Below are 115,343 nucleotides of genomic sequence, written 5' to 3' on the forward strand. Positions count from 1 at the left end.
GAAAGAATTATTGTACAACACACAGACAAAGAAGTACTGCAAGTACAGGTACCTTCTTTTATTCCAAAAGAACAAGTGGTCTTCCCAAAAGGTTGTACAGATGCACTCCTGCGCATTAGAGCCTTTGCGATACACCCTGACAACGACTTATCCAAAGAAGGACCACTTAGAGAGCTAAATATAGAATTTTCGATACATGATTCTATTGTAAACGAAACTGACTGGTTGTGTAATTGTATTGATACGGATGAAAAATTTGAGCTTTTAGTAGCAGATATACAGTTCTTTTACCCTATCAATAATACTGCACAAAGGTTAACTTTATATAATACAAAAGAATATAACCCTAGTATGGTTATCTATGCTAAATAGAGGTATTTGTACTTTGGTTTACTGATAAAGAAGATGATACCAAAATACACAGCAAATAAAAGGGGCTGTCTCATTGCAAAAAGAGACAGCCCTCTTTGTTCTGATATTTTAGATATTGTTTTAGGGGATTTTTTTTGAAATATTGCAACCTTAGAGGATTGAAAAAAACATTTCGGAAAAAAAAGGGTAAAAAGAGTCTTTTTAGGCAGCTCTCTTTCTGATATTTTGTGCAATTGCCAATAATCCCCATTCTATTGCGACTTTTTCCTTACCACGAAGCATAAATCGGCGGAACCCATGGTTCTGTTTAATATTTCCGAAAACTGTTTCTACATCGTGACACCTTTGTTTACGCTTGTCAATACCTTCTTTTGTAGTGAGTAATTTACTTGCTTGTTTTCGGTGTCGTTGTAATTCAAAGTTTATCTCTATAGTCCGATTGCCTTTTGCTTTATGACACACACCATTTAAAGGACAACCTTGACAATTTTTAGCTTGATACTGCCTTAATGTTTGGATAAAGCCTGTAGTTGTAGTTTTTGTTGTATCTCCAATATAGTGCATTTTTTGTCCCATAGGACATACAAAATAATCACCTTTGTGTTGGTAAAACAATTTATCTGTTGTAAAAGGCTTTGTACTTTGCTTAGCATTCTTTCTTGGTTTTTTTTCTACTTGTTCCTGCTCTTGATCAAAAGTGTTATACTTCACAAAAGCTTTAATTTCTTCCCCCTCTAAATAGGTGTAATTTTCTTGACTACCATACCCTGCATCTGCTATAACAGACTTTGGATATACTCCATAATTCTCTTTGAATTTTTCTAAGTGAGGTATTAATGTAGTTGTATCAGTTGGGTTTGAATGTATACTATAGGCTAGGATATATTGATTGTTGGTTGATATTTGAACATTGTAGCCTGCTTTTAGAAAACCACTATTCATATGATCTTCCTTCATACGCATAAAAGTAGCATCCTTATCTGTTTTAGAATAAGAATTACGATCTTCTAATATAGCTTCATGCTCTTGGTACTCTTGAATTTTTGTAGGATACTCTTTAGTAATATACTTCAGTTTATTCTTTACTTTCTGATCAACATCTGGATTGTCTTTTAGCGCTGCATTTAATGTATCAATGGCTTGAGAGATAGCTTCTGTATCTATTTTCTTAAAATCTGGAGGAGGTGGAAGTTCACTTTCTTGTCTAGCAATAGAGTCTGCATACCCCCATATCTCTAGGATTTGTTGAACCATCTTTTCTTTATAATTTGAAATAGCTTTCTTCCAAACAAAGGTGAATTTATTAGCATTGGCTTCGATTTTAGTTCCATCAATATAAGCCTCTTCAATACTGATAAAACCTTCGGCTATAAATAATTCAACAATCTGAGTAAAGATCTGCTCTATATAACCCTTAAGTTTTGAAGAGCGAAAACGATTAATTGTATTGTGGTCTGGGTAAGACATACCACTCAGCCACATATAATGAACATTCTCTAAGCAAGCCTGCTCAAGCTTGCGACTACTGTATACATTGTTTAGGTAACCATAGATTAAAACTTTTAGCAACATCTTAGGATGATAACTGATACCACCACATTTAGAGTAGCTATCATATAAGCTTTCTAAGTCTAACTTATCTATTACTGTATTAATAATACGTACAGGATGTAATTTAGGAATAAAATCATCTAAGGAATGAGGAATCAAGCTCATTTGATTCTGAGCGTAGTATTTAAATCTAGGGGATTGTTTTGCCATAAACACATTGATTTAAGATTTAAAAATACTGATAATCAACGAAATAAACAAATTTTAAAAGTATAGATATACCAAATATTGAATAAAAAAGAGGCTGTCTTTATGAGACAGCCCCTTTTCTATTTAAAGTATTCTTACTTCTTCTCTATCGCAGCACGATAAATATCTTCGTATAGCGGTACGACCTTATCTATACTGAATTTCTTCGCTACTTCTCTTGCGCGTTCTTTAAAACCACATAGCGTATCTTGATCTTTTACGATCTTCAATGCATTCGCTACCATATCCTCTACATCTCCTACATTACTAAGATATCCTGATACACCATGCTCATTCACCTCAGGAAGACCTCCCGTATTACTAGAGATAACAGGTACTCCCATCGCCATTGCTTCTAAGGCTGCTAGACCGAAGCTCTCTGTCTCTGATGGCAATAAGAATAGATCAGAATAAGATAAGATATGCTCTATCTCATTACTATTACCGAAGAAGATAATCTTATCATAGATTCCCAATTCTAATGCTTGGCGTTCTGCACGCTCTTTCTCAGGCCCGTCCCCTACTAACATCAGTTTAGCAGGTCTCTCTTTTTGGATTCCATAAAAGATAGAGACTACATCTTCGATGCGTTTCACCTTTCTGAAGTTACTGATATGCGTTACGATCACCTCATCTTTACCAGCCATAGCACTACGCTTACACGGTGTGTCTTCACAGTCTAATTCTTTTACCTCTATAAAGTTAGGAATGACATGAATCTCCTTTTCAGTACCAAACAGGCAGTGAGTAGATTCTTTTAAAGATTGAGATACAGAAGTCACATAATCAGAATTATTGATGCTAAAGCTCACTGCAGTCTTATAGTTCGGGTGATTTCCTACTAAAGTAATATCTGTACCATGTAGTGTTGTAATCATCGGTAGATTAATCCCTTGTTCTTTCAACATCTGCTTCGCCATATACCCTGCATAAGCATGAGGAATAGCATAGTGTACATGCAGTACATCGATCTTGAATAGTTTCACCATATCCACTAATTTACTTGACAAGGCAAGTTCATAAGGCTGATAATGGAATAATGGATACTCAGGAACATTTACTTCGTGATAAAATATATTAGGATTTAGCAAGGCTAAACGCACTGGTTGGCTATAAGTAATAAAATGCACTTCGTGATTTCTTTTCGCTAATTCCAACCCTAATTCTGTGGCTACTACACCACTACCCCCAAAGGTTGGATAGCATACGATGGCTATTTTCATATAATTAATGCTTGTTTTTTAGAATCCTTAAAGATAATTCTATTATTAATAACATCTCTTGTTTTAACTTTCAACTTTGTTCTATGCCGTCTTTTTTAACAATACACCTCTGTAACACATCCTTTTTAGCTATTTTATTTTAACAAAAAGACTATTTTTGTTAGGCTATAAGACGCATAAAATAACACATAGAAAAAATGACAAAAGAAGAATACCAACAAAAATACAATGAAGAAGATGCAGTGGGATGGGATGCTATCTCTGATCACTTAGCAAAGCAATATGGAGAGCAAGAACTTCAGCACTTCGGCAATGCATTACCTTACTCTTTAGGTGGAGAAAACCCTTTAGATGGATTAAGTGTATATAATAGTGATCAACAGACAGATCATTTCCATATTGTTACCTATGGATTCTCTGACTTATATTATAATGACGAGGCTGTAGACAATGACTTTAGTGGATATGGTTTTGAGTTGACAATGCGTCTAAAAAAACAAGGAGATGAAAACTTTCATTGGGCGATGAACCTTATGAATAACTTGGCTAAATATGTATTTAACTCAGGAAAATGGTTTGAAGAGTTTCATTTTATCCCTACTAATAGCCCTATTCGTTTAGATTACGATACTGATTTAGTAGCCATCGCTTTTGCACTAGACCCAGAACTAGGCTCTTTAGACACTCCTAATGGACGTATAGACTTCTTACAGATGGTTGGTATTACTCAGAAAGAATATGATGCCTTACTAGAAAATCCTAAGACTTCTGAAACAGAAAAACTACTTGAACAATTGCGTCAAGACAATCCTTTGTTGATAGTCGATTTAGATAGAAAGTAGTTAATGGTGGACAGTTTAAGGTTTACGGTTCACTGTAAACCGTAAACTGTGAACCGAGAACCTATAAAACCCAACGCTCCACTAAGCTATACCACATCGCTTTACCTTCTTTTAAGGTAAATACTGCTGATGATTCTCTAACTGTTTTTAAATCATCTGTCTGTTGTATTTCTATATAGTGAACTACTGCATGTCCGAAAGTAGCGTATCCTTCTATATCCTTAACCTCTATTTGTCTTGTTGGAAAGATTCCATAAGCAGTAGTTAACCATTGTGTAAATGTATCATACCCCATACTCTTACCATCTCCGTTAGTCATTACAAATAATGGGTCGAATGTACTTACTATCGCTTGATACAACTCTTCTTTATTAGATGCTGTGCCGTTAAACCAAGTCTGTATATTGATGTGAAAGTCTATTACCTGTTGTTTTCCTAATTCTAAATTACTCATCTTATTTATTTTTGTTTATTGATTTGAGCATAAAAACCTATGCTGATTAATTGTACTAACCCTATTACTGCTATTGCTATCCCAAAGGCTTTAGGATAGTCTAAAGTACTACTTAAACTAAAGAATATAGTACCTATCACTGCTCCTCCTAATACACTGCCTACTTGTATCGTAGTACTCACGATACCTGATGCTTGTCCTACTTGATCTATTGCTATGGACTTAATACTCTCTTTCATCATCACAGGCATTAACAGCCCATGTCCAAGTCCTGCTGATAAAAATAAGCCATGCATGAATGCGTTCGGTGTACCATATTGACTAAATAATATACCTAACCCTACGAAGGAGATTAATAATAACAATAGTCCTGATCTTATCCAAAAAGAAGCTTGCTTATCTACCTTAGCAAATAAGATTGGCCCTAGAAAGAAACCTATTCCATAAGGCAAAACAGCCATACCAGCTACTAATACATCCCACCCTAGATAAGACTGTAAATAGTAGGGATAGCAGATGAATAGCCCTGCGGTAAAATTATAAAACAAGATGATAGGCAAATTATAAGCAAAGGATTTATTACTAAACAAAGAGATAGATAACAAGACAGGTTTTTGGCGTTGTTCTCTATATTGTTCATACTTCACAAAGCTAATAGCAAGTGCTATACTACCTCCTATAATAGCAAATATCCACCACACCCAATCATAGGTTCTTCCATAAATCAAAGGAGTGATAAAACAAAGTAACGCACTAATCACAAGGACTACACCTAAGTAATCTAACTTTTGTTTTTGTACTTTCTCCTTAGGCATAGTAGTATAAATACCGTATAGACAAATAGCTGCCACAGGTACATTTACCAAAAAGATAATCTCCCACGTTAGATTCCACAAATGAATATTTAATAGTACACCACCTAATAATTGTCCTACTATAGCTGCTAAGCCAAATACAGAACCAAAAAGTCCTAAAGCCTTTGCTCGTTCTGATTCGTCAAAGAGGATTCGAATAGAAGCTAATACCTGAGGTGCTAATAAAGAGGCTCCTATTCCTTGCAAAAAACGAGAGAAAATCAACATCTGTACAGAAGGAGAAAATGCACACGCCAAAGAGGAGATTAAGAATATCCACAGCCCTGTCGTAAAGATAGTTCTCCTACCATATATATCACCAAGCTTTCCACTACAGACTACCAGAGCAGCATACGTAAGTCCGTATATCGCAATGACCATCTGCAATTGATTTTCTGTTGCATGGAATGATTCTTTAATAGCAGGCAGTGCCATATTGACAATAAAGTAATCTAAAGGGGATAGAAAAGCTCCTATAACTAAATAGCGTAGAATAGTCCACCTGTTTTTATATTCATTCATATTGTTTATTTTTATTCCTTTGCAAAGGAAACACCCTAGATACAAATTACCTTGTACTTTAAAAGGTTTTTACAGTAAACAATATGACTTCTAAAAACACCTTCGACCCTATTCATATCACAGAACATCTACTGATAGATGATGTTTTTAGTATACAACCAAAAGCGCATCTCACTATCGTGTATATACAAAAGGGAAAAGGGATGAGTCTATATGAAGATCATAAAGTCCCTTTTAAAAAGGGAAAGCTGTTTATTATTCCTTTTGATACACCGTATTCTTTTGAAAGTAAAGATGGCCAAATCCTTGTGATAGAATGTCCTCAGAGCTTTATCATTCAGATTCGCACAGAGGCAGATCGCATAGAGACTTGTGATAATATCAATAAGCTGACCTATATCACACATAACTACCATACTAAAGCGGGATGTGTGTTCCAGTCTGAAGAAGATGCTGTATTTGCAGAACAGTTATTGCTCAGTATTCAACGAGAGCACAATAACCATACACAAGATTATTTAATCATAAGACAATGCATTTCTATCCTACTCAACCTTGTAGCTCGTAACCTTATTCTACACGATTATGAGCAAGTCAATGAGAATAGAAAGGCACAAGATATTATGAAAATGATCACTTATATTCAGCAACACATTGGGCATAAGGAGAAGTTGACTTTAGAAGCGTTAGCCAATGAGTTTAGTATTTCTAAAAACTATCTGGGTGAATATTTTAAGAAACAGACAGGGATATCACTACAAGACTATATCTTAGATTACAAGCTAAAGTTAGTAGAAACTAGGCTTAAGTACAGCAATACCAGATTAAAAGAAATAGCTTTTGAACTAGGCTTTAACGATGAAAGTCATTTGTCTAAATTGTTTAAAAAATATAAACAAATGACTCCCTCACAGTATAAAAAAGAACACCAAAAAGTATAATATGCCTCTTACCAAACTAAATCAGTTAAATCGGTATTATAAATATCAAAAACGCTTACAGAAGAGTTGCGAAACTGTTCTTTTATCAAAGTTTGATACTCTTCTATTTTAGAATTCTCTCTTAACACTGATAAAGATTCGTTGTAACCAAAAGTATACACAGCTTCTTTTGTTTTATCACTATACTCTTTTCTTATCTCAATAGATTGACCATTTAATGTTGCATGAATATTATAAACACTTAACTGCTGATCTTTTAAATAATCTCTCAAATCTTCAAAATTAGGGATATCTTCTATCCACTCTCCTGTATATTCTATACCTAAGACTTCACTTAGTTTATTCTCTTGTTCAGGGCGTAAAACGAAGTTAATCCTTAAAGCTTTTTTATCATTGCTTAATTTACATAAGCTATCATCCTTCAAATTGTTTAAACATCTCTCAAGTAGATCCTCGAAAGCAAAACCAGTTTCTTCTATTTCGTCATCTACCCAATTATAAACTGTTCGATCATCTGTATCATCTGTACGCAACAACCAAAATTCTTCACCTCCATTATCCCCTATCATCACATAGTTCTCTTCTACTTCACCTAAATACCCATTCTGTTCTATCCATTCGTTCTTATTAATGAATAGCCCTTCTATAACATCTTGATAGATACCAATAGTTAACAAGAACTCTCTGTAATAAGGTGGTAACGATCTTGAGATACTTGACTCTAATTCTACTACTTCTTTCTCTTTTAAAGCTTTATAAAACAAATAGTTTTCAAAAGGTGCTATCTCTTTTAAAAATAGTTGATAATTAATAGTTTCCATATTATTATGTTTAGCATAATGAGCAAAAATAACTAAATTTAGAAAACATGTTTACCCCTAAAAACAGCCATTTATCTTATAAAAAAGCTAAAGTTAGTTAGGAAACTTAAATTCAAAAATCAATAGATTAATTTCGCGCGTGAAACAATAATTTATAGCGGATGAATACAAAAATACAAAGACTTAATCCTAGCACTTTAGCAGCACCAGTGGGAAGATATTCTCATGTGACTGTGGTTCCTAAAGGAGCTAATCTATATACATTCTCAGGACAAATAGGTACAGATGCGATGGGGAATATCCCTTCTACATTTAATGCGCAAGTACAAAACACATTTATGAATATCATCCAAGTATTAGGTAGTCAAAAACTAACTGCTGATGATGTTATTAAAGTTAATATTTGGGCGACACAAGAGATAGACTGGGACTTCTTCTACGAAGTTTGGGATAACACTTTTGGTACAGATTACCCATCTATGACTGTTGGGTATATCACAGCACTAGGATTGCCAGAGATTCAATTAGAAATAGAAATATGGGCTGCAAAGTAGTCGTTTAGATTGATACATAATAAGTAATTCGCAAGAGTTGGCTCAGTTGGGTCAACTCTTTTTTCTTATAAGCCTCCTAACACACTGAAAATAAATACTAAATAAAAGTAAATGCGCTATCTAAAATTACCAAATTTTGGTAACTTTGATAAAAATAGAAGTTATGGGACGTAATACATCAGTATCATTAGGAGACTACTTTGAAGGTTTTGTTGAAGCTAAAATAAATGAAGGTCGTTATAAAAATGCTAGTGAGATCATTCGCGCTGGTCTACGTCTTCTTGAGAAAGAAGAAAATGAGATACAAGTATTAAGAAATGCTATACAAGAAGGAATTGATAGTGGAATAGCTGCAGACTTTGACCCTAACAACCATCTAAAAGCTTTAAAGGCTAACAAATAGAAATAATGGCAAAGTATATTTTGACTAACCGTGCGGTTAAGGATCTCTCCGAAATTTGGTCATATACTTTTGAAGCATGGTCTGAGCATCAAGCTAATAAATATTATACTCTATTAATTGAAACTTGTCAGAAAATAACCAATAATCCAACTCTTGGAAAAAGTTACGCCAGGATAAATACACATCTCTTAGGTTTTGCTATAGGTAAACATATTATATTCTATCAAATACTACAGAATAAAGATATTTTAGTCATTCGCTTCTTACACGAACGAATGGACTTAAAAAACATTTTGAAAGAATAGTACTGATATAATTACATTCTCCAAGTCTACCTAACAAGAACTATCCTCCTATTAAAAAGTAACTAAATCGTCTTTTACTTCTTCTTCTATTAGGACTCTCGTTAGCTTTATTAAAAAAGATAAATACAATGACAAAATCAAAAGACGAGAGTCAAAATTCATAAATCCACCTTTCAACTATTTTCTTACAGATACACTATTTCTTAATTAAATCCTTTTAAAACACTGTATTATAGACTTTTAAACCTATATTCAAAATTAGTGATTTTTCAATTATTCCTTTCTCTTTAAACCTATAAGTCTGATAGGTAAACTTAAAATTGCAATAGGCATTTAGATGAAAAGAGCTATGCCTTAGAATTACTTTGTAGTATTTATCTAATGTGGATATTGGGTTAAACTAACTAACTATAAAAACCTACAAAATATTGTTTACACCTACTAATAATCAACTTATTATAAAATACTTCTCATTTAGGACAAACTTATACTTAGAATGATTATAAATAATTATATATTTGCGACACCCTAATTATATTTATTAAATCTAAATAATTGATTATTATGCAAACTGATAAGCCCAAGAAAACCAAGGGGATTTTCAAAAAGTATATGCTTAAACTCCACTTGTGGTTAGGACTACTGTCAGGTATAATTGTACTTATCGTATCACTTACAGGAACTGTTTTTGTCTTCAACGAGGATATCTCTACCTATCTTAAACAAGACATGATCTATCATGGCGAACAAGATATTGAAAATAAAAAACCGATTCCTATTCGTGAACTAAAAGAACTAGTTAATGCACAATTAGTTAACGAAGAAGTTCCAGCAGAGGAAGTAACAATCCCAATGGATCCTACTCGTTCTTATCAATTTGGATTGTTTAAAGCCAATCCGGAAGGATGGAATTATTTCGATACTTATCTCGTTTTTAAAACAGTCTATGTCAATCAGTATACAGGAGAAGTAATTGCTGTCGATGACCTATTGAAAAGCCCTTTCTTCTTCACTATGATTCTTCACCGCTCATTACTTTTGAGTAATGCTGTAGGAGGTACTATAGTAGGTGTAGCTACTATAATCTTTGTGATTATGCTAATCACAGGGATTATACTATGGTGGCCTAAGAATAAGAATATGCGTAAACAACGCTTTTGGTTTAGATGGAAGAAAGTAAAAGGTTGGCGCCGTAAAAATTATGACGTTCACAATATACTTGGATTTTACTCTTCGGCTCTAGCTTTAATAGTGGCTATTACAGGGATTATGTACTCTTTCCGTATTACTATGAGTTGGGTCTACTTCTTAATCAACGGGTTTTCTATGTATGCACCAGACTTTAGTCATTATAAGACTACAGCTCCTGAGTCTATGGAAACTCCAACAACAGTAGATCGCATAGCTGCAACTGTAAAAGAGCACTACCCTAATGCTTTCTCCTTTGGTATTGACTTAGAAGATCATGAGAACGCTGATCATCATCACGATAATATGACTATTCGTGTTAAAGATCACGAATTCAAATATAATGACTCACATACCATGATATTTGACGAACACTCTGGAGAGCTATTGTTCAATAGATCTCATGGAGAACGATTATTAGCAGAACGAGCTACTGGTGCTACTTATGATTTGCACGTAGGAGCTTTCTTTGGTATGCCTGGAAAAATAATTGCTTTTATCCTTAGCTTATTCTGTGCCTCTCTTCCTATTACAGGTTTTGTTATCTACTGGGGAAGACGCAATAAAAAAAAGACTACTAAATAATTTTTAAAACAATGAAAAGACCATATATATGGCTGCTATCACTATGCGGCCTGGGTACCTATGCCCAAACAGAAGCACAATTAGACAGTATACTCAACGCATTTAATACAAACCTTGGCGAAGTATTAATCACGACTAAAGCTCCTGTATTCCAACAGAAAGCTGACAAAATGGTGTTTAGTGTAGAGAATAGTGCTGTATCAGATGGAAGTACAGTACTTGAAGTTCTTGGAAGAGCTCCAGGAGTGGTTGTATCTCAAGAAGGTGAATTATCTCTGAGAGGTAAAAAAGGAGTTAGTGTAATGCTTAATGGAAAACTGAGTTCTCTATCTGCAAAAGAACTAGCCAATCTCTTGAGATCTACCAACTCTTCTCAAGTCAAAAATATAGAGATTATCGCTAACCCTTCTGCTAAGTATGATGCAGCTGGTAATGCAGGTATCATTAATATTGTATTAAAGAAGTACAATATGGAAGGGCTGAAAGGAAGCTCTTTTGTCAATGCAGGACGAGGACGTAAAAACCGCCTTAATGCAGGATTTAATCTAGGGTATACGCATGAGAAACTAAGCCTATTTGGAGACTATAGCTATACTTTTAGAGGGGAAGAAGAACACAAGCATTATCTTCAAGACTTCTACAACACTACTAATCCTTCTGTGATAGACCGACACAGTGAACAACGCTTCACTAGTAATGAGCCTCTTACTTCTAATAACTTCAAATTTGGAGTGGATTACGCTCTTTCTTCTAAGACAACTGTGGGCTTCTTATTCGATGCTAAAATCGGGAGATATGAAGATTATTCTAAAGGATATAATATGATATATGCTCCTATAGAAACATTGAATTCACATGTTAATACAGACAACGGAAATAAAGAGCATTGGTATGATTACACATTTAACTTAACTGCCACTCATTTATTCAATGATAAGGGGAGTAAAGTAGATGTAGATTTAGAATATGAGACTTCTAAGTTTAGATCTGAACAATCTCAATTAGCTGACGTTTTATTAAATAACTCAAATGCTCCATATAGAAATAGACGTGGATATATTCCATCACAGTTTAAGGTATTTAATGGTAAATTAGACTTTACCTTACCACTAGATGATAAGCATGCTTTAGAGACAGGATGGAAGTCAATTGTCAAATCAAATGACAATCCATCTGTTTATGAATTCCAAAATAACTCAGGATGGGAAGTAGATCCTGCTTCAACGAATCACTATAAATACAATGAACAAATACACGCTGCTTATGCTAACTACAAGCTTAGTTTAGAGCATTGGAGTTTTCAGGTAGGACTGCGTTCAGAGTTTACACAAACTGAAATAGACCAAAAAACGACTAAAGAATACAGTAAAAACGATTATACTAAACTATTCCCTAGTGCCTCTATCAAATACGAAACAGATAATGCACATGGCTTCTATGCTTCGTATAGTAAACGTATTAATAGACCGAGTCACTTTGACTTAAACCCATTCCGTTTTTATGATGACCCTTTTAACTATTGGCAAGGGAATCCTAAGTTAAAACCTGAGATAACACATGCTTCTGAGGTAGGATATACATGGAGTAAATACCTGATTGCAAATGTGTACTTCAGCGTGACGAATGATGTGATGACCAATGTGTATAATTACCAAGCAGATACAGGTATCTTAGTAAGTACGCAAGAGAACTTAAACAAATCTTATCACTATGGTGCTAATGTAACAGGTACAGTAAGCCCTACAGAATGGTGGTCTATGAGTAATATGTTTAACTTGTTTAACAACAAATATGAAGGAAACTATCAAGGAACAGAAATCAATAGTTCACAAGTAGCTTTCACTTTTAACTCTCAAAACAACTTTACCATTGTTAAAGGATTAAAAGCTGATGTCAATGCACAGTACTTCTCTAAGTCAAACTTAGGTTTATACAAAAGAGATAGTTATTTTGACTTAACAATCGGTTTATCTAAAGCCCTATTAGAAGACAAAGCAACTATTAAACTAGCTGTAACAGATGTTCTAAATACGGTGAACTATAATGTAACGGGAGATAACTTCAATTCTAATATTCGCAAGAAATATGATCTAGATAGCCGAATAGCTACTTTATCATTTAACTATAAGTTTTAACCCAGATTATGCAATAGACATATAAACGAAAAGTAATTATACAAAATAGGTCTGAATTAGTGATAAAAGCATAGTATAGTATGGTTTTAGAGCTAATGAAAGAACTATGAAGTAGAATTGCTTTGTAGTATTTGGCTAATGAGTAATGTGGATTTAACTTAATTAAGAGAGATTTTCTCTCATTATACTTCATTGATTTATACAACAAAAGCCAGTCAATCTCGACTGGCTTTTGCTTATATAATAAATCTTATTCTCTTACCAATATCCTAGTGCTTTCCACCATAGTCCTCCTACTAGAATAAATATAATTAGATTAACCACACTAGTTACAAAACCTACTTTCCACCATTCTCCTAATGTTGTATACCCCGTTCCGAAAATAATCGGGGCTGTACCTGTACCATAATGTGTAAGTGACATCATTATAGATGATGAGAATCCTAGTACTAATGCCCATAACATCTCAGGTGCTCCAAGAGCTATACCTGCTGCAAAAAAGGCTGCAAACATCGCTGTAATATGCGCTGTAGTACTCGCAAAGAAATAGTGAGAGTATACATATACTAGAAGCAGTATAAGCGTAGCTGGTATCCACGATAATCCTAATCCTGCAATACCTTTTCCTACTGTTGTAGCGAGCCATCCTACTAGACCTAGTTTACCTAAGAAACCTGCCATCATTACTAAAGCTGCAAACCATACTATCGTATCCCAAGCCCCTGTATTTTTTAATATATCTTCCCAAGTTAATACACCTGTGACAATAAGAATTCCCAATCCTAAGAAAGCTGCCGCTGTTGGTTGAACAGCAAAAGTATCTCCAAAAATCATTGCCGGAACTCCTGCCCATAACAATAATAAGATGGTAAACACTCCCATTGTAATATACTCAGGTAAAGAAATAGGCCCTAACTCATCTAATTGCTTTTTAGCAAATACTGGAGCATCAGGTGTTTTCTTTATCTCTGGTGGATAAATCATATAAATCACTAAAGGCATCACGATTAAAGCTACAAGGCCTGGTACTAAAGCTGCTAGTGCCCACATTCCCCATGTTATAGTGATTCCTGCAGTAGTACCTGCTAAAACCAAGCTAACAATTAATGGATTAGGAGCTGTAGCGGTAATAAACATCGCTGAAGTAATAGGATTGGCATTATAGTTCACTAGTGCTAAATAACGTCCTATCTTTTCAGCAGATCCTTTCTCTGGTTTAGAACCAAAGCTCACTGCAATAGAACGCATAATAGGGTGTATAATTCCTCCTCCCCTTGCGGTATTACTTGGTGTTACAGGAGCTAATATTGTTTCTGCAAAAGACAGTGCATACGCAATCCCTAGTGTTCTTTTACCAAACAAGGAAATAAGGAAATACCCTATCCTTGCCCCTAAACCTGTTTTCTTTAAACTTATAGAGATCATCACCGCTACTCCAATAAGCCAGATTAAATCATTTGAAAAACCACTTAAAGCATCTGCTAAAGCTGCTTTAGAATTGCCTGGATTAGTTACACCTGTTATCGCTACTAAGGCTATCGCGACAATAGACACCGCTCCGATAGGTAGCGCCTTTCCAATAATAGCTGCGATAGTTCCTACGAATAATGCTAACAACTGCCACGCATTAGGACTAACGCCTTCTGGAACAGGGATAACAAACCAAATAATTAAAGTGATAGCGACCGCGATTAACGCTGGTACGGGTTTGATAGGTTCTAATTTACTTGCCATACGAGTAATTGATTTCTGTAGTAAGTTATAATCCCCAAATGAGTAAATACAATCTTAGTATAAAAGGGATATTTTTCACTACTTTTATTTATAATCTAAAATCAACAAAAATGCCAAACACACATTTTGTACAATATTTTTTTAGTTTTTTTATAACAAATAAGCACACTTAACTGTTATAATAGTATGTTTGTTATTTCTATTTTTCACTATTAAAGATAACACTTTATTATATAATATTTTTAGTTTCCAATCAATTTTTAACTACAAAAATCGAATTAACTACAACCTTAACACTATAAAATAATTAAAAAAACACATTCATTAACGTTTTTTAATATTATAATTCCGTTAATCCTTTATTAATAAAATCGTAAACTATGATATCCGTATATAAGATAAAGCCCTATTTTCAGAAATCGCTAATGCCAATACTAAATGCATTACACAAAAAGAAAATCACAGCTAATCAGATTACTGTATTCGCTATTGTCTTCTCTTTTGTATTAGCTGTGTTATTTTGGTATGCAGATAGCTACCACTTCTTCTTTCTTTGTTTACCTATCGGATTGCTTATTCGCATGGCATTAAATGCATTAGATGGCATGATGGCTAGGTTGTATAATCAGACTTCTAAGAAAGGCGAATTACTCAACGAGGTAGGTGATATTCTATCTGACTTTATCTTATTTATTCCCTTATTAAAGTTTCAACCGGAGAGCACCTATTTAATTGTTTTATTTATAGGCTTGAGTATTATCAATGAATTCGCAGGGCTAATGGGTAAAGTATTAGGTGGAGAGAGAAGATATGATGGCCCTATGGGTAAAAGCGATAGAGCATTAGTATTGGGAATATATGGATTACTGCTATTCTTAGATATTAATCTTAGTGGAGCGTCTTTCTATATCTTTATCGTTATCAATTTACTATTACTATTAAGCACAATCACAAGATGCCGCAAAGCACTTAAAAACGCACAATAGATGACAAAGGAAGGAAAGTTTGCAGATGTACCCCTACGCGTTAGGACATGGTGTTATATCGTTGTAGTATTTGGCTTAGCACTACTACACCCCTTGAGTTTATTAATGTTCATTATGTTCCTAATTTATTGGGGACAACTAGAATTATTTACTTTCGCCATCCCCATTGGGTTCTTAAAGTTAGGAGTTGCTGTATTGACTACCTTGATTATCACTACTTGCTTATTACTATTAAGTATTGAAGAAAGTCTACTTACTATACGTGGCTTAAGCATGATTGTTTCTGCTGGTATATACCTAAAGTACAAAACTCATTCTTTCTTCTTAGCGATCATGACCATTTACCTGCTATCTACTGCGATATTATTCTATATCGGATTGGCAAAAGAAGGTTATAAATATCTCATTCTATTAGTTGTCCCAATGGAGCTAAACGATGTGAGTCAATATATGGCTGGCAAGCTATTTGGCAAGACTAAGATAACTCCTCATATCAGCCCAAATAAAACACTAGAAGGCGTTATAGGTGGTATTGTGATGACTACAGGTATATTTAACCTGATGTACTATTTACTATTCGGGGAAGCCATTACGCTAAAGACTATTCTACTGGCGATGGCATTGAGTGTTTTAGGTTTTTTAGGAGACCTAACCTTCTCCTTAGTCAAACGAAGAGCAAATGTCAAAGACACAGGTACACTCCTTCCTGGACATGGAGGACTACTAGACCGTGTAGATAGTTTATTATACACCACTCCCCTATTTTATATTGTCATGTTATGGATGAACTAAAACCTTATAATCGCGTAGCGGTGTTCTCTGGTGGCGGAAGTCGCTTTGTGATGTACTGTGGTATGTATGTTGCGATGGTCGAACACAATATTCGACCTGACTTGATCATCTCAACCTGTGGAGCGACTATCTCTACATCGATTATACGCACCTTTAATACACCCGAAGCCATTAAAGGATATCTAGCATCAGACGAATTTCTGACTGCTGCGATGAATACCTTTTTGACTAATCAGACGAGACTAGACCGCCTTCCATACTACTGTATCAAGCACAGTAAGAAAAAAGAAAATGCTCCCTATCTATTAGACCTGTTTAGCAAGTATTTTGTTGATCAGCCTCAAAACCTAGATGAGAAATTCCCTTCTTTATTAACAACACATACCGATGCGCCAGAGGTCATTACCCTTGGTTCTGAGATATTATATACACCTGATCGAGTGAACAAAAAGAGAAAGGGAGAGAAAGCCTTTAAGAAAATACTCATTCCTACTGCTAATGTTCCTCTTGATTCATTATATCAATATATTGATCAATATAAATTTGACACAAATAGTGCAGTAGAGAGAAATACGGAATTACTTCTAGGGGTAGAATCTTTAAGAGCGATGCGTATTAGTACCTCTGATATGTTCTATATGGCACCTGCTCAGTATAGAGGCAAACAGTATTTGGGAGGAGCGATAGACCTTATCCCTTTTGAACTAGCCACTACATTAGGTAACGAAATATGGCTAGAACACAAAGCTCCTTATTCAGCCATGGAAGAAGGCTTAGTAAGAGCTGTATTTGGCTACAGTGGGAATGAACGACTTCAACAAGCAGCAGCTATCACAGCCAATAGATTAGACACCAGTGATATGAGACAAAAACTCTCTGGGGGCTATCTAAGCCGTAAGATTAATTGGAGAAAGTTTGCTTTAGAAATACAATTACCCATTTCTAAAGAAGACTGTAAAGAACAGATATTTAGACAATTTGACTATGGATATCAAGTAGTCCTTAATGCATTAAAACAATGAAAAATGTCTTTATCACAGGAGGTACATCAGGTATAGGATGGGCATTAGCTCAGCGCTATTTACAAGAGGGCTATCGTGTAGGTATTGGCAGTCGAAATCCTCATAAAGAAGGACATGACTTCTCTGTACATCCTAATCTAACTGTCTATACAGTAGATGCAACAGACCTACCTCAACTACGAGATGTTATAAACACATTTAGTCAAACTAAGCTTGATATACTGATAGCTGGAGCAGGTAATTATACAGATAGTACCTTAGAGCATATTTCATGGGAAGATACCAATGCCATGATAGACAATAATATCAAAGCAACCCTAAATGCATTAGAAGTAGCGAGAGGCTGTATGCAGGACAACGGAGGAACTATCGTCTGTATCGCTTCGATATCAACCTTTTTAGACTATAAGGAGGCAACAATCTACACAAGGTGTAAGCAAGCAGTAGTAGCACTTACCAAAGCGTATCAACGCGCCTATAGGGATAAAGGGATTAAAGTCATCAGTGTGCACCCTGGTTATGTCGCTACACCTAGACTACTAGAACTCAATAGTGATGATTTGTCTAAAAAACAATATGTTATCACCCCTACAGAAGCAGCTGACATCATTTATACTAATATTACACAAGGCAAAGAACTGATAGTCTTCCCTAAAAAGATGTATCGACTAATTCGCTGTTTACAGCTATTCCCTAAAGGAATATTACAACGTATTATGCACAAAAAAGCAAAATGGCAAAAGAAGAAATAACTCCTACTTTTAAACAACGAACCAAAGCAATGCTGCTCTGTTATGCTGTCTTCATTATTTTATATATGGCAGCACAGTATTACGCTGTATATAGAGCATTGGATTGGTCTGTGACCTTAGCGATAGATCCCTATATCCCATTTATAGAGTGGATGATTATTCCCTATAGTACTAGTGGACTATTCTTCTTACTCGTTTTTTATTGGGTAGATTCTATTTATCAATTGAGATTACTGACTAAGCGTATGTTAGCAGTCACTATAATCGCCTTTATTGGGTTTATTGTATTCCCTATTCAGTTTACAGTAGAGAGACCTTTGCATACAGTGGCTTTGTTTACCCCCCTTTTTGACTTTATCACGACATGGGATACCCATTATAATCAAGCTCCATCACTACATGTAGCCTATGCAGTTGTGTTTATGACTGTTGTAGAACACACTAGAAGATTTAAGGTATTTACCAAAGTCTTCTTACATATCTGGCTTGCCTTAGTAGCGCTCTCTACACTATTTGTCTATCAACATCACACCATTGATTTGATCACAGCCATTCTAGTTTGTTTAGGTACTTTTATCTTTCTACCAAACAAAGAGAAAGCCCTATACCTCAATATAAAAAAAGGATTGATATACTTTGTTTTAGCGACTATGTTATTGGGTGTTGCTTGTTATTCACTTGAGTGCTATACCTCTATTTTATTGCTTTGGATAGCGACTAACCTTATCTATATTGGCATTGCTTATATACAGAATAACATTTATTTCATCAAAGATAAACAAGGACAAATTAACTTGTGGAAATACCTTGTTCTACTGCCTTATATTACAACTTATTATATCCTGAGAAGACTAAACAAAGTCTATTACCCAGTAGAGGTCAAGGAGATGATCCCTCAGCTCTATATCGGATCTTTACTTTCTTCTAAAGAAGCTTCAGCTCATTTTGATTCAAGTGAAGTAATAACCTATGACCTATCTGCTGAGATGAAGGAGAACAGTTATTTATTACATCATTCTGCCTATCACTTTTATCCGCTTTTAGATGTAGGACAGGCCAATCAAGAATATATTCAGCATATCGTAACACATATTATTAACGCGTATCAAAACAAAAAAAACAATACTGTAATCTATATACACTGCACTTTGGGACTGTCTAGAAGCATGACTATAGCGGCTTTAGTTTACGCTTATTATACAGGTTGCACACAAAAAGATGCGCAGGCATATATACAATCTATTAATCAAAACGCTATCTTTAAATTATAAATTGCTATAAAAAACACTAATATATGATAGAAGGAACATTCACTAGCTTTGATAATGCAGCTATATTTTATAGAGCTTGGAATTACAAAGAAGGACAAAAAACAATGATTGTCCTACATCGTGGACATGAGCATTCTGCTCGTTTAGCAGAGTTTGCACAGAGTGCTCCATTTGCTAATTATAACGTATTTAGTTTTGACTTTAGAGGGCATGGATATACAGAACAGGAAGTATCTCCTAACTTTATGGACTATGTGCGAGACCTAGATGCCTTCGCTCATTACCTAAACCATACCTATCAGATACACTATCACGACACTTTCGTAGTAGCCAATAGTATTGCTGGGGTTATAGCAAGTGCTTGGGTACACGATTACGCTGTTCCTATCGCAGGTATGGCATTACTTGCTCCAGCATTCTCTATTAAACTATACGTTCCTTTGGCTAAAGAAATGATAGCACTGGGTACTAAGTTTAAACCAGATATGATTGTGACAAGCTATGTAAAGTCTAAGGTATTAACTCATGAAAAAGATCAACAAGTAGCTTACGATAGCGACCCGTTAATCACGAAGTTTATCAATGGGCGTATGCTTGTAGACTTATTGGATGCAGGAAAACGCATTGTAGATGATGCAGCGGCTATTACTGTACCTACGATTGTCTTCTCAGCTGGGAAAGATTACGTAGTCAAGAACAAATGGCAACAACGCTTCTTTCACAATCTAAGCAGTGACCTAAGAGAGTTTAAAACACTTAAAGACAGCTTCCACGGTATCTTATTTGAAAAAGGACGTGAACAAGTGTATAAAGACATTGCTAAGTTTATGGAGAAGAGCTTCGCTGCTCCTAAAGTAAAAATCAACCTAAAAGCGGATAAGTTTACTACTGATGAGTACTACCAAATGTTATTTGGTCTATTGCCATCTGTCGAATTGCTATCTTATAAAATCCAGAAGAAACTATTAGGTATAATAGGGCCTCTATCAGAAGGAATGCGATTAGGACTGTTATATGGTTTTGACTCTGGTATCTCTCTTGACTATGTGTATAAAAACACTCCTCAAGGGAAGTTAGGCTTCGGTAAAATAATGGATAAGAACTACCTTAACGCTATCGGATGGGCAGGTATTCGCCAACGAAAAGTTCATCTATTACAACAAATAGACAAACAGATAGCGCTGTTACAAGAACAAGGAAAACCTATCAAGATACTAGACGTAGCGGGAGGTACTGGTAATTATTTATTCGATATAAAAGCAAAATACCCTGATGCAGAAATAGTAGTCAATGACTTTAAACGTTCGAATATTGAAGTCGGAGAAGCCTATATCAAACAGCATAATCTAACTGGCATTCGCTTTACGAACTATGATTGTTTTGATCTAAACACTTATCCGCTATTCAACTTTGAGCCAAATATTACTATCATTTCGGGTATTTTTGAGTTATTTGATGATAACGATATGATTTGCAATACCATCAAAGGAATAAGTAGTATAGCGACTAACAACAGCGTGATTGTGTACACAGGACAGCCTTGGCACCCACAGTTAAAAACAATTGCCTTTGTACTAAAGAGTCACAGAGATACAGACTGGGTAATGCGTCGTCGTTCTCAGTATGAACTTGATAAACTATTCGCTTATAACAGCGTGTTTAAACAGAATATGTTAATCGATAACTATGGTATATTCACAGTATCCGTAGGTAAGATTGTCAAATCATAAATAACAAAAGCCCTCATAATTGAGGGCTTTTTTATTACCACTCAGATTGCTCCGAGTAGCCTAACGTATTTTTATCAACTCTTTTGTGGTGGTGGTGTTTTGTCTTTTTGTGAAATCGCTGTTCCCTGTTTTCCGTTCCCTGTTTTCCGTGACGTGTATTCTCCTGACTTTTACTATTCCTTTTTTTCCATTCCCCATTTCCCGTTCCTTATTCCCTGTGACACGCATAATAATGCGTCTCTACATGATGTGACGGATGTACTCGTTGCGCAAAGTCTCCCGACTTTCCTGTTTTCTGTTTCCTGTTTTCTGTTTCCTGTTTTCTGTTTCCTGTTTCCCGTTCCCTGTTCCCTGTTTTCTGTTCTCTGTTCCCTGTTTCCCGTTCCCTACTCCCTATTCCCTGTGACACGCATAATAATGCGCCTCTACATGATGTGACGGATGTACAAAACTCTTAACTAATTACTTAAACTTCTCTAGGTAGTCTAGTGTGTTTACTAACTCATACTTAGGGCTGCGTTCTAACCACATATTAAAGAATGCAGTATGCGTTCCCCCCATTAATATAAATACACGATCATCTTTCGTCAGTGGTATTTGGTTTAGGTTAGAATACATCACTAAGTTACGGTGATAGAATTTAGCTGCTTCATCAGCTCCTTCAGACTTGCCTGGAGAAGACACATGAGTCAGCATATCAGCATTCAGATTAATCAAAGCATCGAATACCTCTTTTTTATTATTGAAGTAAAGCATTTGCTTCACATCCCTCATCTTTTTTTCTCCTTCATCTAATACTTTAAAACAAGCCGCCATATAATCATCATATAATTGCTTATCATTGTACCTTCCTACTTTCTGTGCTAACATATAGTTATATCCTTCAGAATAATCTATACCATATAGTTTATCTACATTAGTTAATCGTCCTAATTCAAAAGCTAATAAAGTTATTTCATTAGGGTTTTTAAATACCTTATTGGGATTTGTCAAGTACTCCTGATAAGACTTGTTTAAACTCTCGTTAGATTCTGGTAATTGCTCTACGATAATCACAGTTGGTTTAAAGGCCGCTAGAGCTCTAGCTACCTCGTGTATCATCTCCTTGTTTTTGGAATTGTGTTCATCGAACTCTGTAGTACTCGCATCAGATGTATACCCCATGTGAAACGTTCCCATATTCAGTACTGGGATAGGGTGTTCTGATTTTAGATTATCGTTTACTTGAGCATTGGCTATTTGCCCTCCCATTAAACACATCGCAAATAAACTGAATAATTTAGTTCTCATAATTGTTTGTTTTTTTATAGTTCTATTTTTTTGTTTTTTGGTGATGTCGTAACGTGTATTCTCCCGACTTTCCTATTTCCAGTTTCCAGTTTCCTTAAACTTCTTTAAATATTCTTTTGATTATAGGACAAAGATGAAATAGTAAGCGCTTTCTCTTTTTACTTTTTCGACCAACACTCTATTTTATCCGATGAACACTCTTTATTTAAAAACTAAGTTTTTATAGCTTTACAAAAAACAATACTTATGAAGACAGTAGAGGTTTTATCCATCCAAAAAGAAAGAAAATTACACTTACTCTTATGGCTATTCATCATCTATATTTACTATGTTCACTTAGATTATAATGCTCCATATTTAATTAGATTTACTGATTTCTCTATTCTAAATAATACCACTGCTATCATCTTCGTTAGCGTTTTTTACTTTCATTACCTTTACATTATGCCACAAGTGATGAAGTCGTTCACTTGGAAAAAAGTTTTTCTAGGATGGCTATCTTCTTATCTCTTTTTCTTGGTAATAAGAGCTTTTATAGAACAAGGCGTCATATTGTGGATATGGGGCGTACAGAATTATTACCCTGGTACTCCAGTATTATTTTACATCTTTGACAACTTATACTTTAGTCTAATTCCTATTCTTTCTTCTACTATCACTTTTATTATCATCTATTTGATTCGAAGTCTACAATTAAATCAAATTATAAAACAAGAAAAAAATGAAGTAGAATTGCGCTTTTTAAAATCACAGATAAATCCTCATTTCGTCTTTAATACACTAAACAATATCTATTCTTTAGTCTATCAGAAGTCTGAACAGGCGCTCCCTGCTATAGATAAACTAAGTCAACTCATGAGGTATATGACTTATGAAACGGATACAGATCATATAGAACTTCAAAAAGAAATCAACTATATACAGGACTTCATTGACCTAGAGAAAATGCGTATCGCAGGACAAACACATATCATCCTAGACATAGATATAGAAAATCCTAGTCTACTCATTCCTCCTTTATTGTTACTTCCTTTCATAGAGAATGGTTTTAAACATGGAATATTAACAGATCAAGAACATCCTTTTACAATTGCGATTAAACAGCATAATAACCTACTTGAAATACATACTCAAAACAGGACTAACAATTATAACAAGGATAAGACTAGTGGAATAGGTCTAGCCAATATCCACAAACGCTTAGATTTACAATTTCAGAATAAACATACTTTGAAAATTACAGAAGAAGCGAATATCTTTACTTGCCAACTATCCATTGAATTATGAATCCTATCCGATGCTATATACTAGATGACGAACCCTTAGCGGTAGCCTTACTAAGCGATTATGTACAGAAGTCTCCTCAGCTAGAGCTAGTAGGAAGCTCTACCTCTGCATTAACAGCTTTAACTGAATTACAACAGTTAGACGTAGACCTGTGCTTCATTGATATACAAATGCCTGAACTAACAGGACTGCAAATCATGAATCTACTGGGTAGAAAGGCTTACTTCATCATCACCTCAGCGTATAACCAATATGCATTAGAAGGGTATGAACACAATGTAATCGATTATCTATTAAAACCGATTACCTATGAGCGTTTTTTTAAAAGCATACAGAAGGCGTCTCCCATTATACAGCAAAATAATCTAGTGACAACGCCTCCAAAAATAGATCAAGAGAATCACTTATTTATCAAAACAGATGGTAAGCATATCAAAGTACTTTTTAATGATTTAAAGTATATAGAAGGGTTAAAAGATTATTTGGTATTACATCTAGTGAATGAACGTCTTATCACGCTATGCACTTTAAAGGAGATGGAAGATAAACTACCTAGTCATCAATTTATCCGTGTACATAAATCCTTTATTATCAACAAACAACACTTAGATACTATAGAGCGCAATAGACTATATATAGATAAGGCCATCATCCCTATAGGAGAGACTTATAAAAAATTGGTATTAGGTCAATTATTAAAGGAATAAGTTCTCTTCTATTATTTAAACATAATCGATTAATTATTACTCTGATATATAGTTTAAATACACCTATTACCTTATTTACAATGTTGGATTTATCTAATCAACTGTAAGTAGATTTTACTCTTGTTGTATTCCCAATTCTACTTGCTTTGACATATTTCAATACTAAATCTAATATCCATCCTTCGTGACTCCGTTAAAACATCCAAAATAACGGACTCACTACGGACTCATAACGGACTCATAACGGACTCACTACGAACTCATACCAATTAAATACCGTATAACTCTTTACTATAAGAACACTCTGGATACAAAAAAAAGAAGGTGATCTTTCGGATCACCTTCTAAGTGTTGAGTTAATCTTAAAACAACAATAATGAACTATGTGAGGTAAAATTACTTGATTCCAATTCAAAATAAATATAGATATCAAATGTAATTAGAAGAATACTAACTCATTTCAATGTTTTATATCTAATGAAGTATATTCAGACAAATAAGAATTAAAAAAAGGCTACATCACTGTAACCTTCTAAAAATTTCTTAACACTTTAATTGTAATTGTTTCCTTTTCTAAGGAAAGAAAAATAATAACGAAAGATTGATAAAAAGATAAGGGCAATTTTACTCTATCAATCTCTCATCGTTTTTAATTTGTTTGGTTACTGCAAGCTATTACATTTGATAAGAAGAACAAACTATAAAAGCTGACCAATTTCAAACATTATCCCCCCTATTCCACTTTTACACTTTGAATTATAGTGACAACACCTCTATTTCTTGGTTTTGGACAGTCAGAACTTGGTAATTATTTAACAACACTAAAGGCAATTTATCCTTATATTCTTGATATACTTGTTCAGCTACTTCTGTAAAAGGTTCACATCCATAATGTACTAAAGGATATTGATCTATCATTCCCATTGCCTTGTATTCTGTCAACTTAGGGGCAAATGATTTGTCATCCATTGCCTCTATATATCGAATGTCAGGACACATCACAACACTTCCTGCCGAAGTCCCTATATACAGCTTCCCTTTAGACACCTCTGCTTTTATTAAGTAATCAGCACCCATTTCTTTTAAAGTTTGGAGTAGGTAAAAAGAATTTCCGCCTGATACAAAAATGTAATCATTAGTACTTACTTTCTCTCTGATTTCTTCATTACTTGCTGTACTCAGTTCTAATACATCTACAATGATTCCTAAACTTTCGAAAGCTCTTTTGTCATTTTCTACATGTCCCACATACTCTTCTACTACACTGGCTGTGGGAATAAAGGTCACCCTTTTTCCTTTTATTTCTTCACCAGCAAAGTCACTAAATAAGCTAACTACATCACAGAATGAAGAACTTAAAAACATCTTTATCACGATACAAATTCTTAAAATTGATAAAACTAAAGTACAATTCTTACTAATACGCTTTTGCGATTAATTATAGCTATTTTCAAACCACAATTTACTATATTGACCTCAGTATAAACTCAATGTTAACTGAGAAGAAGAGAATCTCTCTTTATTCTCTAATTCTAATAAGAATTTCTTTCTCCAAATCCCTCCTCTGTAGCCTGTCAGACTACCATCAGTACCTATAATTCGGTGACATGGGATCACAATAGCTATTCTATTCATTCCATTCGCATTCGCTACTGCTCTGATACTTTTTGGAATCTGTAGATACTCCGATTGTTCTTTATAAGACTTTGTTTCTCCATAAGGGATATGAAGAAGCCCATGCCAAACCTGTTGTTGGAATGTTGTTCCTATTAGATCTAATGCAACGCTAAAAGTAATCAACTCTCCTTCAAAGTACTTCTTCAACTCCTCTTTTAATTGGGTAATATGCTTGTTCTCTCCAGGTACAAACACGGCATTCTTCTCTTTACTAAGATGATCATACTCCTTCTGTATTCCCTCTATATCAGCAAACTCTAATAGACAAATTCCCTTATCTGTAGCACAGACCACGATAGTACCGATAGGAGTTTCTAATTCTTTTAAATTTATAGTGCTTTGTCCTGTACTTTGTTTCATAACGAAAGGGATAATATTAAGCCACTAATTTAAAACTAGAATACACATAGACCAAATACTACAAAACAATTCTACTCCTGAAATCTTTCATTCATTCTATAGCTATACTTAAATCACTCAGTACTATTTGTCTTATATAACTACTCTTGACAACAACTCTATTCGTTCTCTATTCTAGAATAAAAAATAGGTTCCGAGAAACAATCGGAACCTATTCAATGCTGACTTACTAATCAAGTCATTTATAAAGAAATCTACTAGCCAACTAAATGAGTAAATAGTGCTTCATTATCATTTAAATACTGATAATTAAAATTATGTTTCTCTAATTGTTTAATCAGATGATCATAATCGAGTCTGTTGGCTAATTCTATCCCCACTACTGCAGGGCCTCTCTCTCTATTATTCTTTTTTGAAAACTGAAAATAAGTGATATCATCATCTTTCCCTAGTACTTCATTCACAAACTCCCTTAATGCTCCTGGCCGTTGTGGAAAATTAACGATGAAATAATGCTTTAGCCCTTCATATAAGAGTGAGCGTTCTTTTATCTCTTCTGTACGAGTAATATCGTTATTACTTCCACTTACTACACAGACTACCTTTTTGCCCACCAATTTATCTTTATACAAATCAAGAGCGGCTATACTTAAAGCTCCAGCTGGCTCTACCACAAGTGCTTCTTCATTATAAAGCCTGAGAATAGTAGTACATACCTTTCCTTCGGCTACTGTTATTACATCGTGTAAACTCTCTTTACAAATAGCAAAGTTTAAATCTCCAACTCGCTTAACAGCAGCCCCATCTACAAAGGTATCTATTGTATTTAATGCTGTATTCACATTCTCTTGAATAGAAGTCTGCATAGATGCTGCTCCTGCTGGTTCTACCCCTATTATCTGAGTATATGGGCTTAAATGTTTAAATACAGTACTGACTCCGGCTGCTAAACCTCCTCCTCCAATAGGGACGAATACATAATCAATAGGCTCTTTCATAGCCTGTAATACTTCTAATGCTACAGTACCCTGACCTGCGATTACCTCTTCATCATCAAAAGGATGGATAAACACCGCTTTATTCTCTTTACAATACAAGCTTGCTTCTGCATAACAGGCGTCAAATGTATCTCCTTTCAAAACGATGTTAACCTTATCTTTACCGAATAGTTTGACTTGATCTATCTTCTGTTTAGGAGTAGTAATCGGCATAAATATCGTTGCGTGGATATCTAGATGATGACAAGCGAAAGCGACTCCTTGCGCATGATTACCTGCACTAGCACATACTACACCTCCAGACTGCTCGTCTGGAGTAAGTGTAATAACCTTATTATATGCTCCTCTCAACTTATAAGAGCGTACAGGTTGCAAATCTTCTCTTTTCAAATAGATATCTGCATGATATACTGTACTTAGGTTTAGATTTTTCATTAAAGGAGTCTGGACGACGACTCGTGCAATATTCTGTTGTGCTTGATATACTTTTGTCAATAAGTTCATGATTGGGATGGTCTTAGTTTTCTCACCTCAGCACCTGTTTGCCAAAGTTCGCTTTCTCTTAATTCTTTTAATTCTTCTTCTAGCTTAGCTCTGTAATCTTTCTCGCTATTTGCCTTAATCACAATCTCTGCCTCTCTTCCTGAAGCTACACTCTCATATAACTCTTTAAATACAGGAGTAGTAGCATCTCTAAACTTATCTTTCCAATCTAGTGCTCCTCGCTGTGCTGTAGTAGAACAATTAGCATACATCCAGTCCATTCCTCGATCTGCTACTAAAGGCATTAAACTCTGTGTCAACTCCTCTACGGTCTCATTAAATGCTTCGCTAGGTGTATGCCCTTTTGATCTCAGTACATTGTACTGTGCTTCAAAAATACCTGCAATAGCTCCCATTAACACTCCTCGTTCTCCAGTCAAATCACTATAAGCCTCTCGCTCAAATGTAGTCTCAAACAAATAACCTGAACCAATAGCAATACCTACTGCTAAAGCTCTCTCCTGCGCTCTACCTGTAGCATCTTGGAAAATAGCATAACTTGAGTTTAATCCACAACCTTCCAAGAATAATGTACGCAAAGATGTTCCTGACCCTTTCGGTGCTACTAAAAATACATCTACTCCTGCTGGTGGAATAATATTCGTTTTCTGATGAAAAGCGACACCAAAACCATGAGAAAAATACAATGCTTTACCTGTTGATAGATTACCTTTAACTGCCTCCCACGTATGGATTTGTCCTGCGTCTGATAGTAGGTTCATGATAATCGTACCACGTCGGCAAGCTTCTTCAATATCAAATAGCGTCTCTCCTTCTACCCATCCATCAGCTACTGCCTTATCCCAACTGTTAGAATCCTTGCGCTGTCCTACGATCACATTGATCTTATTATCTCTTAAATTCTGTGCCTGTCCTGGTCCTTGTACTCCATAACCAATAACAGCCAATACTTCATTTTTTAATACTTCTCTTGCTTTATCTAATGTAAATTCTTCTCTTGTCACTACATTTTCTAGTGTTCCTCCAAAATTAATTTGTCCCATTTTTTATAGTTTTTTGTGATTTTGTTTTTTTGTGATTTCGTGAAATCGTTTTTTTGTGATGTTGTGATGTTGTGATGTTGTGATGTTGTGATGTTGTGATGTTGGCGCGGATTTGTAATCCGTGACATATATCTCGTTTAAAGCTCTCTTGACTTCCCTGTTCCCTGTTCCCAGTTTTCTGTTTTCTGTTTCCTGTTTCCTGTTTCCTGTTTTCTATTTTCTATTTTCTATTTTCTAACGTAGCGCCTACCTAGTAAGAGTAGTGCGACAAAGCGGTGACTCCCTAGCCGAAGGCAACTTCCTTAAGGCGTAGTCATACATTCTTAATTCTTAATTTTAGATTCTTAATTCCCCGAAGGGTAAACATTCTTAGTTCTTAATCAAATAAAGCTCTTCATAGTTCATAGGCTTCGTAATCGCTACTCTGCCAGAACGAGTAAACTCTAGTACACCATAACTAGACAACTGAGTAAAAAGATTCTCTATTTCTTCTATATACCCTGTTTTCTCTATCGCTATAAAATCTTTATCTACTGATAATATTCTAGCTTGATTCGCTCTAATGATTTGTTCTACTTGGGTATTAGACAATAAATTTGTCTTTACTTTATAAAGTGCTAGCTCTTGGTAAATAATATCACTATTCTTATGTGCAAATACCTTAAACACCTCTACTAATCGCTCTAACTGACCAATCAATTTATCAACTTGCTCTTGTGTACTTTTAAATACTACGGTGTATTTAAAAACCTGTTTTATCTCAGATTCTGACACTGTAAGACTATCTAGATTAATATGTCTACGCGTAAAAACATTGGTTATTCTCGTCAGCATCCCAATACTATTTTCAGTAAAAACCGACAATGTGAATTCCTCTTTCATACTCCTTGTCTTTTAATTTAATAATACATCAGAAACACTTGCTCCTGTTGGAATCATTGGATATACATTTTCTTCCTTCTCTACTACTATTTCTAATAGATAAGCTCCCGGATGAACAAGCATCTCTTCTAATGCATGTCTTAAGTCAGTTGCATGTTCTACTTTATTGCCTTTGATATTATACGATTGAGCAATACCTACGAAATTAGGGTTGTTCATCTCCGTAAAACTATACCTCTTCTCAAAGAACATCTGCTGCCACTGTCTTACCATTCCTAAAAAACTGTTGTTTAGAATAATCATTTTCACCCCTATATTACTTTGCATAATTGTACCTAGTTCTTGAATATTCATCTGAAAACCTGCGTCCCCTGCTATCGCAACTACCGTTTGTTGAGGATTGCCTAGCTTAGCACCTACAGCCGCAGGAAGAGCAAACCCCATTGTCCCCAATCCTCCAGAAGTGATATTTGTCTTAGGTGAATTGTACTGATAATGACGGGCTGTTATCATCTGATGTTGTCCTACATCCGTTACAATGACAACTTCCCCTTTTGTCAATTCTGTCAATAACTTAACAGCATCCTCCATCATAATCTTGTCTGCATTGACTTGCTGTTTGTGAACTCTCAACTGTTCTACTTCATATGCTTTGCCTTGTTTAAACTCAGAAAGCCAATCCTTATGAGTGCGCTGTTCTACTAGTTCAATCAAAGTATTTAATGCCTTTTTAGCATCACTTCGTATTCCGATATCTGCCTTAATAATTTTATTTAACTCTGCTGCATCTATATCAATATGAATAACCTTAGCTTGCTTTGCATATCGAGATACATCTCCAGTTACCCTATCGTCAAAGCGCATTCCTATAGCGATTAATACATCACACTCATTCGTCTTTACATTCGCTGCATAATCACCATGCATTCCAAGCATTCCACAGAAATGACTATGATTACTAGGCAATGCTCCTAAACCTAAAAGCGTGGAAGCAGTAGGTATATCTGTCTTTTCTACAAAGGCTTTTAACTCTTGTTCTGCATGACTTAATAATACCCCTTGTCCTACTAACAAATAAGGTTTTTTTGCCTTATTAATTAAATCAGCTGCTTGGTGAAAGCGTTCTAAATCGACTGGAGGTTCTGGAGCATAACTTCTCACCTCAGAACATGGTTTATATTCAAAAGCAGTCATTCCGAACTGAGCATCCTTTGTGATATCAATCACAACAGGTCCAGGTCTTCCAGCCTTCGCTAGATAAAATGCTTTGGCAATAGTAGGTGCTATCTCTGAAGCCTTAGTCACTTGGTAGTTCCACTTCGTAATCGGCATCGAAATACCTATTACATCTGTCTCCTGAAACGCATCTGTCCCCAATAATTGAGATGTTACCTGTCCTATGATACACACCACAGGTGTTGAATCAATATAGGCATCTGCTAACCCTGTAATCAAATTAGTTGCTCCTGGTCCTGAAGTAGCAAAGACTACTCCTACTTTACCAGAAGCTCTTGCAAATCCTTGTGCTGCGTGTATTGCTCCTTGTTCATGGCGTACTAAAATGTGTTCTAGCTCATCCATTTTGTCATAAAGAGCGTCATAGATGGGCATTATGGCCCCACCTGGGTACCCGAATATCGTCTCTACTCCTTCACACAACAAAGAAGAGATTACTGCTTGTGCTCCTGTTAATTTTTCTTGTTGCATATTTTGTGTTTTTTGTGAAATCGTTTTTTTTTGTGATGTTGTTTTTTTGTGAAACCGTGATGGCGTGATGTTGTTTTGTAGGGCGAATTGCAATTCGCCCCTACCGTTGTATGCCGATAGGACGTGATGTTGTGATGGCGCGGATTTTTAATCCGTGACGTGTATTCTTGCAACTTTTCTGTTCCCTATTTCCCATTCCCTGTGACACAGGACAGAACGTTAAGAAAATGTCTAGTAGACATTTTTAGTGAATGAGACAGGAGGCGTGCGGGCTAAATGCGTCTCTACATTATATATAGGGTATACATACCGATTGGCGCAGCCAAACATTCCTAATTCCTAATTTTAAATTCTTAATTCCCCGAAGGGTAAACATTCTTAATTCTATCCGTAATACATCCCTCTGATGCATCTGCCACACAGTTTGAGTATTTGTACAACACTCCTTTTTTAAACTTTAGTGCTGGCTTTTGCCACTTTTCTCTACGGGCTTCTAATACCTTCTGATCAACTAATAGCTCTAGCTTTCTATTCTCTACATCAATGCTGATGATATCTCCATTCTCTACTAATGCAATTGTACCTCCATCATACGCTTCAGGAGTAATATGCCCTACTACGAAACCATGTGTACCACCTGAAAAACGACCATCCGTGATAAGAGCTACACTCTTGCCCAATCCTGCTCCCATAATAGCAGAAGTAGGTTTAAGCATCTCTGGCATTCCTGGACCTCCTTTAGGCCCACAGTATCGAATGACAATTACTTCTCCTGGCTGTACTTCTTTGGCTGAGACACTTGCGATAACTGCATATTCATCATCGAATACTCTTGCTTTACCCTTAAAAAACGTACCTTCCTTACCGCTGATCTTCGCCACACTTCCCTTCTCTGCTAGATTGCCATAAAGAAATTGTAAGTGCCCGCTTTCCTTAATGGGAGCAGTGATGTCTACAATAATATCTTGGTCTTTAGTCAACTCTTTTGCTAGACTTAAGTTTTCTCTTACTGTCTTGCCTGTTACTGTAAGACAATCTCCATGTAATAATCCTTGCTCTAACAGGTGTTTCATAATAGCAGGTACCCCTCCTATTTTGTGCAAATCTTCCATGAGATACTTTCCACTAGGTTTTAGATCTGCTAAGACAGGTACTCTATCACTGATCTCCTGAAAGTCCTTTAGTGTAATCTCAATGTCTACAGCGTGTGCCATCGCGATTAAGTGAAGTACTGCATTCGTAGATCCTCCTAGTGTAATCACCATCGTCATCGCATTCTCAAATGCTTCTCTAGTCATAATATCTGATGGCTTAATGTCTTTCTCTAATAGATTTCTCAAAGCCTGTCCCACTTCTAAGCACTCCTGTTTCTTCTCACTACTTAGAGCAGGATAGGAAGAACTATGTGGTAAACTCATCCCCAGAGCTTCTATGGCTGATGCCATTGTATTGGCTGTGTACATCCCTCCACAGGCTCCTGCTCCAGGGCAAGCATTCTTAATCACCCCTTTGTAATCTTCTTCTGAAATAGAATTGCTAAACTTCTTGCCCAATGCCTCAAAAGCAGAGACGATATTTAGTGATTCGTCCTTGTATTTCCCCGAGTGTATAGTACCGCCATATACCATAATAGCTGGTCTATTCAGTCGCCCCATCGCGATAATTGCACCAGGCATATTCTTATCACAACCTGGGATAGCAATGACAGAGTCATACCATTGTGCATTAACCACTGTCTCAATAGAATCTGCTATAATATCTCGAGATACAAGAGAATACTTCATACCTTCTGTCCCATTCGAAATACCATCACTCACACCGATTGTGTTGAAGATTAACCCTACTAATCCACTCTGTTTAACGCCTTGTTTTACATACTTCGCCAGATCGTTTAAGTGCATATTACAGGTATTGCCTTCATAGCCCATGCTCACAACACCTACCTGTGCCTTATCTAAGTCTTCTTCACTCAGTCCGATTCCATAAAGCATAGCCTGTGCCGCTGGCTGTGTTTGGTCTTGTGTGATTACTCTACTGTACTTGTTCAATACATTCATAACTGTGTTTTTTGGTTGATTATATATCCTTGATAGCAAAACGACTAGAGAAGTCTAATTGCAAAATGCTTTAAATAAAAAAAGCCTCCCGATAACGGGAGGCTTCAAATATTCTTTATCTCTAGATAGAAAAAATCAGCATAGCGACTCCCGTGCAAATGTGTTTACCACAATCACAATAATTAGAACCACTAGAATGCTTACTAAGTTTTTCATCTTTTTTGTTTCTGATCTATAGGTCAAAGATATAAATTGATTTAACACAACCAAACAATAAAAAACAACTTACTTAATATTTTAATCAAAAAATAGGCAGTTTTACAGTGTAAAAAACAAACAAATTCAGTATAAAATATAAAAAAACCACTACCTTCAACATCACCTCTAAGAATATTTAACAAATAACCGTATTTAATCTGTCAAAAACAGTTTCTATAAACAAGGTCAAGTCTTGCTACGACTAGCTTCATCTCCAAAAGTGTTTTTTTGCTTAAAAAAGATGTATTTCACTCTATTTTCATCTAAAAAAAACAAAAAAAGACTCTATTTAGTTCAAAAATCAAATAATTAAAGTCATCTCTTTTTTTTAGTAAAAAAACTTCAAAAAAAGTTTTAATTAATACTATTTTTAGTTCTATAAATACCCCAAAAAAGCAAAAAGGACACTTTTAGAGGTATCCTTTTTCTTCTTATTCTGTCAGATTATTACTCATCTAAAACTATTTTACCTAAAAAAGCATGATCTACATTGATAAAGATTGTGTTTAACTTCTCCTTTTTATTCGATAATCTTTTATTATAAATTACTGTTTCTAAAGCTCCATATACTTGTTTCTCCATCATTCTGCTCCAAAAAACAATCAAAGTATTCTCAGACGTATTCTCCCTTCTAAAACCATATACATCTTGTATTTGTTTTAATTTTATGTCTAATGTAGATGTGCTAGATAATGGAGGAAACTGTTCAAATCGATTGTCTATATTCCAATCTAACTTCCATGTCCAATAATTTATAGGAACATTACAACTAGAATGTATAGAAACTAGACTATCCTCTTTAAAATACAATAACTGTATAGGTTTGGTCAGAATATATTGTTTGTCTTTCTCTACTAGAGACGAATAACTTATAAACTGCTCTTGTGTACTAATGAGAAACTGTGCTCTTTCAGGATATTTCTCTTTTAATTTAACTAGAGATTCTTCATAATCCTTTTGAGAAAATACTTCTAACTCTCGTATTCCCACTAATCTTAATACAATAGTTTCTGAGAAGACTACTCCAAGGGTGATTATAACACCTATCATGATTAAAATAAAGTACCTCTTTTTCATTGTGCTTATTTTACAGTTTTTAAACGTCTCACCTCTCCTTTTATTTCATAATCAACACATATTCTTTACATTAAACAACAACTATATTGTCAAAAACTAATCTTGATTTACACTGCGAAATATTAGCACAAAAAAGCCCACTTATTTAGTGGGCTAATATATTATCTAAAGATCATACAGTTGGACACAGCATGTGCATATAATTTGCCTTCTGCATCTAGTAATTCACATTCTAAGTAAGCTGTAGTACGTCCTTTATGGATAATCTTCGTCTTCGTAGTTAAAGGAGGAGTATCCGCAGTTATTCTTCTCAAGAAATTCACTTTTAAATCTAATGAGGTAAAGCTTTCTCCAATCTCTAGGGTACTCAATAAAGAACATCCTATTGCCGAATCTAATACCGTACTAATGATACCTCCATGTACACTTCCTATTGGGTTATAATGGAACTCTTCTCCTTTTAGTTCGAATATGACCTGTCCTTTTTCTACAGAAACTACTCTAGAGGAGATTGTTTCTTGTATAGGAGCCATAGGTAAATTCCCTTCTAATACCTGCATTAGAAACTCATATCCATTTAATTTCTTTGCCTCTTCTAAAGTTTTATTAGGGTCTTCCCAAGAGAAAGTACGCGTTCTATTGATGCTCATAATTTTAGTTTTTAGATTAGTTTAGAGCTAAAAGTACTAAATCCTAAAAACAGAAACACTATTTTCCCTTTGAAATAGCCATTTTAAAAGCTAAAAACAACAATACGCTCCCCATAAACCACTTCTGTACTTTTACCCATAAAGGTTGTCTCTGAAAGAAAGAAGCCATCTTAGCCGCAAATAAAACAATTAGAAAATTATTGATAAAGCTCACTAACAATTGAGTAGTTCCTAATGTTAAACTCTGTAACAATACTGATCCATAAACTGGCTTAATAAACTGGGGAAACAAAGAAAGATAAAATACCGCTACCTTAGGATTCAAGACATTCGTTAAAAAACCTATTGAGAACAACTTACTTGGAGAATCTACTTTAACGCTTTGTTCTACATCAAATATATTCTTTGCATTAGGTTTTAACGCTTGAAACGCCAAATACACTAAGTACAGCGCACCTGTCCACTTCAGTATAGCATAGGCATAAGGTATGGTAAATAATATAGCCGTCAATCCAAAAGACACTAATATAATATGAAACAGAAAACCGCAGATCACTCCCATTAGAGAGATAAACCCCGCTCTTTTGCCTTGTGATAATGTTCTTGTAATAAGGTATAACATATTTGGCCCAGGAGTAATAGCCAAGACTACTGCCGCTATCGCAAACAGCATTAAATCGTGTAGTGGAATCATAAATAATAGTTGGTTAAGTCAAGTCAAATGTAATTTTTTTCTCTTGATAGATAAGTTTTTCAAATTACTTTTTTCTCTTTTATTTCAACGTGTATTTACAACTCCCCCTTTTCTTTCAGCTATTCCTATTCTGTATTAACAGTCTTTAGATTTTGCAATTGTCTAGCTAATAAACCTATCTGTTTAATCTTTCCCTCTAATTGTACATCCCAAGGCAAGCCAAAGCACAATCGCATGGAGTTGTTATACTGATTTTGCAAAGTAAACATTCGTCCAGGAGCTATACTTATTCCTTTCTTCATCGCTAAGTCATACAACTCTATAGTATCAATCTCTTCACTAAACTCTATCCACAAAGACAACCCTCCCTGTGGTTGGCTAATCTTAATATTCTTAGGAAAACTCTGCTGAATAACTCTAGCATAGTTCTGATAATTCTGATATAGTTTTCTTCTTAGTTTTCGCAAGTGTTTATCGTATTTCCCTGACCTTAAGAAATTAGCTACAGCCTCTTGTTCTAAGGAAGAGGAAGAGATAGACTGTATCAGTTTAATATTTTGCACTTTATCTTTATACTTGCCAGGTGCTACCCATCCTACTCTAAACCCGGGTGCAAGTGTTTTAGAGATAGAACTACACCAAAGCACATTTCCTGTCTTATCGAATGTCTTACAGCAAGTAGGTCGATGACCTTCAAAACATAGATCACCATAGACATCATCTTCTATCAAAGGAATATCGTGCTGTGCCAATAGCTCTACCACCTCTTTCTTGTTCTCATCAGGCATACAGCTCCCTACAGGAGTATTGTAGTTTGAGATTAAAATACAAATATCTATTTCTGAGACCACCTCTCTTAGCGCTTCTACTTTTATCCCTGTATTAGGATTAGTCGGTAATTCAAACACCTTTAGCCCCAACCCTAGAGCTAATTGTAGAATACCAGGATAACAAGGACTCTCTATCGCAACAGTATCTCCAGGTTTACTCAATGCTGTTAGACAAAGAGCTACTGCATTCATCCCTCCATTTGTGGTGATCAAGTCTTCCTCCTGAAGATTAGCTCCCCAACCTGAAGATCGCAAAGCAATCATTCTCCTCAGATTGGCGTTGCCTTCTAATCGTTCGTATTGTACCCCACCAGTAGGCAAATCTCTCGTGGCTTGTACTATTTCTTTCTTTAATTTAGCAATAGGCAACATATCTCCATACGCCACGGTATAAGATAGTAATAAGAGGTCTTCTCTTCCTATATTTGCATATACTTTTTGAAGAATATCATTAGGTTCACAGTGATTAGCTAATAAAATGGGATTACTCTCCTCAGGAAGAGGCAAGTTCTTATAACTTAATTTACTCACAAAATAACCACTCTGAGGTTTCGAATAAATCAAAGACAGGGATTCTAACTCTAAGAAAACACGTCTTGCTGTATTCATACTAATCTCATATTCTGCGCATAACCCGCGCAAGGAAGGTAACTTCTCTCCTTCTCTAATATTTCCACTTCTAATCTGAGAAGCTATATTCTCTGCAATCTCACTATACAAAAAGGTTTTGCTCATATTCATCTACTAACTGTGCCCATGCAAATATACAAAACTGATACTGTGTGAATCCTATACATAGAGGTAATTTTGTCCCAAATAAAACAGAATAATGGAACAATCAGGCATTTTAAATGCAACAACAAAATCATCTAACGGATGGTTAAATGGATTTATTGGAGTACTTCTATTCGCAGGTTCAATGCCTGCTACTAAGATGGCGGTTAAAGACCTAGACCCTATCTTCGCCACTGCAGCAAGAGCAGTTATCGCAGCTTTATTAGCGCTAGCTTGCGTAATAGCTCTTCGCGAAAAACGCCCTACCAAAGAACAGATGTGGCCACTAATTAAAGTTGCCATTGGAGGAGTTATTGGTTTCCCTCTATTAACAGCGATGGCATTAGAGTACATCACCTCAGCACATTCATTGGTATTTATGGGAATGTTACCCCTGTCTACAGCTATATTCGCTGTATTCATTGGTAAAGAGAAGCCTAAACCTATCTTCTGGCTATTCTCTTTATTAGGGAGTGCCTTAGTGATTGGATTTGCATTCTCACAAGGAGTAAGTTCTAACCCTATCGGGGATGTCCTAATGATCTTAGCGATCATCCTATGCGGACAGAGCTATGCAGAAGGAGCTAAACTATCTAAAACACTAGGAGGATATCAAGTAATCTCTTGGGCGTGTATTATCTCACTACCTCTTACAGTGCCGATTATGATTTATACGGTACCTACAGACTTAGCTCTAGTAAGTGGAGAATCTTGGTTTGGACTATTCTATATTTCTGTTGTGAGTATGTTTTTAGCGTATATCTTTTGGTATAAAGGATTAGCACAAGGAGGAATCGCAACAGTAGGTCAAATCCAATTATTACAACCGCTATTAGGGATGATATTAGCGGCAACAGTATTAAACGAAAAAGTAAGCCCTACGATGCTATACGTCACTTTCGGAGTGATCCTTTGTGTAGCTGCAAGTAAGAAGTTTGCTAAATAGATATTTTTTCTCTTCAATTATTACCCTTTTACTAACGAAAAACGCACTTATATAGTGCGTTTTTTTGTTCTTATAATATTCCTTCATATTTCTTTTTTACACTATCTACTACTTTATCTACTTCTAGAAATAGAATTGATTGATTTCTTGTAATTTGAATTTTTAAACAACTCTTCTTTTGTTTTTAAATAATTTATAAAAGCAGAACAAACCACTATCATAAATTTAGCATCTTCTTGTTTTACAAGAATTCCATCTTCAACAAGAGCATGTCTAATTCCTCCACTATCACTTGTATAACCATATAATTTCTCAAAAGCAGATTTATATGATGGATGCAAAGGATGTATATCATCTAATTTTTTCAATGCTTTCCCTAAACTAATATTAGGTTCATTTATTAAAAAACAACAATAGGCTTCAACTGCTGAAATAGATTCTTTTACCGAGTTTCTATAATCTGGAGACATTTTATCTGATAGATATAATAAAGCCTTTTCTAAATGCTCTACTACAGCTCTATTCCCTGTTGAAGTTATAGACTCTTCAATTGTTAATATCTCCTCTTCTGTTGTTATTTGAATGATTAATCCATTAACTATTCTATATCCAGCCATTTCACTACTCAGTACATCATTAAAATTTGAGATAAAGTTAAAATCAAGATATTTAAACCTACTACTTCCTAATTCAAATGCAACTAGATACTCTATAAAATCATATACCTCATACCAATAACAATTAAAAAACTCTCTTTTAATATAATTATAATAATCATCTTTAAGAGTACTATTAAATCCCATACTAGCAGGGTATTCATCTCTTAAATTCTCGAAATAGTCAACCCATATATGTTCTAGAATTTCAAGAAGTTCTATTGAACTAATTTTATTAAGAAACTCATTACTAATAACATTCCATAATTTATTTTGTAAAACTTCATCTATAGATTCTATTTGTAAAATTTCTCTTATTGGTTTTACACCTATCCTTTGTGAAAATTTCATATTTTATTAATTATTTAATCTCAAAATTAATCAAATATTCTAAGACATATTTACTCTCTTAAAACTTTGAATAAACAATTAACTAACTACCTTAGTAATTACGTTAATTCTTATTTACATACTATCTAAATAAAAAATACATTTCCTAAAATTATACTCTTTTTATGATTAATACATCCACTAATCTAGTTATATTAAAAACATACGAAATAATTATTCTTTTACAAGAATAATCTCTCCTCATAAAGCTACCGAACTCCCTATTCCTTTCCTAGACAAATAATGACACATTAAGAACATTAACAATTTAGTTTCTACCCCCTCCTAGAATAAATGAAGAAGTCGACAAGGAATGAACATATAGCTAGGATAGTGATAACTTGAAAAGTATTAGTTATATCTTGTTGATACGTTTATAACATAAAAAAGCCTAACTACTCTCGTAATTAGGCTTGTATATTAAATTTTATGTCTTTAAAAAGAACTATGATCTACTGGGTGTCGGATGTATCTAATACATCCCTACGATTGTGTGCTGATACAGCATCAAAATTGCATAATATATACCAAATGCCGTAGGCAATACACTCCTAATTCCTAATTCTAAATTCTTAATTAATTACTGCATGCTCTCGACACACATAATCGCACATTTCTCACCATCGATGGCAGCAGATACAATACCACCTGCATACCCTGCCCCTTCTCCACATGGATAAAGTCCTTTGATCTGAGGGTGTTCTAAAGTATAATCCTCACGAGGGATACGCACTGGAGAGGATGTTCTACTCTCTGGAGCGTGTAAGATAGCCTCATTCGTGAAATACCCTTTCATCGACTTGCCGAACTCTTGGAATCCCTGTCTCATGATTTGTGTCAAGAAACCTGGGAATACCTGTCCTAACTCTATAGAAGTCGTACCAGGTAGATAAGACGTCTTAGGGATAGACTCCGATACTTTAGACTGAGAGAAGTCTACCATACGCTGTGCAGGTACACGCTGTGTCTCTCCAGCTACCCTATAAGCTTGTTGTTCTATCGATTTTTGAAATTCCATACCTGCTAAAGCTCCGAACTTTTCAAAAGGTTTAAAGTCTTCTAAACGCAATTCTACTACGATACCCGAATTGGCTGTTGCTTGATCGCGTTTAGACGGTGACCATCCATTGGTTACTACTTCTCCTGGTGCTGTAGCACAGGGTGCAATTACTCCACCTGGACACATACAGAATGAATACATTCCTCTTCCATTGACCTGCTTCACGATAGAATAAGGTGCTGGTGGAAGAAACTCTCCTCTGTAATCACATGAGTACTGTATCTTATCTATCAGCGTCTGTGGGTGCTCTGCACGTACTCCTAGGGCAAAAGGCTTTGCTTCTATCAAGACTTTCTTACGGTCTAGTAATTCATAGATATCACGAGCAGAGTGTCCTGTAGCTAAGATTATTTTCTTTGCTTCGATTAGGTCTCCATTGTGTAGTTTAACTCCTTCTATTTCATTTCCTTTGATCACAAAGTCTACTACTCTTTTCTCAAACAACACTTCTCCACCAAACTCCTCAATCTTAGCACGCATATCTTGCATAATCTTCGGAAGTTTATTCGTTCCAATATGTGGATGTGCTTCTACTAAGATGTCTTGTGATGCACCGAAGGCTACTAATAACTCTAGTATACGATTGACATCACCACGCTTTTTAGAACGTGTATACAACTTACCATCTGAGTAAGTCCCCGCTCCTCCTTCTCCGAAACAGTAGTTCGAATCCGGATTAACGATATGATCGATATTTATTGCTTTCAAATCACGACGACGACCTCGCACATCTTTTCCTCTTTCGACTACAATAGGTTTTACCCCTAGTTCGATTAACTGTAATGCTGCAAAATAACCCGCAGGTCCTGCTCCTACCACGATAACACGTGGAGCATCCTTTACATTTTTATACTCTGGAAAATCAATATGTCTGTGCACGACATCCTCATCGGCAAAAAAAACAGCAACCTTTAAATTGATCTTTACGGTGCGTTGTCTCGCATCGATAGATCTCTTTAAGATCGTGATGTGCTTAATGTCCTTTGGAGAACACTTCACATGGTTTGCAACGTACTGCGTCAATAAATCAGCTGTACCTGCAACTTCAGGAAGAACTTGTAACTGTAATTCTTGTGGCATTTTTTTATAAAGCAAATAAAAATTAAAGGCGCAAAAATAAACTAAAATCACTTAGTTTTTTTTACTATTTTATAGTCATTCAGTATTTTTTTGACATCCCGTACACAAAATACAGAAAACAACACTAAAAAACTAATTATTAGTTATTTACTATATTAAGCCCATACTATTTATTCTGATTATAAAGTAATACCTTCTTATCTCTACCACCATTAAAACAAAAAAGCCTGTGATACAATATCACAAGCTTTTACATAAAAGGAACTAAAGAAAAGCGAACTTGGGGTAAGCTTATCAAATGAGTCTACTATCTGTCCTTAGTCCTTCTAATCTATAGAATACAATTGCTATTTCTTCTTAAAACAAAGCTTCTATTTGCTTCTCTGCTTCCCATAGGTCACAGTATTTACCTTGTTTTATCATTAAGGCTTCATGTGTTCCCTCCTCTACTATCTGACCTTTTTCTAAGACACATATCTTATCCGCGCCTCTGACTGTAGATAACCTATGTGCAATGATAATCACAATCTTCTCTTTCACTAGCTCATCGATAGCACGCTGTACGGCAAGTTCGCTTAAAGAGTCTAGAGAAGACGTTGGTTCATCTAGAATGACTATTGGGCTGTTCTTCAGCAGTGCTCTCGCAATAGAGATACGCTGACGTTCTCCACCTGATAAGGTATTTCCCATATCTCCTATAGGTGTGTCATACCCTTTAGGCAATTGACTGATAAAATCATGACATTGAGCACGCCTAGCCGCGTCTATTATTTCTTCTTGAGTAGCAGTAGGTTTCGCCATACGGATATTGTTACCTATGGTATCATCAAATAAATAAACCTCTTGGAATACCACAGAAATCATACTCAACAAATCGTTTTGACTCAAATTAGCAATATCAACTCCTCCTATACTAATGCTCCCCTTCTGACAATCTGCATAGCGCATAATCATTCTTGCCAGCGTAGTCTTACCCGAACCAGAAGGTCCTACTAAAGCTACAATAGACTTCGGTGCAATAGATAAGTTGATATTAGACAAAGTTTTTTCTTGAGCATCTTCATAATAGAAGTCTACTTCTTTAAACTCTATACCATAAGAAGTTGGTTTCGCTTGAGGGGTCTTTACTTCTAAGACAGGAGCAGTTAACATCGCTGTGATTTGCTTATATCCTGCTTCCATCAGACTAAATATCATGGTCATTGGTACAAAGCTAGAGATCAACTCTGAGAAGCGAATCACAATAATCATTAAGGCTGTCATGACCATCATATTGCTATCTGCTTTTAGCACAAACAATATTCCCAATCCCAAGGATACTAACATCCCTACTTCTAAAGCAGAAGTAATAATCAGGTTAGGAGTACTCCCTTTGCCATGCCCGAAGATTTGCACTTCTCTTACTTTATCAATGCTTTTGTTTAAACGAGCTACGATACGCTCTATACTATTACTTGCTTTAAGCACAGGCAACCCTTGGATAAACTCTATAGACTCTGCATTTAGCTCAGAGTGTACTTCATTTAGATAATACATTCCACGGTCATAAGCTGGTTTTCTCCAGCGATACAACGGGATGATCACAGGGAATAAAATCAAGATAACTATAGCAATCTTCCAGTCAAAGAAGAAAGTCATCAGCCCTACTGATATAGGTGTAATCACGCCATACATCATCAAACTTGACACTGTAATGGTATAAGAGATTACCTCATCTACATTATTACTAATCACGGCACTCCACTTTCCAGAGCGCTTATTAGATAAAAACTCTAAGGGCATCTCCCTCAGTTTCTCCCCTTGTCTCTTGCGAAGGTCATACTGTGCCTGTGAAGAAAAACCTCCATAGTCATAGTCTTGCCCTATCCATCTACAGATAGCACTAATCACGACGAAGCCTAATGCTATCCAGATGTAAAACCATACTTGCTCAGGCTTTCCCTTCCCTATATTCATAAAAATAGGGTAAAAGCAAGTATAAGCTGCTCCTTGAAAAACAGAAGACAACAATATCAATATTAAACTCATTCGCAGTCGTCCACCCATCGGACCTGCTGCTTTAATCAGGTTAGATAATATACCGATAAAAGAACTGCTCTTATTTGTTTGTACTTTACTCATCTCTATTACTTATCTGATTTAATATGCCAATTTCTCGCTTGTGTATACGATTGCCACATCGCTTGATATATTCCTTGATTAGCGGCTAATTGTTCATGTGTTCCTATCTCGCTAATGCTTCCCTTATCCATCACAATGATCTGATCCGCATTCTTGATTGTCTCTAATCTATGAGCGATCATAATGACTGTTTTGTCCTTCATCAGATTGCGGAAAGCACGCATCAGTAATAGTTCGTTTTCTGTATCTGAGAATGAAGTTACCTCATCCAAAATAAGAATAGGTTTATTTCTCAAGATCGCTCTAGCAATCGCTAGACGTTGCTTTTGTCCACCTGAGAAGTTATTTCCTCTTTCTTTTACTAAGGTCTCATACCCATCAGGAAGTTGCATTATAAAATCGTGTATTTGGGCAGCCTTAGCCGCTTCCATTACTTTTTCTAAGGTAGCTTCTTCTGCGCCCATTCTGATATTGTTTGCAATCGTATCAGAGAAAATAAAATTGTCTTGAAACACAAATGATATTGTATCTAATAATACCTCAGGTTTTAATTGGCGGATATCTGTTCCACCCAATCTTATCTCTCCATCACTAACATCCCAAAAACGAGGTAACAAACGAGCTACAGTAGACTTCCCTGCTCCTGATGCTCCTGTAATAGCAGTAAAAGTACCTGGCTTCACCGTAAAGCTGATATTATTTAATGCCTTGTCCTCTCTACCAGGGTAAGTAAAAGATACCTTGTCAAACTCAATGGTTGTATCATTTACAGAAGTTTGTTCTCCTGTAGAAGTTAAAGGTTCTACTTCTAGTAATTCTTCTATACGTTTTGCACTGATTGCAGCTCTAGAGATCACATTAGTCAAACTTCGGTAAGGCAAAATAGACTCTATCATTCCTGTCCCCAATAATAAAGAGGCTACAAAAGACACAAAACTCAAAGACCCCTCTTGGAACCAATACGTTCCTAGCACAAGTAATATAATAAATGTAGGTAGCGGGTTTAAAATAAACATCGACAACTTAGCATTCAATCCGTTTTCCTTAAACCACAAAGTGATAATAGATAAATAGCGTTGTAAGGCATTCTCATAACGCACAAATGATTTCTCTCCTCCATCGAATACACGTACTACCGGCATTGCCTGTACATACTCTATCACAGCTACATTAATATCTTCTTTTGCTTTATTAAATTGATGTGTTACTTCTGTCTTATTCTTCATCGCTAATGCTAAGAACCCAAGCCCTACGATAAGAATAGCTAGACAAACTAGTGCTACTCTGTAATCAAACCAAAATAATGCAACCAAAGTAACTACTGGAAAGGCATACGTACGCACAAATAAAGGGGTACTATCTGCCGCAAATCCATGTAATAAACGAACATCTTCATTTAAGATTTTAGTCAATGCTCCTGAACCTGTCTCAGTCAAGAACCCTAATGGTAACTTCGCCAAATGGTGACTGATATTCTTACGCAAAATAGCTTCTAAATCAAAAGCTGCGTAATGGGATACGTCAAATGACTTTAGACGTAATACATAACTAACTACTACACATAAGATCATCGCTCCGAATAGATACAACAATTGTGTTGTATTTCCGTGATACAGTGCATTAATTAGGTAACTTAATATTATTAAATTGGCTATTGTCAATAAAGTAGACCCCACAGAAAGAGCCATTGCAAAGTTTAGCTTCTTCTTGACTGGTTTTACAATACGCCATAGCACATTATCTGTTGCCATATTATTGTTTTTGTGATTTTGTTGTTTTGTGAAATCGTGAAACTGTGAAATCGTTTTTTGTTCTGTTCTCGCTGCAAAGTCTCCCTACTTTGAGCTATCATATCATCAGTTTCCCTGTTCCCTGTTTCCCATTTCCCTGTTTCCCGTCCCCTGTTTCCTGTTCCCTGTTTCCTGTTCCTGTTCCTGTTTCCTAAAAAAACATAAAAAATAATAGTAGAGAAGAAAACTCCTCTACTATTGCAATCAAACTCTATAAAGAGTTCTAAATAATTAAACCCTAATTAAGCATTAGCCAAATACTGCAAAGTATTTCTACTTCATATCTCTTTCATTAGTTCTAAAACCATACTACAGTATGTTTGTATCACTAATTCAGACCTATTTTGTATAATTACTTTTCGTTTATATGTCTATCACTTAATTTGGGTTTAACTTATTATTTTTCTAATTTCACTAAGCCCCATACTTGACCACCTTTACCGATGTTAAACGCAGGTTTAGCTACATTATCAGATCCTAATACATAGTATCCGTTGTAATCTTTGTTATTCACTACTCTGAAGTACACTTTACCATCTATTGTAGTAATCGCTTGAGCATCTTGGAATGCATAAGTAGATTGAGGTATACCAGTTACTGCTTTTGGTCCTGCAGCAATATTCTCTTTATCAAAAGCATAGTATGTAAAATTAGGGTTTGGCAAAATATCTGTGTATGAGAATGCTTTATCACTCCATGCAGTATATAGCTTACCATCTTTTACACCTACTGAACCTACTGTAGTATCCTTTACATAATCATCAATCTTAATGATCCAATCTTTATCTATTTCTGTTGCTCCTTTTTTAATTCTAACAATAGCAGAACCATTAGTCGCTCCATTTACTCCGAACCCATGAGAACACATATATAGCGCTCCATCATCTCCCATAGTCCACATTTGGTTAGCGTTACCACCATATCCTACATAGCTGATACGGTTATCTTGAATCGTTTTTTCATATTTACCAGTAGCGATGTCGATCACTGCTAGTTTAATATATCCTGGAGCAGGGTCTTTCATCTGACTACCTTGTCCATCTTTAGAACCTGTGATGATATCTACATATAATTTTCCATCTTTAGACGCGATAAAGCGAGATCCCACAGCTTGGTATTCTGCTTTTTTATCTTCTACTACAGAAAGGTCTATTTCTCCTGTACGCTGCATTGTAGAAGGATTGAATACTTGTATCTTTAACAATCCTCTTCCTATATCGGCATAGTATCCAGTCGTTTTATCATGTACATAAAAGTTAGAAGACATTCCTGTGATTCTACCTGTCTCTGATAAAGAACCGTCTGCATTAATAGAATATCTCAAGATACCGTCATCTGGAGAAGACACACGTCCTAGTTGAAGACGTTGGAATACCCATTCTCCATACGCTTTCATTCCATTCCCTTTTATCTGTAATGACCCTTTATGGATATTGTCTAAATCCCCTTCAGGCATTTTATCATAGTTAGATAAGTATCCTACGAATGGCTGTACTCCTAATGTAGCTGTTAATAGTGCATAAGATGTCTTCGTTGGCTCAACTGGTTTAGTTGGCTCTGAACTTGAATTATCATCTGATGAACATGATGCAAAAGCAAATAACCCTGCCATAGCTAATGCTCCTATCGTTTTAGTGCTAAAAATGCTTTTTTTCATTTTAATAAATTTATTGTGTTTTAATGATAAGTTTCTGTATTTCTAAATTGTTCCTCTCCTAAAGAGACATATTCACTTTAAAATGAAGACTAAACCCTTCATTTTGTATTTTATAATTGTCAAATATTTCACTGTTAAACAAGTTCTTAGCTTCTAAACCGAAAGACAGTTTAGGTGAATAACTCCACACCACTCCTGTAGAATGTAAATTCTGATCAGGGATCACATAAGCTTCTGCATTAACCTGTGCTTTTCCCCATAATCCTAAGAAACCACTAGGTTCAAATTCTTTAGGAATAAAGTCTAGGTAATAAGCCTTTACAAAACTGTAGTTGTAATAAAACGAGAACTTGTCTCCTGCCTTGAATACATTGTCATGTGAAGTACGCAAACCAAGGTTAGCGAAGAAATAAGGTGTATTTCTCAGACGAGAACCCTCATACGTCTTGTCTTCTTTATCATATAATCTAAAGTCTTGATATGTCACGTTACCAGACAGTCTCAACCACTTTAATGGAGAATATGCTGCATCCACCTCTACTCCAACTCCTTTTATCTTTTCTATGTTCTCGTAACTACCAAAAATACCCGTGTTTAACAGCATGATCATATCATGCGTTCTTCTGTAGAACACATTGACCTCTGTCATGAAGTTGGTTTGATTATTATAGTTAAATCCTAGATTATAGTTCCAACTCTTTTCTGGTTTTAAAGCAAAATTGGTACGCGTGAATGTTCCATCCCCGAAGAACTCTTCTTGCTCTGGTAGACGTACGGCTACTTCTCCTGAGAATCTAGCATACATACGATCGTTAATCTGATATTTTAACGACTCTGATACTCCCCAGTTCCCTTTTGTTTTAGATCTTTTCTGCTCCATCGAAGTGTCTCCATGCGCACTCTCATACCCTTCTGTACGCAAGTAGTAATACTTCGCCGATAAGTCATTCGTCAGACGATCATCTAAGGCGTATAACCTCCAGTTTAGCCCTGTAATCCACTTTTGGAATACTACAGAACGCTGTAACATATCTATCTTAGAGAAAGGAAATGTCTCTCCGTAAGGGTCAGAACCACGACGAGTAGAGGTATTGTAAACAGAGTTTAACTCTATAAACCCATTGTCTAATCGGTAAGATAGATTAGTACGAGATACGAAGTTATAATAACGTAACTTTTTGATGCTTCCACTAGTAGTCGCTTCTCCATTCTTACTAGGTACTGGAGTGAACTTCCCTCTCCAGTCGTAAAACCCTTTAATCGTATCTGTATAACTAGAATGCAGTGTATTATAGACAAGGAATTGATCTAACTTCAAGTCTTTATCTAAAAAAGCCTTGCGATAGCGAAGTGTTGGCACTACAGAATTCATATTACTCGTCACTCCTCCGAATGGATAGTTCATCGTCATCCCGTAATTGTGCTGTTTATTAATGTAAAAGCTACTTACAGTCAAACGCAACTCATCTGCCCAAGTCTTGTTCTTCACTCCCACAAACCCTTCTACAAATCCATTAGAGAAACGGTTGTGAAACAGTTTGTGTTTTTCTCTACTTACCTGTGCCGTTTCTGGATCAGTGTAAGGCACATTGACCTTATAATTGTTATCAGAGTAATTAATAAAAGCATTTACTCCTCCGAATAAGCCTGTCTTTTTATCTTGAAAATAAGCGTTTACGGTACCTCTATGAGTGTTATAAGAACCTATCTGATAAGATACATCTACAGATTGATTACTTTCAGGCTCTTTCGTTACAATATTAACTGCTCCTCCTAATGCATCTGCCCCTAAGGCTACAGGTACCACCCCTTTATAGATCTCAATGCGATCAATCATCGTAGGCGGTACAATAGCATAACTAAAGGCATTCCCTAAATAATCCATCGGAACCCCATCCTTAAAATACTTTATCGCCTTTCCTTCAAAACCGTTCAACATCAAATTAGTAGCATTACCTAATCCCCCTGTTTGTCTCACTCGTACACCTACTGTTCTGTTCATCAGCTCGATCACACTAGACGGCTGTTGTTTCATCGCTTTTACATCAAGTACAGTAGCACGTATAGGTTGACGACTTTCTTTTTCGGCTTTGGTTTCTCTCTGAATAATCACTTCATTTAACCCTGTATTTTGTAAAGTATCTTGTTGTGCAAAAACAGATTTAGAATTAAATGATAAAACAGCGATTAAGGATAAAGTAAGGTATGGTATTTTCATCTTGATCTCTCTTATAGAATAGCTCTGTGGAAGACTATCTCTCTTATTGATAGGGCAAAAGTAGGCATCCCTTTGCCTGAGTACTGACGCTAAAAGGAATATAAAAGACGCAAGAAGGAGTATTATTTAGATTCATTAAAAAGGAAGACAACACTTCTTGTACTTCAGAACTCAGCATTAGAATTCGTTGACTTATCCCCCTGATACCCTGTGTATAGCTATGATGATATACTAATCGTAGTTTGATTCCATAGTGGTCGCATAAAAAGCAGGCAAAAATATGCGAGCAGTATGCCATCACTATGCGATAACTATGCGACCACTGCTGTTTTTGAAGAATAAAAATGAGGAGTAACTATCTTCAATTAGAGCTGCACACAGGCATTTACTTCCTCGTAGTCTCTCTTCCTTATGTAGAACTTCCTTCTTAATGGCTATGCAGATCAAGTGAGATATACGTCCTTATCTATGGATTTTCTAGTTATTGAGTAATAGCATTGTATTTGAGTGGCAATGCTAGACTATTAAAAAACTTTATTCTACTCCTAAAAACACCACTGTGAATCATTTTAATTTAATTATCTTGCTTATTCGTCTTAAAAACACCTATATGGCTTCACCATTACAAACAGAGATCCTTCAATTAGCCAAACAAGATGACCGCATTAGAGCTGTTATTCTCAATGGTTCAAGGGCTAACCCGATGGTTACTCCTGATCAGTACCAAGATTATGATATCATCTATATGGTGACTGATATAGAAAGTATCAAGAAAGAAGGTATTGTCTACAAAACCTTTGGACAGCCTGCCCTACAACAATTACCAGATGATATGCACTTAGGTAATGAAGAGGGTATTCCTTCTATTTCGTATGCTTATTTAATGATTTATGAAGATGGTAGTAGATTAGACCTTACCCTATTCCCAGTAGATCAATTAAAGCAGTATAAAAAAGACAGTCTCTCTATCGTATGGCTAGACAAAGATGGAATATTTAAAGACATACCCGAGTCTTCTGATAACGACTACCATGTACAACGCCCTACTCAACGGGAGTTTACAGAAGTGTGTAATGAGTTTTGGTGGTGTTCTACTAATGTCACTAAGGGACTGGCTAGAGAAGAAAGAGTATATGCAAAAGATATGATGGAGTCTGTCGTCCGTCCTATGTTCTTACAATTACTAGCTTGGAAAATAGGGAGTGAACACCATTTTAGCGTTTCTATAGGCAAATCAGGTAAATTCATTAAGAACTACTTAAGCGATGAAGACTATAACAAGGTATTAAGAACCTATAGCAATGCTAATATTCAAAATACATGGGAAGCCTTTCACACCATGACTACTTTCTTTCAAGAACTACAAATAGAACTAGGTAAACGACTTGTCCTAAAAGTAAATGTAGAAGAAGCTACGAATGCCTTACAGTATATCAATAGAATCTATCAAGATTAATAAATGAATCATCACAAATAGAGGTATATAAAAAAAAGCGACTAACCCTTATCAGTTAGTCGCTTATAGATTATTATTAAACCTAAATACTGCAAAACCATTCTACTTCATAGCTTTTTCATTAGCTCTAAAACCATACTAGTGTATACTTTTGTCACTAATTCAGACCTATTTCGTATACTTACTTTTCGTTTATATGTCTATTGCGTATTTTGGGTTAAAAGATTAGTTCTTTGTTCTATTGGTTACCAATTGCTTTAGTGCAGCCCATTGTCTCAACGTTGTTTTTGCTTCTTGAGCAGGGTATCCTAATACTGTCTTACCTGCTTCTACATCTCCAGTCACTCCTGATCCAGCTCCTACTACAGCACCCTGCCCGATAGTAACGTGATCTTTAATAGAAGCACTACCTCCTATCACCACAAAGTCTTTTAGTGTAACTGAACCTGCTAAACCACTATTACCAGCCATGATACAGAATTTTCCTAACTCACAATTATGTCCTATCTGAACAAGATTGTCAATCTTACAACCATCTCCAATAATGGTAGCGCTAAACTTTCCTCTATCTACACATGAATTCGCTCCTATCTCAACATAATTACCAATAACTACATTACCGATCTGAGGTATCTTCACTAACCCTAACTCAGGAGACGGACAGAAACCAAATCCATCAGCTCCAATCACTGCGTTAGGATGTAAAATACAGTTATGTCCGATATGACTGCGCTCACGCACAATGACACCAGACCACAATATCGTATTATCACCAATCGTACTGTCATCTAATACAGTGACATTAGGATACATCTTTACATTTTTTCCGATTATTACATTTTCACCGATTACACAACCAGCTGCTATTTTAGCTCCTTCACCTATTACTGCTGTGCTATCTATCGTAGCATTAGGGTGAATATCTTCTTTAAATACAGGCATCTTAGGCGCAAATAGTGTAAGCAATTTAGCTAATGCTAAATCAACATTATCTACTTTAATAAACGCTCTATCTATACCTGGTAGAATAGAAATATCTTTATTTACAATAGCAATAGGGGCTTTTGATTCCCCCCATAAGCGTTCGTACTTTTTATTACCTATAAATGAGACTTGACATTCTTTGGCTTTTTCCAACTGCTCAGCTGTACTAATCTGTCTTAATGTACTTCCTACAACAACGCCATTTAAAACATCGTTCAATTCAGTTAAAGAGTATAATTTCATAATTGTGAAATAAAGTTTTTGAGTTTTATTTAATTAAAACGAATAAAATCAAAAAATATTTCATCACAAAACGATATTTATTTATTTTAACAAACAATTACATGTATTTATATTCAAAAAAATAAAATCACCTAAATTATAAAACTAGAAAGTCTTCTTATTTCCTCAATAATTGTTTACTCAATTCTCCTACTCTTTTAAGTTTAGCTTCAACATTCTCTGACCAAGGCAGGCCTATGCACAGTCGGATACAGTTCTCGAATTGTTCTTGTACCGTAAACATTCTACCTGGTGCTATACTAATGCCCTCCGCAATAGCTAAGTCATATAAATCCATCGCCTCAATAGAAGGATCAAACTCAATCCATAGTGATAATCCACCTTGAGGACGATTAACCTTAGTACCCAATGGAAAACTAGTAATAATGGTATTCAAATATTTCTGATAATTGCTATAGATCTCTTTTCTAAGTTTACGCAGGTGCTTATCATAATTACCTGAGCGCATAAAGCTAGCTACAGCTTCTTGCATTAAAGGAGGTGTAGAGATTAAATGCACTAACTTTTGATGCATGATCTTATTCTTATACTTACCAGGTGACACCCACCCTACGCGATATCCAGGAGTCAAGGTCTTAGATACAGAACTACACCAGATCACATTACCTGTCTTATCAAAGGCTTTACAACATTTAGGACGCTGATTACCAAAATACATATCTCCATAGACATCATCCTCTATCAATGGGATATCATGTTTCTCTAAGAGTTCTACTATTTCCTTCTTATTCTCATCAGGCATACAGCTTCCTAATGGAGTATTATAATTAGAGATCAATAGACACATATCGATATGCTCTACTGCATCCCTAAGAGACTGCACATCAATACCAGAAACTGGATCTGTGGGTAACTCAATCACTTTAAATCCTAAATCAATAGCTAGCTGAAAGATACCTGGGTAGCAAGGACTTTCTATTGCAATGGTATCTCCAGGTTTGCCTAATGCTAATAAACACAACGAAATAGCGCTCATGCTTCCATTAGTCGTAATAATATCTTCTTCTTTAAGACTACCTCCCCAAGTGATAGAACGCTGTGCGATCATTCTCCTCAAATTAAGATTGCCCTGTACAGAGTCATATTCTATCCCTCCATCTACTAATGATCTAGAGGCTGCTATAATCTCTTTCTTCATTTTGGCCAAAGGTAAAAACTCATCATATAGTGTACTATACGAGAATAAGGTCAGCTTTCTATTTCCCATATTAGAATATACCTTGCGAATAATCTCCTTAGGTTCCTTATTATTTGCTAAAAAGATAGGGTTACTCGGCTGAGGCAAAGGAATATCCGTATAGGATAGGTTACTTACAAAATATCCTGACTGAGGCTTAGATTCTATTAATGCCTGTGTCTCTAGTTCTAAATACACTCGTTTGGCTGTATTCATACTAATTTGATGTTCTGTGCACAACATTCTTACAGAAGGAAGTCTGTCTCCTTCTCTTAGGACGCCTGCTCTAATCTGACTAGCAATAGCATCTGCTATATTCAAATACAAATAATTCTGTTCCATAACAATCTCAACTGTGTCCTTCCAAAATTACAAAATTGATACTGTACTACATACTAATACAGTATATTTTTGTTAAAAAATAAAACATCAAGAAAATGAAACAAACTAGTGTAATTGATTCAGCACAACAAACTTCAACAAGTGGTTGGATCAATGGATTCATAGGAGTACTACTATTCAGTGGTTCTATGCCTGCTACTAAAGTAGCTGTACTAGAATTAGACCCAATATTCGTAACAGCAGCTAGAGCAGGTATTGCTGGTATATTAGCGCTGTTATGTCTACTTGTCTTTAAAGAAAAAAGACCTACTAAAAAACAATTATTGCCTTTATTTATAGTCGCTATAGGCGGAGTTATTGGATTTCCTTTATTATCCGCATTAGCGTTACAATATATCACCTCAGCACATTCACTAGTATTCTTAGGGACATTACCGATGTGTACTGCTGTATTTGCGGTATGGAGAGGTGGAGAAAAACCAAAGCCTATCTTCTGGTTATTCTCGATACTTGGATGTCTATTAGTAGTGGGATTTGCCTTTCTACAAGGGGTTACAAGTTCTCCTATAGGCGATATATTAATGCTTCTCGCTATCTTATTATGCGGGCTAAGTTATGCTGAAGGAGCTAAACTATCTAAATCTCTTGGCGGATGGCAAGTTATCTCTTGGGCAGTCGTATTATCTCTTCCTGTATCTATACCAATTATGTTGATTACTGCTCCTGAAGTACCTTCTCTAATAAGCACAGAAGCATGGATAGGGGTATCATATCTAGGAATATTTAGTATGTTTGTGGGGTTCGTATTCTGGTATAAAGGATTAGCACAAGGAGGTATTGCTTCTGTAGGACAACTACAGTTATTACAGCCTTTCTTTGGGTTAGCACTTGCAGCAAGTCTTTTAAACGAACAGGTAAGCACAGCTATGATTGCAGTAACTGTAGGCGTTATTCTATGCGTAGCTGGAAGTAAAAAATTCGGTTAGTAACCCCAATTACTAGCTACTTCAAACAGTGTAGAACAATACTAAAAGCAATCACCTTACTTTTGATATTTCCTCCTTCTGCACTGTTTATTTTTAGCTAAAAAGGGATTGGCTCTTAATTCTTAAAACTGAACAAAATTACCACTCTTTACATCTTTAGGCAACTCATTAAACTTGCGTTTAAAAGCAGCAGTAAAGTGTGTAGGATTTTTATACCCTACTTGTTGTGCGATATCTGCGATAGATAAATCTTGTTCTATCAATAGCTTCTGCCCCAATTCCATACGCTCATCATAGAGATGATTAAAAATGGTAGTAGAGAACAGTTCTTTAAACCCTCTTTTTAGTTTAAACTCATTGATTCCTGCTAATCTAGAAAGCTCTCTTAAAGAATATGGATTCTGAAGATTATTACTCACTAACTCTCTGACATAATATAGCTTATCAACATCACTCCTCGTCAGTGAACCACTTACCATCTCATATTTATAATCTCCACTATACTTAATCACTAAAAGAAGGAGCTCTACAATCTTGGTCTCCATATAAATCTTCTTCATCATACCATCATAAGAATTATTGACTAAGTCATACAGTAACTTCTTCATCTCTGGAACAATCATTAAGTTAGAAGAAAAAGCACTTTCTCTCTCACTGTACAAAGATTTACCAAAGTCTCCTAACAACTCTAGATCTCCATTAAACACACGCTCTAAATAAGGCAATGTTAGCTCTATGCCTATAGCACTGTAGTTTTCTTCAACAGGATTAAAAGCAAGGGAGCCATCGATATAAGGCAGATGAAAAAAACTAAAACGTCCTGTAGAAGTATTGACGCATTGTTTTTTATTGGATTGGTAAAAGTGTTCTCCTTGAAACAAAAAGAAAAGCTCAATGTGCTTCTGATCTCTTAACACTTCTTTCTGTTGTCTAGTCTTATGCTGTAAAGAGACGTGATCGATATGTAACTCTTCCATATCTAACAACTGTATATTCCCTTTTATGCCATGACTAGCATACCGCTCTCCTACATTTATCAATGTCTCTTTAACCATGATACCAAACTAAAGAATTATTACTATTCTACTGATTGAAAGTGACAAAGGTACTTAAAAAGACTTCCCTAATTTAAATCAACTCTAAATAATATTCGTTAATTAATATTTAATTAGGACAACACCCTATTTCTTCACTCCTATTTTCTGTGAATTAAAGTACTAGGAGGAACGCCATACTTCTTCTTAAATGCAATAGCAAAATGCTGAGGATACTCATAGTGAAGTAATTCAGCAACTTTATTGACTGAGAATTTCTGTGACGATAATAACTGATACGCATACTCAAAACGCAAATCTCTTACATATCTAATCAAAGAAGAATCATAGTATTTTTTAAAATACTTCTTCAGTTTATACTCATTGATATAGAATCGTTGACTCAGCATAGAGAATGTTATGTCTTGCAAAAAGTGATTATCTATCCAAGTTTTAATATGCAATAGTTTATCCGCATCATTCATAGATTTTATTTCTTCTATTGGAGCTACCTGCCTCTCTAAAGACTCCTGAACACTTAACAGTAAAAGTTCTGTTACCTTAGTCTCTAAATAAACTAGTTTCAAATCTGGATGAACATCACTCTGTAAAATATTCAATAATAACTGATGTATCTCTACAGGGATTGTTTTCGCTTTTGCAAATAGTGTAGTCGTCTTTCCTTGTTTAACTAAATTTAAAAAAGAAGACAAAGCAGGTATTTTAGTCTCAACTAGTTGTGCGAAATAGTCTTCATCAAAAAGAACCTCCACTACCTTTCTATTTGTTTTATACTTCAAATGCCCATTTACACGAGGTACATAAAGCAAATTAAAGCAATCCTGCGGAACCTCTATCGTCTCTCTTGCTGTAGAATAACAAGAATACCCCTCTAACTCTAACATTAGTTTAAAAGTACTCTTTTCGTTAATAACAGCGACATCTACAGTAGTAGGTACACTCCACTCTCCATAAGAGATAATAAAGTAGGGATGATCAATAAACTTCTGTTTAATAGGAATTCCTTTAAAGGTAAACTGCCCATATCTCTCTTTGTACTGTTCACCACTCCCCCACTCAATGCGGTTTGGAATATTCTTTAATACCTCTTGATATTGCTGATATAAAAGACTCATAACTCGTAGATTTATTAATACTTTTTGCGTAGATGATGAGGCAAATTTACTACTATTTTCGCATCACAACAATTTGAATTAAATCTAAATAACTTTTAAACAACATAGTTATAGCCGTTTTACTTTATAGGTAACTCCCCACTATCACTATAAGTCTACTTATCTCATGAAGAAAAAAGGTAAATCAACTTTCTCCAAAATCATTGCTTGGTTACATTTATGGCCTAGTATTGTCGCTGGTATTATACTAGTCTTTGTCTCTCTTACAGGGACTATCATTGTATATGGAGATGAAATCATGCAGTGGTCTGCAGGGAAAGAAGCACGCTATATAGAGCCTAAAGGAGTTCCTTTAAAAATAGATGAGATCACAGCTATACACAAAGAGAAATTCCCAGGACATAGTTTTTCTTATATCGTGGTAGATAAAGATCCTGCTAAAAGCTGGGTTATTAATTCAGTTGATCTAAAGGATCGAAAGCTAAGTTTTATCTATATTAACCCGTATACTGGGGAGGTACTAAAACAGGATCGCTCTATCGGTTTCTTCTATGTTATGGCTCAACTTCACTCTAATCTGTTAATGGGTAAAACAGGAGGTTGGATAGTCGCAATCTCTACTATCATATTTGTGTTAAGTACTTTGACCGGATTAGTCCTTTGGTGGCCTAAAAAATGGACAAAGGCAACTAGAGATAGTAGTTTTAAGATTAAATGGAAAGCTAAGTTTAAACGTCTAAATTACGATCTACACAATGTATTTGGTTTCTATAGTGCTATTATTTGCTTTCTACTTGGAATGACGGGTTTACTTATCTTCTTTAGCCCTTTAATGAAAGGAACTGTAAGTCTATTCGGAGGGGAAGGTAAAATGTGGTTCTATACCTTACAAGATTATCCTAGAGACCATGAAGCGACTAAAGATTTTGCGTTCTATGATACGAATGTTTTAATCCAAAAAGCATTTGACTTACACCCAGATAAAACAATCATCAGAATCTGGACTTATAATTATGACAATGTAAGCATATACCCTTTCTTTTTAGGAACCAATGCTGGTCTAAAAAGTGAAGAAGGGAAAGAAGCTATTTACTTTGACAAATTCAGTGGAGAAATGGTCAATGATAGCAAAGAACAAAAGATCTACGATAAGGTAGACAATCTAGTCTGGCAAATACACATGGGGCAATGGTGGGGACAGCTAGGTAAGTTCTCTACGTTTATAGCTGGTATTATTGCAACTAGTCTTCCTATCACTGGATTCTTAGTATGGTGGGGACGCCGAAACAAAAAATCAAAATCTAAAAAATAGTAATCGTTATGAGAAAGCAATTAATAACTTTTGCTTTACTAGCCTTAACCATCACAGGCTGTAAAGAAAGTCAAAAAGAAACAGAAACTTCTAATTTTATAGAAGTAGAAAACAATGGAACAACGGTACAAGTACCTATACAACCCAAAACTGTAGCAGTCTTAGAAAGAGGTATTATGGAGAATATGAACGAATTGCAAATTCCGTTTCAGGGAATGGCAAAAGAGTTCACTCCTAAGTATTTATCACATCTTGAAAAGGATAAGAGTATCGTAGATTTAGGTGCTGTATTTAAACCTAATTTTGACGTAGTAGCTAATCTAAGTCCTGATCTTGTATTCATGGATAATGCCTTCCCTGCAGATTATGATGAAATGGTAAAAATAGCGCCTACCTTAATGTTAGGCATCCCTAATAAAGGAGATAACTATCTAAAGTATATACAGGACAATATTCTTCTACTTGGCAAAATATATCAAGTAGAATCAAAAGCAGAAGCGTTATCAAAGGATTTAGACACTCGTTTAAGTGATTTAAAAGCCCTTATTGCTAAAAGTGAAGCTAAAGCAATGGTAATCATTCACTCGGAAGGGAACTTCCGCTTATTCGACGAGAATACGCGTTATGGATTTATATTTAAAGACTTCGGTGTAAGAAGTGCAACCAATATCACTACGGAGATTGCCAATAATCATGGACAAATGATTAATAGTGAGTTTATCTTAGAACACAATCCTGATATCTTATTTATTATAGATAGAGACGCCATCGTACAAAACACAGATAAACCTACTCAAATAACTAATGCATTACTAGAAAAAGTAACTGCTTATAAACAAAATAAAGTTATCTATCTAGATCCAGATGCTTGGTTCTTATCTGGTTCTGGAGCTACTTCATTTAAAATCTTCTTAGAAGATATTGCCAAAGGTTATCATTAACACCACCATAATAATTCTACAAAGAAAGCCTCTTAAAATGTATGCACCCGAGCAAGTACATCTTGTGAGATCTAATTATTCTTCTACATTATCCAGGATAAGTTTCTTGTAATTATGAGGATATAAGTCAGCGATATTCTTGTGGTTGATGGATTGAATATTTTCAAGAACATACTTTAGCCATTGATATGGATTAATGTCATGCTTTTTGCAGTTAGCAAAAAACGTATAGGCCATAGCTGCTCTTTGTGCTGCATCATGAGAACCGGCAAAGAGATAGTTTTTACGACCAATTGCTACAGGTCTGATTACATTTTCAACAAGATTATTGTCTATCTGCAAGTTTCCATTGTGTAAGTAATCACTTAGATTACTCCATCTTTTTTGAGAGTACGCAAAAGCTTTACCTATTCTACTTTGAGGTAAGGTAAGATTCATCTGAGCAATCATATATTTACCAAGCTTGTTGATGATTGGTAAACTTTCATCTAGACGAAGTTCTTTGATTTGGTCAGGAGCTAAGTTTTGTTCTTTAGCTTTTCTCTCTATAGCATATAACTTCTGTATTTCTACTAGTACATGCTGCGCCCTTTTTCTATCGTTATCTAAAGCTTTTTCAAATTCACGTCGAGCATGTGCCCAACAAGCAAGATGCGTTACATCTGACTTATTTCCATAGGCTTGGTAGCCGCTAAATCCATCAGTTTGCAGATATCCTTTGAAGTTTTTTAATATAGGTAGTGCAGCACTACCGCTACGAGTAGGACTGTAATTAAACATTACAAGCTTGGATATAGGTGCATGATACACCCAATAGTAGCCAAGATGAGTTTTGTCTTTCTTTTTCTCATCTAAGACTTTGATGGTGGTTTCATCAACTTGGAGATAACCTTCATTTTTGATGTCCATCACCAGCTTTTGGTATAGTGGTTTTAAAGCATCCATACTTTGAGCAGCCCAACCATCTATTGTAGAAGAAGCTATATCGATATTTTCTCTTGAAAAGCGTTGCTTTTGTCTATAAAGAGGAAGGTGGTCAACATATTTATCTACAAGTATTGTGGATAATAATCCCTCTGAAGGGATTCCTTTATCTATAATTCGCTCTGGAAGATCGCCAATACTAATTTTAGTATTGTCTTTATCTTTAGTAGCGTATTTATATCGGATGTAACGCTTGATTTTAAAGTAACCTGGAACATAATCTAACACATCTGTAGTTTCTTTACCAATGCAAATCATATCAGATAAATCTCCCTCAGGATGTATTTCTATTTCTTCTACGGGTAAATGATCTGGTAGTTTAGCTCGTCCTGGATGTTTCTTTTTCTCACGAGAGTAGGTAATCTCTTGTTTGATTACTTCTTCTTGTTCCTCTAAGACTGCTTGTTCAACATCTAAAGGTAATTGAGTTTGATTGGGATCCTCAAAACGTTCTCGGCTTTGACCGAACTTCATGCGCTCAAGTAGCTTTACACGATATTCCAGTTCTGTATTTTTTTCTTCTAGTTTAGAGGTCTTTTCTTCTAAGCTAGTAGTTTTCTTCTCTAACTTAGTATTTACTTTTTCTTGTTTGGAAATAGTCTTTTGGGCTTTGGTTAAAAGTGCCAAAAGTTCTTGTTTCGATAAGTTTTCTAAGTCTATTTCCATGAAGTAAATATACGTCAAAAGCCTTATTTATACAAGGATTAAGGCTGTTTTATCTCATGGAAAACCGCCTTTTTTGACTACTTTTTATCACTTGTATTCCTTCAATCATAAGTACCAAATCACTCCAACTGATTTGAGTCCGATTATGAATAGGAAAAGCAAAAGTACCTTGTTCTAATCGCTTGTGATATAACACAAAACCACCTGTTTCCCAGTGTAAGAGTTTAATCTGATTACATCGACGATTGATAAAGACGTAGACACTTCCATTATGAGCGACTTGATTAAGCTCGTTTTGAACAAGACCACATAGACTATCGAAACTCTTGCGCATATCACAAGCTGATTTATACAAGTAGAATTGATGGCTACTACTCAGACTAAACATTACACAAGGTTTACTAATGAATAGAGTTCACCCAAATCTTTCGTTTCTAAACGTAACTTCACTCCATTAGGATACACGATTTCGTATTCTTTACTGTCGGTTTTAGATGTTTCACCTATTGCTATAAAGTTACTTGAGCCTTCTTGCTCTGTTTCACTCTTAAACTTTACTACCCAATAACTAAATGTCGCCAGCTTAATTCCAACACTTTCACAATACTTTGATTGTGTTAATCCACTTGCTTGCCAATCCTCTACATGAGAGTACATAATTTCTTGTTTGCTCATCTCTTTATTATTTAAAGCAAACTTACTTCCTTACATTATATTATGAAACATGCACTTGCTGGGGTGCATACCTTAAAATTACTTAAGAGGCTTTATTCTTTTGTATTCTTCTAGAAGAGAGGTGTTCTCTCTTTTATATTAATTTTATTTTTTTCTCCTTACTTCACTTGCTTGGTACTCATCACCATCAGTAGTGTAAATTTTAAATCTTACTTCATATTCTTCTGGAACGTATACTACGATAGGTAATTTACCATTGTAACGTGTTAAATGAGGTTGTCCACTTACAAATAAGTTTCTCTTAGCTGCGTCAGGGCATCCCATCATCGTAGAAGCTACATCTCCTTTCGTTGTGAATACAAAATAGCTATATCCCCAACCTTGAAGATCTTTCTCTTCTAATGTCCCCATTAAGTTAAAATGATTACACCCGTCTACCTCCATCATTTTACCAACTGTAAACTCGATCTTCTTACTATCATCTTTAGAAGAGTGAGGTACTTCAATTACTACTTGCTTATATCCTTTCTCTGGAACAGGGAAAATAGATACATCTGTTCTTGTGATTGTCTGTGCCATAGTTACAGTCATTAAACCAAAAAATACAACGATTAAACTTAAAACTTTTTTCATTTCTTTTTCTTTTTAATTGACAACTCTTATTTCATATCAAAACAAAAGTTATTGTCGTTATTAGTTAATAGCAAATTACAAAAAAAACACAAGCCAACGTGTTAAATAATGTATTATTTATAGTTAAATCTAGAAACTGATTCAAATAAAACAACGTTTAAAAAGATTTACCACATTATTAAAAAAAAGAAAGCACAACTGAATTAACAATTGTGCTTTTTATAACTTATAGTTGGATAGTGTTATCCTATCTTCACTAGTTTACTGTTTTCTTTTTCTGCAACTTCTTTTCTCAATAAGCTACTAGAGAAACGGTGATCTCTACTGTTAAAGTAAAGCTCTATTCCTTTTTCTTCACAGTATTTACGTCCTGTAAAATTCTTATCTTGATACTCATCACCTAAAATACGAACATCTATCTTAAATGATCTTAAGATATCTTCTAAATCCTGCTCTGTAGCATAAGGAACGATCTCGTCAACAAACTTACATCCCTTTAGTTGAATATATCTTTCAACTACAGACTGAGTTGGTTTATTTTTCTCTGGTCTATCTAAAGTAGGATCAGTTTGTAATCCTACAATTAAAAAATCACATTGACGTTTTGCATCTTCTAACATCTTCACATGCCCTGCGTGCAATAAGTCAAATGCACTAAAAGTTATTCCAATTTTCATACTTATCTTTTTTGCCTAGTTTTTAAACAGTAATAAAACAATTTATTAACCATTTATAAACTAGATTATATCTTGTACCCTTTTTTATTTTCTTAAATTAGGATACAAATTTACTAATTATATTCTATTTATGTTAAATCAAGATTAAAAAATATCAAATATTACAATTCTAAAACAATTTAAATATTGTTTTTTTTATAGAAAATAGTTCTAACATTATAAAAATGATAGAATAACAAAATATTTAACGTAGCACATTATTCATATAGTGTACCTTTTTTCTACAGAATGCCACAATTGATTTTGATTCTTCAATCACAAAGATAAATAGTCCTACCTCTTTTTAAATAAGGAATTCCGTAAAACAGCTATATTTTTTAGGGAAGGGCTAATATAGGTAGAGTATCTGGCTAAGTAATCACAAAAAAATCACTCCTGTATTTAGAACATTTTCTCTACAATCACTAACCAATATACCTTTTCATTAAAGGGGGTAAAAAAAGACTGCAGCACAAATTCTTAGGGAAAAGAATTGATTGTGCTGCAGGTGGGGAAAATACAATTGCTCAGAAAAAATCTTTGCAAAATACTCTACACTGAGCTAGCTAAATGTAAAGTTTTCCGAATTAAAAATTTGTTGTTTTGAATTACAAATATAGGAAAAGGTTCTAATAATCACTTCATACTAAAGTACCAAATTATCTCTAAAAAACACCACTTAATAGACTAATAATAAACATTCTAACACCTGAATCGTACTAAAGTACTATATCTTTTTTTTTAGAAAAAAAGACAAATATGATAGATTTACTCAAAAAAAACTCACTTTGCCATAAAACTTCAAGACGTGAACTTTTATTCTTGAAAAATAACTATTTTTGCCCCTTAAATCACTGACTAACAAAACATGAATGCCTTACACAGTTGTAAAAGAAAGAATATATTACAGATATTACTAATTTTACTACTATTCACACCTACGACTTATTGTTTAAGCCAAACTAACAATGAGCAATTTAATTTTATAGTAAACCACTTAAAATTCGAGGCACTAGATCATGACTCAACTACACAGTATTCTAAGGATAAAGAAGGAAACACTTGGTTAAAAATAACTATCCCTCAAGATTTATTAAACAAACCACTTATATTACAATTTCCTACCATTCACGTAAATAATTATAATATTTATGCGAAACAGAATGGCCTATGGGAAAAAACAACCATAAATACTGACTTAGAAGGTGGAAAAATAAGTCCGCAATATCAAGAGAACCATTTTATCACTGGTCATAACACAATATATTTTAAGTCAAAATCTTCTTATGTTCATTATGGGAATTTTATACTTGTTGAGCGTGCAGAGTATAGAAGTATTATGCTTAATACAATGATCAAAATAGAGGTTTTTTATAGTTTATTTTTACTTTCTATAGCGCTAACCTTTGGCTTATATTCACTATTTAAAGAGAAAGTTATCCTTATTTATTGTATATATATCGTATCTGTCTTTATTATTTATTTAGTAGAAGATGGGTTACTCTATTTTTTATATAACAAACAGTGTAATGAGTTACTGATATTAGCAATATCTATACCTATTAGCTGTCTGATTTTCTCATTATTTATATACTACTTTTTAGATATACAGAGATTACCATCAAAACTGAAATATTTTTACTCCTTCCAAGTGCTATTGTATATTGTATTAGGCATAGTACTTTATCAAACTAATAATTCACTGTACTTCATCATCATAGTATGTAGTACGCTAGTATCAACTATAATCACTTTAGCACTTGTCTTAAAGTATTATAAAGAGGATATGTCTGTTCGTTTTATTACTTATTCATTTAGTGTAATCGCATTGACCTCGATGACGTATTATCTTTCTATATTTCCTGGTAATTACTACCTCTCATTTGTAGATAAGGATAAGATTCGTATAATCTATAGTATCGCATTTACTTTAGCAAGTTATTCCTTATGGATCAAAGCAAAGAAGCTTAAAGCAGATCATGAATCTCTTAAAAATGAATTAGAATCCCTTAAGGCTAATCAATCACAAAAAGCACACAAAGATTTAGAACATAAAGAAAAAACACCAAATCATCACATAGAAAAAAGTACTTTCAAAGAACAATCGATTCAAGAAGTCTTAAGAGAGAAGTACCTCTGTACAGATCGAGAAATAGACGTTATTATGGGGATATGGGATGGTCTGTCCAACCAAGAAATCGCAGAAAAACTCTCTATATCTCTTAGTACAACCAAGCATCATGTAAGCAATGCCTATACAAAGCTAGATGTAAAAACTAGGAGTCAAGCATTACTTTTAAAAGAGACCTTACTTTCGGGAAAATAAAAAAGAGCTACTTCAAGGTAGCTCTTTCTGTATTACTGTATCAATTAATTGTCTATTCGTAAGAAATTTCCTTCTAGATCGAATACTAACTCTATTTCTTGTGCTCCGTTTACTAATTCTACTTGATAAGTATTGTGCTCTTTCTCTATACTTTCAATATGGAATTTATTATAGTTCTTAACAATATAAGTATTCATAGCACTAGGTATAATCGCAGATGGGATCGCTACATTTCTCTTCGTTTCTATCTCTTTCCACTCCCCTGTAGCAGTAAATTCTACCTTTACACCATTCGCTAAATATACTTTATACTCATCTCCTGCTCTATCTAATTCTTTCTTCACTAAGACAAGCTCTACTCCTGTAAAATGAGTTTTTAAGAAATCCTGTGCTTTCTGTGGTAAATCTGTACCTGCGATTAACTCCTCATCTCTATCTAAATCTAAGTCAACACCTACAAACTCTTGTTTAGTATTAAAAATCAACTCTAAACCTGAACTAAGCTTTACTTCATAACCTCTTTTCATGTCTCTATCTATCTCAGTAATAGAGAATCCTTTATAATTCTTAACTATATAGTCATAGATATGAGGCACTTCACTCTTTAAAAACTCAACTGGTATAGCAGAGTCATCTTCCATTTCTACCTCTGTCCAATTTCCTGCTTTATCAAAATCTATTTCTACTCTATTGTCTAATCGTGTAGTGTATAGAGAACCATAATAATTAGGAGTAGTTACTTTAGTAGCATGTCTAAGAGATGAGTTTGGAAACACTGTCTTTAAAAAGCTCTTAGAATTAGCAGGTAATTGCTCTTCTGTGATTTTTTCTACTTTGTGGTCATTTCCATTATCATCACTACTACATGCTGTGAATCCTAGCGCTACAGCTAACATTAAGGCTAAAGCAATTTTTCTTTTCTTCATTTTCTTTTTCTTTTAATTATTTATTGATCTATTCTTTTAAATTTCCCATCTTTTGAAAACTCTAATTCTACTCCATTACTTAATTTCACTTCATATTTTCGAGTTTCTTTCTCTATTTTAGTAATCGTCTCTCCTTTATAATGATCAGAAACGTAAGTCACGATTGGAGCAAGCATAAAGCCTGTAGGTAATGTAGTTGTGTTACCATCTACTTCATCCCATTCACCAGATTTGTCAAACTCTACCTCTACATTATCTGTAAATGTCACTTTATATGACACAGATAAGAAGTCTGTATCCTTCTCTACCTTACTCACTTCTTTATCTTTAAAGTAAGTATCTATAAAACTACTTGCTTTCTGAGGTAATTCACTCTTAGTGATGATTACATCTTTCGCTAATGTCGATTGTGAAGCTAATAAAGCTACTGACATAAATAGTCCTGCAAACAATGTTTTTAAACTCTTCATAGTAATTCTCTTTTTAGTTTTACATGACAAACTTAGGAACACATTCTGGAAAGAATTGGGAATAATTACATTTTTAAAAAGAAATAGATTGAGTGCAAAAAAACAAAGGGACAACCTAATAGATTGTCCCCTTTATAATTCACAACACTTTATTACTTCAAATCATAATCAGTGTGATATACTGTAAAATAATGCTTGTTATCAAAATGATATTTGATAGACAGATTATCTGTTACTTTTATAATAGTCTGTACTAGAGCAAGCCCGAGTCCTGTAGATTGTTCGTTCGTTGTACTTCTAAAGAACCTATTGTATATTAAGTTCTCGTCTAATGGAGTAGGAATTAAACTCGTATTACCAATTCTAAAGTAATGATTTGTGATCTCTACCTCTACCTCTCCTCCCTGTACATTATGTGTTAATGCGTTCTTTAGTAAATTCTGCACTAGCGTAATAGAAAGCCCTTTATCCATATTGACTATAAAAGGTTGCTCATCCTCTTTAACCGTTATACTAACCGCCTTATACTCAAAGAACTCTTCAAAGTCTTCTATCATCTCTCTAATGATATCATTAAAATTAACATCCTGATAATTAAAGAATTGATTATTCTCTATTTTAGCCAACATCAACAAGGATTTGTTCAGCTTAATGAGTCTTCTCAGCGTCTGATGAATAGATTGTATTTGTAACATCTGTTCTTCATTCAACTCTTCTTTTTCAGCCATTAATTCTAACTTATTACTCATAATAGCTAGAGGAGTCTGAGATTCATGAGCTGCATTAGACACAAAGGCTTTTTGCTGCTCAAAAGTACTTTCTATACGTCTTATCATCTTATTAATCTCTAGCTGTAGATCTGTAAATTCTCGGATAGGAGTCTTGGTCTCTTCCGTCACCACCTCTTTACCTATAGTATAGTTCTTCAGGTTACCTAGTAATTTATAAAATGAACCCCAAACTACTTTCCTTAAAATAAAATAGTTAATCAAGAATATACTGATAATCAACATCAAGTACAAGGCCCCAACGGCAATACCAAAATCTCCTAATAAATCATCTGCTTCTATAGTAGAGGTACGTATCTCTAATAAAAAATTATCTCCATTCTTATCTTCAAAAGTAGTGGTGAGCATACGCACAGGTTCCTCATTATCATCTACATCCATATAGATCATCTCTGTAGTGAACACATTCTTTCTAGAGTATTCTTCTGGCGCTAATGGAGTAATTCTAAATCCACTTGCTCCGAATGACTGTATACTATTGATACTAGGATTATTATATGCTTTTTTGACTATCTCACTTTTAGTGTTTTTCAGTCCATCATCTATATTATCATAGACCTCTTCTGTCATGAATGCGTAGAAGATAAGCACCCATACAGTAAGAACTATCACTATGCCAATGGATAAATACCTAAGTGTATAATTATGTAGTTTCATCCCCTATTCATTCACTAATTTATACCCCATTCCATACACAGACTGAATATTTACTTCCGCGTGATGACTCTTTAGTTTTTTGCGCAAGTTCTTCACCTGAGAGTACACAAAATCGTAACTATCTGCCTCATCCATATTATCTCCCCATATATGCTCTGCAATAGAAGATTTAGTCACTAATCTATTCGCATTCACTACAAAATAATATAATAGCTCAAACTCTTTATTATTAAGCAACATCGTACTCCCTTGCACGACTACCGTTCTCTCATCTATAAAAATCTCTATATTATTCCATTTTACACTCTGGAACCCCTGTTGGTTCTTTCTTCTCAACACAGATTTTATTCGAGCTAATAGCTCCGATAGATGAAAAGGTTTAGTTAGATAATCATCTGCTCCTAACTCTAAGCCTAATACTTTATCATCTATAGAATCTTTAGCCGATATAATAATAACCGAGTCGGCTTTACCCATCGATTTGATCTCACGTAACAAGTCTATTCCATTACCATCGGGAAGCATAATATCTAACAAGATACAATCATAGTCATACCCTGCTAACTTCTCTATCCCTAACCTATAATTACTAGCCACCTCGACCAAGTAAAGCTCTTTTTCTAAGGATTCTCGGATGATATCTCTTAACTCCTGTTCGTCTTCAATAACTAAAATTTTCATATCCCTCCAATTAGTACTTACGAATATACAAGTTATCTAATAAATGTTTTTCCTTTCTATCAGATTAAATAATGAAATACGAATAATAAAACTTTTAAACGCAAATTATCTCTGTCTATATTAAAGAAATAATCTTATTTTAGTTATGCCTTACACTTAACTGATTTAGCTTATGTATAGTACCGATAGACTACAGATATCTCCACTCTCTCATGCTGACAATTCCTTTATCATAGAATTAGTCAATACTCCTGGATGGCTTAAATATATAGGAAATAGAAATGTCTATACGGCAATGGATGCACAGATGTATATACAGAGTATATTAGATAATCCACAGTATCAATACTGGGTGGTCAATAGAAAAGAGGATGGGAAACCAATAGGATTAATCTCCCTGATTAAGCGAGACTACCTAGAGTATCACGATATAGGTTTTGCCTTCATACCCACTTACATTGGGCTAGGATATGCCTACGAAGCTACAAGCTTTATCATCAAGATAATAAGAGAAGATGCTAAATACAGTACTTTATATGCGACTACCCTTCCTGATAACAAGAGTTCTATTAAACTGCTAACAAGATTAGGATTTACTTTTATAGAAACAATAAAACCTCATGAGGAGTTACTCAACTTATTTAAAATATAGTGTTTAAATTATTGATAGTAGGTACATTAAAATATACTTAAATATATAATTAAAAAAAAATCCCTTTCCGTAATGTATTAACGCAAAAGAACATTTCGTTTATAGACTTTTATTCATACAATACTTAGCCAAAAGCAAACGCGTTTATTAGGAAAGGGAATAAAATCGCATGAAGTACTAAGTCCCCACAATTCCTTCATACGGCGACAAAATTATATATTTTTGTAAGAGTATTCACTATGATAACAAATAATTATTAACCACTTCATCAACAATTCACTTTTCACCACAGAATCACATAAATTAACATATTATAATGCTAATTTATTCTAACATTAAGTACAATTATTCAATTTAAAAGTCGCTAAATGCGTAAATCAAAACCAGCAACCACGCTAATTCTATGCCTTTTTATAAAAGTTTAAATATTAACTAGATAAATATTGCCTTTTTTTGTCTTTCAATTATAAAAAACAAACTGAGAAAACACTCCCTTAATCTATAGCCATAAAAAAACTGACCTAAAGATATACCTTAGATCAGTTCTATAAATTCAATATTCGAACTCAGTTTTTACTTTTTTGTAAATGTCAATACCACTATATCGCCAGAACGCATAATTAACTGATTCTCTGCAATGTCATAATGAGTTACAGAATTTAGCGCATTCATAAACTCTCTATCTGCTACTCCTTCACAGAACATCATCGTAGAAGCCATCTTATCTCCTAGCTTGATAGCGTTCCCTTCTTTAGCTTCAAAACTTCCATGGATATTATTACATCCATCATTTCCATAAACTTTTTTATCCTTAACTTCAAAAGTTAAACTTGGTTTCTTCATTGAGAAAAGAGTACTCATATCTTTACCAGAAGTTGCTGGAGTTGTAATAGAGCTCAATACCCATTCTCCTTCTAATTTTTTACTCATATCTACTTTTTTCTCTACTGTTACAGTAGTAATTTCTCCTGCTGTCTTACAGCTTACAGCCGTTAATGCTAAAACAGCACTTAGTAATACTAATGTCTTTTTCATCTTACTTTTATTTTATTATGTTTTCCCCTTTTCAAGGTTATTAGCAAATTTACCATTTCATATGGCAGTCTATAATAATTAATTCTTAAAATTTACATATAATATCTTATTATAAGGAATAACTCTTCTCAAAACATAAATTATTATACAAAAAAAGGACTATCTGTAATACAAATAGCCCTATTCTATATTTTAAATATATTATGAATACATTTTTGCTCTTAATTCTTTTACTTTTGGATCATCTAAGTAATCGTCGAACGTCATATATCTATCGATAGCCCCATTAGGAGTTAACTCTAGAATACGTGTACCTACAGTCTGTGCAAACTCGTGGTCATGCGTCGTTAATAAGATCGTTCCCTTAAAGTTTTTCAATGTATTATTGAATGCAGTAATAGACTCTAGGTCTAAGTGGTTCGTAGGTTCGTCTAACATTAATACGTTAGCTCTCATCATCATCATACGAGATAACATACAGCGCACCTTCTCTCCTCCTGATAATACACGACCTGTCTTAAGTGCCTCTTCTCCAGAGAAAATCATCTTACCTAAGAATCCACGTACATATACTTCATCTCTTTCTTCTTCTGTCTTCGCCCATTGACGTAACCAGTCTACTAATGTCAAGTCATTGTCAAAAAACTCGTGGTTCTCTACTGGCAAATAAGATTGTGTTGTAGTGATTCCCCACTCAAACTTACCTGCATCAGCCTCTTTCTTACCATTTAAGATTTCGTAGAACGCTGTAGTAGCACGTGAGTCTTTAGAGATTACTACTAGTTTATCTCCTTTAGCCATATTTAGATTGATATCTTTAAATAATACCTCTCCATCTATAGAAGCAGATAATCCTTCGATATTTAAAATCTGATCTCCTGCCTCTCTATCTGTATCAAATATAATAGCAGGGTATCTTCTAGAAGATGGCTTAATATCATCTAATTTTAATTTGTCGATCATCTTCTTACGAGAAGTTGCTTGTTTTGACTTCGCAACGTTCGCACTAAAACGACGGATAAACTCCTCTAATTCAGCCTTTTTCTCTTCAGCTTTCTTATTTTGTTGAGCTCTTTGCTTAGCTGCTAATTGACTTGATTCGTACCAGAATGTATAGTTACCTGAGTAATGGTTAATCTTACCGAAGTCAATATCAGATACGTGCGTACACACAGCATCTAAGAAGTGACGGTCGTGAGATACTACTAATACCGTGTTCTCATAATGAGCTAAGAAATTCTCTAACCAAGCGATTGTCTCAAAATCCAAGTCGTTGGTAGGCTCATCCATAATCAATACGTCTGGGTTACCAAATAAAGCCTGTGCTAATAATACACGTACCTTTAACTTAGCATCCATCTCTGCCATAGGCGTATAATGAAAATCTTCAGATATCCCTAAGTTAGATAACATCGTAGCGGCAGCTGACTCGGCATTCCAACCATCCATTTCATCAAAACGGATCTGTAACTCTCCGATACGATCAGCATTTTCGTCTGTATAGTTTAAGTAAAGCTCATCCATCTCTTTCTTAACATTATACAAATCTTTATTACCCATCATTACAGTTTCAAGAACTGTATATTCGTCAAACATATTGTGGTTCTGATTAAGAACTGACATACGTTTTCCTGGTTCTAGAGAAACATGACCTGATGTAGGGTCGATATCTCCCGATAATATTTTTAAGAATGTAGATTTACCAGCACCGTTAGCACCGATAATACCGTAGCAGTTACCTTGAGTAAAAGTTACATTAACTTCGTCAAATAAAATTCGTTTACCAAACTGAACTGACAGATTCGAAACTGTTAACATTATTATCTTTTAATTTAAATTGCCTACAAAATTACTAATTTTATATTTAGAAACATCTATAAATAAAACTTATCGCCCTACCTACCTACTTTAACCAATCATTAACAAGATAAAACACCCGTAAAACTTAAATTTGCTTATATTATCTCTCGAACAAATAGTCATTTAGCTAATGCAGAAAAAACTACCTAATACAAATTTATTATATCTTTTTATCCCACTTATAAGCCTTCTTGCATCTTGTCAAAAGAAATTCGATCCTAAAGATTATAGTGCTTATATACAGGGTGAGATTATAAATCCTACTTCTAATTACCTTTTATTCTGCAAAGACAATGTAGTCCTAGACACTTTGTTCCTAGACGAAAACAATAAGTTTTACAAAAAATTCGATTCATTAACGCCAGGAATGTATATCTATAAGCACAATCCTGAGTTTCAATACATCTACTTCGATAAAAATGACAGTCTGACACTACGCCTTAACTCAAGAGATTTTGACCATTCTATTATCTTCTCTGGACGAGGTGCCGAAAAGAATAATTTCTTAATGAATCTAACGGTAAGAAATATCATGGATGAGAGTGAAGGATATAGTGCTTTCGATGTATCTCCAGAGAAATTTAGTCGAAGAATAGATTCTGTACATGCAGCTAGAACTACTTACTATCTAAGAAATAAAGCTATTATCAACTGGTCTGACAACTTTGACCTGTATGCAAAAGCGAAGCTTGACTTACATTTTTTCGCATTAAAAGAGCTCTATCCTACTGCACACTATGTTAGAACAGATGAAGATGTAAGAGATAAACTCCCTGCGGACTATTATAGTTTTAGAAAAAAAATAAACTTCAATGATGAACGTTTATTAAAGTACTCTTCATTCACTAAATACCTAGCCATAATGCTAAACTCTATTGTGAATGAGCCTGAACAAAACATTATACCAGACAACAAGTTTGATAAGTATATCGATAAGCTTAATATAGTAGACACCTTAATCAGAAACGATAAAGTTAAAAATGCTATCTTAGACAATATTGCATTTATCTACTTATTAGAGGATCAGAACTTAAATAATAATGATAAGTTCTTAGAGCGATACTTTGAACTATCTACAGATAAGAATCAACACAATGAGATCATCCAGATCCAACAAGCAATTCAAAATCTTAAATATGAGAAGAAGTTACCTGAAGTTCCTCTAGTGAATACTAAGAATCAAAAGGTATCTATCAATTCTATTATCAATAAGAGAACTCTAATGTTCTTCTGGACAAAAAATGGAATAGCGCATGCTGACGCAGCTCACCAGATAGCTGCAGAATTAAAAGCTGAAATGCCAAATATAGAAATCATATCGATCTGTATCGATGGTGAACATGGAGAGTGGCTAAGTATATTAAAGCGCTACCCTTCTAATGGTATTATAGAGCTTAGATCTGATGACTTTAACCAAATGAAAGATCAGTGGATCATCACAAAAATCCAACGTTGCATGCTACTAGACAAAGATGGTTCTATCATAGATCCATTTGTCAATATCTTTGACAAGAACTTTGAAACAATTTTAAAGCAATAATAAAATAAAGTGAGAGCCCAACCGAATGGTTGGGCTCTCACTTTTATCATACTTCTATCTCCCTTTGAATAAAACTGTACTGCCTACATCATGACTCAATACTGACTCCGTTTAAATGCCTGTTTTAACGGACTCATAACGGACTCACTACGGACTCACTACGGACTCAACGCTATTAAAACTCATCCCATACTGCTATAACTGTACAGCAATAGTCTTAGTTTTATATTCTATTTTTATTTTTTGACAAAAAATTTCTTCAATACCTGATACAACAACTGCTTTACATGGCGCATGCTTCATTCTATTCTAACCAAGAAAACACCTAACTCTAAAGGATAATTAGAGAAAACCGATGAATCTTAAAACAAAAAAATCCCTCAAACCCCTTGTAAAATCAAGAAAAATCAAAGAAAAAGGCATTTCTTTTCAATTATAAATCACTTGATATCAAACCATTGATTTTTTTACAAAAAAAAGTACTATTTTACCTTGGAACTTTTAAATAAAAAGCAATATATTTGCCACGTCAAAAAAACCAAGGTATTCGCCTTCTAAAATTGACAATTTTTAATCTCTTTTATAAAGATTAAATGGTCCAATAGCTCAGCTGGATAGAGCAACTGCCTTCTAAGCAGTAGGTCTCAGGTTCGAATCCTGATTGGATCACTAAAACTCTCCTAAGCTAAGGAGTATTTATCCTAAAATATCAATTTTGATAGATATTTTTAATCTATTTTATAAGATTAAATGGTCCAATAGCTCAGCTGGATAGAGCAACTGCCTTCTAAGCAGTAGGTCTCAGGTTCGAATCCTGATTGGATCACTAAAAAAGCCCTTGTTAGAAATAACAAGGGCTTTTTATTTATATACTCATTTTTAGCATAACCATATCGCGGAGCTGAATACCGTTTTCTATAATAGGCTCATCATAATTCTCTAGGAAGAAGTCTTTCTTTACACCATACTTTACAAAGCCATTGCGTTCATAAAATCGTATTTGATCTACTCCACAGTCTGCTGTACCTACTATGATCTGGCAATCCCCTCCTACTCTTGCAAGTCTAATAATCTCCTTAATCAATAGACTCCCTATTCCCTTGCCCTGAAGCTCAGCAGACACAGCTATATTCTTAAGTTCTACAACCTCATGATCTATGTGGTAAAGACAGAAAACTGCTAAATCATGACTTCCCTCTCTTAGGACATAGACATCACTATCGAATACATACTTATCTATTGCCTGAACGGTCTCATCCGCTAATAATAGTAAAGAATAAGGCAATACTTGTTTATCCTCAATTAACTCAATCTTATATTGCGGATATAATTCTTCTAAAAACATATTCTGATTTTTTTGCTCTTGATACTAAACCAAGATCCCCCTCAACCAAACACTTTGTGTATAGTTGACTCTAAATATTACAACTGTAGTTTTCTGTTTAAGAGGAACCTTAGACTAGAGACAAATATACTATTAATTACGAAGTGTAATCAGATGTCTCCTGTAGTAAATAAGTAAAGAATATAGCCTTAGAGGCTATCATAATTAAAAAGATACAAAGTATACTTTTCATCAATGAAGAAAAATAAAGTCACTCCCTATATTAGGTAGTAGACTCAGATGGTTATATTAAAATAGCATACCATACAATCTATTTCAATATTTGTCCCCACAATTACCATCTTCGCCTTTTAGTGACTTTATAGTATACAATATAGTTAGCTACTTATTCTTATCTGCCCTTGTATCTGGAAACAACAATTGGTCAAACAGTCAATAAAATAAACTACTAAACATTGTATCATTCTTCATGTTATATAGTAATTCTCATAACGCTTTTCTAACTTTGTGTATTTGCTTAGCATTTACAGGTACAAATATAGTGGTGTTCTTGCTTATACCTTCTATCGTCAGCCATACTTTAAGAAAGTATAAGTTTAAAACTTTAAAAATGTTAACAAAACACTAATTACAGGAGCCTTTCACACTCAATAACAACGCATTAAAAACTAGAATCCGACATCTTAACTCAATTCCTTTACTCCATTTTCACTATACAGTTTCAGTAGATAAACAAGTTTTAGTCAATCCTCCATCTAATACCTTCTGTATCCTACTTCATAGTTGTGATGTACATATTTTTATTCTACTTTTACTACAACTAGAGTTGCCTTCATCATACTAGTCAAATCTAAATCTTTTTAAAATTCTAACCATGTATTCTGCCTCTTCCTTATTAGCATTACTTGACACTCTTACCCAATACTGTAAGCGAATATCTGTAAGACACTATGCAAAATACATCTTGTGTAGCCTGCTAATTATAAGCATGTTTGGTTGTCAAAAAACAGCAGTAAAAACAAATCACCTTAGCAATCAAAAAGTATTAGATAATATCGAATCCAATGATAGATCACTAATAGAAAATCAGTACACATTAGACTCTTTATTTACAATCACTAAAAGCATAAATCCAAAAAGCTCACAACTGATCGATATTGCTTCTAAGGCTTATAACCTAGAGCTATATGATCAATACTTTAGATACTCTAAGGAAATCAATCAAATAGCGACTAAAAACAATGACTCTTTATTAGTCGCTAAATCATTGTGGTACATCGGAGATTACTACGATTATAAAATGCAATTAGATAGTGCCTATATATACTTTGACCAAGCTGAACAGATTTATCAAAGTATGCCCTCAGATGAGAACATAGCAAGAATGCAGCAATATAAATCTATAGTTCTATTTAGAGAGGGGCTGTATATCGAAGCCGAAAACAAAGCTTTAGAAGCTCTAGAAACCTTAGATGAAAAACCTAAAAGTAGACTTCTGTATGAAATCTATTTAAACCTAGGGAATATCTTAGACCTAAATCAACAGCCCAATGAAGCACTTCTCTATTACTCAGAGGCTATCCATATCTTAGAAACTATATATAAAAAAAATCTTATAACAGAAGAGGACTTTTTATTAGCAAAAGCATTTTGCTATAATAATATAGGAACTTTATACCATACACAACAATCATACCTCAACGCAGAAACTTATTTACAATATAGTCATAGTATACTTATTGATCTAAATACAGATCATGAACTATATGCTATTGTCTTAACTAATTTAGGAACTCTTAATATCAGTTTAAACAATCTTCATAAAGCTGAAAAGCTCTTAATAGAATCTCTAAATATTAGTAATAACCTAGCTTATAGACAAAGTTTAACAGCTAATAATTTTAGACTTGCTGAGTTAGCTCTAAAAAAGAAAGATACTCTTCAAGCAATAGAATACTACAAAAACACGTACACTCTTTCTACTGAAACAAATGCAAACAATACTATCTTAAAAAGTTTAAAAGCACTTAGCTTAACAGACAAACAAGAAGCTACCAAATACATTAGTCTGTATTATGCTTTTAATGACAGTATCAATAAACTACAGATCAGTAAGAGAAATAAATTTGCGAGAATTAAATACGAAAGCGAAAAATTAGAAAAGAACATCGTCAACCTAAAAAAGGAGAATTCTCAACTACTGATTACCTCAATTATCATTGTACTATTGGCGATTATTCTCCTATTTATTATTCTATATAGAAATAAAATCAAAAAGTACACCTTCTTAAAACAAGATCAAGAAAATAAAGAACTAATATTCAAGCTCCTACTAGAGCAGGAACAATTATCTCAAGATGTCTTGACTAAAGAGCGAGAGAGGATTAGTCAGGAGCTACATGATGGTATTATTAATTCTCTATTTATCGTTCGTTTAAGTTTGGGGAATTCTAAAGAAAACCTTCCTATACTACACGAAATAGAAAAAGTACAAGATCAAATCAGGCTAATTTCCCATGACCTCAAAAATCACGAGTTTATTCAACAAGGCTTCTCTGAAATCATCTCCAAACTAGTGGTTCAAAACAGTACAGATCAACAGAAGTTTCAGCTTATCATATCCAAAAACTATAAATGGGATAAGGTTAGCTATGATGATAAAATAAATATCTATAGAATACTGCAAGAGGCGATACAAAATGTCATCAAACACTCTCAAGCTAAAAACTGTATTATCTCTATCTTTAAAACAGAGACTAGTGATAGAATAACCATCACAGATGACGGAATAGGGTTTAACTATTCTAAAGTTAAAAATAGCAATGGACTCAAAAACATCAGCAATAGAGCGAAACAGCTCCACACCTCCCTAGAAGTCAATTCGACAACTCAAGGAACTGTAATTATCATCAATATACCTCATTAAAAAAGAGGTTATCACATGGATAACCTCTTTTTAAAAAAATCGAAATAAATTCGATGACATCGTATATACAGATGGAATAAATCTATGACATCTTTAATCTTTTAGACTAACTAATTCAGATGTATATACTATTTCTTTCCTTTATCTACTCCTTTTTCAATATTATCAGCACTTTCCATTTCTTGTCCAAATGATCTTGTCTGAATAGAATCTCTTACTGTACTGAACTCTCCTCCTTTAAATGAGTCTGAAGCATTTAGAGGTTTGCTTTCTTTCTCTAAAGGATCAACACTACATGAGTAAACTGTTAAACTCAAGATAGCAGCACAAGCATAAATAATTTTTTTGTTCATATTATTTTCTTTTGTTATTCTTCTTCTATACTTTTACTTTATATGACAAGCAGTGTACCATACTACACTCCTTTTTTACATCCTTTCAAAAATACAAATGAGTTTTTCAATCTAGTGACTTGAAAAACTTCAAAAATGTTAATTTTTATAAATGAAGCTATCTTACAAATTCCTTATCATAGATGATCACCCAATGATTATCAATGGCTATAAAGCTATTATCCAAAGCAAATATGAGACACCTGTCTTCTATGAGGCTACTAATATAGAAGATGCCATAACGCTGGTGGATAGCATAGAAAAAGTAGACTTTTTATTACTAGATTACAATATAGGTAAGCCCTATAATGATATAGAAAATGGAATAGACTTAGCTAAGTTCTTAGCTGAGAAATATGATGGGATAAAAATACTAGTGATTACTGCACACGAGGAGATTACGATTGTTTATAATATCCATAAAAAAGTAAGACCTCACGCTTTATTGATAAAATCAGATGTAAATACAGATGAACTAATCCTAGCAATAGAAAACACAATAAAGGGAAATATCTATAGGTCTAGCAAAGCACAACAAGCTCTAATCTCTATGAATCAGCGCGCAGTCTTACTACAAGAAGACAACATCCAAATCTTAATGTTATTAGATAAAGGGTACAAGGTTCAAGAAATACCAGCATTAATACATAAAAGCCTAAGCTCTGTACAACGCAATATCGGGTTATTAAAAGAGGTATTTAATGTAACAGAAAATAGTGGTCTACTAAGAGAGGCTAAGAAACAAGGATTTATATAATAATCTAATTCTCAAGACCAATCTTTTAAATAAAATAGGAATCACCATAAAGTGGTTCCTTTTTGTTAGGTTAATATATAAGCTTCTGTAAAACTCAGGCAGTTCTCATTTAATTAACTCTAAAGAAAACTGTCAAATAAAAAAATTTGGTTATCCTTTCTGGTTTTTATAAATTGAAACCTCAATCATACATAGAAAGCATTCTGTTTTCTATAAAACAATAAAACTCATTTTATAAAGAACTTTTAATAAGATAAATCTTTATAACCTATTTTTTTAAACAAAAAACATAAAGTATGAATACCATAAAAGTATTAAACTCAGAAGACATAAAACAATTGGTTTCTATAGAAGAAGCAATAGAAACGGTTGTGGATGCTTATGTTAAACTATCTAATAATACAGCTGAGATGCCTGAGCGAGTAATAACAGGTCTGGGCAATGACTATCTAGATATCTTTTTTAAACCATCGTTAATTTCCAATATCAATACAGCAGGTGTAAAACTTTTAAGCATACGCAAACAAGGTGGTGTGAATGGTCACCCTGCCATACAAGGTCTAGTTATATTAATTGATTGAGTTATCTGTTTAGCTTCCGTTAATCATATTTAAAGAAGTTGGTTTTGCCTTAACCATCTTAACAATTGTGTTATGAAAAATTGTTTCCTTAAATAAGGATCTATTTAACCTATATACGAATTCATTAAAGTAAGCTTGGATATATTTCTTATGGATATGTGAAGGTACTGTCCTAATCCATGACTTGAGTTGGTGAATTATTACATGTAATTCTTTAAAATTAGCTCCTTTATCACTTTCTTTTTGAGTAATATTATATTTCTTTTTCAAAGGATTGTACCCTCTCCATTTATCTGTAACTACATTAGCATCTTGTGAAATATGTTGTTCGAATATAGTAGTTAATGACTTAGCTGAGTAATCATCAATACACTTAACGTAGGCTCTTTTTACTTTGCTTTGAGTATTTAATTCCACAGCTATCACAGCTTTAGTCTTTTTGCTATCATAACTTCTCCCTGGTTTACCTTGTTCATATCCTCCCACAACAAACTCATCTACATGAACTGTTTCAGTCATAGGATACTGTTCACTACTTTGCATAGCTATACGTACTTTATGCATAAATCCCCATGCTGTTGGTTGGCTTATACCATAACGCTTACCCATTTGAATACTTGAGATACTTTTTGTAGAAGTTGTCATTTCAAACACAATCATAAATGCTTTTTGCAAACCAAATTTGACTTTGTGAAATAGGGTATTAGCCGTTGAACTCTCAACATGTTCACAATTATAACAATAGTATGAATGATTAGTTTTTAAACAACCTTTTTGGTGACCACATTTTACACATGTAAAACCATTTGACCACTTTATTTTGCTTAAATAAGCTTTACAAGATTCGTCATCTGGTAGTTCTTTTACTAAGTTCAGAAGGTTTTGACCCTTAAAAATTTCCATACTATTGATTTTAAGACACTAAAATACGGAAGTTAATTTAATAACTCAATTAATTGATTCAGAAAACAACCTTACTCAAGCAATAGTGGATGGTTCTCATCTTACTGCCTTAAGAACAGGAGGTGCCTCTGGTGTAGCAACTCGTTACTTAGCTAGAAAAGACTCTTTTATAATGTATGCACCCCAGCAAGTGCATGTTTCATAATATAATGTAAGGAAGTAAGTTTGCTTTAAATAATAAAGAGATGAGCAAACAAGAAATTATGTACTCTCATGTAGAGGATTGGCAAGCAAGTGGATTAACACAATCAAAGTATTGTGAAAGTGTTGGAATTAAGCTGGCGACATTTAGTTATTGGGTAGTAAAGTTTAAGAGTGAAACAGAGCAAGAAGGCTCAAGTAACTTTATAGCAATAGGTGAAACATCTAAAACCGACAGTAAAGAATACGAAATCGTGTATCCTAATGGAGTGAAGTTACGTTTAGAAACGAAAGATTTGGGTGAACTCTATTCATTAGTAAACCTTGTGTAATGTTTAGTCTGAGTAGTAGCCATCAATTCTACTTGTATAAATCAGCTTGTGATATGCGCAAGAGTTTCGATAGTCTATGTGGTCTTGTTCAAAACGAGCTTAATCAAGTCGCTCATAATGGAAGTGTCTACGTCTTTATCAATCGTCGATGTAATCAGATTAAACTCTTACACTGGGAAACAGGTGGTTTTGTGTTATATCACAAGCGATTAGAACAAGGTACTTTTGCTTTTCCTATTCATAATCGGACTCAAATCAGTTGGAGTGATTTGGTACTTATGATTGAAGGAATACAAGTGATAAAAAGTAGTCAAAAAAGGCGGTTTTCCATGAGATAAAACAGCCTTAATCCTTGTATAAATAAGGCTTTTGACGTATATTTACTTCATGGAAATAGACTTAGAAAACTTATCGAAACAAGAACTTTTGGCACTTTTAACCAAAGCCCAAAAGACTATTTCCAAACAAGAAAAAGTAAATACTAAGTTAGAGAAGAAAACTACTAGCTTAGAAGAAAAGACCTCTAAACTAGAAGAAAAAAATACAGAACTGGAATATCGTGTAAAGCTACTTGAGCGCATGAAGTTCGGTCAAAGCCGAGAACGTTTTGAGGATCCCAATCAAACTCAATTACCTTTAGATGTTGAACAAGCAGTCTTAGAGGAACAAGAAGAAGTAATCAAACAAGAGATTACCTACTCTCGTGAGAAAAAGAAACATCCAGGACGAGCTAAACTACCAGATCATTTACCCGTAGAAGAAATAGAAATACATCCTGAGGGAGATTTATCTGATATGATTTGCATTGGTAAAGAAACTACAGATGTGTTAGATTATGTTCCAGGTTACTTTAAAATCAAGCGTTACATCCGATATAAATACGCTACTAAAGATAAAGACAATACTAAAATTAGTATTGGCGATCTTCCAGAGCGAATTATAGATAAAGGAATCCCTTCAGAGGGATTATTATCCACAATACTTGTAGATAAATATGTTGACCACCTTCCTCTTTATAGACAAAAGCAACGCTTTTCAAGAGAAAATATCGATATAGCTTCTTCTACAATAGATGGTTGGGCTGCTCAAAGTATGGATGCTTTAAAACCACTATACCAAAAGCTGGTGATGGACATCAAAAATGAAGGTTATCTCCAAGTTGATGAAACCACCATCAAAGTCTTAGATGAGAAAAAGAAAGACAAAACTCATCTTGGCTACTATTGGGTGTATCATGCACCTATATCCAAGCTTGTAATGTTTAATTACAGTCCTACTCGTAGCGGTAGTGCTGCACTACCTATATTAAAAAACTTCAAAGGATATCTGCAAACTGATGGATTTAGCGGCTACCAAGCCTATGGAAATAAGTCAGATGTAACGCATCTTGCTTGTTGGGCACATGCTCGACGTGAATTTGAAAAAGCTTTAGATAACGATAGAAAAAGGGCGCAGCATGTACTAGTAGAAATACAGAAGTTATATGCTATAGAGAGAAAAGCTAAAGAACAAAACTTAGCTCCTGACCAAATCAAAGAACTTCGTCTAGATGAAAGTTTACCAATCATCAACAAGCTTGGTAAATATATGATTGCTCAGATGAATCTTACCTTACCTCAAAGTAGAATAGGTAAAGCTTTTGCGTACTCTCAAAAAAGATGGAGTAATCTAAGTGATTACTTACACAATGGAAACTTGCAGATAGACAATAATCTTGTTGAAAATGTAATCAGACCTGTAGCAATTGGTCGTAAAAACTATCTCTTTGCCGGTTCTCATGATGCAGCACAAAGAGCAGCTATGGCCTATACGTTTTTTGCTAACTGCAAAAAGCATGACATTAATCCATATCAATGGCTAAAGTATGTTCTTGAAAATATTCAATCCATCAACCACAAGAATATCGCTGACTTATATCCTCATAATTACAAGAAACTTATCCTGGATTGTAAATCGTCAGCAAAAAGTGGACAATTAATGTACTGAAAATAAGATAGTGTTTTCTAAAAAATGATAACTTTATAATTATGGGAAGAGTCAGTAAGAAAACACCAGAAAGTATGGTAAAGGATATCCGTAAAAATACGCGTAGACTATTTACCTCAGAACAAAAAGTATTGATTGTAATGGAAGGATTACGAGCAGAGCTTTCTGTATCAGAACTATGTAGAAAGTATTCTATCACTCAAGCTCAGTTCTATAAATGGAATAAAGAGTTTTTAGAAGCAGGTAAAAAGCGATTATCTGGTGATATTACAAGAGAGGCTACCAGTGATGAAGTAGCAGAGTTACGCAAAGAAAATGCAAAACTAAAAGAGGTAGTTGCAGATTTGGTATTGCGTTACGATATTGTAAAAAAAACCTTAGACATGCTGGAATAAATGAATTATATCGCAAGTATATGAGACTAACAGCAGCAGAGAAATATGAGCTAATCCAAACCGTAACCACAAGTGAATTGGGAGTTAAAAAGACTCTTGAAGAGTTTGGCATTCCTAAAAGTAGCTTTTATAAATGGTATAAACGTTACTTAGAAAAAGGGTATGATGGATTAGAAAAGAGTAAAAGAATAAGTAACCAACAATGGAATAGTATTCCTGAGAGTCAACAAAACTTAGTTGTTGAGATAGCTTTAGAATATCCTGAATTATCTTCACGAGAATTAGCATATAAAATTACAGATGAACAAGGTATCTATATCTCAGAGTCCAGTGTTTATAGAATATTAAAGAAGAGAGATTTAATACCCGCTCCAAATCATATTCTAATAGAAGCATCTAATGAATTTAAAGATAAAACACAGTTTGTACATCAAATGTGGCAAACAGATTTCACATACTTTAAAATTATTGGATGGGGTTGGTATTATTTAAGCACGATTTTAGACGATTACAGTCGCTATATTATTCATTGGGAACTATGTGATTCTATGGAGGCTAATGATGTAAAAAGAACCGTAGAAACAGCTATAAACAAGGCAAAACTCAAATCAAAAGCAAAACCTAAGTTATTATCTGATAATGGACCTTGCTACATCGCAAAAGATTTAAAAATCTTTTTAGAGAATGATATGAAAATGAAACAGGTACATGGTAGACCTCTACATCCTCAAACACAAGGAAAAATTGAGAGATATCATAGAACAATGAAAAATGTTGTAAAACTTAATAATTACTATCATCCTGAAGAGCTAATAGAGGCTATTGAGATTTTTGTAGAAAACTACAATAATAACAGGTATCACGAGGCTATTAGTAACCTAACTCCTAAGGATGTCTATTATGGTAATTCAGATAAAATATTAGAAAAAAGAGCTGTATTAAAACAAGAAACTTTAACTAAAAGAAGACAGTTGTATAATCAACAAAAAGTAATAAATTTATAACTAATACACTATCTTATATTTACGTGCTAAAAGTCTACATTAGTTTGAAGACATACAATCCTGGATAATGTAGAAGAATAATTAGATCTCACAAGATGTACTTGCTCGGGTGCATACGATTATTAAGTAGATTCAATTATCTAATTGTTATACAGTCTTCCACCCTTATTTGGCAATTTATAGTTAAGAAAGATATTGGACTTTTCCCATTTTGGATGTTATTGTTTCTATTCTATGGACCTTATGTTTTTTTAATTATATACCATTACTTAGATTCAACAAATAAATGCAACAGCATTTAAAAGAACAGCGGGGAACATTTGCCCCATGGGGCAAATGTTCCCCGCTGTTGGCGAAAAAAAACATCTACTTTTGAAGTTCCTACACAATCAAAAAGATGTCACATTTAACGTTAGAACAAAGATACAAAATAGAAGCATATAAAAATTTAGGTAGATCACTTAGTGAAATAGGTGATTATATAGGCAAAGACAGATCAGTTGTTAGCAGAGAGCTTAAACGTAATTCAGATGGTAGAAACGGTGTTTATAAAGCCGATCTTGCTCAAAAAAAGACAACACTTCGTCATAAAGAAAAACCTAAGCATAAACGCTTAAATAAAAGTGTCAAAGCAACCATTTTGTCGCTGCTCAATAAAGATTATAGCCCTGAACAAATAGTAGGAAGATGTAAAATAGAGAAGATAGAAATGGTTTCAGTAGAATGTATTTATCAGTTTATTTGGAAGGATAAAAAGCAAGGAGGAAAGCTTTATAAGCATCTACGAAATAAAGGGAAAAAATATCGTAAAAGAGGAAGCAATAAAGATAGTAGAGGGGTAATATCGAACAGATTAGATATAGATGAAAGACCTGGTATTGTTGACAAAAAAGAAAGAATAGGAGACTTAGAAATTGATTTGATAATAGGAAAAAATCATAATGGAGCCTTATTAACTATTAACGATAGAGCCACAGGGATTTTACTAATGGGGAAGGTTGAATCTAAACAAGCTCATGCGATAGAGGCTAAAACAATAGAGCTATTAAAGGATTACAAACCTCTTCTACATACAATCACTTCTGATAATGGAAAAGAGTTTGCAAACCATCAAAATATAGCTAATGCGTTACAGATTGCCTATTATTTTGCAAAACCTTATCACAGTTGGGAAAGAGGCGCTAATGAAAATTTAAATGGTTTAGTCAGACAATATTTCCCGAAAATGAGTAACTTCGATTTAATTACACAACAACAAATAGATAGAGTTGTAAATATTTTAAACAATAGACCAAGAAAGAGATTTGGTTTTAAATCGCCTAATGAAGTTTTTGCAGATAAATTAGACAAAATAGCAACTGTTGCATTTATAACTTGAATTCACGTTATTTATTCAAAGAGAAAGAAAAGCTTTTTGGAGTTTATTTTAAAGATTATTATTTATCACTTTTTCTTTTTGTCTTACTTTCTTTTATAGTGTTTTATGTGAAAGACGATTTGAGATTTATAGAGGATATATGGTATTATTCCTTTTATGTGTTTGTTATGATGCATTTGCTTTTTTATGGAATAAAAGGATTTTATTTATTGAAAGATAGGTTGTCAGAAGCAGTAAGTAGTAATAGAAAGGAATTCAAGGCTATATTGTATTTGTCTTATTTGATAAGTTTTACTATTGTTTTTTCTATAATTATTTTTATTTTCTTAACTCTGTTTGATCATAATTATGATGTTTTATTTGTTTTCTCAATCTTAACTTTATTATGGCTTTATGTTATAGTTAGTACTTTTAGATACAATGTGATTTCAGATACTTTTAAAGTGGATTTTTTAACTCAAGATGAATCGTTTGAAATTTATAGTAACACTTCTGAAGTAATCTTAACTAATCAAGTAAAAAGGGAATCTTCTTTCTTAGATTATGATTTAATGCATAATGATGAGATTAAGATAAATGTATTTGAAGTAAATAAAGATGTTTGCGATAAGTATGATAAGGTTAGATTAAGTGAAGATTTTCTAGAACAGATAGATATTAAAGTTAAACAAGTTATTTTAGTAGAGAAAGCTTTTTTAGATCCTAATTTTAAAATTAGTGATTTAGCTATAAAAATTAAAGTCTCTAGATATTATTTAGCACAGTATTTTACCTATAAGCATAAAATGAGTTTTAGAGAGTATATTAATTCTTTAAGAATTAAAGAGATTCTTGATAAGGTAGATAAACTCACTTGTAAAAAAGAGATGTGGATATCCTAATGAAATCCGGACAATTATTTAAGCAGCTTTATTCATATTTATTATTTGATTAAACTCATTGATTGTCTTGTAGTTTAAGTAGGAGTGTCTACGTTTTTTATTATACCAGATTTCGATATATTCAAAGACTTTCGCTTCCATTTGCTTTGTATTTAGTTGTAAATTTCCATAAATCATCTCCACTTTTAGGGATTTAAAGAAGCTTTCCGCTACGGCGTTATCCCAACAATTAGCCTTCCTACTCATGCTTCTAACAACATTAAAGGACTCTAAAAAATTTGCAAATTTGTAGTTTGCATATTGTACTCCTTGGTCAGAATGGAAAATTAATCCGTCTTGAAAAGATCTGTTCTTTTTAGCCATTTTAAAGGCAGCCAAGGTGGTGTTTTCTGTTGACATATCTTTACTCAAACTCCATCCAATAACCTTTCTATCGTATAAATCTATTATTGTAGTTAGGTAAATAAACCCTTCTTTAACAGCGATATAAGTAATGTCAGACACCCAGACTTTCCCTGGTTCAGTTTGTGTAAATTGTCTATCTAAAATATTATCAACCACTAAATAATTGTGTTCAGAGTCTGTGGTTATTCTATATCGTCGAGCTACTTTACTACGTAATCCTAACTCTTTCATGTACTTAGCAACAGTTGGTTTAGATATTTTATAACCTCGTGCATTGAGTTCTATTGTAAGGCGAGGACTGCCATAACGCTGTTTAAATTCTAGATAAACTTCTGTAATAACACGTTTTAGATCTGCTTTGGCTTGTTTTCTTTTATTAACAGGAGACCGTTTCCAATGATAATAACCACTTCTACTTACCTCTAAAACTTTACACATAATCCCAATCGGAAATTCATGTTCATGATCAAATATGAACATGTAAATCATTTGCCGGTCTTTGAGAAAATGCCGATTGCTTTTTTTAATATTTCATGTTCTAATTCAACAGCCGCTAACTTCCTTTCTAATTCTTTTATCCTTTCTTGTTCTGGAGTCAGCTTTTGTTTACCATTACCTGGAAAACTAGCATCGCCTAACTCTTGAGCTTCTTTACACCATTTATACAATAATGTAGGTCTGACTCCAAGTTCACGAGCCAATTCTGATTTGTTTGTTCTTTCCTTAGCCAGTTCAACGGCTTGCTGCTTAAAAGCAGCATCGTAGGCCTTTCTAATTCTTTTCATAATTCAAAGATAAGTTTTTATGCTTAACTTAATGTCCAGGCTAAGTTACCAAGTCCAATGACAGCAAATGAGTTATTCTTTCAAAGTGCATTTAATTCAAAGGCTTCATTTTTTAAGAGCTTTAAAAATGTTACAGGAATGACCCCAGCAGAGTATATTAAGTTAGTATAATTATTTAGGTTAAGCCAATTAGTGTAAAATACTAGTTGGCTTTTTTTATTTAAAGTGTATAATAGATTTTGTTAGCTAAATTATATAGTTTTTCCTACCCAATAGTATAGGAATTATATGTTAACTAGTTTCTTTTTTAGGTTTGTTATTTTGTAAGATATGATTTTTTGTTTTTAATTATATTGTTGAATAATAATTGTTTATGTGTTTTTTTTTGTTAGTCTAGTATTATAGGAGCTTACTGTTTTGTTATATGCTCAAGAATATAACAAAACAATACTTACAGGAGGAAGATTTTATCCAATTTTGTTATAAAGGTTAGGCGGATTATTAGAATATTAGTACTTACTCTTTACAGTTTTAGAAGTATAGTGTTTAGAAAAATTATAAAACCAGGGTATTATGAAAAACTTATACATATAGAATTATTTTATAATTCAAGAAGTTGATGTTTATTATCTAGAGTACTTATCTGATAGATTTAAATAGGAAGTTAGTTTTAATTTTTAATTATAGAAAAAGGAGCTATAGGAGTAAAGTTTAGTTTAAAAATGGTTGATTATATTTATCTGGGAGTATATAATATAATTATTCAACCTTTTTTGTATTTTTTATTAAATTGATTCTTTAAAATAGGTTTAGACAATACGTTTAGACCTATTTTTTTTTGATACTTATTAGTGATTTACGAGTATTATTTGATTGTTAGTTTTATTATTTGATTGTTATGAAACAATTTCATTTTTGTTAATGTGTTCTTATGAATAACAAAGTGATACTTATTATAGTGCTATTGTTTTGAAATTCGTGTTAAATAAAATTTATGTAACATGAAAAAACAATTACTATGTGTGGCTGCATTTTTATTTGTGTTGTCACTACAAGCTCAAGTGGGTATTGGAACTAAAACACCTAGTAAGTCTGCAGAACTTACAATAACTTCAAATGATAAAGGATTATTAATACCAAGTATTCCTTTAAAGGTATGCACCCGAGCAAGTACATCTTGTGAGATCTAATTATTCTTCTACATTATCCAGGATAAGTTTCTTGTAATTATGAGGATATAAGTCAGCGATATTCTTGTGGTTGATGGATTGAATATTTTCAAGAACATACTTTAGCCATTGATATGGATTAATGTCATGCTTTTTGCAGTTAGCAAAAAACGTATAGGCCATAGCTGCTCTTTGTGCTGCATCATGAGAACCGGCAAAGAGATAGTTTTTACGACCAATTGCTACAGGTCTGATTACATTTTCAACAAGATTATTGTCTATCTGCAAGTTTCCATTGTGTAAGTAATCACTTAGATTACTCCATCTTTTTTGAGAGTACGCAAAAGCTTTACCTATTCTACTTTGAGGTAAGGTAAGATTCATCTGAGCAATCATATATTTACCAAGCTTGTTGATGATTGGTAAACTTTCATCTAGACGAAGTTCTTTGATTTGGTCAGGAGCTAAGTTTTGTTCTTTAGCTTTTCTCTCTATAGCATATAACTTCTGTATTTCTACTAGTACATGCTGCGCCCTTTTTCTATCGTTATCTAAAGCTTTTTCAAATTCACGTCGAGCATGTGCCCAACAAGCAAGATGCGTTACATCTGACTTATTTCCATAGGCTTGGTAGCCGCTAAATCCATCAGTTTGCAGATATCCTTTGAAGTTTTTTAATATAGGTAGTGCAGCACTACCGCTACGAGTAGGACTGTAATTAAACATTACAAGCTTGGATATAGGTGCATGATACACCCAATAGTAGCCAAGATGAGTTTTGTCTTTCTTTTTCTCATCTAAGACTTTGATGGTGGTTTCATCAACTTGGAGATAACCTTCATTTTTGATGTCCATCACCAGCTTTTGGTATAGTGGTTTTAAAGCATCCATACTTTGAGCAGCCCAACCATCTATTGTAGAAGAAGCTATATCGATATTTTCTCTTGAAAAGCGTTGCTTTTGTCTATAAAGAGGAAGGTGGTCAACATATTTATCTACAAGTATTGTGGATAATAATCCCTCTGAAGGGATTCCTTTATCTATAATTCGCTCTGGAAGATCGCCAATACTAATTTTAGTATTGTCTTTATCTTTAGTAGCGTATTTATATCGGATGTAACGCTTGATTTTAAAGTAACCTGGAACATAATCTAACACATCTGTAGTTTCTTTACCAATGCAAATCATATCAGATAAATCTCCCTCAGGATGTATTTCTATTTCTTCTACGGGTAAATGATCTGGTAGTTTAGCTCGTCCTGGATGTTTCTTTTTCTCACGAGAGTAGGTAATCTCTTGTTTGATTACTTCTTCTTGTTCCTCTAAGACTGCTTGTTCAACATCTAAAGGTAATTGAGTTTGATTGGGATCCTCAAAACGTTCTCGGCTTTGACCGAACTTCATGCGCTCAAGTAGCTTTACACGATATTCCAGTTCTGTATTTTTTTCTTCTAGTTTAGAGGTCTTTTCTTCTAAGCTAGTAGTTTTCTTCTCTAACTTAGTATTTACTTTTTCTTGTTTGGAAATAGTCTTTTGGGCTTTGGTTAAAAGTGCCAAAAGTTCTTGTTTCGATAAGTTTTCTAAGTCTATTTCCATGAAGTAAATATACGTCAAAAGCCTTATTTATACAAGGATTAAGGCTGTTTTATCTCATGGAAAACCGCCTTTTTTGACTACTTTTTATCACTTGTATTCCTTCAATCATAAGTACCAAATCACTCCAACTGATTTGAGTCCGATTATGAATAGGAAAAGCAAAAGTACCTTGTTCTAATCGCTTGTGATATAACACAAAACCACCTGTTTCCCAGTGTAAGAGTTTAATCTGATTACATCGACGATTGATAAAGACGTAGACACTTCCATTATGAGCGACTTGATTAAGCTCGTTTTGAACAAGACCACATAGACTATCGAAACTCTTGCGCATATCACAAGCTGATTTATACAAGTAGAATTGATGGCTACTACTCAGACTAAACATTACACAAGGTTTACTAATGAATAGAGTTCACCCAAATCTTTCGTTTCTAAACGTAACTTCACTCCATTAGGATACACGATTTCGTATTCTTTACTGTCGGTTTTAGATGTTTCACCTATTGCTATAAAGTTACTTGAGCCTTCTTGCTCTGTTTCACTCTTAAACTTTACTACCCAATAACTAAATGTCGCCAGCTTAATTCCAACACTTTCACAATACTTTGATTGTGTTAATCCACTTGCTTGCCAATCCTCTACATGAGAGTACATAATTTCTTGTTTGCTCATCTCTTTATTATTTAAAGCAAACTTACTTCCTTACATTATATTATGAAACATGCACTTGCTGGGGTGCATACAAATAATCTAAAAGCAACCAAATCAATATTCCTTTTTTTTACCCTGTAATACAACAAAACTTCCTTCAATGCAACAATTGAAAGAATTGTAAAAAATATAACTACGATATACATATCTACTTTCTATTATTAATTAAACATTAAGTCAGGCGATTTACTTAAAACACTAATTCTATGTAGATACAGTATTATTTATTCCAAATCTAGTACTTTTTATTTTCTAATCAAAACTAATACACTAATAAATAAACATTAACATTACCAATCAATAACAACATAATATGTTATAATAACCTATCTTTAAAAGAAAAAATGATCAATTCAAACAATAACACCCTACTAAAGAAAAAGTTATTTCTTTGCCTTATTATTACTTTATTAATTATTAAACAGATAATAAATATTATGTATTCACATACTGATATTTATCTATACATAATTGTACAAATTATATTAATCCTTATAAACAGAACTAGCATTAGACTATATTTATCTCTAATAACTTTAGAAACTATCTGTATATTTTTGTTTAAAAATAATCTAATAACTAATAATATATACTACACATTATCCTATATACTTACCCTATTAGGAATATTTCAATTCTTAAAGCCTAATAATATAAATCAATACTTACATCAACCTATTCATCTTTACTTAAATCATATCTCAATAACTACAATTATTTTACTAACAACTCATTTTTTATTAAACATTTATGTTCAATCACTAAAGCATCTTAATTACTTACTTGAATTTGTTCAGCTAATTATTCAATCTTATATTTTATTATATTCTATCTTAACTTTAATAAATTACTTAAAACATAATATAGCCAAAAAACTGTCTATTAGTTTTTTAAAAGAACATAAATATTCTGAATCCACACTAGTAATATTAGATTATTTTGAAAACAGTAAAAAACCACCATTAAAAATGGTGGCTTTGTTTTTCAGATTAGCCCCAAAGGGGCATTACGATTGATTATCGTTATGTTCTTGATACTTGACATATCGTTTTATCATATCTTCGTCCAATCCTACTGTACTAACAAAATATCCACGAGACCAAAAATGATTACCCCAATATGGCTTCTGTTTTAATGTTGGATATGTTTTGAAGAGTTTTATAGCTAGTTTACCTTTAAGAATTCCCATAAATTCACTGATAGATACTTTGGGGGGAATCGAACATACTAAATGAATATGATCTTTCTGAATATTCATTTCTTGTATTTGAACACCTTTCCAACTACTAATCAATTGAATATCATATTCTATCAAACTTTTTACCATTCCTTCCAAAATTTGGAAGCGATACTTGGGTGTAAAAACTATGTGATAATCACATTTGTAATATACATGCGTTAATTTTCTATATTTACTCACTGTTTAAATGTTTTATAGTACAAACCTATAAAAGGCATAGCCTATAAAACATCACCACCGCCAAAGGCGGTGGTTTTCTATACTTAAATAAAACTCGATTTTTAAGTGTAGATTTTACTATTAATACTTTAAGTACAGAGGTAAAAATCCCTGTTCATGAAATTTCAAAAAAAATAAACAATGAGTTAAATACAAACTATTATACAATGATTGCATTCTATAGAATACAGCATGCAAAACAATTAATACAATTAGAACCAAATTATAAAATTGAAGCTATAGCTGAAGAATGTGGTTTCAATTCTAGAGGGACTTTCACAAAGTATTTTAAGCTTTTTGTCAAATGCACACCTACAGAATATAAAAATACCATTATTTAAACACACACAAACAAGATCACCTTAAGTGAATACAAGAATGTACTTATTGTATCACAAAAAGAATATATCTAAAAAACAAAAGCCTGAATAATTTCAGGCTTTTGTATTCATCATTTCTACTATATCCTCATATCGATAGAATATAAGGCCCCCTATTTTCTTATAAGGAATAGTTCCTTTTAATCTCATATTTTGAAGTGTACCAGGAGAGATACCTAATAACTTTCTAACCTCAAAACTCTTTATCCATTGCTTTGCTTGTTCGTCTTTCTTTCGATTAAATGGACTATAGCGTCTTATCTCATTGATAATATCAGTTTTAAACTGCTCTAAGTCTTCTTTAGTAATTAACTCTACATTCATATTTTTATAAGTTTTAAAGTATAACAATACCTCTAAAATCTATATAAAATCAATTTGTTTTGAAAATTGGTTGTAGCAAGTTACATTTGGCTCTTATGCTCTTAAGTCTTGATCTATCATTTTCAATCGTAAATTCTCCATATCTTCACTTAATTTGTATTCTAATACTTTAGCATAAATCTGTGTTGTACGCATAGCAGTATGTCCTAGCATTTTACTAACAGACTCCATTGGAACTCCATTGTTAAGGGTTAAAGTGGTAGCAAAAGTATGCCTTGCCATGTGAAACGAAAGATTCTTATTAATCTTACAAACACTGCCGATTTGCTTTAAATAAGCATTCATTTTCTGATTACTTATAACTGGAAATATCTTCCCTAACTCCATAGCAGTAGAGTTACACTTATACTTCTCTATCAGTTTTAGAGCTTCTGGTAAAAGAGGAACCTGTATTGTAATTTTAGTTTTAACACGTTGAGAGAATATCCATAACTTATCATCACTTCCAACTACAATATTAGATGGTTTTAATTCAAAAATATCAATAAAGGCTAAGCCTGTATAACAACAAAATAAAAACATATCCAATACAGCTTGTAATTGCTCTCTTTTAAATCGTTTCTTAACTAGAATATCCAGTTCTGCTCTTGATAAAAAAGATCTACTAGTTTTCTCATATTTAAGTTTAAACTTTGAAAAAGGATCTTTTTCAATCCACTCCATAGTAACAGCTAGGTTAACTAACTTTTTAACTCTTTCTAAATGTTTCATTATACCATTGTTACTCAATGGTTGATGACTATGTATCGGCTTACAACTTCTTAAATAACTCTCAAAATCAAAAATAAACTTATAATTAAGTTCATTCAAAAAGATATCATTTCTATTATAATTTGAAAAAAGGAACTTTTTAATATACTTAGTAGTAGCTGTATAATTCTTCAATGTTCCTTGAGTTAACTTACCCAATGAAATTGTATTGTGGTATTCTATTAACTTTATAACAGACATCTGAGAATCATCCATTCCTAAGAACATAGTTTTTACAGTACCAATTGATACAACTTTCTTCTGCTGAATAAGCGTATGATAACTATCTGTTATTAAAGAACGAACCCTTTCAATATGTTCATTGATTTTATTTACCTCGTTACTTTTTCCTTTTAATTTCCCTCTAACAGAATCCCATAATAGTGATGAAATCTTAATTTTTAAAGAGATTTCTGTACGTTGCCCGTTGACAGTCACACGGGCATAAATCATAGACATTTCGCTGTCTAATGAAGATATAACACGAATTACAAAGTGTATACCAAAAGTGTTTTTTGCCTTCATATCAATCTATTTTAATGTTAACCAAGCTGTTTTGATATGGTTTATTAAAATAACTCACTCAAGTATAACAAAAGAAAATCAAAATCCATCAAGTAAAATCATTTTACTCACAGGATAAACCATTGATTTTCAATTATCTAAAAACAGATAGGTGAGTGAAATTTACACTTCTTTTGGTTGAAAATTCAACTCACCTAATTGCTCACATTTAGGGATCAACGTTAAAAGTTGGGGAGGAAAGTGTAAAATAATATCTTTGTGCTATGATGGATAGCCAAGAAATACTAAAACTAATCTTACCTACTTACTTAGTAGAACACTTCAATATTACTAAAGTAGAAGAATTAGAGACCAAACTACATATCTACTTTGAAGAGAAGAATGATTACGGAAATCAATGTGCTGAAAGACAGCTTATTTCTAAAGGTTTCCATAGTATGATTACTATTGAAGACTTCCCGTTACGAGGTAAATCAGTTAAACTACACGTACAACGTCGTCGTTGGACAGATAAACAAACAGGAGAAATTATATCACGTGATTGGAATATCATCGCAGAAGGAACACGAATGACTACAGAGTTTTCGGAGTTCTTAAAAAAAATTGGCCGATACTAAAGTACTTAGCTGTAAGGCTATTGGTGAATTATTTGGAGTTAAAGGTGAAAAGTTTCAACGCCAATACAAACATAAAACTAGTGGTTTCAAACAATGGAATCAACAAGAACATGCACAAGACTGGCTACTCTATCCAGAAAATATAACTGAACAACTCTCCATAGATGAAGTATGTTTATCTATGGGAGAATTGTACACTATACTGACTTCTAAAGCAGGTAAAGGTCAGAAAAAGACCATTGTAGCGATAGTTAAAGGAACAAAATCAGATACTGTAATAAAGCATCTATCTAAACTACCTAAAAAACTTAGAGATAAAGTTACCGAGATTACTTTAGATATGGCAGGGGCTATGAAACAGATAGCTAAGAAGTGCTTCCCTAAAGCTGTGCAAGTAATTGATCGTTTTCATGTACAAAAGCTTGTAAGTGAAGCTGTACAAGATATTAGAATAAAATATAGATGGGCTGAGCTTGACGCTGAGAACACTGCTGTTTTAAAGGCTAAGGAAGAAGGCATTATATATAATCCTGAAATACTTAGTAATGGAGATACTAAGAAGCAACTTTTAGTTCGCTCACGTTCTCTACTTTATAAAAACCAAATTAATTGGACATCTGACCAACAAGAAAGAGCTAAGATACTATTTGAATTATACCCAGAGATTAAACAAGCCTATCTATTAGCTAATAACCTTAGACAGATATATAATCTACAAATAGATAAAGAAATAGCTATGACTAAGCTTGCTCATTGGTTTAATGATATTGAAAAAGCTTCACTCAAACACTTTAGTACTGTTTTAAAGACGTTTAATGTACACTATAACGAAATCATCAATTACTTTATTAATAGAAGTACAAATGCTTCTGCGGAATCATTTAATGCCAAAATTAAATTCTTCCGTATGATGTATAGAGGTGTTAGAGATAAGAAGTTTTTTCTTTTTAGATTAACTAGACTTTTTGCCTAGTCCCCAACTTTTGTCACTGATCCTTGATATATATAAAAAACAAAAAATCCGTAAATAATTGATATTTACGGATTTACAAGTATTTTAACACTCTATAAGTCGGGGTGGCAGGATTCGAACCTGCGACCTCCTGCTCCCAAAGCAGGCGCGATGACCGGGCTACGCTACACCCCGATTGGGTCATCTAATATTTTTTTAAGCTAAGTTATTTCGTCGGGGTGGCAGGATTCGAACCTGCGACCTCCTGCTCCCAAAGCAGGCGCGATGACCGGGCTACGCTACACCCCGAAAAACTTAGCGGAGAGACAGGGACTCGAACCCTGGCATCGGTTACCCGATGACAGATTAGCAATCTGCTCCGTTACCACTCCGGCACCTCTCCGTTGCTTAGATCATTACTTCTCTAATGCGGTGCAAACATACTACGAGTTTTTGAGTTCTGCAAATTTCGAGAAGATAAAAAAGCTAGTATTTCTATCATTTTCTTCAACCAAAATCATATTTAATTATAAATGAGCAAAGTACTTTAAAAATATTTTTTTAATATTTTTAAATAAATAATCCGTTAGATCTCATCATTCTTTAAAATAGGACTCTTTTCTAGTGTTCAACTCTCTTTCCTCCTATCGACTCTCACCTTATAATCTTCATTTATCATAAACCCCGTAGTACTTTATTAAACTAACAATAACGAATCTAAATAACCTCAAGGCAATAAATAATGAAAATAAATCGTATATTTGTTATTAGAGTGTTCAGTTCACCACTACTATCTTTATGATATTAGTAGTTAATACAGGACATCTAAGTATAGATCATATTTAATAGATATAAAAACTATACACGCTAACTAATTCAATTAATCATTTGAAGTCAGATAAGTCTCTTATCTGACTTTTTTGTTTTACTCTACTGCATCTCTCTCATCAAGCTGTACATTAACATACCATCAGCACAAGTGTAGTGGTATTTCCCTAGGGTACATAATCCTATTAGCAGCAATGTTCTCTACTTGGTTTGTCTTAGGTTTTCTCATTAAGTATAGTATTGGTTTGTAGTTCTTGATTAAATGAAAAATGTCTAACTTCGCTTACTAGAGAGCCGCTTCGCTGGGAAGTCGCCTACAGTTAGGGAACAGCGGTTTCACGACATCGCGGTTTCACAAAGCAGTTTACAGTCTTACCTTATGGACAGAATGTTCTTAGATGATGTGATAAACTATGTATTGATACAATAGACTAAACAGTTTCACGGTTTCACAACATCACGATTTCATGAAAAAACAAAAAGACAGTTTCCTTCTTGATTAAGGAATTACTACTTTTGTTATTTACTATTTTAAATGCCATGGAGAATATAAAAGAACATTGGGAAGGTGTATATAAAACTAAAACACCTGATCAGGTAAGTTGGACACAAGTAAAACCGATTAACTCACTTCGCCTAATAGAGAATAGTAATATCTCTAAAGACGCTAAGATTATCGATATCGGTGGTGGAGATAGTATTTTAGTTGACTACTTACTAGAAGAAGGATATACTGATATCACAGTGTTAGACATCTCTGGAGAAGCACTAGAACGTGCTAAGAAGAGATTAGGTGATAAGGCTTATCAGGTAAAGTGGATAGAAAGTAATATCACTACTTTTACCCCTACTGAGCAATACGATGTGTGGCATGACCGTGCTGTGTTTCACTTTTTGACAGTTGAAGAGACTCAAGTTTATACGCAGTTAGTTGCCAAGGCAGTAAAAGAAAATCTTATTATTGCTACGTTCTCTAAACAAGGACCTCTGAAGTGTAGTGGATTAGAGATTATTCAATACAATACAGAAGATCTAAATGAGCTATTTAAAGATTCTTTTACACTAAAGGACAGCTTTTATGAAGATCATATTACACCATTTGACACCAAGCAGAACTTTGTGTACTGCCATTTTAAAAAGAATAAATAATAACAAATATGGGATTTAGTAGAGATATCCAATTTTCTTCTGATAGACTATCTTACCTAGTAGTAAACGACAGCTTTAAAGAAGATATTTTTCGTGAGTTAACACCTACAGTAGCTAAGTTTTTACCTTTTATACCAACAGGTAAAATCGAAGATACACAAGGTTTTATTGATTATAGTTTAGGTGTATTAGACCAAGGTACTGATATCACTTTAGTAGCAGTAGATAAAGAGACAAAAGAGTTTATCGGATGTTGTGGTATACACGATGTGAATGAAGAGTCTATCTCTCTTGGTATCTGGTTAAAAGAATCTGCTTTTGGCAAAGGATACGGACAAGAACTTATCACTGCATTAGAAACTTATGTAAACGAAAACCTTACAGTGGACTATCTAATCTACAATGTAGAGAAGAATAACCATGGAAGTATTAAGATAGCTGAGAAATTAGGTTATGTTTACCATAGTGATTTCGTGAGAAATATCAGTGAAGAGAAGATACTTAATATGCTTCAATACCGCAAGGACAATAAAAAGAAGTAATAAATAAGAAATTTAAAAGTTCAAAGAGCACAATGTTTTTTGAACTTTTTTTCAATAATTGAATACAATATAGATTATGCGTTATAAAATAACAGAATTAGAACAGATCGACTTTAATACCATTCCTTGGGAATTTTTAGTACACTATAATGGACGTGCAGATGATTTGCCACCATTGCTAGATCAGGCTATAAGCAGTGATATTAGAGATAGTAGATATGCTCTTTTTTCTTTAGCGAATAATATAGAACATAAAGGTGGAGTGATTACCACTACTCCTATTGTATTGATACGCTTGTTTCAGTTATTTAAAGAAACGCCTTATAATCAAGATATGTTATTACGCGTTATCCTAAAAGTTGCTAAGGCAATAGGCTTTCAATGGGAGCTTTTTAGAGATAGCAATGAATTTGATAACATCCCTTCTATCCAAGAGCTATATAGTACTCAATCTTCGTTCTTATGGCCTGAATTCGAAACAAGGGAACAAGATGCTATGATATGGGCTGCTACAGATATGCAAAAAGTCTTTGACTATGCGTGGTATTATACAAAAGAGGTCTTATGTGCTTATCAGCCTGTCTTAGAACAATTAGTAGCTCGTGATGACATAGAACAAGGGCTGATATACGACATACTCACTGTAGTTAAAATGGTGAAGGATCAACAGAGAAATCTCATTCCTCTTGATAAAACTTGGACTAGTGAACACCTAAAATACGTTATCGTAGAAGATACTTACCTAGAAGACTTTTTGACTAATATAACCCCAGAAATCACGAGATTCTTAAGCTTTGATGCCAATGGTAATCAACCTTTGTTAAAAGAGTACATCAGACGTTCACGCATCGAAATAACCAATGGTACAGCCTTAGTATTAGTGCTATTAGACAAAGAAACCAATGAGTTTATCGGAAGCTGTGGATTAAGCGATATCAATGAAGAATCTGTTGAAATAGGTCTTTGGATTAAAGACTCTAAACAAGGGAAAGGATATGGTACAGAGGTTACTAAAAAGCTGATAGAGATAACCAAGTCAGAAATCAATACCTCGTCTATACTTTATGCTGTAGAGAAAGGTAATGAGGCAAGTGTAAATATTCCTAATAAATTCGGTTTTATCCATGCATATGACTTTATCATAGAACCTAGCCCTTTAAAAAACAGAATGAGAGAGATGCAACAATTCATTTTAACGCTATAACATTATGAATACTATTCTACCAATCACTTATTCTATCAGCAAGATTAAAGTAAGTTTATACCTTATAGGATCTTTATTACTTGTAGCAGCAGGAGTACTTGTATTCTATAACTGTCTGTATCACAAGGGAAGGTATTTCTTAGGTTCTATAGAACTGACCTATGTTATAGCTGTATTGGCTATAGTATTCTTTGGATATGCTTCCATAATGTTTATTAGTAAATTATTTAGTAATAAACCAGGTATTGTCATTAATGAACAAGGGATACTTGAGAATGCCACTGCAGTAGTGAATGGATTAATCCCTTGGCAAGATATTACTTCTGTTGAACTCTATAAAATGCAGAGTCAGAAGTTTGTATTGATCTATGTGAAGAATCCTGAAGAATATATCGCCAGACAAAAGAATATGATCAAGAAGAAATCAATGCAGGCTAACTTAAAGACACATGGTACTTCTATATTTATCAATACCAATATGCTTAACGTATCAGATGTAGAATTGGCAATTGCTATTCAACAACAACTAGATAAGAATACACTTAAATAAACTACCATGGCAAGACCAACTAATAAAACGAAACTAATAGCCCTATCTAACGATTTGTTTGACAAGTTGATATCAGTAGTTGAACCCTTAGATAACGAGCGTTTAAACAACGATTTTACAGAAAAGAGTCTCAACAAAAATGTGAGAGATGTACTTATGCACCTGCACGAATGGCACAGCATGTTTATGTCTTGGTATCAAATAGGTATGGCAGGAAGCAAACCTATTATGCCTGCTGAGGGCTATACGTGGAAGACGACTCCTGAATTAAATATTGCCATTAATCAGAAGTATCAAAATACAGCTGTACTTGACAGTATTCAGAAGATCAAAGAGTCTCATAACGCTGTACTTCAAATCATTCAACAGCACAGTAACGAAGAACTATTCGAGAAGAAAAGGTATAATTGGACAGGAAACACCTCATTAGGCGCTTATCTTGTATCTGCTACTTCTAGCCATTATGACTGGGCATTAAAGTTCCTGAAGAAAAACGGTATTAAATAAGTTACTTGATATTATTTTGAATTAAATACCGTCAACTCTTAATTCCTAATTCCCCCGTGTAGGGCAAAGCCGTCAACTGTCAACTGTCAACTGTCAACCGTAAACTATAAGCCATAAACTTCTTCGCTTTATTCTGATAAGCAGCTGTTCGCTTAGCGTAATTCAGCTCTATCACCTCGCTGATTAGCTTCATATCCTCTTGATATTGATGCCCTAATAACATCAAAATATCCATCGCAAAAGCTTCTGAAGCTACTTTAGAATCAGTAGACAGCCACAGCAGAGAGACATCTACTAGTTTTTTTTCTTGTGCAGGGGTACGCACTAACTTTTTACTTTTGGCTACCAACCAACATATACGACTTATCAGACGTTTACTTGATTCATTAGTAATGAACTCTGCATTATTTATAAAAGTGTCTAAATAAGGCTCTAAACGTAGGATATCCCTATCTAGAATATCTTGCAACAATACAGTAGACATCACATGAATAGCATCATCGTATTCGAAGCTATATTTCAGCAAAAACTGTAACACTTCTTCATCACTACCAATAACTGCTAAAGTGTCCATACGACTCTTAACGTGTATATCTGTTTCTAATACGATTTGATATAGTTCTTTATGTGTCATTTTAATTATTACTGATGTTCAAATATAATCATAAATGGAAATATACTAATCCTCTAAACATACCAAATACCGCAACTAAAAACCGTACAATACACTGTCAACCACAAACCGTAAACCGTAAACCGTCAACCGCAATATATATCCACCATCCATGTCGTGCTGACAAAGTCTATGCAAGCAGAGTATGTGAAAAACATCTCTCATAAAACTCTACAAAGTAACCACAATACACTGTTAACTGTTAACCGAAAGCCGTTAACCAAAAAAAGCCCTAGTATTATTTACTAGAGCTTTCCTACTTTTATTTAAAAACTGATTATCCTAATACAGGGATGATATGCTCCCAGTTTAACTGCTTTGCGTAGTCTACTGGAGTTTTACCTTCATTATTTGGTTCATTCTTATTAGCTCCTTTTGCCAATAATACCTCAACACTTGTAAGATTACCCGCGATAACTTCTTTGTGTAAGAACGTATATCCAGCCTCATCCTTATTCGTTACCTCATCAGGATTCTCATCTAAGAATTTCTCTAAACTCTCTTTCATATTCTTACTCATAGGGTGCTCTATAAGATTCTCAGGATGCTCCTTTTGTTCATATACATAGACAACATCATTAAAATCTCCGAACTCAAGTCCCCAAGCTTCATCATGTTCTTTTCTCTCTTCTTCAGTCATCACAGAACGCATAGCCTGCACAGTAAAACCTCCAAAAGATTTACCTTGACTAATAAACATCCAGTCACTAATCTGATCAAGAGTTACTCCTATTTGCTCTCCTTCTTCTATATTCGTTAGTATATTAGGCTGATTTAATAGCTCTCCATAGATAATATCTCCATCGAAGTCTACATCACCGATCCACATATGCTCTACTACAGGCTCTTCTTCTCCTTCTACCTCTTGTGTGAAAGCCACTTTAACACTAGCCATATCGAAAGCAGGTACTATTCTTCTATATTCCCAAGACAACTCTCTCCAAAAGTATTTGAAGGTATCTTGAGCTTTCTTATATGCCTCTATTAAGATAGGGTCATCTCCTTTTGCATAAAAAATCGGGTTCTCTTTTTCCATAATAAGTGTTTTATCTATTTAATAAAATAGGCTACTAGAACTCTATAACCTACCGTGCAAAAATACTTATCTCTTTTACATATTCAAGTAATCAAAACAAGTATAGCCATGCATTAACACAATTTTAATGCTCTTTATTTAGAGATATACTTCGGATCGATATAATCTGTTAGCCATACCCCATTAGCTGATTGATAGAATTCTATTCCCTCTTCATTCATCTTACCCGCTAAGATAGTCAGCACCACTACTCTACCATGACGAGACCCCACACTGATAGCCGTTTCTTTATCTTGGCTTAGATGGACGTGCTGTCTACTCATCTTCTTAATCCCCTCTACCTCTATGTTATTCAAGAAACGATCTGCTGTTCCATGGTATAAAAACTGTGGAGGCTCTACAGGTATAAACTCTAGATCAACAGCGATAGAATGTCCTTGATTAGCTCTTATCCTAGTACCATCAGTACTATATGCATACCTCTTCTTATTGTTGGTCTCTACGATTTCATCCAACTCTTTCTTGGTAAACAAAACTCTATGTTTACCACATTTACTGATTAATTCCTCTACATCAGCCCACCCATTCTCGTCTAATTGTATTCCTATTTTACTCGGTTCATGTCTAAGTACTAAACTTAAAAACTTTCCTATACTTTTCTTTCTACTTTCGTCCATTATCTTTCTAATCCTTCTAAACTTAGGCCTAACTCTTTAAGTCTATGCTCTAAATTTACTATAATATAATTCTCCTCTTCACTTGCCTTGTATTTTTTATACACTGCGTTATAACACGGTAGTAATCTTTCGTCATTTACTTCCTTTAAACCTTGTAGAGCATATAAAACCACTCTCTCATCATCGTCATGTAAACATTGAATGAATTGACTTAGATATTTCTTCTTGTTCTTAGCTTCTCCTAGCGTATAGATAGCCGTTGCACGTATGGCCTGATTAGAAGATCGAAGTCCTGCTAACATCAGCTCACCATAATCATCTGTTGCTTTTGACACAACGTAAGTATAAAAACGAAAGGTCTCCTCATCATTGATAGTATTACTTAATGGAGTAATGAACGGCAACCAATACGCCTTGTCCTCTGCATACCAATGCATTATTTTTAAAGAGACAAGAAGGTTTTGCCCTATTAGTTCTTTGACAAAAGGAATAGCTCTTTTAAATGCTACTTTTGCCAAAATCATCGTAAGAGAACTCCTTATATCATCGTCTCTCTCCTCAGAAAGAACATATTCTATCTCTTGAAGAATAGCTTCACTAATCTCTTTCTTTTGACTTAGACCGACTAGATACTCTAATTTCTCCTCTTTATCTTCAATGGTTTTAAATGATCCCCATAGTGATTCACTACTTCCTCCTCTAGCATATCCAAACCATCCAGCATCTTTACTTACTAATTCTCCTGATATAATCTCATCTAACCATCGCTCATACCAGTCTAAGAAATGTTCTTCATAAGCAAAGCTTGGTTGATAATCTTCATTTATATATACAATTCTTCCCCGATGCTCCCCATTCATCACAAGACAAGTCGTAATAGCACATCCCTGTGTACCGATAGCTAATAAACCACTAAATAGTTTGTTTTGAATCTCGTAGTAATCTTCATCAGACAAATCGTCTTCTTGTAAAGCAAGAGTTAATGCTTCCCATTCCTCCTTAGTCATTTTGGGATCTAAAATACACGCTTGTGCTATAGATCTCTTAATATCCTCTACAAATACATCGATTAGATTCGTCCCTAAAGGATATATACCATAATAAGGTCCTGCAGCACTACTCCCATAAGCATCTTCTTGATTAGTCCCATTTCCTACCTGAGTAAGAAAAGCGACATAAGCCTCTGGCAACACTACATTATACTCTTGTTCAAAGTGTTTTATATCTGTGTGACGTACTACTTCTCCTATTCCATATTGATGCGAACTTGCTCCAAAAACTTGATATTCCTTATCAAAATCCTTAATCGTACTAAGCTTATCTTTTATTCTCTCTATCTGTACATTCATAATTTTCTTTTTCCTACTACAAAGAAAGTGAATTTAACCACATAATTATATCGCCATAAAAAGGTATCTTAAACGATAATACTATTGGTAATAACAATTTTAAAAATTACTTGAAAAGATACTTAAATCACTCCCATCATAATCTGGCATAAAATATTGAAGTATTGGGATATAAGCATTGTGCATCCCACTGTGTTCTTTTATTTTTTTCTTGTTTTTCATGATAAAACCATCATAGAAACAATTCTTAGCTTCTCCTAAAACTTGCAAAACTGCAATATCTAAATAAGGATGTTTTCTACTAAAATATTCTATCTTATTATCATACTCACATACTTCATTTATTTCCTTAGGTTCTGTTTCTGGAATATTGATATCTCTATATACAACTAAAAATTGTTTCTGATGACACACCACATTAACAATATTACTAAAAGGAAATAACTTACTCAATTCTTGATTAAAAGCATTCTCATTACAATCCACTAAAGGCACTACGATATAAGACATTTCCATATACAACCTGATTTAAAAAGTTATTTAAATCCAAGTTAGTATATATAATACACTGTATTGTAACCTAAATCTTAAGTAATTATAACTAAATCATTAAAACCACAATTACAAAGAGACAATTAAGTTTTTTTAACCTTTATTATATAAAATATTAAAGTATCATATTATTATTTTAGTACTTTACTTTTACCAATAGCCCAAAATAACCTCTTGATCTAAAGTAATTTTTATAGAAGCATATTCTTCATTGATTATTAACAAACAATCATATTGTTGTATCGAGTAGCTAATATCATTTATTACTACTAAACAGTCTACTAATGCAAATATAAATAGGTATAGCACACTAGTATTCAACGCATCAGCGCTAATTTGCACTACTTCATCCTTTATAGAGCGATGTAACATCAGATTAAAGTCTTTACCTAAAGAATAAGAAGTAATGTCTTCTTCAGAATCAAAAGAGAAAAGAGTATTAGTAGTATAATACTCCTCTTTCCCATGTCTATATAGTTTTAAATCTCCTTCTAACATGGATAAATATCTTCTATACCCATCAAAACGAGTAAATTCAGAAGGAACTGCTTCTATAGTAGCACTGCTTATTCTAAATATAAAATCCTTATCTACATATTTGGCATCTCTAGGATATATCACATACTCATTCGTCTTACCTCCAGACCAAATACTAGCTGTAATCTCTTCTTTTTTTATTACTTCTATTGTCATGCGTAGAAACAGTTTACTCTTTATTCAGCTATAAAACGAACATCTTTCTCATTCGTTTTATCCACTACTAAGATAATACATGGATGTACAGTAAAGCTTCTATTTTCTTGACTTTGTTTAATTGTATAAGACAACTCTAACACATCTCCTTTTGCTACTAATTCCTTTATTTCAAAAGAAGTATCTTTATCTGTAGGCTGACCTACTAAAGCTAAGACAAATGACTTTTTAAAGTCTATAGATGTTGGCGTTCCTTGTTCCCCCATTGTAGCTGCAGTACCAAAATAAGACTCAAAATTATCTTGTGAAGTTATACGAAGACTTTCTACCTTATCGTTCTTTACTGTATTGAGTACATAATAATTTTTAGCCACTACATAAGGAACCTCTTCTGTAGTTAACTTCTCCACTTCTTTTATTTCCTCTTGTATCTCTGCTTTATTACTTTTTCCAATATTACAGCTTGTCAATACTATTGCTAGTACGACCAATATCAATGCATTTCTTTTCATCTTATTCATTTATATAAATAACTATTCTTCAATAAATTTATTGTAAGCCTTTCAAGCTTTAACTTTTAAAGCGCATTACTTAAACTCTAAACAACTGATAAACAAAACTGAATTAGTAACCAATATCTACAACAAGACAACTTCCATGTTAATTCTCAATTAAACTTATTCTTTTCAAAATAATGTTATTACATAAGTACAAATTTTAATTTGTAAATAGTATAAAATAAACAAACAAATAACGCCATATCATGTCATTATTCAAAGATATTGCTATATTTAGGCTAACCAAATAATCAGAATAATTACAAAAACCGTTTAACTATGAAGAGAAAATCGTTCTTAATAGGAGCTATACTAGCTACTACATTCACCTTTACAATGCTTACATCTTGTAATAGTGATGATAATAAAAATAAAGTCGAAAACGAGAAAGAATATGTATCTGAAAAGGATTATACTCTAGACAAACTAGATGAGGCGAGCTCTATAAAGATAATGACCTATAATATGCCTTATTTAAATGGTAAGAACCAGCATGCTACTGCGCTTATTATGTACCCTAAAACACCTAAGCCAAAAGACGGTTACCGTATCGTGGTATGGGCTCATGGTACAGTAGGAGTAGCAGACGCATGTGCCCCTAGTAGTAATCCGTTAGGAGAAAACTTTAAAGTAACAGCCAAAGCCTTATTAGCACAGGGATATGTAATCGTGGCTCCTGATTATGAAGGACTAGGTACTCCAGGTATACACCCTTACTTACACCTAAAGAGTGAAGCACTATCTGCTACTTATGCTATCAAAGCTGTAAAAGAAAAATACACTAGCGAATTTAATGGAGACTGGATGTCTGCTGGACAATCTCAAGGTGGTCAAGCTTCCCTAGGTATAGCGGAGTTAGCGAATAATGATACCACTTATAAAGGAGCTGTAGCTGGTGCTCCTGCCTCTAGTTTAGGAAAGATTATTTTAGAAGTAGCTCCAGTAGCTCTTGCTAAAATAGAAGCTATGGAAAACGCTAGTCCTACTCCTATACCTTTAGAAAAAAGAAGTTCTGTTACATCTTATGCTACGCTATTAGCTTATGCTGCCTTAGCAGGAGTAGGTATCAAAGCAGAAACTCCTTCTTATGACTATACTGCTATATTCGAAGATAGAGCAAAGAACTTTGCTAAACTAGCTGAGGGAAGCAATGGAGATAATGGAGACTGTCTAGACGGAGTACGTCAAGCGTTTATGGCTGATATCATCAAGTATATGAATGAAGATCCTAACAATAAAGTAATGACTTACCCAGGCCTTAACAATGAGAAGTTTAAGAATGATCCTATCATCCAAAAGTTCTTACTAGATAGTCAACCTGGTACTCAAAAAATAGACAAACCTATCTTAGTCATCCAAGGACAAGCGGATACTAATGTACCTGCTATCGTAACTCAAGGAATGGTAAAAGGACTACAAGATTTAGGTTCTCCTAATGTAGAGTTCATCTTAGTAGAAGGTGCTGGACACACTCAAGCTATCGTATGGAAGAATGATGAGCTAGTGAAGTTTATCAATAAATACATGCCTGCTCAATAATAGATAAACATCAAACAAAAAGGTCGCTAGCATAGCGTTAGTGACCTTTCTTATATCTTTAAATCAGCACATTAAGTCAGAGAATTCTTACGCTACGCAGTAGTTTATTTACTTTTTTGGCTTGACCCTAAAAAGTAACAAAAAAGGTCAAGACTCAATCTAGTTAACGGTCTTCTTACATTTTGATTTGCACTAACATTCCCACGCCTACGGCGGAATGACCGTTAGCAAATCTTCAATGAGAAGACACCCGTTGACTAGCTTAGGCCGAAAGGACTTCGTAATACTATATATGGTTATCAATCCCATTTCATATATCACTTTCTAACTTCATCTTATCAACTCAAGATACATCATCTCTCAATGAAAACAAACAACTAATTCCTCAAAGTCAGGAGACTTTGCGGATTAGGAACAGTGAAGTTTATCAATAAATACATGCCTGTTCAATAATAGATAAACATCAAACAAAAAGGTCACTAGCATAGTGTTAGTGACCTTTATTATATCTTTAAATTAAGTACATTAAGTCAGAAAATTCTTAATTCTTAATTCTTAATTCTTAATTCTTAATTCTTAATTCTTAATTCTTAATTCTTAATTCTTAATTCTTAATTCTTAATTCTTAATTCTTAATTCTTAATTCTTAATTCTTAATTCTTAATTCTTAATTCTTAATTCTTAATTAAACTATATCTCGTGTTGTAATACGAAAGCTTTATTATAAGTCTCTTTGCGTTGTTTACGAGGATAGAATACTAATCCTATTTTACCATCAGCGATAGGGTTTATTCCTGACAATACTAAATCGTTATTATCAATAGACAACACTTCCTTAGTCAATAAGTTTTGATATCCTTTTTTATTCTTGTTATAGAACAGTTCTACTAGCTCATCATTCTTAATCACTAACCATCCATTTCCAAACTCAGTCGTGAATTGTACTGCATTAGTATCATCACTTACGCGTTGTGGATGCCAAGTACCGAAGAACTCATCACCGATATTAAATAAGTCACCATACATCCCTTCTCCATCTGCATCTATCTCTACGATACCTATCTCACCATTCTCCTCACATAATAAATATGATTTCTCATCAAATGACAAGGTCAGCGCTTCGTGTACAAAAGGAAAATCAAACTCTAATAATCTTCTTCTCACTTCCTCTCCATTTTCATCTATCTGACGATGAAGCCATCCGTCCTCTACTTCTGTGATGATATGAATCTCTCCATTTCGTACACAGATCTTATTATCTTTAGGAAAAGGAATAGCTACTTTCTTTTCATCTACTAGCACACCATCTTTAAACACTATAACATTCATCACATCTGCCGCCTTTTCGCTCCAGATATCTACATTATAAAAAATAGAATGTTCAGTTGTACATCCTACAAAACGCCCATCAAATGACTTGCTACTTTTAAATCCTTTTATACTCTTATCAAATATAGAATAAGAAGTCATCTCTTCTTCCTCTCCACTTACTAGAGAAACAAAGTTCTCCTTAGTAGGGCTTAAAAATAAAGTAGGTAATACTCCTCTAGTCTCTTTCTCCTCTTTTGTATTTCCCTCACTATCAATGATAGTATATACTAATTCGTACGTATTAGTATCTCCTTCATTCGAATAAATATAATTCGCGATTAACAATCCTTCTTTACTCCAACAGTTTCCCTTTACACTTAAAGCATAAGGAACTTCTATTGTAGATATTAATCCAAAAGGTGTTTTTTCGTTCATAAGATTCTATATATTTAATTTGGTACAAAGGTAACAAAAACAATATAGACATACTCGTTAGAACACAAAACTTATTTAGTGGACAGTAGACAGTTTACTGTTAACAGAATTGTCTACAGCATAGTACTGTAATACTGATGGTGCAGATTTATAATCCGTGACAATCACACCGCACAATAACCACTAAGTACATCTTGTCTATAAGAAAATTCTTAATTCTTAATTCTTAATTCTTAATTCTTAATTCTTAATTCTTAATTCTTAATTCTTAATTCTTAATTCTTAATTCTTAATTCTTAATTATACTAATACGTCTCCTATCTCAGCATGCATCTTTTTAAACATAGCTGATGCAAAAGGACATAACGGTAATACCTTTAAATTCTTTTCTCTTACGTAAGGGATTACTCCTTCAAGCAATATAGCCTTTCCTACTCCTTTACCATTAAATGCCTCTTCTACTCCCGTATGATCTATAATAATCTTATCTGTACCTGCTACAGAGTAAGTCATATCTCCAGCGCGTTGGCCGTCTATATAAGCGACGAATGCGCCTTTTGTTTCTTGGGCTTCATGTTTTATTTCCATAGTATATTTCTTTTATTGGTTAATACTTTTCTTTTTTCTTAATACTCCTTATCGGTTTTCTGTTCCCTGTTGCCCGTTCTCTAAACAGCTAATTCTGTATTAATGGTTACCTCTCCTGTCAATACTTTATGTACAGGACACTTATCAGCTATAATAGCTAATCTCTTCTTCATATCAGCATCTAATGATGCACCTTCGAAAGACACCTTTCTATTAAAAGTAGTCTTTGTCCCTGTAGTATCTCTAGTCATTTCTATTTCGACTACAATCTTCTCAGCTTCCCACTTCTTTCTATCCATGTACATTCTCAGTGTAGCTGCTGTACAGCTCGCTAGTGAAGTAGCTAATACTTCGAATGGGTTAAACCCTTTATTCTGTCCACCCAAATCAGCAGGCTCATCAGTAATCAATACATTACTACCAGCTGTAACCTCTGTATAATATAATTCAGTACCTAAAACGGCTTTTACTGTTACGTCCATATTACTTCTTATTTTTAAATGATTTCATTCCTTCAGGAAACGGTACATAACTATCACTATCACCTTCTATTAAAGGGAATACCTCATAGTTCTGATCGATCCAATCTTGTTTTGCTTTCTCTAATTTGTCTGTATCATGAGATACGAAGTTCCACAGTATATAGCGCTCTTCTGGTAGAGGTTCTCCTCCGAAGATATAGACTGTAGTATTAGGCTTCATTTCAAACTCACATAGCGTACTATCATTAGAGATCAAGATATTCTTAGGTTCGTACTCATGCTCACCACTCTTCACTCCACCTTCTAAGATATACATCGCTGCCTCTCCGAATAGTCCACTTCCGATATTAATCTTCTTATGTTCTGTAGATTTGATTTCGATATAGTACAATGGACTGTATACAGGCACTGGTGATTTTCTACCTAAAGCTTCTCCTGCTATTAGTTTATACGATACACCATCTTCTTCCCAGCTTGGTAAATCTTTTGCTTCAATATGAACAAAAGAAGGCTCCATATCCTCTAATTCTTTAGGCAATGCAATCCAAATCTGTAACCCGTGTAGAATAGCATCAGGCATAGTCGTACGTATATCCTCTGGCATACGCTCAGAATGCACTACCCCTCTACCAGCTGTCATCCAGTTTACCGCACCTGGAGTGATACGCTCTACGCTTCCCACACTATCTCTATGCATGATCTGTCCTTCAAATAGATAAGTCAATGTAGATAGACCTATGTGAGGATGTGGATCTACATCTAAATTATCGTGTTCTGCTACGGATATAGGTCCCATGTGATCTATAAAAGAAAATGGCCCTACTGTGCGCTTCTGTCTAAAAGGCAATAGTCTTCCTACTAAAAAGTTACCAATACTAGCTGCACGTTCCTCTATAACTAAATCTACGTTTGACATAATATGAATATTTAATTGATGAATACTTTATTGTTCTAGTGTAAAATTAAAGAAGTTCTCTTCATTACTAGTTAATATAGATTAAGAACCACCTTAATTTATCCCTAAAACTCTTCTCTTTAAAGATACTGCTTCTATAGAAAAAAGTAAAGTTGAAAACACTTTTTTAACGTTTCTAAGTACTCAGCGTTAATTAAGCATTCTCTAATCCCTTATTCTCTTCGAGTTTCTTGCAGTTTGCTAGGGGTATTCTTCGAGTTTACTAGCCCAAAGCACGTTTTTCAGCAAGAATACTCCTAGAAACCCTCAAGGAATCTCCTAGCATCCTACATCATGACTAAGGCACTACCCTTGTTAATGGTGTATAAAAAAAATAAAGCATAAGTCAACTCAATAAACTTATGCTTTATAAACAAAACCTAAATAATAAAATCTTTATTACTTATCTGATGTTAATTAACTACGTTAACATCGCTCAAAAAAAATAACTATGAAATTGTATACTACATCTATACAATAACAAATGCTGTGCCAAAAAAGCATTTTGAACGATTAGAATGATTTTTTATTCATAACTCTACACCATACCTCATCAATTAGTTCACTAAACTTGAGTATTGACAAGGGGTAAGGCTATTTTTATCACAGATAGTATTCTAGAGTATTTTATTACCTCTATAGTTAGAATGTTCTTTTTAGGATAAAATTGATACCTACTCTACCTTTTCTATTTAATCCCATTTATGCTCAGATGACAAAGCTAGCTTACCTCCTCCTGTAAAGAATAACCCAACAGCAACTAAGGCATAGATACCTAACAACTCTACCTTCCATCCACCATTATCATTTAAGCTAAAGATATCTGCGCTCTGTACTAATAACATAGCCGCAATACAATTAATTGCAAATACTAAACTGGCTAATCGTGTTCTATATCCTATTAAGATCAGAAGAGGTGCTATCACTTCTCCTACATAGACTCCGTATCCGAAAAAGGCAGGAAGTCCTTTATCCATTAATACACTTTGGATAAACGAAATACCATTAAATAATTTTCCTATTCCGTATAACAACATTGGAAAGCCAATACTAATACGCGTAATTAATAAACCGATGTCTTGATTCTTGTTCATTTCTATTGTATTTTAAAGATTTATTTTTGCAAAAACACCAACGTTTTCTAGGTGTTTCCATGAATTATTAAACTGTTCTAAGTTGACTGCTACCCCAAAGCTATATTCCTCATACTTCACCCCTAATCTGATATGTTGGAATCCTCTGGTATATTCTTCTGCGTTCATATTACCGACTGCAGATACTCTGAATAATCCTTTCACTTTATCTGTCAGCTGAGGGGTATATTCAAATAATAATGATTGTTCTAGTGTAAAACCTGCTTGGTATGTTGTCCCTACAGCATAAGAGAACAATACCTCCTTACCTGATACCTGATATTGAAGCAACATACTGGCAAACTTGCCTGGATTCTTAATTCCTATAGAGGTGTTTAAAGTAAAGTTTTTTGAAAATTGATAAGCTAGCGTATTACGCATAAATAGAATATTGTGCTTATCATTATCATATTCTGTATCGAATAGAATAAGGTTCTGAAGTTTGACCTTATCGCTAATCTGATAATTAAATGTATGGGTGTAAAAGTAAGAACGGTGACCTACCATTCCTTCTGGATTATATGAAAATTTCTGAGCGAAAACACCTTGCCCAAAAACCATTAAAATTACTACATAAAAAAAAGCTAATCTCATTTGTCTTCTATTCTTATTTGTATAAGACAAATGTATTAGCTCGAGAGAACGTGCTTCTTAAGATAACTTAAGAAACACTTATTAGGTAAAAAAACTTATTTATTATAAGTTCTTTTTCTTTAAATAGCTTAGAAACTCAGGAGTCACACCTAGATAAGAGGCTATGATATACTGAGGCACGCGTTGTTCTATATCTCTGTAATCCTTAATAAACTTCTGGTACCTAGCATAGACCTCTGTGCTTAAATTCTCTAGCATACGCTCCTGTAGTGCTACATAAGCACTCTGAATCTTAATTCTAAAAAATGTAGATATCTCCGGAACTTCTTGATAGAGTTGCTCTAGATTAGATTGACTAATTTGCAAAATTACAGCAGGTTCGATAGCTTGAATATACATCTGAGAATCTTTCTGTGTCAAAAAACTATACAAATCATTTATCCACCAATTCTCAATACCAATCTGTAGGGTATGCTCTTGACTATTCTCATCTAGATAATAACATCTAGCGCTCCCTTCTACAATAAAGCGCATAGACTTAGAAGGTTGCCCTGGAGTGAGAAGAAACTCTTTCCTTTTTAATTTCACTATTTCTACGCTGTCTAATACTTTATGTACAGTGTGTTCATCCAGTGTAATAGTTTGTCTTAAATGTGCTATAAAGACATCAAAATACTGCTCCTGCATATTCATTGCTCAAAAATAAAAAACAAAGAAACACTTTTTATGGCAATATAAAAATGATAAAAAAAGCTTTATTATCAACAAAACATATCACATATCAAACAATATTGATTTATAATGAAGCTTAACAAAGAACAGGGTTTTGTATTCTAAAAAGCTTTATTACTTTTAGGGCAAGACAATCAAAGGTTAGAAGGTCTTAATCTATA

General features: G+C 34.0%; 107 protein-coding genes, 5 tRNA genes and 1 pseudogene (1 of these 113 cut by a window edge). 46 read left to right on the top strand and 67 right to left on the bottom strand.

The window, feature by feature from the left end:
• A protein-coding gene (locus MYRA21_RS17330; RefSeq protein ID WP_039330063.1) for a hypothetical protein crosses the window boundary here: on the top strand, window positions 1-372 show its 3' portion. The gene continues 369 nt to the left of window position 1, outside the view; 372 of the gene's 741 nt are visible here — the last part of the coding sequence; the start codon falls outside the window, past its left edge; the stop codon is at window positions 370-372.
• Window positions 373-573: 201 nt separating this feature from the next.
• Here MYRA21_RS17330 and MYRA21_RS17335 read toward each other — a convergent pair whose 3' ends face one another.
• Window positions 574-2,133, bottom strand: coding sequence for an IS1182 family transposase (locus MYRA21_RS17335; RefSeq protein WP_006261699.1), 1,560 nt, complete (start codon window positions 2,131-2,133; stop codon window positions 574-576).
• A gap of 134 nt (window positions 2,134-2,267) precedes the next feature.
• Window positions 2,268-3,395 (bottom strand): N-acetyl-alpha-D-glucosaminyl L-malate synthase BshA, encoded by a 1,128-nt coding sequence (gene bshA / locus MYRA21_RS17340; protein WP_006258317.1) that lies wholly within the window; start codon window positions 3,393-3,395, stop codon window positions 2,268-2,270.
• 197 nt (window positions 3,396-3,592) lie between these two features.
• Between bshA and MYRA21_RS17345 the strand changes: the two genes are divergently transcribed.
• Complete coding sequence (locus tag MYRA21_RS17345) at window positions 3,593-4,237, top strand: suppressor of fused domain protein (protein ID WP_039330064.1); 645 nt, start codon at window positions 3,593-3,595, stop codon at window positions 4,235-4,237.
• A 61-nt stretch (window positions 4,238-4,298) separates the two neighbouring features.
• On the opposite strand, the gene MYRA21_RS17350 is transcribed toward MYRA21_RS17345, so the two are convergent.
• Window positions 4,299-4,691 (bottom strand): hypothetical protein, encoded by a 393-nt coding sequence (locus MYRA21_RS17350; RefSeq protein ID WP_016649076.1) that lies wholly within the window; start codon window positions 4,689-4,691, stop codon window positions 4,299-4,301.
• A 5-nt stretch (window positions 4,692-4,696) separates the two neighbouring features.
• Window positions 4,697-6,067 (bottom strand): MFS transporter, encoded by a 1,371-nt coding sequence (locus tag MYRA21_RS17355; protein WP_039330067.1) that lies wholly within the window; start codon window positions 6,065-6,067, stop codon window positions 4,697-4,699.
• An 83-nt stretch (window positions 6,068-6,150) separates the two neighbouring features.
• Here MYRA21_RS17355 and MYRA21_RS17360 point away from each other — a divergent pair, with 83 nt between their 5' ends.
• On the top strand, window positions 6,151-7,008 hold the full coding sequence (locus MYRA21_RS17360) for an AraC family transcriptional regulator (RefSeq protein WP_039330069.1): 858 nt from the start codon (window positions 6,151-6,153) through the stop codon (window positions 7,006-7,008).
• A gap of 8 nt (window positions 7,009-7,016) precedes the next feature.
• Here MYRA21_RS17360 and MYRA21_RS17365 read toward each other — a convergent pair whose 3' ends face one another.
• Window positions 7,017-7,829 (bottom strand): SMI1/KNR4 family protein, encoded by an 813-nt coding sequence (locus MYRA21_RS17365; protein WP_039330075.1) that lies wholly within the window; start codon window positions 7,827-7,829, stop codon window positions 7,017-7,019.
• A 161-nt stretch (window positions 7,830-7,990) separates the two neighbouring features.
• Between MYRA21_RS17365 and MYRA21_RS17370 the strand changes: the two genes are divergently transcribed.
• From MYRA21_RS17370 to MYRA21_RS17390, 5 genes are all read left to right on the top strand, one after another.
• Window positions 7,991-8,383: a RidA family protein gene (locus tag MYRA21_RS17370; protein WP_016649073.1), complete on the top strand. Its 393-nt coding sequence runs from the start codon at window positions 7,991-7,993 to the stop codon at window positions 8,381-8,383.
• Between the two features lie 163 nt (window positions 8,384-8,546).
• Window positions 8,547-8,786, top strand: coding sequence for a type II toxin-antitoxin system ParD family antitoxin (locus tag MYRA21_RS17375; RefSeq protein WP_016649072.1), 240 nt, complete (start codon window positions 8,547-8,549; stop codon window positions 8,784-8,786).
• 5 nt (window positions 8,787-8,791) lie between these two features.
• On the top strand, window positions 8,792-9,091 hold the full coding sequence (locus MYRA21_RS17380) for a type II toxin-antitoxin system RelE/ParE family toxin (protein ID WP_016649071.1): 300 nt from the start codon (window positions 8,792-8,794) through the stop codon (window positions 9,089-9,091).
• Between the two features lie 564 nt (window positions 9,092-9,655).
• Window positions 9,656-10,864 carry a PepSY domain-containing protein gene (locus tag MYRA21_RS17385; RefSeq protein WP_016649070.1) on the top strand — a complete coding sequence of 403 codons (1,209 nt, stop codon included), beginning with the start codon at window positions 9,656-9,658 and terminating at the stop codon, window positions 10,862-10,864.
• A gap of 11 nt (window positions 10,865-10,875) precedes the next feature.
• Window positions 10,876-12,999, top strand: a complete 2,124-nt coding sequence (locus MYRA21_RS17390) for an outer membrane beta-barrel family protein (RefSeq protein ID WP_039330077.1) — start codon at window positions 10,876-10,878, stop codon at window positions 12,997-12,999.
• A 258-nt stretch (window positions 13,000-13,257) separates the two neighbouring features.
• Here MYRA21_RS17390 and MYRA21_RS17395 read toward each other — a convergent pair whose 3' ends face one another.
• On the bottom strand, window positions 13,258-14,733 hold the full coding sequence (locus MYRA21_RS17395; RefSeq protein ID WP_039330078.1) for a DASS family sodium-coupled anion symporter: 1,476 nt from the start codon (window positions 14,731-14,733) through the stop codon (window positions 13,258-13,260).
• Between the two features lie 380 nt (window positions 14,734-15,113).
• On the opposite strand from MYRA21_RS17395, the gene MYRA21_RS17400 reads away from it, so the two are divergent.
• From MYRA21_RS17400 to MYRA21_RS17425, 6 genes are read left to right on the top strand one after another with little or no spacing between them, the layout of a single operon-like run.
• Window positions 15,114-15,719 (top strand): CDP-alcohol phosphatidyltransferase family protein, encoded by a 606-nt coding sequence (locus MYRA21_RS17400; RefSeq protein WP_039330079.1) that lies wholly within the window; start codon window positions 15,114-15,116, stop codon window positions 15,717-15,719.
• Window positions 15,720-16,511, top strand: a complete 792-nt coding sequence (locus MYRA21_RS17405; protein WP_039330080.1) for a phosphatidate cytidylyltransferase — start codon at window positions 15,720-15,722, stop codon at window positions 16,509-16,511. It begins immediately after the preceding gene.
• Window positions 16,499-17,533, top strand: a complete 1,035-nt coding sequence (locus MYRA21_RS17410) for a patatin-like phospholipase family protein (protein WP_039330106.1) — start codon at window positions 16,499-16,501, stop codon at window positions 17,531-17,533. The genes MYRA21_RS17405 and MYRA21_RS17410 overlap by 13 nt, the downstream gene beginning before the upstream one ends.
• Window positions 17,530-18,285, top strand: coding sequence for an SDR family oxidoreductase (locus MYRA21_RS17415; protein WP_039330107.1), 756 nt, complete (start codon window positions 17,530-17,532; stop codon window positions 18,283-18,285). Before MYRA21_RS17410 ends, MYRA21_RS17415 begins: the two co-directional genes overlap by 4 nt.
• Window positions 18,267-19,556, top strand: coding sequence for a phosphatase PAP2 family protein (locus MYRA21_RS17420; RefSeq protein ID WP_039330108.1), 1,290 nt, complete (start codon window positions 18,267-18,269; stop codon window positions 19,554-19,556). Before MYRA21_RS17415 ends, MYRA21_RS17420 begins: the two co-directional genes overlap by 19 nt.
• Before the next feature lie 23 nt (window positions 19,557-19,579).
• Window positions 19,580-21,286 carry a bifunctional alpha/beta hydrolase/class I SAM-dependent methyltransferase gene (locus MYRA21_RS17425; RefSeq protein WP_039330109.1) on the top strand — a complete coding sequence of 569 codons (1,707 nt, stop codon included), beginning with the start codon at window positions 19,580-19,582 and terminating at the stop codon, window positions 21,284-21,286.
• 462 nt (window positions 21,287-21,748) lie between these two features.
• On the opposite strand, the gene MYRA21_RS17430 is transcribed toward MYRA21_RS17425, so the two are convergent.
• Window positions 21,749-22,576: a DUF5694 domain-containing protein gene (locus MYRA21_RS17430; protein ID WP_039330110.1), complete on the bottom strand. Its 828-nt coding sequence runs from the start codon at window positions 22,574-22,576 to the stop codon at window positions 21,749-21,751.
• A 246-nt stretch (window positions 22,577-22,822) separates the two neighbouring features.
• On the opposite strand from MYRA21_RS17430, the gene MYRA21_RS17435 reads away from it, so the two are divergent.
• Both MYRA21_RS17435 and MYRA21_RS17440 read left to right on the top strand, forming a co-directional pair.
• Window positions 22,823-23,863: a sensor histidine kinase gene (locus MYRA21_RS17435; RefSeq protein ID WP_039330111.1), complete on the top strand. Its 1,041-nt coding sequence runs from the start codon at window positions 22,823-22,825 to the stop codon at window positions 23,861-23,863.
• Window positions 23,860-24,570, top strand: a complete 711-nt coding sequence (locus MYRA21_RS17440; protein ID WP_039330112.1) for a LytTR family DNA-binding domain-containing protein — start codon at window positions 23,860-23,862, stop codon at window positions 24,568-24,570. Before MYRA21_RS17435 ends, MYRA21_RS17440 begins: the two co-directional genes overlap by 4 nt.
• Window positions 24,571-25,326: 756 nt before the next feature.
• On the opposite strand, the gene MYRA21_RS17445 is transcribed toward MYRA21_RS17440, so the two are convergent.
• From MYRA21_RS17445 to MYRA21_RS17495, 11 genes are all read right to left on the bottom strand, one after another.
• Window positions 25,327-25,935 carry a Type 1 glutamine amidotransferase-like domain-containing protein gene (locus tag MYRA21_RS17445; RefSeq protein ID WP_039330113.1) on the bottom strand — a complete coding sequence of 203 codons (609 nt, stop codon included), beginning with the start codon at window positions 25,933-25,935 and terminating at the stop codon, window positions 25,327-25,329.
• A gap of 111 nt (window positions 25,936-26,046) precedes the next feature.
• Window positions 26,047-26,607, bottom strand: a complete 561-nt coding sequence (locus MYRA21_RS17450) for a methylated-DNA--[protein]-cysteine S-methyltransferase (RefSeq protein ID WP_039330114.1) — start codon at window positions 26,605-26,607, stop codon at window positions 26,047-26,049.
• Window positions 26,608-26,864: 257 nt separating this feature from the next.
• A complete protein-coding gene (gene ilvA / locus MYRA21_RS17455) occupies window positions 26,865-28,109 on the bottom strand; it encodes a threonine ammonia-lyase (protein ID WP_039330115.1) in 1,245 nt (414 codons plus the stop codon).
• Window positions 28,106-29,152 carry a ketol-acid reductoisomerase gene (ilvC, locus tag MYRA21_RS17460; protein ID WP_025124250.1) on the bottom strand — a complete coding sequence of 349 codons (1,047 nt, stop codon included), beginning with the start codon at window positions 29,150-29,152 and terminating at the stop codon, window positions 28,106-28,108. Before ilvC ends, ilvA begins: the two co-directional genes overlap by 4 nt.
• Before the next feature lie 369 nt (window positions 29,153-29,521).
• Window positions 29,522-30,034, bottom strand: coding sequence for an acetolactate synthase small subunit (gene ilvN / locus MYRA21_RS17465; RefSeq protein WP_006258343.1), 513 nt, complete (start codon window positions 30,032-30,034; stop codon window positions 29,522-29,524).
• A 12-nt stretch (window positions 30,035-30,046) separates the two neighbouring features.
• Window positions 30,047-31,741 carry a biosynthetic-type acetolactate synthase large subunit gene (gene ilvB, locus MYRA21_RS17470; RefSeq protein WP_006265716.1) on the bottom strand — a complete coding sequence of 565 codons (1,695 nt, stop codon included), beginning with the start codon at window positions 31,739-31,741 and terminating at the stop codon, window positions 30,047-30,049.
• 353 nt (window positions 31,742-32,094) lie between these two features.
• Window positions 32,095-33,798 (bottom strand): dihydroxy-acid dehydratase, encoded by a 1,704-nt coding sequence (ilvD, locus tag MYRA21_RS17475; protein ID WP_039330515.1) that lies wholly within the window; start codon window positions 33,796-33,798, stop codon window positions 32,095-32,097.
• A gap of 705 nt (window positions 33,799-34,503) precedes the next feature.
• The gene (locus tag MYRA21_RS17480; protein WP_039330116.1) at window positions 34,504-35,133 is read right to left on the bottom strand and encodes a hypothetical protein; all 630 of its coding nucleotides are present in this window, start codon (window positions 35,131-35,133) and stop codon (window positions 34,504-34,506) included.
• Window positions 35,134-35,294: 161 nt separating this feature from the next.
• Window positions 35,295-35,783, bottom strand: coding sequence for a PaaI family thioesterase (locus MYRA21_RS17485; protein ID WP_006258348.1), 489 nt, complete (start codon window positions 35,781-35,783; stop codon window positions 35,295-35,297).
• Between the two features lie 58 nt (window positions 35,784-35,841).
• Window positions 35,842-36,477, bottom strand: a complete 636-nt coding sequence (locus MYRA21_RS17490; RefSeq protein ID WP_006264101.1) for a LysE family translocator — start codon at window positions 36,475-36,477, stop codon at window positions 35,842-35,844.
• A 125-nt stretch (window positions 36,478-36,602) separates the two neighbouring features.
• Window positions 36,603-38,048, bottom strand: a complete 1,446-nt coding sequence (locus MYRA21_RS17495) for a PLP-dependent aminotransferase family protein (protein ID WP_006258350.1) — start codon at window positions 38,046-38,048, stop codon at window positions 36,603-36,605.
• 88 nt (window positions 38,049-38,136) lie between these two features.
• On the opposite strand from MYRA21_RS17495, the gene MYRA21_RS17500 reads away from it, so the two are divergent.
• Entirely contained in the window at window positions 38,137-39,027 is an 891-nt protein-coding gene (locus tag MYRA21_RS17500; protein ID WP_016649051.1) for a DMT family transporter, read from the top strand.
• Window positions 39,028-39,140: 113 nt separating this feature from the next.
• Here the strand turns inward: MYRA21_RS17500 and MYRA21_RS17505 are convergent, their stop codons facing one another.
• The 6 genes from MYRA21_RS17505 to MYRA21_RS17530 all read right to left on the bottom strand — a co-directional run bounded on the left by MYRA21_RS17505 (window position 39,141) and on the right by MYRA21_RS17530 (window position 49,999).
• Complete coding sequence (locus MYRA21_RS17505; protein WP_006261624.1) at window positions 39,141-40,034, bottom strand: AbiJ-NTD4 domain-containing protein; 894 nt, start codon at window positions 40,032-40,034, stop codon at window positions 39,141-39,143.
• A gap of 619 nt (window positions 40,035-40,653) precedes the next feature.
• Window positions 40,654-42,213, bottom strand: coding sequence for an NAD(P)/FAD-dependent oxidoreductase (locus MYRA21_RS17510; protein ID WP_039330117.1), 1,560 nt, complete (start codon window positions 42,211-42,213; stop codon window positions 40,654-40,656).
• Window positions 42,214-42,570: 357 nt separating this feature from the next.
• Window positions 42,571-44,334, bottom strand: coding sequence for an ABC transporter ATP-binding protein (locus MYRA21_RS17515; protein ID WP_039330118.1), 1,764 nt, complete (start codon window positions 44,332-44,334; stop codon window positions 42,571-42,573).
• A 5-nt stretch (window positions 44,335-44,339) separates the two neighbouring features.
• Entirely contained in the window at window positions 44,340-46,085 is a 1,746-nt protein-coding gene (locus tag MYRA21_RS17520) for an ABC transporter ATP-binding protein (RefSeq protein ID WP_039330119.1), read from the bottom strand.
• A 436-nt stretch (window positions 46,086-46,521) separates the two neighbouring features.
• On the bottom strand, window positions 46,522-47,781 hold the full coding sequence (locus MYRA21_RS17525; protein WP_039330120.1) for a hypothetical protein: 1,260 nt from the start codon (window positions 47,779-47,781) through the stop codon (window positions 46,522-46,524).
• 58 nt (window positions 47,782-47,839) lie between these two features.
• Window positions 47,840-49,999 carry a TonB-dependent receptor gene (locus MYRA21_RS17530; RefSeq protein ID WP_039330121.1) on the bottom strand — a complete coding sequence of 720 codons (2,160 nt, stop codon included), beginning with the start codon at window positions 49,997-49,999 and terminating at the stop codon, window positions 47,840-47,842.
• Window positions 50,000-50,609: 610 nt separating this feature from the next.
• Between MYRA21_RS17530 and MYRA21_RS17535 the strand changes: the two genes are divergently transcribed.
• Window positions 50,610-51,455, top strand: a complete 846-nt coding sequence (locus MYRA21_RS17535) for an aminoglycoside 6-adenylyltransferase (RefSeq protein ID WP_039330122.1) — start codon at window positions 50,610-50,612, stop codon at window positions 51,453-51,455.
• Window positions 51,456-51,680: 225 nt separating this feature from the next.
• Here the strand turns inward: MYRA21_RS17535 and lpxD are convergent, their stop codons facing one another.
• Entirely contained in the window at window positions 51,681-52,682 is a 1,002-nt protein-coding gene (lpxD, locus tag MYRA21_RS17540; protein ID WP_006264112.1) for a UDP-3-O-(3-hydroxymyristoyl)glucosamine N-acyltransferase, read from the bottom strand.
• 157 nt (window positions 52,683-52,839) lie between these two features.
• Window positions 52,840-54,261, bottom strand: coding sequence for a PLP-dependent aminotransferase family protein (locus MYRA21_RS17545; RefSeq protein WP_039330123.1), 1,422 nt, complete (start codon window positions 54,259-54,261; stop codon window positions 52,840-52,842).
• A gap of 95 nt (window positions 54,262-54,356) precedes the next feature.
• Between MYRA21_RS17545 and MYRA21_RS17550 the strand changes: the two genes are divergently transcribed.
• The gene (locus MYRA21_RS17550; protein WP_016649037.1) at window positions 54,357-55,247 is read left to right on the top strand and encodes a DMT family transporter; all 891 of its coding nucleotides are present in this window, start codon (window positions 54,357-54,359) and stop codon (window positions 55,245-55,247) included.
• Window positions 55,248-55,369: 122 nt separating this feature from the next.
• Here MYRA21_RS17550 and MYRA21_RS17555 read toward each other — a convergent pair whose 3' ends face one another.
• Both MYRA21_RS17555 and MYRA21_RS17560 read right to left on the bottom strand, forming a co-directional pair.
• Window positions 55,370-56,302, bottom strand: a complete 933-nt coding sequence (locus tag MYRA21_RS17555; protein WP_039330124.1) for a helix-turn-helix domain-containing protein — start codon at window positions 56,300-56,302, stop codon at window positions 55,370-55,372.
• A 140-nt stretch (window positions 56,303-56,442) separates the two neighbouring features.
• Entirely contained in the window at window positions 56,443-57,417 is a 975-nt protein-coding gene (locus tag MYRA21_RS17560; protein WP_039330125.1) for an AraC family transcriptional regulator, read from the bottom strand.
• Between the two features lie 166 nt (window positions 57,418-57,583).
• On the opposite strand from MYRA21_RS17560, the gene MYRA21_RS17565 reads away from it, so the two are divergent.
• Together MYRA21_RS17565 and MYRA21_RS17570 are read left to right on the top strand one after the other, a co-directional pair.
• Window positions 57,584-58,729 (top strand): PepSY domain-containing protein, encoded by a 1,146-nt coding sequence (locus MYRA21_RS17565; RefSeq protein ID WP_039330126.1) that lies wholly within the window; start codon window positions 57,584-57,586, stop codon window positions 58,727-58,729.
• 8 nt (window positions 58,730-58,737) lie between these two features.
• Window positions 58,738-59,670, top strand: a complete 933-nt coding sequence (locus MYRA21_RS17570; protein WP_039330127.1) for a siderophore ABC transporter substrate-binding protein — start codon at window positions 58,738-58,740, stop codon at window positions 59,668-59,670.
• Between the two features lie 75 nt (window positions 59,671-59,745).
• On the opposite strand, the gene MYRA21_RS17575 is transcribed toward MYRA21_RS17570, so the two are convergent.
• The 5 genes from MYRA21_RS17575 to MYRA21_RS17595 all read right to left on the bottom strand — a co-directional run bounded on the left by MYRA21_RS17575 (window position 59,746) and on the right by MYRA21_RS17595 (window position 63,305).
• Window positions 59,746-61,320, bottom strand: coding sequence for an IS66 family transposase (locus MYRA21_RS17575; protein ID WP_039329170.1), 1,575 nt, complete (start codon window positions 61,318-61,320; stop codon window positions 59,746-59,748).
• A 49-nt stretch (window positions 61,321-61,369) separates the two neighbouring features.
• Entirely contained in the window at window positions 61,370-61,708 is a 339-nt protein-coding gene (gene tnpB, locus MYRA21_RS17580; RefSeq protein WP_081316899.1) for an IS66 family insertion sequence element accessory protein TnpB, read from the bottom strand.
• A complete protein-coding gene (locus tag MYRA21_RS17585) occupies window positions 61,708-61,995 on the bottom strand; it encodes a hypothetical protein (RefSeq protein WP_006258245.1) in 288 nt (95 codons plus the stop codon). Before MYRA21_RS17585 ends, tnpB (MYRA21_RS17580) begins: the two co-directional genes overlap by 1 nt.
• A 144-nt stretch (window positions 61,996-62,139) precedes the next feature.
• Complete coding sequence (locus tag MYRA21_RS17590) at window positions 62,140-62,628, bottom strand: ecotin (RefSeq protein WP_039330128.1); 489 nt, start codon at window positions 62,626-62,628, stop codon at window positions 62,140-62,142.
• A 242-nt stretch (window positions 62,629-62,870) separates the two neighbouring features.
• Window positions 62,871-63,305 (bottom strand): adenylyltransferase/cytidyltransferase family protein, encoded by a 435-nt coding sequence (locus MYRA21_RS17595; protein ID WP_006258385.1) that lies wholly within the window; start codon window positions 63,303-63,305, stop codon window positions 62,871-62,873.
• Between the two features lie 907 nt (window positions 63,306-64,212).
• On the opposite strand from MYRA21_RS17595, the gene MYRA21_RS17600 reads away from it, so the two are divergent.
• A complete protein-coding gene (locus MYRA21_RS17600) occupies window positions 64,213-65,670 on the top strand; it encodes a LuxR C-terminal-related transcriptional regulator (protein ID WP_039330129.1) in 1,458 nt (485 codons plus the stop codon).
• Between the two features lie 44 nt (window positions 65,671-65,714).
• Here MYRA21_RS17600 and MYRA21_RS17605 read toward each other — a convergent pair whose 3' ends face one another.
• The 4 genes from MYRA21_RS17605 to MYRA21_RS17620 all read right to left on the bottom strand — a co-directional run bounded on the left by MYRA21_RS17605 (window position 65,715) and on the right by MYRA21_RS17620 (window position 69,192).
• Complete coding sequence (locus MYRA21_RS17605; RefSeq protein ID WP_039330130.1) at window positions 65,715-66,596, bottom strand: PepSY-like domain-containing protein; 882 nt, start codon at window positions 66,594-66,596, stop codon at window positions 65,715-65,717.
• Window positions 66,597-66,616: 20 nt separating this feature from the next.
• On the bottom strand, window positions 66,617-67,066 hold the full coding sequence (locus MYRA21_RS17610) for a PepSY-like domain-containing protein (protein ID WP_006258389.1): 450 nt from the start codon (window positions 67,064-67,066) through the stop codon (window positions 66,617-66,619).
• Between the two features lie 152 nt (window positions 67,067-67,218).
• Window positions 67,219-68,511 (bottom strand): sensor histidine kinase KdpD, encoded by a 1,293-nt coding sequence (locus MYRA21_RS17615; RefSeq protein ID WP_039330131.1) that lies wholly within the window; start codon window positions 68,509-68,511, stop codon window positions 67,219-67,221.
• A 3-nt stretch (window positions 68,512-68,514) separates the two neighbouring features.
• Window positions 68,515-69,192, bottom strand: a complete 678-nt coding sequence (locus tag MYRA21_RS17620) for a response regulator transcription factor (protein WP_039330133.1) — start codon at window positions 69,190-69,192, stop codon at window positions 68,515-68,517.
• A gap of 172 nt (window positions 69,193-69,364) precedes the next feature.
• Here MYRA21_RS17620 and MYRA21_RS17625 point away from each other — a divergent pair, with 172 nt between their 5' ends.
• Window positions 69,365-69,844 (top strand): GNAT family N-acetyltransferase, encoded by a 480-nt coding sequence (locus tag MYRA21_RS17625; RefSeq protein WP_039330134.1) that lies wholly within the window; start codon window positions 69,365-69,367, stop codon window positions 69,842-69,844.
• A 573-nt stretch (window positions 69,845-70,417) separates the two neighbouring features.
• On the opposite strand, the gene MYRA21_RS17630 is transcribed toward MYRA21_RS17625, so the two are convergent.
• Both MYRA21_RS17630 and MYRA21_RS17635 read right to left on the bottom strand, forming a co-directional pair.
• Window positions 70,418-70,879 (bottom strand): META domain-containing protein, encoded by a 462-nt coding sequence (locus tag MYRA21_RS17630; protein WP_006261643.1) that lies wholly within the window; start codon window positions 70,877-70,879, stop codon window positions 70,418-70,420.
• Window positions 70,880-71,080: 201 nt separating this feature from the next.
• Entirely contained in the window at window positions 71,081-72,697 is a 1,617-nt protein-coding gene (locus tag MYRA21_RS17635; RefSeq protein ID WP_006258395.1) for an ABC-F family ATP-binding cassette domain-containing protein, read from the bottom strand.
• Window positions 72,698-72,869: 172 nt separating this feature from the next.
• On the opposite strand from MYRA21_RS17635, the gene MYRA21_RS17640 reads away from it, so the two are divergent.
• The 3 genes from MYRA21_RS17640 (at window position 72,870) to MYRA21_RS17650 (ending at window position 75,105) form a co-directional block, all read left to right on the top strand.
• Window positions 72,870-74,279, top strand: a complete 1,410-nt coding sequence (locus MYRA21_RS17640) for a thioredoxin-like domain-containing protein (protein ID WP_039330135.1) — start codon at window positions 72,870-72,872, stop codon at window positions 74,277-74,279.
• A 595-nt stretch (window positions 74,280-74,874) separates the two neighbouring features.
• Window positions 74,875-74,948, top strand: a tRNA-Arg gene (locus tag MYRA21_RS17645).
• Between the two features lie 83 nt (window positions 74,949-75,031).
• Window positions 75,032-75,105: transfer RNA gene (locus tag MYRA21_RS17650), tRNA-Arg, on the top strand.
• Window positions 75,106-75,144: 39 nt separating this feature from the next.
• Here the strand turns inward: MYRA21_RS17650 and MYRA21_RS17655 are convergent.
• Window positions 75,145-75,624: an N-acetyltransferase gene (locus tag MYRA21_RS17655; protein ID WP_039330137.1), complete on the bottom strand. Its 480-nt coding sequence runs from the start codon at window positions 75,622-75,624 to the stop codon at window positions 75,145-75,147.
• 988 nt (window positions 75,625-76,612) lie between these two features.
• Here MYRA21_RS17655 and MYRA21_RS17660 point away from each other — a divergent pair.
• Window positions 76,613-78,550 carry a tetratricopeptide repeat-containing sensor histidine kinase gene (locus MYRA21_RS17660; RefSeq protein WP_235280002.1) on the top strand — a complete coding sequence of 646 codons (1,938 nt, stop codon included), beginning with the start codon at window positions 76,613-76,615 and terminating at the stop codon, window positions 78,548-78,550.
• 128 nt (window positions 78,551-78,678) lie between these two features.
• Here MYRA21_RS17660 and MYRA21_RS17665 read toward each other — a convergent pair whose 3' ends face one another.
• A complete protein-coding gene (locus tag MYRA21_RS17665) occupies window positions 78,679-78,903 on the bottom strand; it encodes a hypothetical protein (protein WP_039330141.1) in 225 nt (74 codons plus the stop codon).
• A gap of 151 nt (window positions 78,904-79,054) precedes the next feature.
• Between MYRA21_RS17665 and MYRA21_RS17670 the strand changes: the two genes are divergently transcribed.
• Window positions 79,055-79,699, top strand: a complete 645-nt coding sequence (locus tag MYRA21_RS17670) for a response regulator (RefSeq protein ID WP_006264127.1) — start codon at window positions 79,055-79,057, stop codon at window positions 79,697-79,699.
• A gap of 296 nt (window positions 79,700-79,995) precedes the next feature.
• A complete protein-coding gene (locus MYRA21_RS17675; RefSeq protein WP_039330143.1) occupies window positions 79,996-80,280 on the top strand; it encodes a hypothetical protein in 285 nt (94 codons plus the stop codon).
• A gap of 9 nt (window positions 80,281-80,289) precedes the next feature.
• Here the strand turns inward: MYRA21_RS17675 and MYRA21_RS17680 are convergent, their stop codons facing one another.
• Window positions 80,290-81,183: an IS1595-like element ISMyr1 family transposase gene (locus MYRA21_RS17680; protein ID WP_039330145.1), complete on the bottom strand. Its 894-nt coding sequence runs from the start codon at window positions 81,181-81,183 to the stop codon at window positions 80,290-80,292.
• A 52-nt stretch (window positions 81,184-81,235) separates the two neighbouring features.
• Between MYRA21_RS17680 and MYRA21_RS18855 the strand changes: the two genes are divergently transcribed.
• From MYRA21_RS18855 to MYRA21_RS17715, 7 genes and pseudogenes are all read left to right on the top strand, one after another.
• Window positions 81,236-81,388: a hypothetical protein gene (locus MYRA21_RS18855; protein WP_255420025.1), complete on the top strand. Its 153-nt coding sequence runs from the start codon at window positions 81,236-81,238 to the stop codon at window positions 81,386-81,388.
• Window positions 81,389-81,428: 40 nt separating this feature from the next.
• Window positions 81,429-81,716 (top strand): hypothetical protein, encoded by a 288-nt coding sequence (locus MYRA21_RS17685; protein WP_006258245.1) that lies wholly within the window; start codon window positions 81,429-81,431, stop codon window positions 81,714-81,716.
• Window positions 81,716-82,054, top strand: coding sequence for an IS66 family insertion sequence element accessory protein TnpB (tnpB, locus tag MYRA21_RS17690; RefSeq protein WP_081316899.1), 339 nt, complete (start codon window positions 81,716-81,718; stop codon window positions 82,052-82,054). The genes MYRA21_RS17685 and tnpB (MYRA21_RS17690) overlap by 1 nt, the downstream gene beginning before the upstream one ends.
• Before the next feature lie 49 nt (window positions 82,055-82,103).
• Window positions 82,104-83,702 (top strand): IS66 family transposase, encoded by a 1,599-nt coding sequence (locus MYRA21_RS17695; protein ID WP_052237556.1) that lies wholly within the window; start codon window positions 82,104-82,106, stop codon window positions 83,700-83,702.
• A 41-nt stretch (window positions 83,703-83,743) separates the two neighbouring features.
• Window positions 83,744-85,101: pseudogene (locus MYRA21_RS17705) on the top strand (IS3 family transposase).
• Window positions 85,102-85,498: 397 nt separating this feature from the next.
• Window positions 85,499-86,479 carry an IS30 family transposase gene (locus MYRA21_RS17710; RefSeq protein WP_039328002.1) on the top strand — a complete coding sequence of 327 codons (981 nt, stop codon included), beginning with the start codon at window positions 85,499-85,501 and terminating at the stop codon, window positions 86,477-86,479.
• Window positions 86,476-87,360 (top strand): hypothetical protein, encoded by an 885-nt coding sequence (locus MYRA21_RS17715; RefSeq protein ID WP_052237557.1) that lies wholly within the window; start codon window positions 86,476-86,478, stop codon window positions 87,358-87,360. Before MYRA21_RS17710 ends, MYRA21_RS17715 begins: the two co-directional genes overlap by 4 nt.
• Window positions 87,361-87,378: 18 nt before the next feature.
• Here MYRA21_RS17715 and MYRA21_RS17720 read toward each other — a convergent pair whose 3' ends face one another.
• Window positions 87,379-88,254, bottom strand: a complete 876-nt coding sequence (locus tag MYRA21_RS17720) for an IS3 family transposase (protein WP_039328753.1) — start codon at window positions 88,252-88,254, stop codon at window positions 87,379-87,381.
• Entirely contained in the window at window positions 88,251-88,550 is a 300-nt protein-coding gene (locus MYRA21_RS19435; RefSeq protein WP_039328751.1) for a transposase, read from the bottom strand. Before MYRA21_RS19435 ends, MYRA21_RS17720 begins: the two co-directional genes overlap by 4 nt.
• Before the next feature lie 1,001 nt (window positions 88,551-89,551).
• Between MYRA21_RS19435 and MYRA21_RS17730 the strand changes: the two genes are divergently transcribed.
• Complete coding sequence (locus MYRA21_RS17730; protein ID WP_039330147.1) at window positions 89,552-89,740, top strand: hypothetical protein; 189 nt, start codon at window positions 89,552-89,554, stop codon at window positions 89,738-89,740.
• On the opposite strand, the gene MYRA21_RS17735 is transcribed toward MYRA21_RS17730, so the two are convergent.
• From MYRA21_RS17735 to tnpA, 4 genes are all read right to left on the bottom strand, one after another.
• Window positions 89,741-91,315, bottom strand: coding sequence for an IS66 family transposase (locus tag MYRA21_RS17735; RefSeq protein WP_039329170.1), 1,575 nt, complete (start codon window positions 91,313-91,315; stop codon window positions 89,741-89,743).
• A 49-nt stretch (window positions 91,316-91,364) separates the two neighbouring features.
• Window positions 91,365-91,703, bottom strand: coding sequence for an IS66 family insertion sequence element accessory protein TnpB (gene tnpB, locus MYRA21_RS17740; RefSeq protein ID WP_081316899.1), 339 nt, complete (start codon window positions 91,701-91,703; stop codon window positions 91,365-91,367).
• Window positions 91,703-91,990, bottom strand: coding sequence for a hypothetical protein (locus tag MYRA21_RS17745; protein WP_006258245.1), 288 nt, complete (start codon window positions 91,988-91,990; stop codon window positions 91,703-91,705). The genes tnpB (MYRA21_RS17740) and MYRA21_RS17745 overlap by 1 nt, the downstream gene beginning before the upstream one ends.
• A gap of 1,045 nt (window positions 91,991-93,035) precedes the next feature.
• Window positions 93,036-93,449 carry an IS200/IS605 family transposase gene (gene tnpA, locus MYRA21_RS17755; protein ID WP_006261444.1) on the bottom strand — a complete coding sequence of 138 codons (414 nt, stop codon included), beginning with the start codon at window positions 93,447-93,449 and terminating at the stop codon, window positions 93,036-93,038.
• Window positions 93,450-93,568: 119 nt separating this feature from the next.
• On the opposite strand from tnpA, the gene MYRA21_RS19440 reads away from it, so the two are divergent.
• A complete protein-coding gene (locus MYRA21_RS19440) occupies window positions 93,569-93,829 on the top strand; it encodes an AraC family transcriptional regulator (RefSeq protein ID WP_255420026.1) in 261 nt (86 codons plus the stop codon).
• A gap of 93 nt (window positions 93,830-93,922) precedes the next feature.
• Here the strand turns inward: MYRA21_RS19440 and MYRA21_RS17760 are convergent, their stop codons facing one another.
• A complete protein-coding gene (locus tag MYRA21_RS17760; protein ID WP_006261656.1) occupies window positions 93,923-94,192 on the bottom strand; it encodes a helix-turn-helix domain-containing protein in 270 nt (89 codons plus the stop codon).
• A gap of 93 nt (window positions 94,193-94,285) precedes the next feature.
• Window positions 94,286-95,527, bottom strand: coding sequence for a site-specific integrase (locus MYRA21_RS17765; RefSeq protein WP_039330149.1), 1,242 nt, complete (start codon window positions 95,525-95,527; stop codon window positions 94,286-94,288).
• A gap of 263 nt (window positions 95,528-95,790) precedes the next feature.
• On the opposite strand from MYRA21_RS17765, the gene MYRA21_RS17770 reads away from it, so the two are divergent.
• Together MYRA21_RS17770 and MYRA21_RS17775 are read left to right on the top strand one after the other, a co-directional pair.
• On the top strand, window positions 95,791-96,144 hold the full coding sequence (locus MYRA21_RS17770; protein WP_006260368.1) for a hypothetical protein: 354 nt from the start codon (window positions 95,791-95,793) through the stop codon (window positions 96,142-96,144).
• Entirely contained in the window at window positions 96,131-97,117 is a 987-nt protein-coding gene (locus tag MYRA21_RS17775) for a transposase (RefSeq protein ID WP_039330151.1), read from the top strand. Before MYRA21_RS17770 ends, MYRA21_RS17775 begins: the two co-directional genes overlap by 14 nt.
• A gap of 99 nt (window positions 97,118-97,216) precedes the next feature.
• Here MYRA21_RS17775 and MYRA21_RS17780 read toward each other — a convergent pair.
• From MYRA21_RS17780 to MYRA21_RS17790, 3 genes are all read right to left on the bottom strand, one after another.
• A tRNA-Pro gene (locus tag MYRA21_RS17780) sits at window positions 97,217-97,291 on the bottom strand.
• Window positions 97,292-97,330: 39 nt separating this feature from the next.
• A tRNA-Pro gene (locus tag MYRA21_RS17785) sits at window positions 97,331-97,405 on the bottom strand.
• A 10-nt stretch (window positions 97,406-97,415) separates the two neighbouring features.
• A tRNA-Ser gene (locus tag MYRA21_RS17790) sits at window positions 97,416-97,499 on the bottom strand.
• Window positions 97,500-98,464: 965 nt separating this feature from the next.
• On the opposite strand from MYRA21_RS17790, the gene MYRA21_RS17795 reads away from it, so the two are divergent.
• The 5 genes from MYRA21_RS17795 (at window position 98,465) to MYRA21_RS17815 (ending at window position 101,876) form a co-directional block, all read left to right on the top strand.
• A complete protein-coding gene (locus MYRA21_RS17795) occupies window positions 98,465-99,073 on the top strand; it encodes a trans-aconitate 2-methyltransferase (RefSeq protein ID WP_039330153.1) in 609 nt (202 codons plus the stop codon).
• Between the two features lie 8 nt (window positions 99,074-99,081).
• Complete coding sequence (locus tag MYRA21_RS17800) at window positions 99,082-99,615, top strand: GNAT family N-acetyltransferase (RefSeq protein ID WP_006258410.1); 534 nt, start codon at window positions 99,082-99,084, stop codon at window positions 99,613-99,615.
• A gap of 76 nt (window positions 99,616-99,691) precedes the next feature.
• Window positions 99,692-100,819: a GNAT family N-acetyltransferase gene (locus MYRA21_RS17805; protein ID WP_039330156.1), complete on the top strand. Its 1,128-nt coding sequence runs from the start codon at window positions 99,692-99,694 to the stop codon at window positions 100,817-100,819.
• A gap of 4 nt (window positions 100,820-100,823) precedes the next feature.
• Window positions 100,824-101,369, top strand: coding sequence for an STM3941 family protein (locus MYRA21_RS17810; protein ID WP_006264140.1), 546 nt, complete (start codon window positions 100,824-100,826; stop codon window positions 101,367-101,369).
• Between the two features lie 6 nt (window positions 101,370-101,375).
• Entirely contained in the window at window positions 101,376-101,876 is a 501-nt protein-coding gene (locus MYRA21_RS17815) for a ClbS/DfsB family four-helix bundle protein (RefSeq protein ID WP_039330158.1), read from the top strand.
• 79 nt (window positions 101,877-101,955) lie between these two features.
• Here MYRA21_RS17815 and MYRA21_RS17820 read toward each other — a convergent pair whose 3' ends face one another.
• The 7 genes from MYRA21_RS17820 to MYRA21_RS17850 form a co-directional block, all read right to left on the bottom strand.
• Complete coding sequence (locus MYRA21_RS17820; protein ID WP_039330160.1) at window positions 101,956-102,510, bottom strand: hypothetical protein; 555 nt, start codon at window positions 102,508-102,510, stop codon at window positions 101,956-101,958.
• A gap of 316 nt (window positions 102,511-102,826) precedes the next feature.
• Window positions 102,827-103,585 carry a DUF2314 domain-containing protein gene (locus MYRA21_RS17825; RefSeq protein WP_039330162.1) on the bottom strand — a complete coding sequence of 253 codons (759 nt, stop codon included), beginning with the start codon at window positions 103,583-103,585 and terminating at the stop codon, window positions 102,827-102,829.
• Window positions 103,586-103,719: 134 nt separating this feature from the next.
• Window positions 103,720-104,262: an RNA 2'-phosphotransferase gene (locus MYRA21_RS17830; protein ID WP_006261668.1), complete on the bottom strand. Its 543-nt coding sequence runs from the start codon at window positions 104,260-104,262 to the stop codon at window positions 103,720-103,722.
• Window positions 104,262-105,611: an SMI1/KNR4 family protein gene (locus MYRA21_RS17835; protein ID WP_039330164.1), complete on the bottom strand. Its 1,350-nt coding sequence runs from the start codon at window positions 105,609-105,611 to the stop codon at window positions 104,262-104,264. Before MYRA21_RS17835 ends, MYRA21_RS17830 begins: the two co-directional genes overlap by 1 nt.
• Window positions 105,612-105,710: 99 nt before the next feature.
• Window positions 105,711-106,127, bottom strand: coding sequence for a hypothetical protein (locus MYRA21_RS17840; RefSeq protein ID WP_039330165.1), 417 nt, complete (start codon window positions 106,125-106,127; stop codon window positions 105,711-105,713).
• A 186-nt stretch (window positions 106,128-106,313) separates the two neighbouring features.
• Window positions 106,314-106,856 carry a HutD family protein gene (locus tag MYRA21_RS17845; protein ID WP_039330167.1) on the bottom strand — a complete coding sequence of 181 codons (543 nt, stop codon included), beginning with the start codon at window positions 106,854-106,856 and terminating at the stop codon, window positions 106,314-106,316.
• A 20-nt stretch (window positions 106,857-106,876) separates the two neighbouring features.
• The gene (locus MYRA21_RS17850; protein ID WP_039330520.1) at window positions 106,877-107,368 is read right to left on the bottom strand and encodes a hypothetical protein; all 492 of its coding nucleotides are present in this window, start codon (window positions 107,366-107,368) and stop codon (window positions 106,877-106,879) included.
• A 324-nt stretch (window positions 107,369-107,692) separates the two neighbouring features.
• Between MYRA21_RS17850 and MYRA21_RS17855 the strand changes: the two genes are divergently transcribed.
• Window positions 107,693-108,952, top strand: a complete 1,260-nt coding sequence (locus MYRA21_RS17855; RefSeq protein WP_039330169.1) for a S9 family peptidase — start codon at window positions 107,693-107,695, stop codon at window positions 108,950-108,952.
• A 690-nt stretch (window positions 108,953-109,642) separates the two neighbouring features.
• On the opposite strand, the gene MYRA21_RS17860 is transcribed toward MYRA21_RS17855, so the two are convergent.
• The 7 genes from MYRA21_RS17860 to MYRA21_RS17890 form a co-directional block, all read right to left on the bottom strand.
• Window positions 109,643-110,698: a hypothetical protein gene (locus tag MYRA21_RS17860; RefSeq protein WP_039330171.1), complete on the bottom strand. Its 1,056-nt coding sequence runs from the start codon at window positions 110,696-110,698 to the stop codon at window positions 109,643-109,645.
• A 300-nt stretch (window positions 110,699-110,998) separates the two neighbouring features.
• Window positions 110,999-111,286, bottom strand: a complete 288-nt coding sequence (locus MYRA21_RS17865; RefSeq protein ID WP_006264147.1) for a GNAT family N-acetyltransferase — start codon at window positions 111,284-111,286, stop codon at window positions 110,999-111,001.
• An 80-nt stretch (window positions 111,287-111,366) separates the two neighbouring features.
• Entirely contained in the window at window positions 111,367-111,768 is a 402-nt protein-coding gene (locus tag MYRA21_RS17870) for an OsmC family protein (RefSeq protein WP_006261676.1), read from the bottom strand.
• A gap of 1 nt (window position 111,769) precedes the next feature.
• Window positions 111,770-112,684 carry a pirin family protein gene (locus MYRA21_RS17875; RefSeq protein WP_006261677.1) on the bottom strand — a complete coding sequence of 305 codons (915 nt, stop codon included), beginning with the start codon at window positions 112,682-112,684 and terminating at the stop codon, window positions 111,770-111,772.
• 731 nt (window positions 112,685-113,415) lie between these two features.
• The gene (locus MYRA21_RS17880) at window positions 113,416-113,817 is read right to left on the bottom strand and encodes a DoxX family protein (RefSeq protein WP_006264150.1); all 402 of its coding nucleotides are present in this window, start codon (window positions 113,815-113,817) and stop codon (window positions 113,416-113,418) included.
• Window positions 113,818-113,829: 12 nt separating this feature from the next.
• Window positions 113,830-114,450 (bottom strand): hypothetical protein, encoded by a 621-nt coding sequence (locus MYRA21_RS17885; RefSeq protein WP_039330174.1) that lies wholly within the window; start codon window positions 114,448-114,450, stop codon window positions 113,830-113,832.
• 102 nt (window positions 114,451-114,552) lie between these two features.
• The gene (locus MYRA21_RS17890) at window positions 114,553-115,143 is read right to left on the bottom strand and encodes a Crp/Fnr family transcriptional regulator (protein ID WP_006264152.1); all 591 of its coding nucleotides are present in this window, start codon (window positions 115,141-115,143) and stop codon (window positions 114,553-114,555) included.
• Window positions 115,144-115,343: the final 200 nt, after the last annotated feature.

The sequence above is a fragment of the Myroides sp. A21 genome (genome assembly GCF_000807225.1).
Classification (GTDB): Bacteria; Bacteroidota; Bacteroidia; order Flavobacteriales; family Flavobacteriaceae; genus Flavobacterium; species Flavobacterium odoratimimum.

Excerpts from the sequence above, each read along its gene's own strand:
- MYRA21_RS17335 (WP_006261699.1), bottom strand. The coding sequence starts at position 2,133 with ATGGCAAAACAATCCCCTAGATTTAAATACTACGCTCAGAATCAAATG.
- bshA (WP_006258317.1), bottom strand. The coding sequence starts at position 3,395 with ATGAAAATAGCCATCGTATGCTATCCAACCTTTGGGGGTAGTGGTGTA.
- MYRA21_RS17345 (WP_039330064.1), top strand. The coding sequence starts at position 3,593 with ATGACAAAAGAAGAATACCAACAAAAATACAATGAAGAAGATGCAGTG.
- MYRA21_RS17350 (WP_016649076.1), bottom strand. The coding sequence starts at position 4,691 with ATGAGTAATTTAGAATTAGGAAAACAACAGGTAATAGACTTTCACATC.
- MYRA21_RS17355 (WP_039330067.1), bottom strand. The coding sequence starts at position 6,067 with ATGAATGAATATAAAAACAGGTGGACTATTCTACGCTATTTAGTTATA.
- MYRA21_RS17360 (WP_039330069.1), top strand. The coding sequence starts at position 6,151 with ATGACTTCTAAAAACACCTTCGACCCTATTCATATCACAGAACATCTA.
- MYRA21_RS17365 (WP_039330075.1), bottom strand. The coding sequence starts at position 7,829 with ATGGAAACTATTAATTATCAACTATTTTTAAAAGAGATAGCACCTTTT.
- MYRA21_RS17370 (WP_016649073.1), top strand. The coding sequence starts at position 7,991 with ATGAATACAAAAATACAAAGACTTAATCCTAGCACTTTAGCAGCACCA.
- MYRA21_RS17375 (WP_016649072.1), top strand. The coding sequence starts at position 8,547 with ATGGGACGTAATACATCAGTATCATTAGGAGACTACTTTGAAGGTTTT.
- MYRA21_RS17380 (WP_016649071.1), top strand. The coding sequence starts at position 8,792 with ATGGCAAAGTATATTTTGACTAACCGTGCGGTTAAGGATCTCTCCGAA.
- MYRA21_RS17385 (WP_016649070.1), top strand. The coding sequence starts at position 9,656 with ATGCAAACTGATAAGCCCAAGAAAACCAAGGGGATTTTCAAAAAGTAT.
- MYRA21_RS17390 (WP_039330077.1), top strand. The coding sequence starts at position 10,876 with ATGAAAAGACCATATATATGGCTGCTATCACTATGCGGCCTGGGTACC.
- MYRA21_RS17395 (WP_039330078.1), bottom strand. The coding sequence starts at position 14,733 with ATGGCAAGTAAATTAGAACCTATCAAACCCGTACCAGCGTTAATCGCG.
- MYRA21_RS17400 (WP_039330079.1), top strand. The coding sequence starts at position 15,114 with ATGATATCCGTATATAAGATAAAGCCCTATTTTCAGAAATCGCTAATG.
- MYRA21_RS17405 (WP_039330080.1), top strand. The coding sequence starts at position 15,720 with ATGACAAAGGAAGGAAAGTTTGCAGATGTACCCCTACGCGTTAGGACA.
- MYRA21_RS17410 (WP_039330106.1), top strand. The coding sequence starts at position 16,499 with ATGGATGAACTAAAACCTTATAATCGCGTAGCGGTGTTCTCTGGTGGC.
- MYRA21_RS17415 (WP_039330107.1), top strand. The coding sequence starts at position 17,530 with ATGAAAAATGTCTTTATCACAGGAGGTACATCAGGTATAGGATGGGCA.
- MYRA21_RS17420 (WP_039330108.1), top strand. The coding sequence starts at position 18,267 with ATGGCAAAAGAAGAAATAACTCCTACTTTTAAACAACGAACCAAAGCA.
- MYRA21_RS17425 (WP_039330109.1), top strand. The coding sequence starts at position 19,580 with ATGATAGAAGGAACATTCACTAGCTTTGATAATGCAGCTATATTTTAT.
- MYRA21_RS17430 (WP_039330110.1), bottom strand. The coding sequence starts at position 22,576 with ATGAGAACTAAATTATTCAGTTTATTTGCGATGTGTTTAATGGGAGGG.
- MYRA21_RS17435 (WP_039330111.1), top strand. The coding sequence starts at position 22,823 with ATGAAGACAGTAGAGGTTTTATCCATCCAAAAAGAAAGAAAATTACAC.
- MYRA21_RS17440 (WP_039330112.1), top strand. The coding sequence starts at position 23,860 with ATGAATCCTATCCGATGCTATATACTAGATGACGAACCCTTAGCGGTA.
- MYRA21_RS17445 (WP_039330113.1), bottom strand. The coding sequence starts at position 25,935 with ATGTTTTTAAGTTCTTCATTCTGTGATGTAGTTAGCTTATTTAGTGAC.
- MYRA21_RS17450 (WP_039330114.1), bottom strand. The coding sequence starts at position 26,607 with ATGAAACAAAGTACAGGACAAAGCACTATAAATTTAAAAGAATTAGAA.
- ilvA (WP_039330115.1), bottom strand. The coding sequence starts at position 28,109 with ATGAACTTATTGACAAAAGTATATCAAGCACAACAGAATATTGCACGA.
- ilvC (WP_025124250.1), bottom strand. The coding sequence starts at position 29,152 with ATGGGACAAATTAATTTTGGAGGAACACTAGAAAATGTAGTGACAAGA.
- ilvN (WP_006258343.1), bottom strand. The coding sequence starts at position 30,034 with ATGAAAGAGGAATTCACATTGTCGGTTTTTACTGAAAATAGTATTGGG.
- ilvB (WP_006265716.1), bottom strand. The coding sequence starts at position 31,741 with ATGCAACAAGAAAAATTAACAGGAGCACAAGCAGTAATCTCTTCTTTG.
- ilvD (WP_039330515.1), bottom strand. The coding sequence starts at position 33,798 with ATGAATGTATTGAACAAGTACAGTAGAGTAATCACACAAGACCAAACA.
- MYRA21_RS17480 (WP_039330116.1), bottom strand. The coding sequence starts at position 35,133 with ATGAAAAAGAGGTACTTTATTTTAATCATGATAGGTGTTATAATCACC.
- MYRA21_RS17485 (WP_006258348.1), bottom strand. The coding sequence starts at position 35,783 with ATGAGCATCAATAGAACGCGTACTTTCTCTTGGGAAGACCCTAATAAA.
- MYRA21_RS17490 (WP_006264101.1), bottom strand. The coding sequence starts at position 36,477 with ATGATTCCACTACACGATTTAATGCTGTTTGCGATAGCGGCAGTAGTC.
- MYRA21_RS17495 (WP_006258350.1), bottom strand. The coding sequence starts at position 38,048 with ATGAATATGAGCAAAACCTTTTTGTATAGTGAGATTGCAGAGAATATA.
- MYRA21_RS17500 (WP_016649051.1), top strand. The coding sequence starts at position 38,137 with ATGGAACAATCAGGCATTTTAAATGCAACAACAAAATCATCTAACGGA.
- MYRA21_RS17505 (WP_006261624.1), bottom strand. The coding sequence starts at position 40,034 with ATGAAATTTTCACAAAGGATAGGTGTAAAACCAATAAGAGAAATTTTA.
- MYRA21_RS17510 (WP_039330117.1), bottom strand. The coding sequence starts at position 42,213 with ATGCCACAAGAATTACAGTTACAAGTTCTTCCTGAAGTTGCAGGTACA.
- MYRA21_RS17515 (WP_039330118.1), bottom strand. The coding sequence starts at position 44,334 with ATGAGTAAAGTACAAACAAATAAGAGCAGTTCTTTTATCGGTATATTA.
- MYRA21_RS17520 (WP_039330119.1), bottom strand. The coding sequence starts at position 46,085 with ATGGCAACAGATAATGTGCTATGGCGTATTGTAAAACCAGTCAAGAAG.
- MYRA21_RS17525 (WP_039330120.1), bottom strand. The coding sequence starts at position 47,781 with ATGAAAAAAAGCATTTTTAGCACTAAAACGATAGGAGCATTAGCTATG.
- MYRA21_RS17530 (WP_039330121.1), bottom strand. The coding sequence starts at position 49,999 with ATGAAAATACCATACCTTACTTTATCCTTAATCGCTGTTTTATCATTT.
- MYRA21_RS17535 (WP_039330122.1), top strand. The coding sequence starts at position 50,610 with ATGGCTTCACCATTACAAACAGAGATCCTTCAATTAGCCAAACAAGAT.
- lpxD (WP_006264112.1), bottom strand. The coding sequence starts at position 52,682 with ATGAAATTATACTCTTTAACTGAATTGAACGATGTTTTAAATGGCGTT.
- MYRA21_RS17545 (WP_039330123.1), bottom strand. The coding sequence starts at position 54,261 with ATGGAACAGAATTATTTGTATTTGAATATAGCAGATGCTATTGCTAGT.
- MYRA21_RS17550 (WP_016649037.1), top strand. The coding sequence starts at position 54,357 with ATGAAACAAACTAGTGTAATTGATTCAGCACAACAAACTTCAACAAGT.
- MYRA21_RS17555 (WP_039330124.1), bottom strand. The coding sequence starts at position 56,302 with ATGGTTAAAGAGACATTGATAAATGTAGGAGAGCGGTATGCTAGTCAT.
- MYRA21_RS17560 (WP_039330125.1), bottom strand. The coding sequence starts at position 57,417 with ATGAGTCTTTTATATCAGCAATATCAAGAGGTATTAAAGAATATTCCA.
- MYRA21_RS17565 (WP_039330126.1), top strand. The coding sequence starts at position 57,584 with ATGAAGAAAAAAGGTAAATCAACTTTCTCCAAAATCATTGCTTGGTTA.
- MYRA21_RS17570 (WP_039330127.1), top strand. The coding sequence starts at position 58,738 with ATGAGAAAGCAATTAATAACTTTTGCTTTACTAGCCTTAACCATCACA.
- MYRA21_RS17575 (WP_039329170.1), bottom strand. The coding sequence starts at position 61,320 with ATGGAAATAGACTTAGAAAACTTATCGAAACAAGAACTTTTGGCACTT.
- tnpB (WP_081316899.1), bottom strand. The coding sequence starts at position 61,708 with ATGTTTAGTCTGAGTAGTAGCCATCAATTCTACTTGTATAAATCAGCT.
- MYRA21_RS17585 (WP_006258245.1), bottom strand. The coding sequence starts at position 61,995 with ATGAGCAAACAAGAAATTATGTACTCTCATGTAGAGGATTGGCAAGCA.
- MYRA21_RS17590 (WP_039330128.1), bottom strand. The coding sequence starts at position 62,628 with ATGAAAAAAGTTTTAAGTTTAATCGTTGTATTTTTTGGTTTAATGACT.
- MYRA21_RS17595 (WP_006258385.1), bottom strand. The coding sequence starts at position 63,305 with ATGAAAATTGGAATAACTTTTAGTGCATTTGACTTATTGCACGCAGGG.
- MYRA21_RS17600 (WP_039330129.1), top strand. The coding sequence starts at position 64,213 with ATGAATGCCTTACACAGTTGTAAAAGAAAGAATATATTACAGATATTA.
- MYRA21_RS17605 (WP_039330130.1), bottom strand. The coding sequence starts at position 66,596 with ATGAAGAAAAGAAAAATTGCTTTAGCCTTAATGTTAGCTGTAGCGCTA.
- MYRA21_RS17610 (WP_006258389.1), bottom strand. The coding sequence starts at position 67,066 with ATGAAGAGTTTAAAAACATTGTTTGCAGGACTATTTATGTCAGTAGCT.
- MYRA21_RS17615 (WP_039330131.1), bottom strand. The coding sequence starts at position 68,511 with ATGAAACTACATAATTATACACTTAGGTATTTATCCATTGGCATAGTG.
- MYRA21_RS17620 (WP_039330133.1), bottom strand. The coding sequence starts at position 69,192 with ATGAAAATTTTAGTTATTGAAGACGAACAGGAGTTAAGAGATATCATC.
- MYRA21_RS17625 (WP_039330134.1), top strand. The coding sequence starts at position 69,365 with ATGTATAGTACCGATAGACTACAGATATCTCCACTCTCTCATGCTGAC.
- MYRA21_RS17630 (WP_006261643.1), bottom strand. The coding sequence starts at position 70,879 with ATGAAAAAGACATTAGTATTACTAAGTGCTGTTTTAGCATTAACGGCT.
- MYRA21_RS17635 (WP_006258395.1), bottom strand. The coding sequence starts at position 72,697 with ATGTTAACAGTTTCGAATCTGTCAGTTCAGTTTGGTAAACGAATTTTA.
- MYRA21_RS17640 (WP_039330135.1), top strand. The coding sequence starts at position 72,870 with ATGCAGAAAAAACTACCTAATACAAATTTATTATATCTTTTTATCCCA.
- MYRA21_RS17655 (WP_039330137.1), bottom strand. The coding sequence starts at position 75,624 with ATGTTTTTAGAAGAATTATATCCGCAATATAAGATTGAGTTAATTGAG.
- MYRA21_RS17660 (WP_235280002.1), top strand. The coding sequence starts at position 76,613 with ATGTTTGGTTGTCAAAAAACAGCAGTAAAAACAAATCACCTTAGCAAT.
- MYRA21_RS17665 (WP_039330141.1), bottom strand. The coding sequence starts at position 78,903 with ATGAACAAAAAAATTATTTATGCTTGTGCTGCTATCTTGAGTTTAACA.
- MYRA21_RS17670 (WP_006264127.1), top strand. The coding sequence starts at position 79,055 with ATGAAGCTATCTTACAAATTCCTTATCATAGATGATCACCCAATGATT.
- MYRA21_RS17675 (WP_039330143.1), top strand. The coding sequence starts at position 79,996 with ATGAATACCATAAAAGTATTAAACTCAGAAGACATAAAACAATTGGTT.
- MYRA21_RS17680 (WP_039330145.1), bottom strand. The coding sequence starts at position 81,183 with ATGGAAATTTTTAAGGGTCAAAACCTTCTGAACTTAGTAAAAGAACTA.
- MYRA21_RS17685 (WP_006258245.1), top strand. The coding sequence starts at position 81,429 with ATGAGCAAACAAGAAATTATGTACTCTCATGTAGAGGATTGGCAAGCA.
- tnpB (WP_081316899.1), top strand. The coding sequence starts at position 81,716 with ATGTTTAGTCTGAGTAGTAGCCATCAATTCTACTTGTATAAATCAGCT.
- MYRA21_RS17695 (WP_052237556.1), top strand. The coding sequence starts at position 82,104 with ATGGAAATAGACTTAGAAAACTTATCGAAACAAGAACTTTTGGCACTT.
- MYRA21_RS17710 (WP_039328002.1), top strand. The coding sequence starts at position 85,499 with ATGTCACATTTAACGTTAGAACAAAGATACAAAATAGAAGCATATAAA.
- MYRA21_RS17720 (WP_039328753.1), bottom strand. The coding sequence starts at position 88,254 with ATGATTTACATGTTCATATTTGATCATGAACATGAATTTCCGATTGGG.
- MYRA21_RS19435 (WP_039328751.1), bottom strand. The coding sequence starts at position 88,550 with ATGAAAAGAATTAGAAAGGCCTACGATGCTGCTTTTAAGCAGCAAGCC.
- MYRA21_RS17730 (WP_039330147.1), top strand. The coding sequence starts at position 89,552 with ATGAAAAAACAATTACTATGTGTGGCTGCATTTTTATTTGTGTTGTCA.
- MYRA21_RS17735 (WP_039329170.1), bottom strand. The coding sequence starts at position 91,315 with ATGGAAATAGACTTAGAAAACTTATCGAAACAAGAACTTTTGGCACTT.
- tnpB (WP_081316899.1), bottom strand. The coding sequence starts at position 91,703 with ATGTTTAGTCTGAGTAGTAGCCATCAATTCTACTTGTATAAATCAGCT.
- MYRA21_RS17745 (WP_006258245.1), bottom strand. The coding sequence starts at position 91,990 with ATGAGCAAACAAGAAATTATGTACTCTCATGTAGAGGATTGGCAAGCA.
- MYRA21_RS17760 (WP_006261656.1), bottom strand. The coding sequence starts at position 94,192 with ATGAATGTAGAGTTAATTACTAAAGAAGACTTAGAGCAGTTTAAAACT.
- MYRA21_RS17765 (WP_039330149.1), bottom strand. The coding sequence starts at position 95,527 with ATGAAGGCAAAAAACACTTTTGGTATACACTTTGTAATTCGTGTTATA.
- MYRA21_RS17770 (WP_006260368.1), top strand. The coding sequence starts at position 95,791 with ATGATGGATAGCCAAGAAATACTAAAACTAATCTTACCTACTTACTTA.
- MYRA21_RS17795 (WP_039330153.1), top strand. The coding sequence starts at position 98,465 with ATGGAGAATATAAAAGAACATTGGGAAGGTGTATATAAAACTAAAACA.
- MYRA21_RS17800 (WP_006258410.1), top strand. The coding sequence starts at position 99,082 with ATGGGATTTAGTAGAGATATCCAATTTTCTTCTGATAGACTATCTTAC.
- MYRA21_RS17805 (WP_039330156.1), top strand. The coding sequence starts at position 99,692 with ATGCGTTATAAAATAACAGAATTAGAACAGATCGACTTTAATACCATT.
- MYRA21_RS17810 (WP_006264140.1), top strand. The coding sequence starts at position 100,824 with ATGAATACTATTCTACCAATCACTTATTCTATCAGCAAGATTAAAGTA.
- MYRA21_RS17815 (WP_039330158.1), top strand. The coding sequence starts at position 101,376 with ATGGCAAGACCAACTAATAAAACGAAACTAATAGCCCTATCTAACGAT.
- MYRA21_RS17820 (WP_039330160.1), bottom strand. The coding sequence starts at position 102,510 with ATGACACATAAAGAACTATATCAAATCGTATTAGAAACAGATATACAC.
- MYRA21_RS17825 (WP_039330162.1), bottom strand. The coding sequence starts at position 103,585 with ATGGAAAAAGAGAACCCGATTTTTTATGCAAAAGGAGATGACCCTATC.
- MYRA21_RS17830 (WP_006261668.1), bottom strand. The coding sequence starts at position 104,262 with ATGGACGAAAGTAGAAAGAAAAGTATAGGAAAGTTTTTAAGTTTAGTA.
- MYRA21_RS17835 (WP_039330164.1), bottom strand. The coding sequence starts at position 105,611 with ATGAATGTACAGATAGAGAGAATAAAAGATAAGCTTAGTACGATTAAG.
- MYRA21_RS17840 (WP_039330165.1), bottom strand. The coding sequence starts at position 106,127 with ATGGAAATGTCTTATATCGTAGTGCCTTTAGTGGATTGTAATGAGAAT.
- MYRA21_RS17845 (WP_039330167.1), bottom strand. The coding sequence starts at position 106,856 with ATGACAATAGAAGTAATAAAAAAAGAAGAGATTACAGCTAGTATTTGG.
- MYRA21_RS17850 (WP_039330520.1), bottom strand. The coding sequence starts at position 107,368 with ATGAAAAGAAATGCATTGATATTGGTCGTACTAGCAATAGTATTGACA.
- MYRA21_RS17855 (WP_039330169.1), top strand. The coding sequence starts at position 107,693 with ATGAAGAGAAAATCGTTCTTAATAGGAGCTATACTAGCTACTACATTC.
- MYRA21_RS17860 (WP_039330171.1), bottom strand. The coding sequence starts at position 110,698 with ATGAACGAAAAAACACCTTTTGGATTAATATCTACAATAGAAGTTCCT.
- MYRA21_RS17865 (WP_006264147.1), bottom strand. The coding sequence starts at position 111,286 with ATGGAAATAAAACATGAAGCCCAAGAAACAAAAGGCGCATTCGTCGCT.
- MYRA21_RS17870 (WP_006261676.1), bottom strand. The coding sequence starts at position 111,768 with ATGGACGTAACAGTAAAAGCCGTTTTAGGTACTGAATTATATTATACA.
- MYRA21_RS17875 (WP_006261677.1), bottom strand. The coding sequence starts at position 112,684 with ATGTCAAACGTAGATTTAGTTATAGAGGAACGTGCAGCTAGTATTGGT.
- MYRA21_RS17880 (WP_006264150.1), bottom strand. The coding sequence starts at position 113,817 with ATGAACAAGAATCAAGACATCGGTTTATTAATTACGCGTATTAGTATT.
- MYRA21_RS17885 (WP_039330174.1), bottom strand. The coding sequence starts at position 114,450 with ATGAGATTAGCTTTTTTTTATGTAGTAATTTTAATGGTTTTTGGGCAA.
- MYRA21_RS17890 (WP_006264152.1), bottom strand. The coding sequence starts at position 115,143 with ATGAATATGCAGGAGCAGTATTTTGATGTCTTTATAGCACATTTAAGA.